A 115,343-nucleotide genomic window follows, 5' to 3' on the forward strand; every position below is an offset into this window, starting at 1 on the left:
GCATGGCCATGTACAGGCACGTCGGCGTCTTACCACATCGCGACACGCCCACTAGTATCAAGTCAGCCTTGTCGTAATAGTGCGTGCGCGCGCCGTCGTCGTTGTCGAGGGCGAAGTTCACCGCCTCGATGCGCTCCATGTAATTGGAGTTGTGCCCGATCGAATGGGACTTGCCGACGGTGTAGGAAGAATGCTCGGTCAGTTCCTGCTCGAGCGGGGCGAGGAAGGTCGAGAAAATGTCGATCATGAAACCATTGGACGTTGCGAGAATCTCACGAATGTCCTGATTGACGATGGTGTCGAAGATGATCGGGCGAAAGCCGTCGGTTTCAGCGGCTTTGTTGATTTGTTGTACCATGGCCCGCGCTTTTTCCACGCTGTCGATGTACGGTCGCGTGAATTTGCTGAAGGTAATGTTTTCGAACTGCGCCAAGAGGCTTTGACCCAGGGTTTCGGCGGTGATGCCGGTGCCATCGGAGATAAAGAAAGCAGATCGTTTCATTTGCACCTTGGGCCTTAAGCTAATAAGCAATCTTGGATATGATAGGCGCGATTTGCCGGCCGCCATTGGCCAGCATTCTCACTTATTTTCCAGGTCCAGGCCATACAACCGGCCAACGCTCCCCCGAGCAGCCGGTTTCTGAGCTTTTCCAACACAGTTAGTGGAGAGATCACCTTGGTAGAGTACGTAGTTTCCCTCGATAAGCTCGGCAAACACGATGTTGAGCATGTGGGGGGCAAGAACGCATCCCTGGGCGAGATGATCAGTAACCTGGCAGGCGCCGGTGTTTCGGTCCCCGGCGGCTTCGCCACGACGGCTCAGGCCTATCGTGATTTCCTCGAACTGAGCGGCCTCAACGACCAGATCCACAAGGCCCTCGACGCGCTCGACGTCGACGACGTCAATGCCCTGGCCAAGACCGGCGCGCAGATCCGTCAATGGATCATGGAAGCCGAATTCCCCGAAAAACTGAATGCCGAGATCCGCACCGCGTTCGCCGCGCTGTCGGCCGGCAACCCTGACGTGGCCGTAGCGGTGCGTTCTTCCGCCACCGCCGAAGACCTGCCGGACGCATCCTTCGCCGGTCAGCAGGAAACCTTCCTGAACATCCGTGGTGTGGAAAACGTCATCCGCGCCGCCAAAGAGGTGTTCGCTTCGCTTTTCAACGACCGTGCGATTTCCTACCGCGTGCACCAGGGCTTCGATCACAAACTGGTCGCCCTGTCGGCCGGCGTGCAGCGCATGGTGCGTTCGGAAACCGGCACTGCCGGCGTAATGTTCACGCTCGATACCGAATCCGGTTTCCGTGACGTGGTGTTCATCACCGGCGCTTACGGCCTGGGCGAAACCGTCGTTCAAGGCGCGGTGAACCCGGATGAGTTCTACGTGCACAAAGGCACGCTGGAGGCCGGTCGCCCGGCGATCCTGCGTCGCAACCTGGGCAGCAAAGCCATCAAGATGATCTACGGTGACGAGGCCAAGGCCGGTCGTTCGGTCAAGACTGTCGATGTCGACAAGGCCGAGCGTGCACGTTTCTGCCTGACCGACGCTGAAGTCAGCGAACTGGCCAAGCAGGCAATGATCATCGAGAAACACTACGGCTGCCCGATGGACATCGAGTGGGCCAAGGACGGTGACGACGGCAAGCTGTACATTGTGCAGGCCCGTCCGGAAACCGTGAAAAGCCGCACCCAGGCCAACGTCATGGAACGTTACCTGCTGAAAGAAACCGGCACTGTGCTGGTTGAGGGTCGTGCTATCGGCCAGCGCATTGGCGCCGGTAAAGTGCGGATCATTAAAGACGTGTCCGAGATGGACAAGGTCCAGCCGGGCGACGTGCTGGTTTCCGACATGACCGACCCGGACTGGGAACCGGTGATGAAGCGCGCCAGCGCCATCGTTACCAACCGTGGCGGCCGTACCTGCCACGCAGCGATCATCGCCCGTGAACTGGGCATTCCGGCAGTCGTCGGTTGCGGCAACGCTACCCAACTGCTGAAGGATGGCCAGGGTGTGACCGTTTCGTGCGCCGAAGGCGACACCGGTTACATCTTCGAAGGCGAGCTGGGCTTCGACATCAAGAAGAACTCCGTCGATGCCATGCCGGAGCTGCCGTTCAAAATCATGATGAACGTCGGCAACCCGGACCGCGCTTTCGACTTCGCGCAGTTGCCGAACGCCGGCGTGGGCCTGGCCCGTCTGGAATTCATCATCAACCGCATGATCGGTGTGCACCCGAAAGCGCTGTTGAACTACGACGGTCTGCCGCAGGAAATCAAGGAAAGCGTCGACAAGCGCATTGCCGGTTACGACGATCCGGTCGGTTTCTACGTCGAGAAACTGGTTGAAGGCATCAGCACCCTCGCTGCAGCGTTCGCACCGAAGAAGGTCATCGTGCGTCTGTCGGACTTCAAGTCCAACGAATACGCCAACCTGATCGGCGGCAAACTGTACGAGCCGGAAGAAGAAAACCCGATGCTGGGCTTCCGTGGCGCTTCGCGTTACATCAGCGAATCGTTCCGCGACTGCTTCGAACTCGAATGCCGCGCGCTGAAACGTGTGCGCAACGAGATGGGCCTGACCAACGTCGAAATCATGGTGCCTTTCGTTCGTACTTTGGGCGAAGCCAGCCAGGTGGTCGATCTGCTCGCCGAAAACGGCTTGAAGCGCGGCGAAAACGGTCTGCGCGTGATCATGATGTGCGAACTGCCTTCCAACGCGATTCTGGCCGAAGAATTCCTCGAGTTCTTCGACGGTTTCTCGATCGGCTCCAACGACCTGACTCAGCTGACCCTGGGCCTGGACCGCGATTCCGGTATCATCGCGCACCTGTTCGACGAGCGTAATCCGGCGGTCAAGAAGCTGTTGGCCAACGCGATTGCCGCGTGCAACAAGGCTGGCAAATACATCGGTATCTGCGGTCAGGGTCCTTCGGACCACCCGGATCTGGCCAAGTGGCTGATGGAGCAGGGCATCGAAAGCGTGTCGCTGAACCCGGACACCGTACTGGAAACCTGGTTCTTCCTGGCCGAAGGTCAAGCTCAGGCTTGATCAGTATGTGAACGGCCCGCTCCTCTGTGGGAGCGGGTTTGAGATTTGAGTAGGGCGGGCTCCTGTGGATGCCGCCCTTTTTTGTGCAAGAGCATTATGCAAAGCAGCAGCAACCTGTTTCCTGTCGCCCTGATCAGCGCCGAACGGCGTGGTGATCTGAGCGAAGACGTGTATCGCTTGAAACCCGGCAACAGCCCCGACTGGTCCGTGGAGATCGCCGTCACCCGTTTGGGTATGGCCGATGATTCCGCGCCACGTGGTGTGCCGGTGATTTTATTGCACGGCAGTTTTTCCAATCGGCGTTTCTGGTTTTCACCGAAGGGGCTGGGGCTGGGCGCGTATCTGACGCGCCTGGGTTTCGATGTGTGGATTCCGGAAATGCGCGGCCACGGCCTGTCGCAGCGCAACGAGGAATACCGACGTAACCGTGTCGCCGACTATGCCCGTTACGATCTGCCGGCGATTGCTGCGTTCGTGCGAGAGCAGAGCGGGCAAGTACCGCACTGGATCGGCCATTCGCTGGGTGGCATCACCTTGGCGGCGGCGCTCGGTGGTGAATACCTCGGTGAGCCTGCCGTGGCCTCGGCGGCGTTTTTCGGCACGCAAGTGAGTCGCACCTATTGGCCGCTGAAAATCCCGCCGGTGGAGTGGAGCGGTCGCTTCATTCTCAAGCGCTTTGCGCAGCTGTCCGGCTCGCGCCTGAAACGAGGGCCGGAAGACGAGCCGATCGGTCTGGCCCTCGAAAGCATGCGCTGGTACGGCCTGTTCGGCCGTTTTGGCGACAAGGACAAGGACTGGTGGGCCGGTCTTGCCGATGTGCAAGTGCCGGTACTGGCGGTGAGTGCGGTGGGGGATCATCAGGACCCGGCCTGGGCCTGTCGCAAACTCTTCGAGCAGATTGGCTCCGAGCACAAGCAGTTCGTCAATCTGGGGCGCGAACACGGTTTCAACGACAATTTCGGTCATGTCGAAATGTTGGTGAGCAAGGCCGCGCAGGTGGAGGTGTGGCCGCTGGTGGCGCGTTGGTTGAGCGATCAGCAGACGCCGTTACTGGGCGAAAAGGCGGATCTGGCAGCCGCCGTTTGAGCTGAAGGCGCTGAAGAGGGCATTTCGTTCGGCTCGGCTTGCGGCTAAGATATGACGCATTGTGCGGTTCTGGTCATATTTGGTGGCTGTTTCGCTATTACGTTTCAGGGTTTGTTCAGGTTCGTTCAGCGACCATGGGATGGACTAAGGTAAACAGCGACTGCCGGAACTCGTCTCTTCAGAGCGCGTCATCCTTGATCGTCTTCCTTATTGCAGGAGCTTTTCGATGAACCATTACCTTACGCCTGACCTGTGCGACGCCTATCCGGAGCTGGTCCAGGTGCTGGAACCGATGTTCAGCAATTTCGGCGGCCGTGATTCGTTCGGCGGCGAAATCGTGACCATCAAGTGCTTCGAAGACAACTCGCTGGTCAAGGAACAAGCGGAACTCAAGGGCAACGGCAAGGTGCTGGTGGTCGATGGCGGTGGTTCCCTGCGTCGTGCGCTGCTGGGCGACATGATCGCCGAGAAAGCCGCGAAAAACGGCTGGGAAGGGCTGGTGATCTACGGCTGCATCCGCGACGTCGACGTCATCGCGCAAACCGATCTGGGCGTGCAGGCGCTGGCCAGTCACCCGATGAAAACCGAAAAACGCGGTATCGGCGACCTCAACGTGGCGGTGACTTTTGCCGGTGTGACGTTTCAACCGGGCCACTACATTTATGCGGATAACAACGGCGTGATCGTCTCGCCGAGCCCGCTGAAGATGCCTGAATAAGAATTTCGACAAAGGGATGCGGATGTTCGAGGAAGAAAACGCGCAATGGGGGCTGGTGCATGCCCTGGTGCTGGACGGTAAAGGCGGTGCGCGTTCGATAGCCCGGACTGAGCTCGACGATTTGCAGTTGCAGGCGCATGAAAGCCTGTGGCTGCATTGGGATCGCAGTCATCCGCAAACCCAGACCTGGCTGCGCAAATCCAGCGGGCTCAACGAGTTCACCTGCGACCTGCTGCTTGAAGAGAACACACGACCACGCCTGTTGCCGCTGCCGGATTCCGAGCTGCTGCTGTTTCTGCGCGGAGTCAATCTCAATCCGGGGGCTGAGCCTGAAGACATGGTCTCGGTGCGGATTTTTGCTTCTGCGCAACGGGTGATTTCCCTGCGTTTGCGTCCGTTGCGTGCCACCGATGAGTTGTTGGCTGACCTGGCGGACGGTAAAGGCCCGAAAACCTCCTCTGAACTCATCCTTTATCTGGCGCAGTTCCTCACCAACAAGGTGCAGGATCTGGTCACTTGCCTCTCGGAAATCGCCGATGAGGAAGAAGAAAAGATGGATGCCGACGAACGGTATACCCCGGAGCACGGCGCCATTTTGCACATCCGTCGCAGGGCGGCCGGACTCAAGCGTTTTCTCGCTCCGCAACGAGACATTTTTGGTCAACTGACGCGGATCAAAATGCCGTGGTTTGTCGATGATGACGCCGATTACTGGAACGAACTGAACAACAGCCTGACCCGCTATCTCGAAGAGCTCGAATTGACCCGAGAGCGCGTGGGGCTTGTGCTGGAGGCCGAAGACCGGCGTTTGAGCGAACGCATGAATCGCACGATGTACCGCTTCGGGATCATCACCTGCATTTTTTTACCGATGAGTTTCATCACCGGCCTGTTGGGTATCAACGTTGGCGGAATTCCATTCTCCAGCAGCCCCTATGGTTTCCTGATCGCCTGTTTGACGGTGCTCGCCCTGGCCTTCGGTCAGTGGTGGTTATTCCGTCGTTTGCGCTGGGTATGAAGATGGCGTATGTGACCCGACCAAATTTGCCCGCGTCTTTCACAGACATCACGAGAGGTGCGTATGCACGATCCGTTTGAACAGTCTTTACGCGACATGCTCAACGCTTCGCCGTCCAGCCGCGACGACGATGCGTGCCTGGGCCGTGTGCTCAAAACCGCCAACCGCCAGGTCGGTGCCGGCGATCTGTTCAGCCTGCTGGGCCGCTGGCTGCCCGCGTTGATGATCGCCCTGAATAATGGATCGGCGCATGTCTCGCCGGTTTCCCGTCTTCGTAAACCTACCGCTCGCACTGCTGATAAGGCTGATTGAATATGGAACTTGATCTCTGGACTCAGAGCCTCGTCACTGCAATGACTGCGTTGTGGACCAAAGTCGCCAACTTCATCCCGAACCTGTTCGGCGCACTGGTCGTGCTGCTGTTGGGTTTTGTCGTGGCCAAACTGCTCGATACCTTGTTGTCCAAGTTGCTCGCCAAACTGGGCCTCGATCGCCTGATGGGCGGCACAGGGCTGACCAAGTTGATGTCGCGTGCGGGGCTGCAAGTACCGATCTCGACTCTGATCGGCAAGATCGTCTATTGGTTCGTTCTGCTTATTTTCCTGGTTTCTGCAGCAGAGTCCCTTGGACTTGAGCGAGTTTCAGCTACGCTGGATATGCTGGCGTTGTATTTGCCGAAAGTATTCGGCGCCGCGCTGGTGTTGCTGGTAGGTGTTCTGCTCGCGCAACTGGCCAATGGCCTGGTGCGCGGGGCGGCAGAAGGCGTGGGCCTGGACTACGCTTCGGGATTGGGGCGAATTGCACAAGGGCTGGTGATCATCATCAGCATCTCGGTCGCGATCAGTCAGCTTGAGGTCAAGACTGACCTGCTGAACCATGTGATCGTCATCGTATTGATTACCGTTGGTCTGGCGGTTGCGCTGGCCATGGGGTTGGGAAGCCGGGAAATTGCCGGTCAGATTCTCGCGGGAATCTATGTGCGTGAGTTGTATCAGGTTGGGCAACAAGTGCGTGTTGGCGAGGTCGAAGGCCAGATCGAAGAGATCGGCACGGTTAAAACCACATTGCTGACCGATGAGGGTGAGCTAGTCTCTCTTTCCAATCGGATCCTGCTGGAACAGCATGTGAGTAGCCGCTAACCCGGCAAACCCTGCTAATGTATGCCGCCGCAAAATGCCAGCTGAGGCTGGTTGCGGTGGACATTGACCTGACTGTCGGCACGACTTGTTTTGAATAAAGCCCAAACGCTATCCACGCGCTACGACCCCCGCGAACTCTCTGATGAGGAGTTGGTCGCGCGCTCGCATACCGAGCTTTTTCACGTAACGCGCGCTTATGAAGAACTGATGCGGCGTTACCAGCGAACATTATTTAACGTCTGTGCGAGATATCTTGGGAACGATCGCGACGCAGACGATGTCTGTCAGGAAGTCATGTTGAAGGTGCTGTACGGCCTGAAGAACTTCGAGGGCAAATCGAAGTTCAAGACATGGCTATACAGCATCACGTACAACGAATGTATTACGCAGTATCGGAAGGAACGGCGAAAGCGTCGCTTGATGGACGCATTGAGTCTTGACCCCCTTGAGGAAGCGTCCGAAGAAAAGGCGCCAAAACCCGAGGAGAAGGGCGGGCTTGATCGCTGGCTGGTGTATGTGAACCCGATTGACCGCGAAATTCTGGTGCTACGATTTGTCGCAGAACTGGAATTTCAGGAGATCGCAGACATCATGCACATGGGTTTGAGTGCGACAAAAATGCGTTACAAGCGTGCTCTAGATAAATTGCGTGAGAAATTTGCAGGCATTGCTGAAACTTAGTTCGGCGCAAATATCTCTTACGTGTAGGCAAGTTCTGATAGACTTGCCGCCGAGTTGTCCCCCGGTTTGCGGGACTGCTTCACAATCACCAGATGGGGATTTAACGGATGAAACTGAAAAACACCTTGGGCTTGGCCATTGGTTCTCTGATTGCCGCCACTTCGTTCGGCGCTCTGGCACAAGGCCAAGGCGCAGTTGAAATCGAAGGCTTCGCAAAGAAAGAACAATTCGACAGCGCTCGTAACTTCAAAAACAACGGCAACCTGTTCGGTGGCTCGATCGGTTACTTCCTGACCGACGACGTTGAACTGCGTCTGGGCTACGACGAAGTACACAACGTTCGTTCCGACGACGGTCGTAACATCAAGGGCGCCAACACCGCTCTGGACGCTCTGTACCACTTCAACAACCCGGGCGACATGCTGCGTCCGTACGTTTCGGCTGGTTTCTCCGATCAGAGCATCGGTCAGAACGGTTCCGGCGGTCGTGACCGCTCCACCTTCGCCAACGTTGGCGCTGGTGCAAAACTGTACTTCACCGAAAACTTCTACGCCCGTGCTGGCGTTGAAGCTCAGTACAACATCGACCAGGGCGACACCGAGTGGGCTCCTAGCGTCGGTATCGGTGTGAACTTCGGTGGCGGCTCCAAGCCTGCTGCTGCTCCAGTTCCAGCACCAGCTGAAGTCTGCTCCGACAGCGACAACGATGGCGTTTGCGACAACGTTGACAAGTGCCCAGACACCCCAGCCAACGTAACTGTTGACGCTGATGGCTGCCCGGCAGTTGCTGAAGTTGTTCGTGTTGAGCTGGACGTGAAGTTCGACTTCGACAAGTCGGTAGTCAAGCCTAACAGCTACGGCGACATCAAAAACCTGGCTGACTTCATGAAGCAGTACCCATCCACCACCACTACTGTTGAAGGTCACACTGACTCCGTCGGTCCTGACGCTTACAACCAGAAACTGTCTGAGCGTCGTGCAAACGCCGTTAAGCAAGTTCTGACCAACCAGTACGGTGTTGAATCGTCCCGCGTTCAGTCTGTTGGCTACGGCGAATCCCGCCCAGTTGCTGACAACAAAACTGAAGCTGGCCGCGCTGTAAACCGTCGCGTAGAAGCGCAGGTTGAAGCTCAAGCTAAGTAATTAGCTGCCGCTACGAGAAAAGCCCGGCTCAGGCCGGGCTTTTCTTTGCCTGCGATTTGGCGTTACAGGGCGCAAGCACTCTCAGTGTAGGAGCTGCCGCAGGTTGCAATCTTTTGATCTTCTGCAACCGCGGCCACAGCTCCAATTACTAAAATCGCCGGACTTTTCAATCCAAAAAACCCCGCATCCTCTTCCATGGCCAACAGATCACTGCGGCATTCCCGCTGCTGCGGCAGCGATGCATTCTCGATCATCGCCACCGGTGTATTCGCCGCCATGCCCCCCGCCAACAACTGCTGACGAATCTCGCCCAGCTTTGCCACTCCCATGTAAATCACCAGCGTCGTGCCGCCCTGCGCCAGTGCCTGCCAGTTCAACTGGCTGTCGTCCTGGGTGTGCGCCGTCACCAGCGTCACCCCACGCGCCACCCCACGCAGGGTCAGCGGAATATCGCATTGAGTCGCCCCGGCCAGCCCGGCAGTAATGCCATTGACCAGCTCCACCGCAACACCACGCTCGCGCAACCACTGCGCCTCTTCACCACCCCGACCGAAAATGCACGGATCACCGCCCTTGAGCCGTACCACGCATTTCCCCTGGCGGGCATAGCGCAGCATCAGCCGATGGATAAACGCTTGCGGTGTCGAACGGCAGCCACCGCGTTTGCCCACCGCAATGATTCGCGCGGTCGGACAGTGTTCCAAAACGGCTTCGTTGACCAGATCATCGATCAGCACCACATCGGCCTCACGCAAGGCGCGCACCGCTTTGAGGGTCAGCAGTTCGGGATCGCCGGGGCCAGCGCCCACCAACCAGACTTTTGCATGCATGGTGTTTTTCCTCATCAGATGACGGCGACTGGTTGCACGTCGGCAGCCAGCAAGCGCTTTATTTCCGGGACACAAGAGCCGCATTGCGTGCCGCAGCCCAGCGTGTTTTTCAAACCTTGCAGATCCAGGCCTTGGCGAATGCCGGCGCTGACCGCATTGAGGCTGACGTTTTTGCAGCTGCACAGGGTTTTATCCGCAGTGACCAGCGCCCCGGCGCTGGCCGGTGGCGCACTCATCGGCGCCAGCAGCCAGCGCCGCAGTTGCTGGTCGGCGCGACCTTCCAGCCACAGGCTTTGCAGCCAATGCTGAGCGAGGGTTTCACCGGCCAGTCGAATCGCAGTGATCCGACCGTTTTCGATGCGCACCCGTTTACCGATGGCCCGACGCGGGTCGTCGTAGGCCAATACCGGCCCCTCGATCAATGTCAGGCATCGGTCGATTTCAGCGAGTAACAACGCATCCGGCGCCTCGGGGCTGGCTGCGCGGATCAGCAATGCCGATCGTTGACGTCCGACAAGGCTGAAACTGACGTAAGAAAATACCTCGCAGAGCGGTCTCAGCGTCTCGAAATGGCGTTGAACATTGCCCTCGATCAGTGCGAACAGTTGCCAAGGCAAATTCACCGGTTCAAGGCGTACGCCGCTGTGTTTCAGTTCCGGTTGTTTCGACAGCGGATCAAAGGCCGGCAGGGTCAGGCTGTTCACGCCGCCTTTGAGAAAGCGGTCGCCCCAGTGCATCGGCAGAAACGCCTGGCCCGGACGCACGCTGTCATCGCTGCCGACCGCAACAATTACCGCGCCGCGACGACTTTTAAGATTGACCAGATCACCCGGCTGCAAACGCTGCCGGCGCAACTCATCCGGATGCAAGCTCAACACCGCTTCGCTGACATGGCCGAACAGTTGCGCCGCCGTGCCGGTGCGGCTCATACCGTGCCATTGATCGCGCAGACGGCCGGTGATCAGGGTCAACGGAAAGCGCGCATCACGTTGTTCCCTGGCGGCGCGGTAAGGATCGGCAATGAACTGCGCGCGACCATTGGCTGTGGGGAAAATACCGTCGCTATACAACCGCGCTGTTCCTTCACGGGCACCGGTGGGGAAGGGCCACTGTTGCGGTCCAATCTCGTCGATCAACGCATGACTGATCCCGGACAAATCCAGATCACGGCCACGTGTGAGCTCTTTGAATTCATCGAACAATTGCGCAGGTCGGGTGAACGTAAACAGAGACGACTCACCGGGGCGCAGACGTTTCTCCAGCCGTTGTGCGAAATCCACCGTGATCGCCCAGTCCGGCCGTGCGTCACCTGGTGCGACTACGGCCTTGCGGACGTGGGAAATCCGCCGCTCGGAATTGGTCACCGAGCCGTCCTTTTCGCCCCAGCTTGCAGCGGGCAACAGCAGATCAGCGAACGCAGCGGTTTCTGTGGTGCGAAAGGCTTCTTGCAGAACCACAAACGGGCAGGCCTCAAGTGCCGCTCGCACTGAGTGTTGATCCGGCATCGATTGCGCAGGGTTGGTACAGGCAATCCACAGCGCCTTGATCTTGCCGCTTCGCACCTGTTCGAACAGTTCGATGGCGCTGAGGCCGGGGCTTTCCGGCAGATGATCGACACCCCAATAAGCCGCCACTTCGGCACGATGCTGCGGGTTGGCTGCTTCACGATGCCCCGGCAACAGATTCGACAGGCTGCCGGTTTCGCGTCCGCCCATGGCATTCGGCTGACCGGTGAGGGAGAAAGGTCCGGCGCCCGGGCGTCCAATTTGCCCGGTGGCCAGATGCAGATTGATCAAAGCGCTGTTCTTCGCGCTGCCAGCCGTGGACTGATTCAAACCCATGCACCACAGCGACAGGAAACTCGGTGAAGTACCCACCCATTCAGCGCACTGCTGCAATTGCTCGACACTGATCCCGCACAGTTGCGAAACCATCTGCGGGGCGTAATCGCGCACCAGGTTCTTCAACTCGGCGAGGCCTTCGGTGTGGGCCTGGATGAAGTCGCGGTCGATCCAGTCTTCCCACAACAGCAGATGCAAAATCCCATGGAACAACGCGACATCGGTACCGGGCAGAATCGCCAGGTGCAGATCCGCGAGGTCACAGGTGTCGGTGCGCCTCGGATCAATGACGATGACTTTCATCTGCGGTCGGCGGGATTTCGCCTCTTCCAGCCGACGGAAAAGTACCGGATGGGCGTAGGCCATGTTACTGCCGGCAATCATCACGCAATCACTGAGGTCCAGATCTTCATAGCTGCACGGCGGTGCATCCGCGCCGAGGCTGCGTTTGTAGCCGACCACCGCTGAAGACATGCACAGCCGGGAATTGCTGTCGATGTTGTTGGTGCCGACCAGCGCCCGCGCCAGTTTATTGAAGGCGTAGTAATCCTCGGTCAGCAGTTGTCCGGAGATGTAAAACGCCACACTGTCCGGGCCGTGCTCAGTGATGGTCTGGGCGAACACGTTAGCGGCGTGCTCCAGCGCGGTGTCCCAATCCGTACGACTGCGGGCCAGACTTTTACCCAGGCGCAGTTCCGGGTGCAGCGCCCGCGCCGCAAGATCACCGGTCAGGTGCAGGGTCGAGCCTTTGCTGCAGAGTTTGCCAAAGTTGGCCGGATGCGTCGGATCGCCGCTGACGCCGAGGATGCGCTCGCCGTCATGCTCGATCAGCACGCCGCAGCCAACCCCGCAATAACAGCAGGTCGAAGCGGTCGTCTGGCGGCTCATCAGAGGACGTCCCGCAGGGCCAATTGCACGCGACCATTCTCGACTCGCGCCGGGTGGTGGTGAGCGCAACCGATGTCCGGCGCCTGCGCTTCGCCGGATTGCAGGTCGATCTGCCAGTTATGCAGTGGGCAGGCGACGCGTTTACCGTAGATCAAACCTTGGGATAACGGCCCACCTTTGTGCGGGCAGCGGTCGTCGAGGGCGAAAACCTCATCATCGCTTGTACGAAAAATCGCGATGTCACCTTTGGGCCCGGCGATGATCCGCGAGCCGAGGGCGTTGATCTCTTCGAGGGCACAGATATCGAGCCAGTTCATGCCGGCACCTCCAGGTTTTTCACGGGGATGACGTCGAATTCTTTCTTCAGTAGTGGCTGCGCGAGCCGCTCTTTCCACGGATCCTGTTCGAACGACAGGGAGAATTGCAGGCGTTCGTTCAGCGCCTTGCGGCGCTCGGGGTCTTCCAGCACAGCTTTCTTGATGTGCTCCATGCCGACCCGTTGCAGGTAGTGCACGGTGCGTTCGAGGTAGAAGGCTTCTTCGCGATAGAGCTGCAGGAACGCGCCGTTGTATTCGCGGACTTCTTCGGCGGTTTTCAACTTGACGAAGAATTCGGCGACTTCGGTTTTGATCCCGCCGTTGCCACCGATGTACATCTCCCAACCGGAGTCGACGCCGATAATGCCTACGTCCTTGATCCCCGCTTCCGAGCAGTTGCGTGGACATCCGGAGACAGCCAGTTTCACTTTGTGCGGCGACCACATGTTGAACAGATCGTGTTCCAGTTCGATGCCCAGTTGTGTCGAATTCTGCGTGCCGAAGCGGCAGAACTCGCTGCCGACGCAGGTTTTCACCGTGCGAATGGATTTGCCGTAGGCGTGGCCGGAGGGCATGTCGAGATCTTTCCACACGCCCGGCAGATCCTGCTTCTTGATGCCGAGCAAGTCGATGCGCTGACCACCGGTGACCTTGACCATTGGCACGTTGTACTTGTCGGCAACGTCGGCAATCCGCCGCAGCTCCGAAGGGTTGGTCACGCCGCCCCAAATGCGTGGCACCACCGAGTAGGTGCCGTCCTTCTGGATGTTGGCGTGGGCGCGCTCGTTGATCAGGCGTGATTGCGGGTCGTCCCTGGCTTCGCCGGGCCAGGTGGAAATCAGGTAATAGTTGAGGGCCGGGCGGCACGTTGCGCAGCCGTTCGGGGTGCGCCAGTTGAGGTAGCTCATGGTGCCGGCGATGGTCAGCAGATGCTGCTCGCGAATGGCCTGACGAATCTGGCCGTGATTGAGGTCGCTGCACCCGCAGATGGCTTTTTCGCTTTTCGGTTTGACGTCGGCTGCGCCACCGACGGTGTTGATCAGGATCTGTTCGACCAGCCCGGCGCAGGAGCCGCAGGAACTGGCAGCCTTGGTGTGTTTCTTCACCTCATCGACGCTGAACAGGCCGTGTTCCTGAATGGCTTTGACGATGGTGCCTTTGCACACACCGTTGCAGCCGCAGACTTCGGCGGTGTCGGCCATGACCATGGCTTTGTCCTGGCCCTGATGTCCTACGTCGCCTAGAGCATTTTCGCCAAACATCAGGTGATCGCGGATCTCGCCAATGGCGTGATTCTCACGAATCTGCCGGAAATACCAACCGCCATCTGCCGTATCGCCGTACAGACAGGCGCCGACGAGCACGTCATCCTTGATCACCAGTTTTTTGTACACGCCGCCAATCGGGTCGGAGAGGGTGATGGTTTCCGTGCCTTCGCCACCCATGAAGTCACCGGCGGAAAACAGGTCGATGCCGGTGACTTTCAATTTGGTCGACGTCACCGAGCCCTGATAACGGGCGAAACCCAATTGTGCGAGGTGGTTGGCGCAGACTTTGGCCTGTTCGAACAGCGGCGCGACCAAACCGTAGGCGATACCACGATGGCTGGCGCACTCGCCGATGGCATAGATGCGTGGGTCGTAGGTTTGCAGGGTGTCGTTGACCAGAATCCCTCGGTTGCACGGGATGCCGGCCTTTTCCGCGAGTTCGGTGTTGGGGCGGATACCTGCGGCCATCACCACCAGATCGGCGGGGATGATGTCGCCATTCTTGAACTGCACCGAGCCGACGCGGCCATTGCCGGCGTCATGCAGGGCCTGAGTCTGCTCGCTCAGACGGAAGTGCAAACCACGGGATTCGAGGGCGGTTTGCAGCAGTTGGCCACTGGTTTTGTCCAGTTGCCGTTCCAGCAGCCATTCGCCGATGTGCACGACGGTCACGTGCATGCCGCGCAGCATCAGACCGTTGGCGGCTTCGAGGCCGAGCAGGCCGCCGCCAATGACCACCGCGTGTTTGTGAGTTTTCGCGGTGTCGATCATCGTTTGGGTGTCGGCGATGTCGCGGTAGCCGATCACGCCCTGCAAGGTGTTGCCTGGGATCGGCAGAATAAACGGCGTCGAGCCAGTGGCGATCAGCAGGCGATCGTATTCGGCTTCAGTGCCGTCCTCAGCAATCACCCGGCGCTTGACCCGGTCGATCTGCACAACCTTGCGGTTGAGCAGCAACTTGATGTTGTTTTCCAGGTACCAATCCAGATCGTTGAGCACGATCTCTTCGAAGGTTTGCTCACCGGCCAGCACCGGTGACAGCAGGATGCGGTTGTAGTTGGTGTGCGGTTCGGCGCCGAAGACGGTGATGTCGTACAGCTCATTGCTCAGTTTGAGCAGTTCTTCCAGGGTGCGAACCCCGGCCATGCCATTGCCGATCATCACCAGTTTGAGTTTTTTCATCAGGTTCTCCGGGGAGCTGCGGCTAGCCTCTTGTGGGCAGTCAGGCCTTGCTCGAGAAATTTTGCGCAAACAAAAAAAGGCGTCCCGCTAGTTGCCTAGCGAGGACGCCTTTGTCCTGGTCCCGTTCTCTCGGGAAGCGCAGCCTTCGTCGTTGAAGGTTGGGCTTTATGTGTTTGTTGAAAGGGCTAATGCAGTGGTTGTGCCAAGTGGAGCAGTGCCCGGTTCATTGGGGCGGGTCGGTTATTGCGGGTGGTTTTTTGCACTGTATCGAAGCGGGTTGCTCGTTCGTGGGGCGTTCAGGCAGGGGGGATTTGTGGTGATTGGGCTTACGTCATCGCTAGCAGGCTCACTCCTACAGGAGAATGCATTTCAAATTGTAGGAGTGAGCCTGCTCGCGATGGCCGCGCCTCGGTTCAGCTGTGAAACAACAACACCAGCAGCACCAGATTCCCGAGCAATGCCAGCAACGCCATCGTCCGCCAAACCTTCATTGGCTCACGCTCCAATAAAGGTCTGGGCCGCACACTCAAACTCCGCCGCTCCCCCTGTTCCAGCACCAACAACCACTCCTCAGCCGTTTCAAACCGTTGCTGCGGATCCGCCGCCACCCCGCGCTCCAGACTCTGTGCCAGCCATTCCGGCACATCAGGCCGATAGCGACTGGCACTCACCGGGACACCAAAACGCGGCCGTTGAAAGGCTTCGATCTCGCCATAGGGAAAGTGCCCGGTCAACAAGAAATACAGGCTCACACCCACAGCGTACAAATCCTGCTGCGCACTCGGCGGATCACCGCGAAACGCTTCCGGGGCGATATAACTTGGCGTACCCGGCAGCGTCGACGCCGCGTCTTCGGACAGGCCCGGGCAATACGCCAGGCCAAAATCCAGCAAGCGCAGTTCACCGTCGTCGCCCCAATGCAGGTTTTCCGGTTTGATGTCGCGATGCAGAATCTGCCGCCGGTGCAGTAGCCCGACTGCACGTAGCAAGCGTTCGGCTATGTCTCGCCATTGAGCCAAGGATAGATGCCCGAGTTGCGCCAGCGTCGTCCCGGAATATTCGCGCATCACGTAGTACAAATGCTGACGCTGGCTGCACGCATGGACTTCAGGGAAATGCCGCCCGGCCACACGTTTGAGGAACCATTCCTCTGACAGCAACGCTTGCGCGGCGTAGGAATCGTCAGCCGAACGCGTGGGCAGGGTCTTCAGTAGCCAGGTCTGGCCTTGACCATCAAGCACCCGATAGAGCAGCGATTGCTGGCTCTGAGCGACGATGCCTTGCACTTGCCAGTCTTCGAACGATTGCCCCGGTTTCAACGGCGGCGGCAGTGGCCATTGCTGCAAATGAATCAACGCATCGCCAATATTCGACTCGCCGACACCATCGACCCGCACCAGCAAGGCACTGGCATTGTCCTGACTCCCCGCCAGATGCGCCGCGTTGACCAGCGTTTGTGCAGCGCTGGCCAGATCCGGCTGGTCACGCAGGATCGCCGCAATGGCGGTATCGCCCAAGGTCGACCAGACACCGTCACTGAGCAGCACAAAGCTCTCGCCGCCACGCAGTTCGCCGTCGAGAAAATCCAGCACCAGGTGCTGATCCAGCCCCAGCGCGCGCTTGAGCACATGCTGCATGCCTGGCTGATCCCAAACGTGATCTTCAGAGATGCGCTGCAAGCTGTCGGCGTGCCAGCGATAAACCCGGCAATCGCCTACGTGGGCAAGGGTAAAGCGCCGACCACGCATGACCAAGGCACTGACCGTGGTCAGCAACGGCTGCCCGCCGCCATTGGCCTGCAACCAGCGATTTTGCGCGAGCAGCAGCCGATCCAGCGCCTGCGCCACGCTCCAGGTTTGCGGCGTGGCGTAATAGTCGAGCGCCAGGGCCTGCAACGTCGAACGCGCAGCCAGTCCGCCATCGGCGCACTGGCTGACACCGTCGGCAATGGCGAACAGATAGCCTTTGCTCACCGCCAGCGCCGGAGCGGGTGTGACCAGGCGCAAGGCGTCCTGATTCTCCGCACGCGGGCCGGTGGCGCTGGCTTCGGCAAAACTCAGTTGCAGGGCCATCGATGCGTCAGACCCGCGCTGCCGTTACCGCTGCCGAACCCCAAGTGGTTCTCCAGCGACGCTTGACGCCGTGCAGGCCAAACCACGCCAGCACACCGAGGCTGGCGAACAACCACAAGGCCAATTGATAGCTGCCGGTGCTTTGTTTGATCGCGCCCATGCCGGCCGCCAACGCGAAACCGCCGATGCCGCCGGCCATGCCGATCAGTCCAGTCATCACGCCGATCTCCAGACGAAAACGCTGCGGCACCAGTTGGAAAACCGCGCCGTTGCCTGCCCCCAGACCGAGCATGGTGCAGACGAAAAGCGCGAGTGCTGCGTAGGAACTTGGCAGATTGAAACCCACGGCCGCGATGCAGACGGCGGCGACGGTGTACATCGCCAGCAGCGTGCGGATACCGCCGAAACGGTCAGCCAGTGCGCCACCCAGCGGTCGCATCAAACTGCCGCCGAACACGCAGGCAGCGGTGTAGTAACCGGCGGTCACCGGGCTCAAACCGTACTGATCGTTGAAGTAGCCGGGCAGGGCGCTGGCCAGGCCGATGAAGCCACCGAAGGTGACGCTGTAGAAAAACATGAACCACCAACTGTCACGGTCACCCAGCGCTTTGAAGTAGTCCGCCATGGCTTTGGCTTTCGGGCGTGCGGGGGCGTTTTTCGCCAGCCAGGCAAACAACAGCAGCGTCAGGATCAGCGGGATCAGAGCGAAGCCGAAGACGTTGCTCCAGCCGAACGCAGCCGCGAGCACCGGGGCGAGCAGCGCGGCGAACACGGTGCCGGAGTTGCCCGCACCGGCGATGCCCATGGCTTTGCCCTGGTGCTGCGGCGGATACCATTGCGACGCCAGCGGCAGAGCGACGGCGAATGACGCACCGGCCATGCCAAGAAACAGACCGAGTATCAGCGCCTGTTCATAACTGTGAATGCCGAGTTTCCACGCACCGAACAGTGCGCAGATTACGATGACCTGGCCGATCAGACCGGCAGTTTTCGGCGACAGACGATCGGCGAGCATGCCCATCACAAAGCGCAGCAGCGCACCGGCAAGGATCGGCGTGGCGACGACGAGGCCGCGTTGTTGGGTGGTCAAGTGCAGGTCGGCGGCGATCTGCACCGCCAAGGGGCCGAGCAGGTACCAGACCATGAAGCTCAGGTCGAAATAGAGGAAGGCCGCGAACAGGGTCGGGGCGTGGCCGGATTTCCAGAAGCTTGAATTCATCGCGCACCTCAGCTGAAAAGGAGTCTCGAAAGGAGTCATGCAACAGCAAGTGGGGCGCCGCCACGGCCGCACCACCGGCCCCGGTCTGTGGGGCCAAAACGCAAAAACGCCGCTACCTGATTCGCCGGGTGGGGCGAGCGGGTGAGCGACGTCTTTGTCGTGGGTGGGGCAACCGCCGTTGGTTACCTGTGCGTTTTACATAGCGAGATTTGTGCCATCTCTATCCTGATCGTTCCCACGCTCCGCATGGGAATGCCGCTATGGACGCTCCGCGTCTGCTTCAAGGAGGTGACGCGGCGCGTCAAGGGATGCATTCCCACGCAAAGCGTGGGAACGATCGGTAGGAGGGGGCTAGCCCAGCAACTCACTCATGGCAATGATCTGCTCCGCCACCTGAATCAGCTTCTGCTGTCGGCTCATCGCCTGGCGGCGCATCAGGGTGTAGGCCTCTTCCTCATTACAATCCTTCATCTTCATCAGCAGCCCTTTAGCCAGCTCAATACGCTTGCGCTCGGCCAGTTGCTGGTCACGGGCCTGAAGCTGTGCGCGCAAGGCCTGATCGCTCTCGAAACGCGCCATCGCCACATCGAGAATCGGCTGCAGGCGTTGTGCGTGGATCCCCTCGACGATGTAGGCACTGACCCCGGATTTGATCGCCTGCCTCATCACCCCCGGGTCATGTTCGTCGGTAAACATCACGATCGGCCGTGGCTGGTCGCGACTGACCAGTACCACTTGCTCCATGACATCGCGGCTCGGTGACTCGGTATCGATCAGGATCACGTCCGGGCGCACTGTTTCGACGCGTGCCGGCAAATCAATGGTCAGACCTGACTCGTCGATTACCTCGAAACCGGCCTCGGTCAGCGCGGCTTTCAGGCGCCCGACTTTTTTCGCCGTGTCGTTGATCAGCAGAATGCGCAACATGTTCGTGGGCTCCTTTCAGCGGCGAGCGAGCAGGGGAGCGTCGTCGCTCAAGGCGTGCAGCTTGAAACTGCGTGCGTATCCGGCCGGGTCGCTGCCGTCCCAGACTTTGCCGTCGAGCAACTGGCTGCTGCGCATGTCGGTGCCCCACGCGGCGACGCCGACAGCGGTTGCCGCGTCGCGGTAGATATCCAACTGCTGAACCTGACGGGCGACGGCAAGGTAGTCCGGATCCTCACGCAGCAAACCCCAGCGGCGGAACTGGGTCATGAACCACATACCGTCCGACAGATACGGCAGATTTACCTCGCCGTTACCGTGGAAGCGCAGCGCGTGCGGATCCTGCCAGCGGTTGCCGAGGCCATCGGCGTAATCACCGAGAAAACGCGGTTCGATGCAGGATACCGGCGCGTCCAGATATTCCGGCGCACTGAGCAGCTGCGCGGTGCTGCGACGATTTTCCGCGCTTGCATCGATGAAACGGCTGGCTTCGAGGATCGCCATCACCAGCGCCCGCGCCGTGTTCGGGTATTGCTCGACAAATGCGCGGGTGCAACCAAGGACTTTTTCCGGGTGATCGGGCCAGATGGTCTGGCTGGTGGCCAACGTGAAACCGAGATCCTGCTGCACCGCGCTGGCGGCCCACGGTTCGCCGACGCAGAAGCCGTCGATGCGCCCGGCTTGCAGGTGCGCGACCATTTGCGGCGGCGGCACCACCACGCTATCGACATCCTGCAAAGGATGAATGCCCTGACTCGCTAGCCAGTAATAAAGCCACATGGCATGGGTGCCGGTGGGAAAGGTCTGCGCGAAGGTGAGTTTTGCGCGGCTTTGGTGCACGTGCGCGTCGAGCGCTTCAGGGCTGGTCACGCCGAGATTTTGCAGGCCGTGGGAGAGGTTGAGGCTTTGACCATTCTGGTTAAGGCCCATCAATACCGCCATGTCGGTCGACGCCACGCCGCCAATGCCCAGGTGCACCGCGTAGATCAGGCCGTACAGGCTGTGGGCGGCATCCAGTTCGCCGCTGACCAGTTTGTCGCGCAAACCGGCCCAGGAGGTCTGGCGTTTGAGGTTCAGGGTCAGCCCGTAAGGCTGGGCAAAGCCCTGTGTGGCCGCGACGACGACCGAGGCGCAATCGCTCAGGGCCATGAAGCCCAGGTTGATCGCGGTTTTTTCCGGGGCATCGCTGCCATTGACCCAGGCCAGCGGCCCTACCGAAGGTTCATTCATACAACGTCACCTCGAAAAAAAGCGCCGCCACAGACTTTGCGCAGGCAAAACCCGAAGACGACGCCATTGTCCTTGCGCGCCTGCCTTCGTTGGCCCGCGCGCTGATAGCCAGGAGAGTGCAAGGCATATGCCAGTGCCAGCGATTTGTGCGTGCGCCTCGCGCCGCAGGTCGATGCCCGGCTATAATCGCCGCCTCTTTTCGCCGCCCGAGTCATTGCCGCCCATGTACACCCTGGCCCGTCAGCTGTTGTTCAAACTTTCCCCGGAAACCTCCCACGATCTGTCGCTGGATCTGATCGGCGCGGGTGGGCGTTTGGGCTTAAACGGCTTGCTGTGCAAGGCCCCGGCAAAAATGCCGGTGACCGTGATGGGGCTGGAATTTCCCAACCCGGTGGGGCTGGCGGCCGGTCTGGACAAGAACGGCGCCGCCATCGATGGCTTCGCGCAGCTGGGTTTCGGTTTTGTCGAAATAGGCACCGTGACCCCGCGTCCGCAGCCAGGCAACCCGAAACCACGGATCTTCCGCCTGCCGGAAGCCGAGGCGATCATCAACCGCATGGGTTTCAACAACCTCGGTGTGGATAACCTGCTGGCGCGGGTGGCTGCTGCGAAATACCAAGGCGTGCTGGGTATCAACATCGGCAAGAACTTCGATACCCCGGTCGAGCGCGCAGTTGACGATTACCTGATCTGCCTGGACAAGGTTTACGCCCACGCCAGTTACATCACGGTCAACGTCAGCTCGCCGAACACCCCGGGGCTGCGCAGTCTGCAGTTCGGTGATTCGCTCAAACAATTGCTGGCAGACCTGGCCACCCGTCGCGCCGAACTGGCGCTGCGTCACGGCAAGCATGTGCCGCTGGCGATCAAGATTGCCCCGGACATGACTGATGAAGAAACCGCGCAAGTCGCTCAGGCCCTGATCGAAACCGGGATGGACGCGGTGATCGCTACCAACACCACCTTGAGCCGTGTCGGTGTTGAAGGCATGGAACATGGCGACGAGGCGGGCGGTTTGTCTGGCGCGCCAGTGCGTGAGAAGAGCACGAATACCGTGAAGGTGCTGGCGGGTGAACTGGGTGGTCGTCTGCCGATCATCGCGGCGGGCGGCATCACCGAAGGCAAGCACGCGGCCGAGAAAATTCTTGCCGGTGCCAGCCTGGTGCAAATCTACTCTGGCTTCATCTATAAAGGCCCGGCGCTGATTCGTGAGTCGGTAGATGCTATCGCCGCGCTGCGTTGAGGTTTGCCGAGGGCTTTTGTGGCGAGGGGATTTATCCCCGATGGCTGCGAAGCAGCCCAAAACCATTCACCTCGATGTGCCAGTAAAATCAGGGGCTCAGGATTGCGACTGCTGCGCAGCCGGTCGGGGATAAATCCCCTCACCACAGGATCACCTTGCGGATAAGCAGGCATAAAAAAGGGCTCCTCGAAGGAGCCCCTGGGCCGTAGCCCGCCGTCCGGGAAGGACGTGCGTGGTTAATGCGTTACAAATTCAGATTGTCGTGTCGGAATAAATGCCCTGTGTCAGCCGACGGCGTGAAGTTCGTTGAGTCTGTGGATTCCCGCAGTGCCGGTCATACCGTCCCAGTTGTCGCCGCGTCCTTCTCGCCAGCCGTTGATCCAGGCTTGGCGTACCGACGGTAGAGTAAATGGGCAAAGCTCACGGGATTTGCCACCAACGCCATATTGATATCCGCGCAAAAATGCTCTTTCCAACGGATCACGCTTAAGTCTTCTCATAGGGTGTTTCCCTCACTTGTTGACTGTTTGTGTCGCGTTGACCTCAACCGAGGTCTGGCAGAAAAACTCTGCCGTGGGCGGCTCGCTGCCGGCGTGGCGAGCCAAGGTGTTGACGCCGTTGGGACGTCAACCTGTGTTCAGTTCTAACCAATGAGTCACACCGAGGGAATGATCGTTTTGTCATAAGGACGTAACGAAAATAGTGCTACAGCCATAAGTAACTGTGGGTTTCATGAATGTTTTTTCAGCAAACCCCGGTATGATCGGCGCCGCACTGGATGATGGGCTTAATTCTTTAGTGAGAATGACCCACGTTTAGACTCAGGTAATATTCGACGAAGGGTCGCTTTAAGACTTTTTGTTGCACCAACTTTTTTCTCTGTCCTTGCATCTAAGCTCTTTTAACCCGAGCAGCGGGGATGGAATGGCACACCTTCGTGCCACGCGGGCGTTCTTGTAGAAAAGCGCCTGATTGAAAACCGGATCGGCAATGCGTTGCCGATTCACTAGCCAAAGGCTCTGGAAAAACCATGTCCGACCGTTTCGAACTCTTCCTCACTTGCCCTAAAGGCCTTGAAGGCCTGCTCATCGAGGAAGCCGTCGGGCTTGGCCTTGAAGAAGCCCGCGAGCACACTTCCGCCGTGCGTGGCATGGCAACCATGGAAACCGCTTATCGCCTGTGCTTGTGGTCGCGTCTGGCCAACCGCGTGTTACTGGTGCTCAAGCGTTTCCCGATGAAGGACGCTGAAGACCTGTACCACGGCGTGCTCGACGTCGAGTGGCAGGATCACATGCTCAGCGATGGCACCCTGGCCGTCGAATTCAGTGGTCATGGCTCGGGCATCGACAACACCCACTTCGGCGCCTTGAAGGTCAAGGATGCCATCGTCGACAAGCTGCGCACCCCGCAAGGCGATCGCCCAAGCATCGACAAGCTCAATCCGGACCTGCGCATTCACCTGCGTCTGGATCGCGGCGAAGCGATTCTGTCCCTCGACCTCTCCGGCCACAGCCTGCACCAGCGTGGGTATCGCTTGCAGCAGGGCGCTGCGCCGCTGAAGGAAAACCTCGCGGCAGCGATTCTGATCCGCTCCGGCTGGCCGCGCATTGCTGCCGAAGGTGGTGCGCTGGCTGACCCGATGTGCGGGGTTGGTACGTTCCTCGTCGAAGCGGGCATGATCGCCGCCGACATGGCGCCGAACTTGCGTCGCGAGCAGTGGGGCTTCACCGCTTGGCTCGGTCACGTGCCGGCGCTGTGGAAAAAACTTCACGAAGAGGCTTCCCAGCGCGCCGCTGCCGGTCTGGCCAAGCCGCCGCTGTGGATCCGTGGTTACGAAGCCGACCCCCGCCTGATTCAGCCGGGCCGCAACAACGTTGAACGTGCCGGTCTGAGCGAGTGGATCAAGATCTACCAGGGCGAAGTCGCGACCTTCGAGCCGCGCCCGGACCAGAACCAGAAAGGTCTGGTGATCTGCAACCCACCGTACGGCGAGCGTCTGGGTGACGAAGCCAGCCTGTTGTACCTCTACCAGAACCTCGGCGAGCGCCTGCGTCAGGCCTGCCTGAACTGGGAAGCGGCGGTATTCACCGGCGCGCCGGATCTGGGCAAGCGCATGGGCATCCGCAGCCACAAACAGTATTCGTTCTGGAACGGCGCGTTGCCGTGCAAGCTGCTGTTGATCAAAGTGCTGCCGGATCAGTTCGTCACCGGCGAGCGTCGTACCCCGGAGCAGCGTCAGGCCGAGCGTGAGCAAGCGGCTTACGATCAGACTCCGGACGAGCCGCAAGAGCGCAAGTTCAACAAGAACGGCAACCCGATCAAACCGACGCCGGCCCCGGCGCCAGTGATCGAGCAGCCGCGCTTGAGCGAAGGCGGGCAGATGTTTGCCAACCGCCTGCAAAAGAATCTCAAGGCGATGGGCAAGTGGGTCAAGCGCGAAGGCATCGATTGCTACCGCGTCTACGATGCCGACATGCCGGAATATGCGATGGCGATCGATCTGTACCACGACTGGGTGCACGTTCAGGAATACGCCGCACCGAAGTCCATCGACCCGGAAAAAGCCTCGGCGCGCATGTTTGACGCACTGGCGGCGATTCCGCAGGCGTTGAACGTCGACAAGAGCCGCGTAGTGGTCAAGCGCCGCGAGCGCCAGAGTGGCACCAAGCAGTACGAGCGTCAGGCCGCGCAAGGCAAGTTCAATGAAGTCAGCGAGGGCGGCGTGAAGTTGCTGGTCAACCTCACCGATTACCTCGACACCGGTCTGTTCCTCGATCACCGGCCGATGCGCATGCGTATTCAGAAAGAGGCCGCCGGCAAACGCTTCCTCAATCTGTTCTGCTACACCGCGACGGCCAGTGTGCATGCGGCCAAGGGCGGCGCGCGCAGCACCACCAGCGTCGACCTGTCGAAAACCTACCTCGATTGGGCCCGTCGTAACCTGTCGCTGAACGGCTTCTCCGACAAGAACCGTCTGGAGCAGGGCGACGTGATGGCGTGGCTGGAGAGCAGTCGTGACGAATACGACCTGATCTTCATCGATCCGCCGACCTTCTCCAACTCCAAGCGCATGGAAGGCATCTTCGACGTGCAGCGTGATCAGGTGCAGTTGATCGACCTGGCCATGGCGCGTCTGGCTCCGGGTGGCGTGCTGTACTTCTCCAACAACTTCCGCAAGTTCCAGTTGGAGGAAAACCTCGCCGAGCGTTATGCGGTCGAGGAAATCAGCGCGCAGACCATCGATCCGGATTTCGCGCGCAACACCAAGATCCACCGCGCCTGGAAAATCACGGCTCGTTGACACTCGGCAAAGTTGGATCCACAGAGCCTTGATTTTTAACGGCTCTTGGATCCGATCAGCGCTAGCCAAATTAATGGCTAATAGCTATAACTCACTCATGGCCAATGGGGGTATCCCCGAAATGCTGCTGTGGTGAGTTGCCCTTATGTCGTTGCACCCCGTGCGCCCGAAGATTCTGGGTTTTATCAGCGAAGAAGTCTCGGCCTGGCTGGTCGCGATGCTGGTATTGCTCGCCGGCGGGATTCTCACGGGGCTGCTCGCCTGGGCCACCTTCAATCAGTTTGAGCAGCAATTGCGTCAGCGCTTTCAACTGCTGGCCAATGAGCGTTACAGCCGCATCGAAGAACGCTTCCAGGATCAGGAGCAACGCCTCGACGGCTTGCGCCGCTTCTTCGCCAACTCCGAATCGGTGTCCCGCGCCGAATTCGATGGCTACACCCAACCTTTATTACTGCGTACCCAGGCCTATTCGTTTGCCCTGCGGGTCAGTGCTGCCGAGCGCGGCGCTTTTGAACAGCGCGTGCGAGAGGAAGGGCTGAGCACCTTTACCATTCGCGAACTCAATGCACAGGGCGAGCTGCAACTGTCCGGCCTGCGCGATGAATACGTGCCCGTGCTGTTCAGCCAGACGCAAAGTCGCCTCGGCTCGCCTTTGGGCTATGACTTGCTGGCGCAACCGCTGCGTCGGGACACCCTCCAGCGTGCAGACAAGCTTGGTGGTCTGGCGGTGTCGCAACCGATGCATCTGGTGAGTATCGAACCGTCCTACGCGCGCGGGGTGCTATTGGTTGCACCAGTGATGCGGGCTGGCCAGCAACAGTCGTTCGGCTACGTGATGGCGGTAATCAGCATGCGCCAGCTGCTGGCCGATGGCTTGCCGGATGCGTTTCATGACTACTTGTCCGTGCGCATTCTCGACCTGTCGACCAATGATCAGCACGAAGTGTTGTTCGAATCCACCAACGAGCCGGCGCTCAGCGATCTGGCGGCGACGCGGCTGGTGCGCATGGCCGATCACGACTATCAGGTCGATATCCTGCCCAGCGAAGCCTTTATGCAGGCCAATCACTCTTCGGTGGGCAGCGTGATCATTCTTGGCGGCTTGCTGAGTCTGCTGCTCAGCGCGTTGCTCTATGTGCTGGTCAGCCAGCGCCAGCGCGCCTTGCGCCTGGTCGAATTGCGCACGCAGGAACTGCACGAGCGTGAGCAGGAGTTGCGCGGCACCCACGGTCAACTGCGCGGGGTGCTGAATGCCGCGACTCAAGTCGCGATCATCGCCACCGATTTGCGCGGGGTGATCAATACTTTCAACCCCGGCGCCGAACAGATGCTCGGCTACAGCAGCGCCGACGTCGTCGGCCACATGACCCTGGAAAACCTGCACTTGCCAAGGGAGTTGAGCGCACGTTCTACGGAATTGAGTGCGCGGTACGGCAAGAGCATCCCGACCTGCCACGCGATGCTGGTCGAGGGCGGTGAAGTCGGCGGTCACGAGGCTCGCGAGTGGACGCTGGTACGCAGCGATGGCAGCCACCTGCCAGTGAACATGCTCGCCACTCCGGTCCTCGATGAGCAGGGCCTGTGGGTAGGCCATCTGGCGATCTGTATCGACATCACCGAGCGCAAGCGCGTCCACGAGGCCCTGGCGGCGCGGGACGTGCTGCTGAAGAAACTCAGTGCTCACGTGCCTGGTGGCATCTACCAGTTCAAGATGGAATTCGACGGGCGCTTCAGCGTGATCTACGCCAGCGACGGCATCCGCGAGATCTACGAGCTGGAGCCGGACGTGCTGCTGCTCGACGCCGAGGCGATCTTTTCTCGCATCCACCCACAGGACATCACCCGCGTGCGCACCTCGATTCGCGCCTCGGCGGACAACCTCAGCCCGTGGCGCGAGGAATACCGCGTGCAATTGCCCGAGCGCGGGCTGCGCTGGGTGCGTGGTGAGGCGACGCCGGAAGAGCTGCCCGGCGGCGGTGTGCTGTGGCATGGCTATATTTCGGATATTTCCGATCTGAAGCGGGTCGAGGAAGAACTTCGTGCGCTGTCAGTGACTGATTCGCTGACCGGTATTCACAACCGCCGCTATTTTCAGGAGCGCCTGACCACGGAAATGGCCCGGGTCGAGCGTGGCGGCGGGGAGTTGTCGGTGATCATGCTCGACATCGACCACTTCAAACGCATCAACGACCAGTACGGCCATGCCGTGGGCGACCGGGTGCTGCAAGCCGTGTGCGAGCGCATCGGCCATCGGCTGCGCCGTACCGATGTGTTTTGTCGTCTGGGCGGCGAGGAGTTCATGGTGCTGTGCCCGGACATCGACGGCGAACACGCGTACATGCTCGCGGTGGAGTTGTGGCAGGGGCTGCGCAGTGCGCCGGTGGATGTGGTCGGCGTGGTGACTGCGAGTTTCGGTATCGCCAGCTGGCGACCGGGGGAGGGCGCGGATTCGCTGCTGCTGCGCGCCGACTCGGGTGTGTACGCAGCCAAGCAGGGCGGGCGCGATCGGGTTGAGCAGATGAGCTGACATTCAATACACCACAAACCTGTGGGAGCTGGCTTGCCAGCGATAGCGTCATTTCAGTCAGCATCTTCGGTGACTGACATAGCGCTATCGCTGGCAAGCCAGCTCCCACAGGGTTCCATGGTGTCGGCGGGATTGGCTTACAGTACCGAAGCTGTCTGCGCCAGTTTTGGCTGCTTATATAGATCCAGCAGCACCTGATCCAGCACCGACGACGCCCCAAACGGCGCCTTGTCATTGAGGATCGCCACCACCGCCCAGGTGTTGCCATTCACATCACGGCTGAAGCCGGCGATCGCGCGCACGGTGTTCAGGGTGCCGGTCTTGACGTGAGCTTCGCCGCGCATCGCGGTGGTCTTCAGGCGTTTGCGCATGGTGCCGTCGGTGCCGGCAATCGGCAGCGAGCTGATGTATTCGGCGGCGTACGGGCTGTGCCAGGCGGCTTGCAGCATGCTGGCCATCTCACGGGCGCTGACGCGTTCGGCGCGGGACAGGCCGGAGCCGTTCTCCATCACCAGATGCGGCGCGGTAATGCCTTTGCGTGCCAGCCACTGACGCACCACGCGTTGCGCGGCCTTGGCGTCATCACCGTCGGCGTCGTTGCGGAATTTCTGACCGAGGCTCAGGAACAGCTGCTGGGCCATGGTGTTGTTACTGTATTTGTTGATGTCGCGGATGATCTCGGCCAGATCCGGCGAGTAGGCGCGGGCCAGCAGTTTGGCGTTGCTCGGGGTCGAGGCGAGACGATCCTTGCCCTGGATGCTGCCACCCAGTTCCTTCCAGATCGCCCGAACGGCGCCAGCGGTGTAGGTCGCGTGGTCGAGCAGCGACAGGTAAGTCTGTGAGCTGCAGCCATCGCCCAACTGGCCGGCGACGGTGACGGTCATGCTGCCGTCGGCTTGCGCCACCGGGTTGTAGCGCACGCCGCCGGTGCATTGTTTGGAGTTCAACGCCTTGACGGTGTTTTCGATGCGGATGTTGGCAATCGGCGGTTCTACCGAGATCAACACCCGACCACCGTCGTTACGCGCGACAAAACGCAGAGCCTTGAGGTTGACCAGCAGCGAATCCGGTTTGACCAGGAACGGTTTGTTCTCGTCGTTGCCGTCGTCATTGAATTCCGGCAGTTGCGGCTGCACGAAGAAGCTGCGGTCCAGCACCAGATCACCGGTGATCTGGGTCACGCCGTTGGCGCGCAGGTCGCGCATCAGCAGCCAGAGTTTTTCCATGTTCAGCTTTGGATCGCCGCCACCCTTGAGGTAGAGGTTGCCGTTGAGGATGCCGCCGCTCAGGTCGCCATCGGTGTAGAACTCGGTTTTCCACTGATGGTTGGGACCGAGCATCTCCAGCGCCGCATAGGTGGTGACCAGTTTCATGGTCGAGGCCGGGTTGACCGATACGTCGGCGTTGTACACGGTCGCGGTGCCCGGGCCATCCAGCGGCACCATCACCAGCGACAGGGCAGTCGGCTGCAGCTTGCTCGCCTTGAGGGCTTTTTCGACGTTGGGGGTGAGAGAAGTATTGATGGTGGCAGCGGAGACAGGCAGGGCCAGTGGAAGAAGAAGGCCGGCCAGAAAAAGTGGACGCAACGATTTGATCATAAGAAATAAAACCCTGCAAAAGAGGGGAAAAATAACGAGGACATGGATGAAAAAGCCCTCAGTGGTCACGAAAGTGTCGGCATTATGCCCCAAGGTGTAACCGCTTGTGCCGTCCCCGGGGTGGCTAATCCGTGATTTTTTTACAGGCGGTCGGCTGCGCAGTCCAGAGAATCGGGCAATTGACCGCTTAAACTGGTAAAGTGCCGGCCGTTATTACTTAAGAGGATTGTTCCAATGGCGACTAACCGTTCCCAGCGTCTGCGCAAAAAACTGTGCGTTGATGAATTTCAAGAGCTGGGTTTCGAACTGAACCTGGACTTCAAAGAAGACTTGTCCGAAGAAGCCATTGACGCTTTCCTCGAAGCCTTCATCAAAGAAGCCATGGAAGCCAACGGTCTGGGTTATGTAGGCGGCGACGACTTCGGTCTGGTTTGCCTGCAGAAGCGTGGCTCGGTCAACGAAGAGCAGCGCGCTGCCGTTGAAGCCTGGCTGAAAAACCGTTCCGAGCTGACCAAGGCTGAAATCAGCCCGCTGCTGGACGTTTGGTATCCGGAAAAGCCGATCAACGCGGCTAAGTGATACTGAAAAAAACGGCGACCTGAGGGTCGCCGTTTTTTTATGCCTGCGCTTTACGCCAGTTCAGAATCACCAGCGTCAAAACCCCCGCGACAATCCCCCAGAACGCCGAACCAATCGAAAACAGCGTCAACCCCGACGCCGTGACCATAAAGGTAATCAGCGCCGCTTCGCGTTCCTTCACTTCGGTCATGGCAATGCTCAAGCCATTGATGATCGAACCAAACAGCGCCAATGCGGCAATCGACAGCACCAGTTCCTTCGGCAACGCGGCGAACAACGCCGCCAATGTGGCGCCGAACACTCCGGCAATCCCGTAGAAAATCCCGCACCACACCGCTGCGGTGTAACGTTTGTTGCGGTCTTCATGGGCGTGCGGCCCGGTACAAATCGCCGCGCTGATGGCCGCGAGGTTGATGCCGTGGGAGCCGAACGGCGCCAGTAACAGTGAGGCGATGCCTGTGGTGGTGATCAGCGGCGAGGCTGGCACGTTATAGCCGTCGGCGCGCAGGACGGCGATGCCGGGCATGTTCTGCGAGGTCATTGCCACCACGAACAGCGGGATGCCGATGCTGATGGTCGCTGCCAGCGAGAAATGCGGAGTAGTCCACACCGGTGTCGCCACCTCCAGGTGGAAACCGCTGAAATCCAGCAGGCCCATGAAGCCCGACAACGCCGTGCCGATCAGCAGTGCAGCGAGCACGGCATAGCGTGGCGACAGGCGTTTGATCAGCAGATAAGTGAAGAACATCCCCAGCACCAGACCGGTGCGGTGTTGCGCGGCGACGAAGATTTCACTGCCTATCTTGAACAGAATCCCCGCCAATAATGCCGCCGCCAGCGATGCCGGGATCTTTTTCACCAAACGTTCAAAACTGCCTGTCAGCCCGCAGATCGTCACCAGCACGGCGCAGGTAATGTAGGCACCGATGGCTTCGCCGTAACTGACGCCGCCAAGACTGGTGATCAGCAACGCCGCGCCGGGCGTCGACCAGGCGATGGTGATGGGTGTGCGATAGCGCAGCGACAGGCCGATCGAGCACACCGCCATGCCGATCGAAATCGCCCAGATCCACGAGGAAATCTGCCCGCTGGTCAGGCCCGCCGCTTGCCCGGCCTGGAACATCAGCACCAGTGAACTGGTGTAGCCGGTCATCATCGCAATGAAACCGGCGACGATGGCCGAAGGCGATGTGTCGGAAAAGGGACGCAGTTGAGTGTGCGTGGCGTCGTTCATGACGGCGGTGTTCCTTATACCAATGAAGATTCCCGCCATAACGCCAACCCTTGTAGGAGTGAGCCTGCTCGCGATTGCAGTGTGTCACCCACGTCATTGCCGAATGACACACCGCATTCGCGAGCAGGCTCACTCCTACAGGGAATTGTGCGCTGAAGGCGGATTCTGTGATCAAGCCTAAACTCAATCGTAACGGATCGTTGCAATACAGCCGTGGTCACAAACAGCCATACAGTCGTGTTGCCACCATCCATTGTGTACAATCGCGCTGTTTTTTACGCGATACTTGCCAGCGACCTACTGTGCCGTATTACAGTCACGGTCTATTCGCCGCAGTTCTCCCGACTCGAGTGCCCATGAACGAACAGTTGCAACCCCTCAAGAAACAACCGCGAGCAGGCAAAGCCGGCCGCAGCGGAACCCAGGACGATATTGTCTACGCGCATATCTTCGAGGCCATCCTCGAGCAGCGTCTGGCGCCCGGCACCAAGTTGAGCGAAGAAGCGCTGGGGGAAATTTTCGGGGTCAGCCGCACCATCATTCGCCGCGCCTTGTCGCGTCTGGCCCATGAGGGCGTCGTGCTGTTGCGGCCGAACCGTGGCGCCGTCGTCGCCAGCCCGAGCGTTGAAGAAGCACGCCAGGTGTTCATGGCCCGCCGTCTGGTCGAGCGCGCGATCACTGAACTGGCCGTGCTGCATGCCACTGCCGAACAGATCGCCGAACTGCGTCAGATGGTCAACGATGAGCGCGACAGTTTCTCGCGCGGTGATCGTGGCGCCGGTATTCGCCTGTCGGGTGAATTTCACCTGAAACTCGCCGAAGCGGCAAAAAACGCCCCGCTGATCAGCTTCCAGCGCAGCCTGGTCTCGCAGACCTCGCTGATCATCGCCCAGTATGAAAGCGGCAACCGTTCGCATTGTTCCTACGACGAGCACACCCAGTTGATCGACGCGATCGAAAAGCGCGACGGCGAACTGGCGGTGAATCTGATGATGCATCACATGGATCACATCGACAGCAAGCTCAACCTCGATGAGGAAGGCGCCTCCGATGATCTGCATGCGGTGTTCTCGCATCTGTTGCAGACCAAGAAGTCTGGGCGTCCTGCGGCCAAGCTCTAAAGTAGACCGAGTTGCTCCAATCGCTGGCAAGCCTGCTCCCACAGTGGTTTGTGGTGGGCAGCCGATTTGGGTTACACCACAAATCCTGTGGGAGCTGGCTTGCCAGCGATAGCAATCTGACAGGCAATAAAAATCCCCCGAACTGAAAAGTACCGGGGGATTGATCGTTACCACGCTCTGCGTGGGAATGCCTCTGGGGACGCTCCGCGTCCAGTGACGCGGAGCGTCACGGGCTGCATTCCCACGCGGAGCGTGGGAACGATCAGCGCGGGGGGCGATCAGTGCCGGAGAGTTAACGCTGATGCACCAACGCACCCGCCGCATACGTCTGCTGCACCGTGCGGTCATCCCCCAGCGTCATCAACACAAACAACGTCTCGGCGATGTTATTCGCCTGCTTCAAGCGATAACTCAGCAACGGCGTGGCGTTGTAATCCAGCACCAGGAAGTCGGCATCCGAGCCCGGTTGCAGATTGCCGATCTTGTCTTCCAGACGCAGCGCCCGTGCACCGCCCAGCGTCGCCAGATACAGCGACTTGAACGGGCTCAGGCGCGCACCCTGCAACTGCATCACTTTGTAAGCTTCGTTCAAGGTTTGCAGCAGCGAGAAACTGGTACCGCCACCAACGTCAGTGCCCAGACCGACATTCAGCTTGTGCTTCTCGGCCATCGGCAGATTGAACAAGCCGCTGCCGAGGAAGAAGTTCGAAGTCGGGCAGAACGAGATCGCCGAACCCGTCTCCGCCAACCGCGCACATTCGTCATCGCACAGGTGCACGCCGTGGGCGAAGACCGAGCGCTCGCCGAGCAACTTGTAGTGGTCGTAAACGTCGAGGTAGCCCTTGCGCTCCGGGAACAGCTCCTTGACCCACTCGATTTCCTTGAGGTTCTCGCTGATGTGGGTCTGCATGTACAGATCCGGGTATTCGGTCAGCAGTTGCCCGGCGAGGGTCAGTTGTTCCGGGGTGCTGGTCGGGGCGAAACGCGGGGTGACCGCATAGTGCAGGCGGCCCTTGCCGTGCCAGCGCTCGATCAGCGCCTTGCTCTCGACGTAGCTGGATTCTGCGGTGTCGGTCAGGTAGTCCGGTGCGTTGCGGTCCATCATCACCTTGCCGGCGATCATCCGCAGATCAAGCTTCTCGGCCGCCTCAAAGAACGAGTTCACCGATTGCGGGTGCACGCTGCCGAACACCAGCGCGGTGGTGGTGCCGTTGCGCAGCAGTTCCTTGATGAAAATATCCGCGACATCGTCGGCGTGCGCCTTGTCACCGAACTGGCTTTCGCACGGGAAGGTGTAGGTGTTGAGCCAGTCGAGCAGTTGCTCGCCATAGGCGCCAACCATGCCGGTTTGCGGCAGGTGAATGTGCGTGTCAATGAAGCCCGGGGTGATCAGCGCGTCTTTGTAGTGCTCGATTTCGATGTCCGCCGGCAGGGTCGGCAGCAAATCACTGGCGTGGCCGAGGGCGCTGATCTTGCCGCCATCGACCACCAGCAGGCCATCCTCGAAATATTCGTAGGAGGCTTCGATCCCGACTTCGGCAGGGTCGGCAATGCTGTGCAGGATGGCGGCGCGGTAGGCTTTGCGAGTCAGAGGCATGAGGTTTCTCTAATCAATTTGAGGCTTTGAGTTTGGCGGCTTCACTGCGGCGCGAAACGGGCAGCAGTTTGGCAATCGGTTCGGCGCTGGCAGTCTGCTGGCCGAAATTGGCGTTATAGGTGGCGATGATTTCGCCGGCGATGGAGATGGCGATTTCCACAGGCAATTTGCCTTTGACTTCGCTGATGCCCATCGGGCAGCGCATGCGTTGCACGACGCTGGCGTCGAAACCGCGATCACGCAGACGGTGTTCGAATTTGGCGCGTTTGGTCTTCGAGCCGATCAGGCCGAACCAAGTGAAATCGTTGCGCTTGAGGATGGCGGCGGTCAGCTCCAGATCCAGCTGATGGTTGTGGGTCATGACGATGCAGTAGCTGCCGGCGGGCAGGTCGTCGATTTCATCCACAGGCTCCTCGGCGACGATTTTACGCACGCCGTGGGGAATCTGTTCGGGGAATTCCTCTTCCCGCGAATCGATCCAGCGCACCCGGCAGGGCAGGCCGGCAAGCAACGGTACCAAGGCGCGGCCGACATGGCCGGCGCCGAACACGGCAATCTGCGCCTGCACCTGGCCCATCGGTTCGAACAGCAACACGGTGGCGCCACCGCAGCACTGGCCCAGACTGGCGCCGAGACTGAAGCGCTCCAGATGGGTGTCCTGCTTGCCGCTGGCGAGCATATCGCGGGCGATCTGCATGGCTTTGTATTCCAGATGCCCGCCACCGATGGTGTCGAAGGTCTGTTTCGCGCTGATGACCATTTTCGAGCCGGCGTTGCGTGGCGTCGAGCCAAGTTCTTCGATGATCGTCACCAGAACGCAGGGTTCGCCCTGGTTCTGCAGGTCGGCGAGGGCGTCGATCCAGTTGTACATAGTTCACCCCTACAACATCGTTGTCTGTTCGGGCCTCATCGCTGGCAAGCCAGCTCCCACAGGATTTGCGGTGTAACGCATATCGGATAAACACCGCAGAACCCTGTGGGAGTTGGCTTGCCAGCGATTGGCCGCGCCTCGGTCTTAAAGCGGAGCCAGTTCGGTCTCTGCCTCGACCGCTTTCACGGTCTTGAGCTGGCGCATCTGCTCACACCCCCACAACACCCGCTCCGGCGTCGCCGGCGCATCGATCTGCGGTTGATGCTTATAGTCACCGAGGCTCGCCACCGCATCCTTGATCGCACACCACGAAGCAATCCCGAGCATGAACGGTGGCTCACCGACAGCCTTGGAATGGAACACCGTGTCTTCCGGATTTTTGCGGTTTTCCACCAGCTTCACCCGCAGGTCGAGCGGCATGTCCGCCACGGCCGGGATCTTGTAGCTGGCCGGGCCGTTGGTCATCAGCTTGCCTTTGTTGTTCCAGACCAGCTCTTCCATGGTCAGCCAGCCCATGCCCTGGATGAAACCGCCCTCGACCTGACCGATGTCGATGGACGGGTTCAGCGAGGCGCCCACATCGTGAAGGATGTCGGTTCGGAGCATCTTGTACTCGCCGGTCAGGGTGTCGACGATCACTTCGCAGCACGCCGCGCCGAAGGCGAAGTAGTAGAATGGCCGACCACGGGCCTGGCTGCGGTCGTAGTAGATTTTCGGGGTCTTATAGAACCCGGTGCTCGACAACGAAACCTGATTGAAATACGCCTGCTGGATCAGCGCTTCAAAGGTCAGGATGTGGTCGCGGACGCGCACATGACCGTTATGGAATTGCACGTCTTCTTCGCTGACTTTGTAATGCCGGGCAGCAAATTCGATCAGGCGTTTCTTGATGATTTCAGCCGCGTTCTGCGCCGCTTTACCGTTCAAGTCGGCGCCGCTGGACGCCGCTGTCGGCGAGGTGTTCGGTACTTTGTCGGTGTTGGTCGCGGTGATCTGCACACGATCAATCTCGACCTGGAACACTTCAGCCACGACCTGCGCGACTTTGGTGTTCAGCCCCTGGCCCATTTCCGTGCCGCCATGGTTCAGGTGGATGCTGCCGTCGGTGTAGATGTGGATCAGCGCACCGGCCTGGTTCAGGAAGCTCGCTGTGAAGGAAATACCGAATTTCACCGGGGTCAGCGCCAGGCCTTTTTTCAGGATCGGGCTGTTGGCGTTGTAGCGGCGGATCGCTTCGCGACGCTCGTGATACTGGCTGCTTTCTTCCAGTTCGGCGGTCATTTCCTCGAGCATGTTGTGCTCGACGGTCTGGTAGTAATGGGTGACGTTGCGCTCGGTCTTGCCGTAGTAGTTGGCCTTGCGCACAGCCAGCGGATCAAGCTGCAGGTGACGGGCAATCGCGTCCATTACTTCCTCAATCGCGACCATGCCTTGCGGGCCACCGAAACCACGGTAAGCGGTGTTCGACGCGGTGTTGGTCTTGCAGCGGTGCCCGTGGATGGTCGCATCGCCGAGGTAGTAGGAGTTGTCCGAGTGGAACATCGCCCGGTCAACGATCGAGGCGGACAAATCCGGCGAGCAGCCGCAGTTGCCAGCCAGATCCATGTTGATCCCGTGCAGGCGCCCGGTGCTGTCGAAGCCGACGTCGTACTCGACGTAAAACGGGTGACGCTTGCCGGTCATCAGCATGTCTTCGACGCGCGGCAGGCGCATCTTGGTCGGTTGGCCAGTCAGGTGCGCAACCACGGCGCACAGGCACGCCGGGCTGGCGGCCTGGGTTTCCTTGCCGCCGAAACCACCGCCCATGCGGCGCATGTCGACGACGATTTTGTTCATCGACACGTCGAGCACTTCGGCGACCAGTTTCTGCACTTCGGTCGGGTTCTGCGTCGAGCAGTAGACGATCATGCCGCCGTCTTCAGTCGGCATCACCGAGGAGATTTGCGTCTCCAGATAGAAGTGTTCCTGACCACCGATGTGCAGCGTGCCCTGAATGCGATGTTCAGCGGTCGCCAGTGCCGAGACCGAATCGCCGCGCTGATGGGTGTGGCTGTCGAGCACGAAGTGGCGTTTGCGCAGGGCTTCGACCACGTCGAGCACTGGCTCGAGGTCTTCGTATTCGATGATCGCGGCCATGGCGGCCTTGCGCGCGGTTTCCAGATCCTTCGCGGCAACGGCGAGCACCGGTTGACCGACAAATTGCACGTCATCGATGGCCAGCAGCGGGTCGCCCGGCATCAATGGGCCGATGTCTTTCAGGCCCGGCACGTCTTCGTGGGTGATGGCGATGCGTACGCCTTCGAAGGCGTAGCACGGCGAGGTGTCGATGCTGATGATTTTCGCGTGGGCGCGGTCCGACATGCGTGCGTACAGATGCAGCTGGTTTGGAAACTCCAGGCGATCATCGATGTACTGCGCTTCACCGGACACATGCTTGGCGGCGCTGTCGTGCTTGACGCTGCGGCCGACACCGGTGGTCAGGTCCTTGGCGAACAGCTCGGCCAATTCAGCCTGGGTCTTCTCTACGGCGTGATGGTTAGACATAAGCGGTCACCCGAGTCTCGATGTGCGGTGTTTGCAGTTCGATGAAGTATTTACGCAGCAGGTTCTGCGCGCTGAGCAGGCGATATTCCTTGCTGGCGCGGAAGTCCGAGAGCGGTGTGAAGTCTTCGGCCAGTGCGGTGCAGGCGCGTTCGACCACGGCGTTGTTGAACGGCTGGCCGATCAATGCGGCTTCACAGTGAGCCGCGCGTTTCGGAATTGCTGCCATACCGCCGAAGGCTATGCGCGCATCTCTGATCACGCCGTTTTCGACGCGCAGGTTGAACGCGGCGCAGACGGCGGAGATGTCGTCGTCCAGACGCTTGGAAACTTTGTAGGCGCGGAACAACTGCTCGGCGCTGGCGCGTGGGACGATGATCTTCTCGATGAATTCACTTTCCTGACGGGCAGTGACTTTGTAGTCGATGAAGTAATCTTCGAGGTTCAGCGTGCGCCGGGTTTCGCCTTTGCACAGCACGACTTGCGCGCCGAGGGCGATCAGCAGCGGAGGCGAATCACCGATTGGCGAGGCGTTGCCGATGTTGCCGCCGAGGGTGCCCTGGTTGCGGATTTGCAGCGAGGCGAAGCGGTGCAACAGTTCGCCGAAGTCCGGGTACTCGGCGTTCAACGCTTCGTAGCAGTCGGAGAGGGCGGTGGCAGCGCCGATTTCGATGCGGTCTTCGAAGGTTTCGATGCGCTTCATTTCGGCGACGTTGCCGACGTAGATCATCACCGGCAGGGTGCGGTGGAACTGGGTGACTTCCAGCGCCAGATCGGTGCCGCCGGCAAGCAGGCGGGCTTGTGGGTAAGCGTCGTAGAGATCGGCCAGGTCAGCGACGGTCAGCGGCACCAGGCAGCGCTTGTCGCCACTGTTCAGCTCGCCGATATCGGTCGGGGCGATGGCTTTCAGGCGCGCGATGGTTTCCGCTTCGCGGGCGTCGAACTGGTCCGGTTGCTTGCCGCAGCACGATTGCTCGGCAGCCGCCAGAATCGGCCGGTAGCCGGTGCAGCGGCAGAGGTTGCCGGCCAGCGCTTCGTGGGCCTTGGCGTGATCCGGCGCATCGCTGTTCTTTTGCAGAGCGAACAGCGACATGACGAAACCCGGGGTGCAGAAACCGCATTGCGAGCCGTGGCACTCGACCATGGCTTTCTGCACGCTGTGCAGTTCGCCTTTGTGCTTGAGGTCTTCAACGCTGATCAGTTGTTTGCCGTGCAGTGACGAAACGAATGTCAGGCACGAGTTGAGGCTGCGATAGCGAATGTGTTCGCGGCCATCGTCATCCGTTTGCAGCTCGCCAACCACCACGGTGCAAGCGCCGCAGTCGCCGCTGGCGCAACCTTCTTTGGTACCGGATTTACCGACGTGTTCACGCAAGTAATTGAGCACAGTCAGATTCGGGTCCAGGGCATGCTCGCTACGGAGTTCCTGGTTAAGTAAAAACTGGATCACGGAAGGCCTCGCAGACTCATTATTGTTGTTAACCGACGTGAACCGAATTTAGCAGGTCTGACTTTTCGGTCAATGGTTTTCTGACTTAAAGGTCAGGAAAATACGTTTCGTCGATCAGCAACGTGTCTATTCAGTATTGACCCTCATCGGTCACCCCGCTTTTTTGCGGGATTCGTGCCAAAAACCGCTGAGTGGGCACTCCGCCATGCCCGTGCATTTGCGCTACACTGCGCCGCTTGTGCAGATCGATAGAGTTTGAAGGACAACCATGACGTTCAAGGCGCCGGACAGCCTCGCCGAGCAAATTGCTCACCACCTCGCCGAACGCATCATTCGTGGCGAAATGAAGCCGGGAGAGCGCATCCAGGAACAGAAGGTCACGCTGGCACTTAATGTCAGCCGCGGATCGGTCCGCGAAGCCTTGCTGATCCTCGAACGCCGCCACCTGATCGCGATCCTGCCGCGCCGTGGCGCGCACGTCACCGAACTGACGCCGCACAAGGTGCAGAGCCTGTGCACGCTGATGAGCGAGCTGTACATCCTGCTCGGCAATTCGGTGGCCAACGGCTGGCAAGTGCAGTCGGACATGGCGCCGTTCGTGCAGATCCAGCAGCGCCTGACCGCCAGCTACGAGCGCCAGGACATCCGCAGTTTTGTCGACGACAGCTTCAGCGTCATGCGCGCTGCCTATCCGTTCGCCAACAACCCGTACCTGCAAGAGACCGTCGAGAACCTGCAGCCGGCCATGAGCCGCGCCTACTTCCTTGCCCTCGAACAGCGCAAGGCCGAAATGAGCGAGTTCCTCGAACTGTTCGAGCGCTTGCTGGCCGCCGTGCTTGCCCGTGATTTGCCGCAGATCCGCATCGTGCTGACGGCTTACGCCCAGCGCAGCTGCGATCTGGTGGTGTCCGCCCTGACGGTTGCCTAAGCGTGCGGCTCAAGTGCATCAAACTGGCGGGATTCAAGTCCTTCGTCGACCCGACCACGGTGAACTTCCCCAGTAACATGGCGGCAGTCGTCGGGCCGAACGGTTGCGGCAAGTCGAACATCATCGACGCCGTGCGCTGGGTGATGGGCGAAAGTTCGGCGAAGAACCTCCGTGGCGAGTCGATGACCGACGTCATCTTCAACGGTTCGACCAGCCGTAAACCGGTGAGTCAGGCCAGCATCGAACTGGTCTTCGACAACTCCGACGGCACGTTGCTGGGCGAGTACGCGGCTTACGCGGAAATCTCCATTCGCCGCAAAGTCACTCGCGACAGCCAGACCACCTATTACCTCAACGGCACCAAATGCCGTCGTCGCGATATCACCGATATTTTCCTCGGCACCGGCCTCGGCCCGCGCAGTTACTCGATCATCGAGCAGGGGATGATCTCCAAGCTGATCGAGTCCAAGCCCGAAGACCTGCGCAACTTCATTGAAGAAGCGGCCGGCATCTCGAAATATAAAGAGCGCCGGCGCGAAACCGAAAACCGTATCCGCCGCACCCACGAAAACCTTGCTCGCCTGACCGACCTGCGCGAAGAGCTGGAGCGTCAACTCGAACGCCTGCACCGCCAGGCCGAGGCGGCGAAGAAGTATCAGGAATTCAAAGCCGAGGAGCGTCAGCTCAAGGCGCAACTGTCGGCCCTGCGCTGGCAGGATCTGAACGATCAGGTCGGCCAGCGCGAGTCGATCATCGGCACTCAGGAAATCAGTTTCGAAGCCTTGGTCGCAGAACAGCGCAATGCCGACGCGGCCATCGAACGCCTGCGCGACGGGCACCACGATCTGTCCGAACGCTTCAATCTGGTGCAGGGGCGCTTCTATTCGGTCGGCGGCGACATCGCCCGGGTCGAGCAGAGCATCCAGCACGGCCAGCAACGTTTGCGCCAGTTGCAGGACGATCTGAAAGAAGCCGAACGCGCACGCCTGGAAACCGAATCGCATCTGGGTCACGATCGCACCTTGCTGCTGACCCTCGGCGAAGAGCTGGACATGCTCACGCCCGAGCAGGAAGTCACCAGCGCTGCCGCCGAAGAAGCCGCCGCTGCGCTGGAAGATTCCGAAAGCGTCATGCACGGTTGGCAGGAGCAGTGGGACGCCTTCAACCTGACCGCCGCCGAACCGCGTCGTCAGGCCGAAGTGCAGCAGTCGCGCATCCAGCAGCTGGAAACCAGCATGGAGCGCCTCGCCGATCGGCAAAAGCGCCTCGGCGAAGAGCGCGCGCTGCTTTCGGCCGACCCGGAAGACGCGGCGATCATGGAGCTCAACGAGCAACTCGCCGAGTCCGAAGCGACCCTCGAAGATTTGCAGACCAGCGAAGAGGCTCAGGTCGAAAAGCTCGAGCAACTTCGTCAGGAATTGCAGCAGGCGTTGACCGCGCAGCAACAGGCGCAGGGTGACTTGCAGCGGCTCAATGGTCGCCTGGCTTCGCTGGAAGCCTTGCAACAAGCCGCACTCGATCCAGGCACCGGCACTGCCGAATGGTTAAAGGAACACAACCTCACCGAGCGTCCGCGCCTGGCCGAAGGCCTGAAGGTCGAGGCCGGTTGGGAGCTGGCGGTGGAAACCGTGCTCGGCGCCGATCTGCAGGCGGTGCTGGTCGACGACTTCAGCGGCTTCGATCTGTCCGGTTTCACCCAAGGCGATTTGCGCCTGCTCAGCCCCGGCACCGATGGCGTACGCGTGGCCGGCAGCTTGCTGGATAAGGTCGAGGCGCAGATCGATCTGTCGCCGTGGCTCGGTCAGGTCAAACCCGTCGACAGCCTCGAACAGGCCTTGGCCTTGCGTGGACAATTAAGCGCTGGCGAGAGCCTGATCAGCCGTGACGGTTATTGGGTCGGTCGACACTTCCTGCGCGTACGTCGTGCCAGCGAAGCGGAAAGCGGCATGCTCGCCCGTGGCCAGGAAATCGAAGCGCTGCACCTTGAGCGCGAAGAGAAAGAAGCCACGGTCGAGGCCATGGAAAACCGTCTGCAAACCTTGCGCGCGCAACAGCGCCAGCAGGAAAACGGTCGCGAACATTTGCGTCGTTTGCTGCAAGACGAAGCACGTCAGCAAGGTGAATTGAAAGCGCAACTGTCCGCCGGCAAAGCCAAGGCCGAACAGTTGACTTTGCGCCGCACACGCCTCGATGAAGAGCTGGTCGAGCTTGGCGAACAGCGCGAACTTGAGCACGAACAAGTCGGCGAAGCGCGCATGCAGTTGCAGGAAGCCCTCGACGCGATGGCACTGGATACCGAGCAGCGCGAATTGCTGTTGGCCCAGCGCGACAGCCTGCGCGAGCGCCTTGATCGCGTGCGTCAGGAAGCGCGTCAGCACAAGGATCACGCGCACCAATTGGCCGTGCGTCTCGGCTCGTTGCGCGCTCAGCATGATTCCACGCGTCAGGCGCTGGAGCGTCTGGAAATGCAGGCCGAGCGTCTGACCGAAAAACGCGAACAGTTGAGTCTGAATCTGGAGGAGGGCGAGGCACCGCTGGAAGAGCTGCGCCTGAAACTCGAAGAACTGCTCGACAAGCGCATGACCGTCGACGAAGAACTCAAGACTGCGCAGATCGCCCTGGAAGACGCCGACCGCGAATTGCGCGACGCAGAAAAGCGCCGGACCCAGGCCGAGCAGCAATCGCAGTTGATTCGCGGCCAGCTCGAACAACAACGCATGGAATGGCAAGCCCTGACCGTGCGCCGCAAGGCTTTGCAGGATCAATTGCTCGAAGACGGCTACGATCTCAATGGCGTGCTCGCCACATTGACCGCGCAGGCCAGTGAACGCGAAGCCGAAGAAGAACTCGAAAGGATCAATGCGCGGATTCAACGCCTGGGCGCGATCAACCTCGCGGCCATCGATGAATACACGCAACAGTCCGAGCGTAAGCGTTATCTGGATGCGCAGGATGCCGATCTGGTCGAAGCACTGGAGACGCTGGAAAACGTTATCCGCAAGATCGACAAGGAAACCCGTAACCGTTTCAAAGATACCTTTGATCAGATCAATGGCGGTTTACAGGCACTTTTTCCAAAAGTTTTCGGTGGTGGACGGGCGTATTTGGAACTGACGGGCGAAGATCTACTCGATACAGGGGTAACGATCATGGCGCAGCCGCCAGGGAAGAAGAACAGCACCATCCATTTGCTCTCCGGCGGGGAAAAAGCCCTGACCGCGCTGGCACTGGTATTTGCCATCTTCAAATTGAATCCGGCGCCGTTCTGCATGCTCGATGAGGTTGACGCGCCACTGGATGACGCTAACGTTGGACGCTACGCACGCTTGGTCAAAGAGATGTCGCAGACCGTGCAGTTCATCTACATCACCCACAACAAAATCGCCATGGAAATGGCCGAGCAGTTGATGGGCGTAACGATGCATGAACCGGGTTGTTCGCGACTGGTAGCCGTGGATGTCGAGGAGGCGATGGCGATGGTGGACGCCTGAGCCAGCGTGGTGTCGGAAAGGTAATTTAGTCTTGTAGGACTTTTTTACCGCGTTCGACTTGCTGGCCAATCGACATATTCGCGCAAGCCAATGAGACAGACGGTGTAAAGTTGTCTTTGGTCGTGCTAGTTTAATGTCAATTTTTCGTATACGTGGGCAAAACGCCTGTCAGAACATAGAGTTGGCGCCACGTTTTAAAGCGGTTTGCACAGTGTAAACCCCTTATTTTTCAGCATTTTTTATAGAGGCACGGGATTACATGGAAATCGGTCTGCGCGAGTGGCTGATCGTCATCGGCATCATTGTGATAGCCGGTATTCTTTTCGATGGCTGGCGCCGTATGCGCGGCGGCAAGGGAAAACTGAAATTCCGTCTTGACCGAAGTCTGTCCAACCTGCCGGACGAGGACACCAGCGCCGAGCTGTTGGGCCCGGCTCGCGTGCTGGACAACCATAAAGAACCGCAGCTGGACGAACACGATCTGCCCTCGGTGAGCATGCCGGCCCGCGAAGCACGCGAGCCTCGCGAATCCGGTTCGAAGCGTGGCAAACGTGGCAGCAACGGTCCGGCTCAGGGTGACCTGAACCTCAATCTCGATCTGGATGACGGCCCGAGCTTCAGCAGCCGTGACGATGACTTCGTTGAAGACAGCAAGCCTGCGCCTGCTGTTGTCGACAAGGATCAGCCGCAAGCCGAAGAAGTGCTGGTGATCAGCGTGATCTGCCGCGACGCTGCCGGCTTCAAAGGCCCGGCGCTGTTGCAGAACATTCTGGAAAGTGGTCTGCGTTTTGGCGAGATGGATATTTTCCACCGCCACGAAAGCATGGCCGGCAACGGTGAAGTGTTGTTCTCCATGGCCAATGCGGTCAAACCGGGCATATTCGATCTGGACGATATCGACCATTTCAGCACCCCGGCGGTGAGCTTCTTCCTCGGCCTGCCAGGCCCGCGTCATCCTAAGCAGGCTTTCGATGTCATGGTGGCCGCAGCCCGCAAGCTGTCGCAGGAACTGAACGGCGAGCTGAAAGATGACCAGCGCAGCGTGCTGACCGCACAAACGATTGAGCACTACCGTCAGCGCATCGTCGAGTTCGAACGCCGCGCCCTGACCCAGAAGCGTTGATTGAAAAGATTGCCTCGCGATAAAAAAGAGGCAATCGGCAAATAGATTGAGCAGCCTCGGCTGCTCTTTTGCTTTATGAGAGAACACCCCATGACCGCCGCCAAAAACCGCATTCTAGAGCTGCGCGCTGAACTAGATCAGCACAATTACCGGTACCACGTCCTCGACGAACCGAGCATTCCGGACGCCGAGTACGACCGGTTGTTCCACGAGCTCAAAGCGCTGGAAGCGGCCAATCCCGAACTGATCACCAGCGACTCACCGACCCAGCGCGTCGGCAGCGTGGCGCTCACCGCGTTCACCCAGGTGCGTCACGAAGTGCCGATGCTCAGCCTCGGCAACGCCTTCGAAGAAACCGACATGCGCGAGTTCGATCGCCGCGTCACCGAAGGGCTGGATCTGCCGGCCGGTGACCTGTTCGGTGGCGGCGCGGCGGTGGAGTACAGCTGCGAACCCAAGCTCGATGGCCTGGCGGTCAGCCTGCTCTATCAGGACGGCGTGCTGGTACGTGGCGCCACACGCGGCGACGGCACCACCGGTGAAGACATCAGCGTCAACGTGCGCACCGTGCGTAACATTCCCCTGAAGCTGCACGGCGAAGGCTGGCCGGCGACCCTGGAAGTGCGCGGTGAAGTGTTCATGTCCAAGGCCGGTTTCGAGCGCCTCAACGCCTCGCAACTGGAAGTCGGCGGCAAGACCTTCGCCAACCCGCGCAACGCTGCGGCCGGCAGCTTGCGTCAGCTGGATTCGAAGATCACCGCCAACCGTCCGCTGGAATTCTGCTGCTACGGCATTGGTCAGGTTTCCCACGATATTGCCGACACCCACATCGGCAACCTCAAGCAGTTGCAGAAATGGGGCATGCCGATCAGTCACGAGCTGAAGCTGGCCAAGGGCATTGGCGAGTGCCTGGATTACTACCGCGACATCGGCGAGCGGCGTAATTCGCTGGCCTATGAAATCGACGGCGTGGTGTTCAAGGTCAACAGCATCGCCGATCAGCGTGAGCTGGGCTTCCGCGCCCGCGAACCGCGCTGGGCCATCGCGCATAAATTCCCGGCGATGGAAGAGCTCACCGAGTTGCTCGACGTGGAATTCCAGGTCGGCCGCACCGGCGCCGTCACGCCAGTCGCACGACTGAAACCGGTCAAGGTTGCCGGCGTCACCGTGGCCAACGCCACGCTGCACAACATGGACGAAGTGGCGCGTCTGGGCTTGATGATCGGTGACACCGTGATCATCCGTCGCGCCGGCGACGTGATTCCGCAAGTGGTGCAGGTGGTTATGGATCGCCGCCCGGAAAACGCCCGTGCGGTGCAGATTCCCGATAGCTGCCCGGTCTGTGGTTCGCACGTCGAGCGCACGCAACTGATCAAGCGCAGCAAAGGCAAGGAAACCGTCAGCGAAGGCGCGGTGTATCGCTGCGTCGGCCGTCTGGCCTGTGGCGCGCAACTGAAGCAGGCGATCATCCACTTCGTCTCGCGCCGGGCGATGGACATTGAAGGCCTGGGCGACAAGAGCGTCGAGCAACTGGTCGACGAAGGTCTGGTCAGCTCGCCGGCCGATCTGTACGCGCTGAAATTCGACGACATCGTCGATCTGGAAGGTTTTGCCGAGGTGTCGAGCAACAAACTGCTCGCGGCCATCGAGGACAGCAAGAAACCGGGGCTGGCGCGTTTCATCTATGCGCTGGGCATTCCTGATGTCGGCGAAGAAACGGCCAAGGTCCTGGCGCGCTCGCTGGGGTCGCTGGAGCGCGTTCAGCAGGCGTTGCCGCAAGTGTTGACCTACCTGCCGGATGTTGGCCTGGAAGTGGCGCACGAGATTCACAGCTTCTTTGAAGATGCGCATAACCAACAGGTGATCACTGAATTGCTCGGCCATGGTTTGCAGATTCAGGACCAAGGCGAGTTGGGCGCCGAGTTTGCTGCCAGCACCACGCTTGGCGGTTTCCTCGACAAACTGCACATCCCTTCGGTCGGCCCGGGCGGTGCGCAGAAACTGGCGGACAAGTTTGGTTCGCTGGAAGCGGTGATGAATGCCGACTGGCTGGACATGCGTCAGGCACTGCCGGAGAAACAGGCGAATTCGGTACGTGAGTTTTTTGCCTTGCCTGAGCATCGGCAACTGGCGGAAGAATCCGAGAAACAACTGCGCGATTTCGGTATGCACTGGCAGAGCGAGAAGAAAGTCGTCGAAGGCTTGCCGCTGTCCGGCGAGACCTGGGTGCTGACCGGCAAGGTCGAGTTGATGAGCCGTGATGTTGCCAAAGAGCATCTGGAAAGCCTGGGTGCCAAGGTCGCCGGTTCGGTCTCGGCGAAAACTCACTGCGTGGTCGCCGGCCCCGGCGCTGGTTCCAAGCTGACCAAGGCCAATGAACTGGGCGTGAAGGTAATGGACGAAGAAACCTTTATCGCTTTCCTCAAAACCCATGGCCTGAACGTTTGATCGTTCCCACGCTCCCGCGTGGGAATGCCGCCCCGGTCGCTCCGCGTCCGCTGTGACGCAGAGCGTCACTGGATGCATTCCCACGCAGAGCGTTGGAACGATCAGCAAAACGCGGGAACGATGTTGTCACGAGGATGATCTAGTCTTGGCAAGCCCCAGGGAGAGATCGCCATGTACCGCTTTTTCGAGCAGCTCAGTTCTCGCATCGTCGCGCCGTTCATGGGCGAGTCTTCACGCAACAGCAAAGTCTGGCCGTGCCGCTGCGGCCAGTCGCTGTTCTTTCGCAATAGCCAGTGCCTGGCGTGCAATGCCTTGCTCGGCTATCAACCCGAAGAAAGTCGCCTGACCTCGCTGCAACCCGGGCCGCAGGATGGCACCTGGACCCTCGACGCCGATCCCGACGCCGGGCTGTTCCGTCGTTGCGCCAACTTAGACACGCCTGCCGCGTGCAACTGGCTGCTGCCGGCCAACGATCACGACAGCCTGTGCATCGCCTGCAGCCTCAACCGGACCATCCCCGATCTGTCCGACCCGGAAAACCCCGTGCGCTGGCGCAAGGTCGAAATTGCCAAGCGGCGACTGATCGCGCAACTGATCACCCTCGGCTTGCAGGTCACCCCGAAAACCGTGGACGAGCAAACCGGGCTGGCCTTTGACTTTATCGGCGTCGACCTCGAAGGCAACGCGCCGATGACCGGCCATGCCAACGGCCTGATCACCCTCGATATCAAAGAAGCTGACGACGCCCACCGCGAGCGGGTGAGGGCGCAGATGCACGAACCGTATCGCACGCTGCTCGGGCATTTCCGCCATGAGGTCGGCCACTACTACTGGGATCGCCTGATCGCCAACGGCCCGTGGCTCGATTCATTCCGCAACCTGTTCGGCGATGAACGCACCAGTTATGCCGAGTCGCTGGATCGACACTACCAGCAGGGCGCCCCACTGGACTGGCCGCAGCAGTACGTCAGTGCCTACGCAACCATGCACCCGTGGGAAGACTGGGCAGAAACCTGGGCGCATTACCTGCACATGATGGACGCCGTGGACACGGCGCTGGGCTTTGGCATGAGCGCGCGGGAAATGGATTTCGACTACCAGCCGTTTCCCACAAGCACGCTCTACGATCCCGAGCATCCCGGCGGCGAGGCGTTTCTCTCGTTCGTCAACGCGTGGATCGAACTGGCCGGCATGCTCAATGAACTGTCACGCAGCATGGGCCAGCCGGATTTTTACCCGTTCGTGCTGCCGGCGCCGGCGATTGCCAAACTGCACTTCATTCATCTGGTGATCCAGCAGGCGGGCGGCCGGGCAGACGAGGTTCTTGCCCTGTAAACGCTGACGCAGGTTGCGATCTTTTCGGGCATGGCGCATGTCCTTGAAGCTGTTCATATTTTTATCTGCAACCAACGGTTGTAACTTCACCTCAGATAGGTACAATGGCGCGGCTCGCCGACAGGCAAGCGTCGTTATGGTGACCCCATCGGTCCCCCCGCAACGATTACCCGTGAACCTGGTCAGAGCCGGAAGGCAGCAGCCACAGCGGGAACATTGTGTGCCGGGGTGTGGCTGGTGGGGTTACCACCTTAACGAACAATCGAACGCTTCAAACAGAACTGCATGGGTTTCGCCCACTGCGGTTTTTTTTTGCCTGCGATTTGCTAGGGTGGGAACAACGTAATATTAGGGCGCCGATAGCCTGTAATAGCTGAAGGTTCTATTGCTCTCGACGCGCCCAAAAATGGTTAAGGACGGTACCAGTCTGCTAATTTTCTGATGTAAAGAGGTGCATCCTCGATTTTTTTTCTAAAAACAATATTTTCTTCGCTAATAGATAAAATATAGGGTGTTATCTCGGCAACATCTTCTGGTGGAAATCCGTACCGCATTAACAGCATATGGTACGCATTATTTGTGCCGAACCGTAATAGTTCGATCATTTTCTCGGCTCGAGAGTCTTGTGTGAGATTTTTGTAAATTTTAAATGCAGCAGAAAAAGTATCTGATAATGAGAAAGATATTACTTGATCTACATAGTCGTAGGTGTCGAAAATGACTGCGTCGTAGCTGACATCCTTTGCTTTAATAGATTTGAATAGAGGGTATTTTCTCGTTAACGTACTGTCAGGCAACTTATTGGCAGGTTGAGTAAATGCGGCATCACCCATTTTCCCTTCTTCACGTTTTGAAATATAATTGTATCTGATGCCAACGATTTCTCTGAATGAGCGTCCCTGTATAGAATGTAGAAATATAGAAATTGCAGAGTCGAAGACGGCTTCCTCGCCTTCAAATAATCCACGATTAAGAGATGACTCGAATAGGGTTTTAAAATTTTTGCATACCTCTAATCTGGTGTCCTTATTCGGCTTTCCTGAAATGTTATCTCTTATCGTACCACCGCGTTTATAAATTATTTCAAGAATGCGCCTGCACGCGGCTATTGACTCTTCGCTAGATAAACGTTCTACCTTTGATTGAGGTATATGTAATTCGTCATCAAAGGTGCCTGAGCGAATAGAATCTAAGAGTTCGTCTGAGTCAGAAGGTTCATCGCCGGAGCTTGACTCAATCAATGACTCTTCACTCAGATGATAGTGATCATTGATTCTTTCGGTGAATAACTTTGCACTTTCGGTGAATATGTATCCGTAATCAAATTTCTTGTCATCTGATAATCGGCCTGCCCTGCCTATAAGATTTTTAAAGGCTAACGATCTGTCGCTACCATCGTCACCCATGAAGCGCATGCTTTCTAACCAGACAATGTCAAATGGCATGTTGACGCCCTGAGCCAGCGTACTAGTCGCAAAGCATATTTTTGCAAAGCCGTTCCGTATAAAGTCTTCAACTAAAAAGCGTACTTCCAATGGGACGGAGCCGTGATGGATTACAACGCCTTTGTGAAGCAGTGCAACCAGTTTCGAGCGGTGAATGCTCTGATCTGCGCCGAGCAAATGCTCAATTGTAGTTATTATTTCTTTTGCCTTTGAGTCTGTTATGAATGGAAATAAGTCAATGTTGGAGTGGAAGTTTTTAAGAAATACTCCCTTGTAGATTGATGATTTCGAAACATATACAAGAATGGAATGTTCTCCATTTAAGGCAAAGCTTTCAAATTTTTGAGGGAATTCAATACATTTTTTTAATGTGTAACCTTTTTCTTCAAAGGGGCTGAAGTAGTAAGAGTTTCCGTTGCTATGGCGTTGAATGCTTATTTTTCCAACTGTTCCATGCGTGTAGGACCTAGAAAAGCTATGTTCGTCATTTATGCCATGCTTTTTAAACTGTGCACCAGGATTTTCCACGAATGGGTGTGCAAATATAAGTTTTGCGGTTGGGAAGGATTTTTGTATTCGTCTTACTAGTACATCAAATACTATACCTCTGGCTTTCTCTTCAGATACCTGTGCTTCATCAAAGAAGAAAACTTTTATGTTTAACTTTAGTGTGGTTAGAAATAAATCGCGTGCACGTTCTGGTGTGAGTATGAAAATTCTTTTTAAGTTTCTGCTAGTGAAAACGCTGTCCACAAAAGCCGAAATCATTACATTTTTGTCTCCTCCGAACTTGCGTCTCATAGCGCTCATATATTCAGCTATGAGGGCTCTGGATGGAACCACTACCACAGCATCACCAGATTGTTCTGCGATGAAGTCACGAATGGAGTATGATTTTCCGGCGCTAGTGGGGGCAGAAATAGAAACGAATTGGTTTTCGTCAACAGCGCGCCTAACACTTGCCTGAACAGGAGTAAGGTATTCGCCGTAGTCTTTTTTGTGTTGATTGCCAAATCCGGAAATCAGAAAAGAATATACGTTGTCAGGTTCCTTGATTTTATAGAATAAACCTAGCGCGGAAATCACCTTTTCTTCAAATTCTGCGAATACTTCAGTATGGAATTCTTTGTAATAGCTTAATGTTTCAAGGATGTCGGAGCTTATCGGGCCGTCTGTATGTAATTTTTCTAGTACAATTGTTAGGTCGTAAAATGGGCTTTCACTGTGTTTGATTTTTGTAATTTTGCTTGTGTTCATTTGCTTACACCTACCAAGTAGATAGTTTCAATCTTGGCTGTGGATAGGATTTTTTCTGCGCTCGAAAGAGCGTTTTCAAAAATTGTCAGCGGGGTAGAAGAGTTTAAAGAGAACGCTGCAACAATCCCAAATTGATCGTTGTCTAAGTTCTTTATTGCATTTTTATTTACTAAGTTGATCAGGTGTACTCGATCCCTAAAGTGTTTTTCTTCTGTTACGAATTTGTGTGCCTGAGAAAGTGCTTCTCCATGTGGGTTTTTTTTTGTGGAGTATTTTGCTTCCCCGAAATTTATAAATTCTCCTGGACAGGTGGTGTGGAAATCAAACCCCTCATTTTGTTTTTTTTGAGGTTTCCAAAGTTCAGCTATTGGTGTTTGTGCATGATTGAAAATTAGCTGTAGTGCTCTGGCGGAGCCGATGGAAATTAATAATTCTCCAAAGTCGCCAGCGATTTTGCTGGATGCTGACACTCTATTAAATATGTCGACTAATAGGCTTGCGGTCTCTGCAGCAGTTTTTTCATAGGAGCGACGTGTCCCGGAATCTAAATTCATTATCCATGACGTATTTAAGACGGAGTTTGTTAGCTCGAGCGCAATCTTCTTTATGTCGGATACTTTAACGTGGCAAAGTTTTATCTTTGGGGTGGTATGTGCGATTTCTGTGTGCGTACAGCCCCAGTTGGGGTCGTCTATATTGATGCTGTATTTTGGAATGTTCGCCATTATATTTCCCCAGCAGTTATCATGTTTGGATGCGGAAAGGTTAATGGTCTGGACTTTTTTTGAGGCTTCCATTGAGTACTAAGAGGAAGCATATTCAGGCAAGTTTTGATCCGCATTTTTTTCTTTAGAGGGAAGAAAACAGAACACCGGGGCGTGTTCGGTATTACATTCTTGCAGTCACGCTCTGTAATCAGGAGGCGTTGAGAGGGAAGCGGGGTGATATAGCGAGCCATGCTGTAGTCCTCAGTGATTCCATTCATGGCACTCGGCCATGATTGAGGCTATCTTGCTATGGTTGACCTAGTAAAGAGGCGGGATACGAAATCAGTCTGATCCCATCGACTTTTGCGCCCCAGAAAGGCATTTCCTTTGAGTTGGATAGCGCGGCGATGGAGTGGGTAGGTACTTTTTGCCACTCGCTAGCCATAGCGAGTTCAGGTAACCGTTGGTTACGTCTCGATTCGTTAGCGAGATTGGTTTTGAGGTGGCGCGTATTTGGATCGTGGTTTTTGAGCTGAATTTACGTGCGATCCAGAGAGGTTCATTTCAATCGCAGGAAATCACTTGAGTTTATGGCTATGAGCCACTACATTTTGTGCTCGGTAAATCACAAGGAAGGGATAATGAAATCAAGAACCTTATACACCATTCACGATTTGATCGTTAGAGGTTATCACGTAGTGCCTTTGCCGAATGGCAAGTATTTACATCAATTTACACCAAATACTACCGACACGATCTATCAGTTTGAAACGAACAATAGTGCGGCGGAGCTAGTAGATGGTGATCGTTATAATATAGGGTTTAGTACGGATTCAGCTGGTAGGAATATCGTTGAGTTGTCAGCAATGGGGCGCGCGGATACAGTCAATAAAGTCCTCAGCTATCTCGCTGCAAAACAATTCTCTAATGACAAGCTTGAAGAGAATCGCGGCAAGAATGATGAGCGTGTATCTCATAAAGCTAAAGATGGCTATTATTGGGGGAAGAAGTACGCGTGGCGTAGATTTGGGCTCGTAATATCTAAGGATGCTTTTTACCAGTATCTTGAAGAAATTGCGCACCCTTTCGTGCAATGTAGAACCTCTAATCCAGATCTGGGGGTTGGCTCCAATGAGTTGTCTATTGCTTTTAAAGACGAGGGATTAGAAGTCGCAATGGATCAGCTGATCGAAAGTGCTGTTCCAGTTGGTAGGTATTTTAAGTCGCCACTATATAGTCGCAAATTTCAGATAAGGCCAATTAATGCTATTTCGGATAAAAAATAGCTTTTGCGATTAGACTGTCAGTGGGGAGTGTCTCTCTAAGGGCGCTGGTGGTGTGTAAGTGAGCGCCTTTGAGGGCTATCATCAAAAAGTGCCTGCCGTTGGCAGGCATTTTAAATTTAGTGAGGGTTTTTGTAGTTTGCCTCAGAGTTTGTTGAATATAGTTTACTGTTTTTTTTGTTTTGCTCATTCGAACTTTCTGGCGAATGGCGACGTATGTGATGTGAGCGGTTTACTTTGATAGGCTGCGTGGTTTGATATGTGTCTTTTGTTTAGAGGTATGTAGCTCTTATATAATTTAGCGCTCGTCAACTTTAGTACCGGTATACAACCGGATAATCTCATCAATCTCCCCCGACATTTTCATCCTCAGCAACGTGCGCAAAATCCGCTGCACCGGCACCTTCGGATCATTCCTCACATAACAACCGACTTTCTGCTCCTGCAGCACCGCCACACCTTGCAGTTGCTGTCCGGGCGGCAGGCGCTGATTGAACCAGTCCAGCGTCCATTGGTTACTCACCGCGTAGTGATAGCGCCCGGCCAGCAGCTTATCCAGCACCTGCTCCTGATTGCGCGCATCTTCACGTTGCAGTTGATTGGCATCGAAGAGGGGTTGCAGGGTGGGGTAGGTGTAGCCGAGCACTGTGCCGATCGACTGGAGGGGCAGGCTGGAGGGATCGGCGCTGGCGGGTTGATCCTGGCGAGCGATCAGCAAATCACGCTGAAACAACAGCGGAATGCTCCAGATGTAATCGCCGGACTGGTTCGGCAGCCATGACTGTGCGGCGTAGCAGCGCACGTCGACTTCGCCGCGCTCCATGGCACCTTGCACGCGGGCGCGGGGCAGGACGTGAAATTCTGCCGGCACGCCCACTTGAGTGGCGAGGCTAAGCATGATGTCGTGCAGGATGCCTTGGGTCGGGCGACCGCGTTCCAGTTGCACCATCGGCATCGCCCAGCTGTCGGCCACGACGAAGCGTAGCGGTGGTTCCGCTGCTGTCACGCTCAGGCTGATCCCCAGCATTGCCCCCGCGGCCCACCGCATAAACGCTCCGGTAATTCTCCATCCCGGGCCGATAAAAGCCTCTGCTCATGCAGCTTAGCCATATTAGACGAGCACACCGGATGCAATTTTGCCCTTGCTCCGCTAGCATTAGCCGCTTCAGCTTCCTTCGTTGCGACGGTTTTCGATGAGTTATCAGGTTCTTGCACGTAAATGGCGTCCGCGCTCGTTCCGCGAAATGGTCGGCCAGACCCATGTGCTCAAGGCTCTGATCAATGCCTTGGACAGCCAGCGGCTGCACCACGCGTACCTGTTCACCGGTACGCGCGGGGTGGGTAAAACCACGATTGCGCGGATCATTGCCAAATGCCTGAACTGTGAAACAGGTATCACTTCCAGCCCGTGTGGCGAATGTTCGGTGTGCCGTGAAATCGATGAGGGGCGTTTCGTCGACCTGATCGAGATCGACGCCGCCAGCCGCACCAAGGTCGAAGACACCCGCGAACTGCTCGACAACGTGCAGTACGCGCCAAGCCGTGGGCGCTTCAAGGTCTACCTGATCGACGAAGTGCACATGCTTTCCAGCCATTCCTTCAATGCGCTGCTGAAAACCCTTGAAGAGCCGCCGCCGTACGTCAAGTTCATCCTGGCGACCACCGACCCGCAGAAACTTCCGGCAACGATTTTGTCGCGTTGCCTGCAGTTCTCGCTGAAGAACATGACGCCGGAACGTGTGGTCGAGCATCTGACCCACGTACTGACGGCCGAAAACGTGCCGTTCGAAGACGATGCACTGTGGCTGCTCGGTCGCGCCGCTGACGGTTCGATGCGTGACGCCATGAGCCTGACAGATCAGGCGATCGCGTTCGGTGAAGGCAAGGTACTGGCCACCGACGTGCGGGCGATGCTCGGTACGCTGGATCACGGTCAGGTTTACGACGTGCTGCATGCGTTAATCGAAGGCGATGCCAAGGCGTTGCTCGAAGCCGTGCGCCACCTGGCCGAGCAAGGCCCGGACTGGAATGGCGTGCTCTCGGAAATTCTCAATGTGCTGCACCGCGTGGCCATCGCTCAGGCGCTGCCGGAAGGTGTCGACAATGGTCACGGCGACCGTGACCGGGTGTTGGCATTGGCGCAGGCGTTGCCGGCCGAAGACGTGCAGTTCTATTACCAGATGGGCCTGATCGGTCGCCGCGATTTGCCGCTGGCACCGGATCCACGCGGTGGTTTCGAAATGGTCCTGCTGCGAATGCTGGCCTTCCGGCCGGCGGATACGGCGGACGCCCCGAGGCAGCCGCTAAAGCCAGTGGGGATCAGCCAGGCCACAGTTGATTCCGCAAACTCCGTGGCTGCCGCGCCCAAACCTGCGCCGGTAGTCGCAGCGGCTGTTGCACCGACACCAACACCAGCACCAACTCTGGTGGATGCGCCGGTACCGGTTGCCGAGCCTGTGGTCGCAGCTGAGCCGCAACCAGCACCGGAACCCGAGCCGGAGCCAGTTGCCGTCGAAGCAGTGGTCGATCTGCCGTGGAACGATCCGGTAGAGCCTGAGCCCGAGCCCGCGCCCGCGCAGCAACCCGCCGTCGAGCCCGTGCTGGAAACCGCCGCCGAGCAGCCCGAGTTGCCGCCGATGCCGCTGCCGACCCCGGACAGCGTGGTCCCGGACGCACCGGAGTGGGCCGCTGCGCCGATTCCGGAGCCGTCGGTCGCCGACGTCGATGCCGCCACCCCGGGCATGGACATGGACGACGAGCCGCCGCTGGACGAGGATTACATCGAGCCGGACATGGATTCGGCTTACAGCTACCTCGACGAACTGGCCAGCGAACACGCCGCCGAGCCTGCACCGGAGCCTGAGCCAGAACCGGCTGCGGCACCGGCCACCGGTCTGGCCTTGCAATGGCTGGAGCTGTTCCCGAAACTGCCGATTTCCGGCATGACCGGCAGCATCGCCGCCAACTGCACGCTGATTGCGGTCGATGGCGACCATTGGCTGATGCACCTCGATCCGGCGCACAGCGCGCTGTTCAACGCTACGCAACAGCGTCGTCTCAACGATGCGTTGAACCAGTTCCACGGCCGCACGCTGAGCCTGACCATCGAGCTGATCAAGCCCGAGCAGGAAACCCCGGCTCAGGCTGCGTCCCGGCGTCGTGCCAACCGTCAGCGCGAGGCGGAAGAGTCGATCCACGGCGATCCGTTCATCCAGCAGATGGTCCAGCAGTTCGGCGCGGTGGTGCGACACGATACTATTGAACCTGTCGATGCCTTGGTCGCCCAAGGCTAATAACTGAGGGCGTCCGGCCCAACTCGCCGGGCGCTGTTTTGATCCAAGTACTTTTGAGGTGATTCCCATGATGAAAGGTGGCATGGCCGGCCTGATGAAGCAGGCGCAGCAGATGCAGGAAAAAATGGCCAAGATGCAGGAAGAACTGGCCAACGCCGAAGTCACCGGTAAGGCCGGCGGCGATATGGTCACCGTGGTAATGACCGGTCGTCACGACGTCAAGAGCGTGAGCATCGACCCAAGCCTGGTCGAAGGTCTGAGCGAAGACGACAAAGAGATGCTGGAAGCCGTGGTTGCTGCTGCCGTCAACGACGCCGTGCGCAAGATCGAAGCCAACAGCCAGGAAAAAATGGGCAGCATGACCGCCGGCATGAACCTGCCAGCGGGTATGAAACTGCCTTTCTGATTCGCCATTGCGCGGCAGATGAGCTACACAAAATGCCAGGCATCGCGCCTGGCATTTTTGTTTCTGGTTGATCGTTCCCACGCTCTGCGTGGGAACGCAGCCCGGGACGCTCCGCGTCCCCAGTCCAGAGCCGAACGCAGAGCGTCCGTTGAGGCATTCCCACGCGGAGCGTGGGAACGATCAAGTGGAACGCGCCACCGCCACAAAGGTCTGCTCCCTATACCTTCGAATTCCTCATTCACAGGAGACGCTGACATGTCCGACCCTCTGACGCTCAACCAACGCTTTGTCCTGGCCTCGCGCCCGGTGGGCGCACCGACCCCGGAAAACTTCCGTCTGGAGCGCGAAGCGTTGCCGGATCTTGAAGACGGGCAGGTGCTGCTGAAAACCCTCTACCTGTCGCTGGACCCCTACATGCGCGGACGCATGAGTGACGCTCCGTCCTACGCCGCGCCGGTACAAATCGGCGAAGTGATGACCGGTGGCGCTGTCAGCCGGGTCGAGCAATCGCGTCATCCGAAATTCCACGAAGGCGATCTGGTGGTCGGCGCCACCGGTTGGCAGAGCCACAGCATCAGCGACGGCCGCAATATCATTCCGATCCCGTCAGGGCTGCCGAGCCCGTCGATGGCCCTGGGTGTGCTGGGCATGCCGGGCATGACCGCGTACATGGGCCTGATGGACATCGGCCAGCCAAAAGAGGGCGAGACCCTGGTGGTGGCGGCAGCTTCGGGCGCGGTCGGCTCGGTGGTCGGGCAAGTAGCGAAGATCAAAGGCCTGCGCGCTGTGGGTGTGGCGGGCGGTGCCGAGAAGTGCAAATACGTGGTCGAGGAGCTGGGTTTCGATGCGTGCATTGATCACAAAGCGGCGGATTTCGCCGAACAACTGGCCAAGGCTTGCCCGAATGGCATCGACATTTACTACGAGAATATCGGTGGTCATGTGTTCGACGCGGTCGTGCCGCTGCTCAATCCGAAGGCGCGCATTCCGTTGTGCGGGCTGATCGCCGGTTACAACGCCTCTGAGGCGCCCACGGGCCCGGATCGCTTGCCGATGCTGCAACGCACGCTGTTGACCAAGCGCGTGCGAATTCAGGGCTTCATCGTCTTTGATGACTACGGTGATCGTCAGCCGGAATTCATCAGCCACATGGTGCCGTGGGTGCGCGAGGGCAAGGTGAAATTCCGCGAGGACGTGATCGAGGGCCTGGAACAGGCACCCGAGGCGTTTATCGGTCTGCTGGAAGGGCGCAACTTCGGCAAACTGGTGGTGAAGGTCGCCCAGGACTGAGTATTTGACGCTGGCCAGAGGCGCGGGTATAAACCGCGTCTCGTTGTTTTGTCGGAATTTTTACCCATGAGCTTCAGCCCTTTGATTCGCCAACTGATCGACTCCCTGCGAATTCTGCCGGGTGTGGGTCAGAAAACCGCCCAGCGCATGGCGTTGCAGTTGCTCGAGCGCGACCGTAGCGGCGGTCTGCGTCTGGCTCAATCCTTGAATCAGGCCATGGAAGGGGTCGGTCACTGCCGCCAGTGCCGCACGCTGACCGAAGACGATCTGTGCCCGCAGTGCGCCGATACTCGCCGCGACGACACCCTGCTGTGCGTGGTCGAAGGGCCGATGGATGTGTATGCGGTCGAGCAGACCGGTTTCCGTGGGCGCTACTTTGTACTCAAGGGGCACTTGTCGCCGCTGGATGGGCTCGGACCTGAGGCGATCGGCATTCCGCAGTTGATGGCGCGGATTGAAGAGGCGGGGACGTTTACCGAGGTTATCCTGGCCACCAACCCGACGGTGGAAGGTGAGGCGACGGCGCATTACATCGCCCAACTGCTCAACAACAAAGGCCTGATCGCTTCGCGGATTGCCCACGGGGTGCCGTTGGGGGGTGAGCTGGAGCTGGTGGATGGCGGCACGCTGGCGCATTCGTTTGCCGGCCGCAAACCGATCGCCCTCTGAGTTCTTTATTGCTTGTTCTGACCCCATCGCTGGCAAGCCAGCTCCCACAGTGATTTGTGTTGGTCGCAAAATTTTTCGACAACTCCGAACCCTGTGGGAGCTGGCTTGCCAGCGATGAACGCACCTCGGTCTCTCCAAATCACACAATACTGTTGAAAACCAAGCAAGCGCTCGGTTAGCGTCGGCGAACCCTCCCACAGTGATTTGTGTTGGTCGCAAAATTTGTCGACAACTCCGAACCCTGTGGGAGCTGGCTTGCCAGCGATGAACGCACCTCGGTCTCTCCAAATCACACAATACTGTTGAAAACCAAGCAAGCGCTCGGTTAAGTTCGGCGAACCCTTCCGTGGAGCTCGCCCATGCCTGCCTTTCAGGAATACTTCGACCCCAGCCACCAAATGGTCCGCGACAGCGTCAGACGTTTCGTCGAGCGCGAGATCCTGCCGGATATCGATAAGTGGGAAGAAGCCGAGAGCTTCCCCCGTGAGCTGTACCTGAAGGCCGGCGCCGCCGGCATCCTTGGTATCGGTTACCCGGAAGCGCTCGGCGGCAGTCATGAAGGCGACCTGTTCGCCAAGGTCGCCGCCAGTGAAGAGCTGATGCGCTGCGGCTCTGGCGGACTGGTAGCGGGGCTTGGTTCGCTGGATATCGGTCTGCCACCGATCGTCAAATGGGCCCGCCCCGACGTCCGTGACCGCGTCGTGCCCCAAGTGCTCAGCGGCGAAAAGATCAGCGCCCTGGCGGTCACCGAGCCCGGTGGCGGCTCCGACGTCGCTAATCTGCAGACCCGCGCCGTGCGTGACGGCGATTTCTACCGCGTCAGCGGTAGCAAAACCTTTATCACCAGTGGTGTGCGCGCCGATTACTACACCGTCGCGGTGCGCACCGGAGCGCCGGGTTTCGCCGGCATCAGTCTTCTATTGATCGAGAAGGGAACGCCGGGCTTCACCGTCGGCCGTCAGTTGAAAAAAATGGGCTGGTGGGCGTCAGACACCGCCGAGTTGTTCTTCGACGATTGCCGCGTGCCTGTGGGCAATCTGATCGGCGCCGAGAACATGGGCTTCGCCTGCATCATGGGCAACTTTCAGAGTGAACGGCTGGCGCTGGCGCTGATGGCCAACATGACCGCGCAGTTGGCGCTGGAAGAGAGTCTGAAGTGGGCGCGGGAACGCGAGGCCTTTGGCAAACCGATCGGCAAGTTTCAGGTGATCAAGCATCGTTTGGCCGAGATGGCCACGGCTCTGGAGGTGTCGCGGGAATTCACTTATCGGCAAGCGGCGAAAATGGCGGCGGGGCAGAGTGTGATCAAGGAGATCTCCATGGCCAAGAATTTTGCCACGGACACCTCGGACCGAATCACTACCGAAGCCGTGCAGATTTTGGGTGGGCTGGGGTATATGCGCGAGAGTCTGGTGGAGCGGCTGTATCGGGATAACCGCATTCTGTCGATTGGCGGCGGGACGCGAGAGGTGATGAACGAGATCATCAGCAAGCAGATGGGGCTTTGATCTTCGGTGTTGCGGCTGGCTTCATCGCTGGCAAGCCAGCTCCCACAGTGATTCAGATCGTTCACAAAGGTTGTGTACACCAAAAAACCTGTGGGAGCTGGCTTGCCAGCGATGGCGTCAGTGGGAGCGCCGCTTACTTGTCAGTCAGGGCAAACTGCGTCAGGCAGAAGGTAGGGATGCCCATATCTTCCAGACGCTGCGAGCCACCCAGCTCCGGCAAATCGATAATCGCCGCCGCCTCATGCACGCGCGCGCCCATGCGGCGAATCAGGTTGGCCGCTGCAATCAGCGTCCCGCCAGTGGCGATCAAATCATCGAACATCACCACTGAATCGCCTTCGCACAGGCTGTCGGCGTGCACTTCCAGGAAGGCTTCGCCGTATTCGGTTGCGTAACCTTCGGCCAACACGTCCGCCGGCAGTTTGCCTTGCTTGCGGAACAGCACCAGCGGCTTGTTCAACTGATAGGCCAGCACCGAACCGATCAGGAAACCACGGGCATCCATCGCACCGATGTGGGTGAAGTCGGCTTCGACGTAACGGTGGGCGAAACTGTCCATCACCAGGCGCAGAGCCGTCGGCGACTGAAACAGTGGGGTGATGTCGCGAAAGATCACGCCCGGTTTCGGGAAGTCGATCACGGGGCGGATCAGGGATTTGATGTCGAAGGAGTCGAAGACCATCGTCGAGTTGTCCTGGCAGGGCTGCAAACGGCGCAGTATACCCGCGGCTGAAACGATGCGCTCGGCCGCGGGTCGAGATCAGCCGTCGAGCGAGCCACCCGCCAGGGCGCAGAGCTGGATCGGGTCGAGGATGTGGATCTCTTTGCCTTCTGCGGCGATCAGTTCGTTCTGCTGGAAACGGGTGAATACACGGGACACGGTTTCCACCGCCAGGCCAAGGTAGTTGCCGATTTCATTGCGCGACATGCTCAGGCGGAACTGATTGGCCGAGAAACCGCGAGCGCGGAAGCGCGCCGACAGGTTGACGAGGAATGTTGCGATGCGTTCGTCGGCGGTTTTCTTCGACAACAACAGCATCATCTGCTGGTCGTCGCGGATTTCCCGGCTCATCACGCGCATCAACTGGCGGCGCAACTGCGGCAGTTGCAGGGCCAGTTCGTCGAGGCGTTCGAAAGGAATTTCGCAGACCGAGGTGGTTTCCAGCGCCTGGGCGGAAACCGGATGTTTCTCGGTGTCCATGCCGGACAGGCCGACCAGTTCGCTCGGCAGGTGGAAGCCCGTGAGTTGCTCCTCGCCAGTGTCGCTCAGGCTGAAGGTCTTCAGGGCGCCGGAGCGTACTGCATAAACGGAATCGAACGTGTCGCCCTGACGGAACAGGAACTCGCCTTTTTTCAACGGGCGGCCGCGTTTAACGATTTCGTCCAGCGCATCCATGTCTTCCAGATTCAAAGAAAGTGGCAGGCAGAGAGGGGCCAGGCTGCAATCCTTGCAATGGGCCTGGTTGTGAGCGCGCAGTTTAACTGGCTCGGACATTTCTTTAATCCTTGTGGGAAAACACACATAAGCCGTAAGGGTAACCCACGGGAGGACATTCAGGCCAGCGTGTGGCGAGTTTGTCCCACGGGCGTAAAGCCGCAGGGCAACTGGCCGATAAACTGTCATCACACCCTATTCAAGGAACCGCTTCGATGGCTGCCATTGGTACGCTGGGCCCCGGTAGCAGCGGCGTTGAGGCAACGTCGGAAGCGTTTAAAAACGCGTCCGACAAGGACCGAAATGCCGACTCGACGACAGACGCAACCCCGACCTTGGTCGAAGGCGTCAAAGTGTCGCTCTCCGGAGCCTCCATCGAGAAATCGGCGGGGGCGGGTGGCGACAATAGGGACATCGAAGAAAGCGGTTTGCCCGAGGACATCCAGCAATTGCTGAAGATGATCCGCAAGCTGCAAAAAGAGATTGCCGAGAAAAAGGCGCAGATCGAAAAGATCATGGCCGACAAGCGCCTTTCCAACGAAGAAAAAATCATCAAGGTTGCCAGCCTGCGTGGCGCCATTGCCGCGTTGAACACCGGTTTGATTACCGCCAATCTGGCTTTGTCGAAAGTGGTCGGCCAGTCGGGCCTGACGTCCGAGCAAAACATGAAAGTCGGTTCGTTGCTGATGAAAAACTAAATCACCCGCGAGAACCGCTGGCGGTTCTGCTGTTCGAGGTAAGCGTCGAACACCATGCACACCGAACGCACCAGCAAACGTCCCGCCGGCAATACTTCGATCCGCTCGCTGTCCAGCGTGATCAGGCCATCCTTGGCCATGCCTTGCAGTTGCGGCCACAGCGCGCCGAAGTAACCCTGGAAATCGATGTTGAACGCTTGCTCGATCGCGGCGAAGTCCAGGTTGAAATTGCAGATCAGTTGCTGGATCACCGCGCGACGCAGCCGGTCATCGGCATTGCACACCAGGCCACGACTGGTTGCCAGTTGCGCGGACGCGAGGGTGGTCTGGTATTCGTTGAGATCGCTGCTGTTCTGGCAATACAGGTCACCGATCTGGCTGATCGCCGACACCCCCAGACCAATCAGATCGCAATGGCCGTGTGTGGTGTAGCCCTGGAAGTTGCGTTGCAGGGTTTGTTCTTCCTGGGCAATCGCCAGCTCATCGTCGGGCAGGGCAAAGTGGTCCATACCGATGTAGCGGTAACCGGCGGTGGTCAGTTGCTCGATGGTGCGCTGGAGCATGTCCAGTTTCTGCGTCGGACTTGGCAATTCGTTGCCATTGATCCGTCGCTGCGGCATGAAGCGTTCCGGCAGGTGCGCGTAGTTGAACACCGAGAGCCGATCCGGTTGCAGGCTGATGACTTCCTCGACGGTGCGGGCAAAGTTGTCCGGGGTCTGCTTGGGCAAGCCGTAGATCAGGTCGATGTTGATCGAGCGAAACTGCAGGGTGCGCGCTGCGTCGATCACGGCGCGGGTTTCTTCCAGGCTTTGCAGGCGATTGACCGCCCTTTGCACCGCCGGATCAAGGTCTTGCAGGCCGATACTGACCCGGTTGAAACCCAGTTCGCGCAGCAGGCCCATGGTTGACCAGTCGGCTTCGCGAGGGTCGATCTCGATGCCGTAATCGCCGGAATCGTCATCCAGCAGATTGAAATGTTTGCGCAGGTGCGCCATCAACTGGCGCAGTTCGTCGTGGCTGAGGAAGGTCGGCGTGCCGCCGCCAAAGTGCAGTTGTTCGACTTTTTGCGCCGGGTCGAGGTGACAGGCGATCAGCTGGATTTCCTGCTCCAGGCGTTGCAGGTACGGCAATGCGCGGCCGCGATCCTTGGTGATGACTTTATTGCAGGCGCAGTAGTAGCAAATGTTCGCGCAGAACGGCACGTGGACGTACAGCGACAACGGCCGCAAGGCCTTGCGGCTGTCGCGCAGGGCATGGAACAGGTCGAAGGTGCCGACCTGACTGTTGAATTGCACGGCCGTCGGATAAGAGGTGTAGCGCGGCCCCGCCAGGTCGTAGCGGCGGATCAGATCAGTGTCCCAACGAATGGCGTCGAGCATGCGGGCATTCCCCCGGATAGGCTGGCAGTGTGGCGAGTCTATCGGGGTGCGGCGATGGGGCTGTTGATTTGCATCAACGGTGGTTGAAGGCTTTGCCTGGTTTTTGTGGTGAGGGGATATCACTGGCTCAATTTCTTGGGTTCATATCAGTGCCCCATCAACCAATGCTGATGCGGGCCGGGCAGGGTCCAGATGCCGAACAGAATCACCAACAACCCACCAGCCATACGCACGCTACGCTTGCGCAACAGCGCCGTGACCCGCTCAGCGGCCAGACCGGTAGCCAGCAGCACCGGCCAGGTACCCAGCCCGAACGCCAGCATCAACAACGCGCTGTCCAGCGCATTGCCCTGGCTCGCCGACCACAGCAACGTGCTGTAAACCAGTCCGCACGGCAGCCAGCCCCACAGTGCGCCAAGCAGTAACGCGCGTGGCAAACTCGACACCGGCAGCAAGCGGTTGGCCACCGGTTGGATGTAGCGCCACAAACCGCGGCCGAGGCTTTCGATGCGGGTCAGGCCGCTCCACCAACCGGCGAGATACAAACCCATGGCAATCAACAGCAGCCCGGCCAGCACGCGCATGAACAGTGCGGCGGGGCTGTTCGCCACCGCCCAGCCAGCAAGGCCGATCAGCAATCCTGCGGTGGCATAACTGAGGATCCGCCCCAAGTTGTACGCCAGCAGCAAACGAAAGCGCCGACTGCGTTGTTCCTTGGGAATCGCCAATGTCAGCGCGCCCATCAAGCCGCCGCACATCCCTAGGCAATGGCCGCCACCGAGCAGGCCGAGGATCAGCGCCGAGACCAGCAGCCGCGCCAGTTCAAGCATGAGGTGGCGCCTTGTCGTCCGGTTTGTTCGGGTTGGCTTCGTCGACGGCCGCGGTGTGGTTCGGGTCCTGATCGTCGAACAGGATGCTGTGGGCCGGGCCGTCGAGATCGTCGTACTGGCCGCTGTCCACCGCCCAGAAGAAGATGTACACGGCGATGGCCACAATCAGCAGCGCGGCCGGAATCATCACGTAGAGAGCTGGCATCTGTACTCCATGCCCGCGCGGCTCAGGCCGGCAGCGGGCGGGTTTCTGACGAGGTGCGAACGGCTGGCGTGCTCGGCAGGCGAGTCAGGCGCAGGGCGTTGAGCACCACGGTCAACGAACTGATCGACATGCCGACGGCGGCCCACACCGGGGTGATCCAGCCGAGGGCGGCGAACGGCAACATGAGGCCATTGTACAGCGCGGCCCACAGCAGGTTCTCGATGATTACCCGGCGAGTGCGCCGCGCCAAGGTGAACGCCTGCACCAAGGCGTCGAGACGGTTGGACAGCAGCACGGCATCGGCACTGGTTTTCGCCAGATCCGTGGCCGAGCCCATGGCCACACTGATATCGGCGGCCGCCAGCACCGGCACATCGTTGACGCCATCGCCGAGCATCAACACTTTGCGACCTTCCTTGTGCAACTGTTGCAGCACTTGCAGTTTGTCGTCCGGGCGCAGGCCGCCATGGGCCTCGTCGATACCCAGTTCGGCGGCGACACTGGCGACCATCGGCGAGCTGTCACCGGACAGCAGCAAAGTACGCCAACCACGGGCCTTGCATGCCGCGAGCAGGGCGGGGGCATCGTCGCGCAAGCGGTCATCAAGAACGAACCACGCCAGCGGCCCGGAGCTGTCACCGAGCAGCAGCCATTGGCCCGGTTCATCCGGCATCACTGGCAAAGGTGAGCCACTGAGGGCGCAGACAAATTCCGCCTGACCAATGCGCAAACGCTGCTCGCCGACCAGACCTTCAAGGCCCAGGCCCGGGATGCTGTGGACTTCTTCCGCTGCCAGCGGTGCGCGGCCGAAAGCACGGGCGATCGGGTGTTCGGAACGGTTTTCCAGTGCAGCGGCGAGGCTCAGGCATTGATCGCTGTCCTGCGCCCCCAGCGGACGGATCGAGCGCAGTACCAAGCGACCTTCGGTGAGGGTGCCGGTTTTGTCGAAGATCACCGTATCAATCTGATTCAACCCTTCCAGCACATGACCGCGAGTCAGCAACAGACCGAGTTTGTGCAGGGTGCCGGTGGCGGCCGTAAGCGCGGTCGGCGTTGCCAGTGACAAGGCGCAAGGGCAAGTGGCGACGAGCATGGCGAGGACAATCCAGAAGGCGCGTGACGAATCCAGCTCCCACCACAACAGGCCGATGGCGGCTGCGGCGATCAGTGACAACAGCAGAAACCATTGCGCGGCGCGATCGGCGATTTCCGCCAGGCGCGGTTTTTCTGCCTGGGCGCGATCGAGCAAACGGACGATGGCCGACAGGCGCGTGTCTTGTCCGAGCGCCTGCACTTCAACGGTCAGCGCGCCTTCGACATTGAGCGTGCCCGCCGTCACCGCTTCACCCGGCATGCGTGGCTGCGGCAGGTATTCGCCGGTCAGCAACGATTCGTCGATGCTCGATTGGCCGTCGAGGATCTTGCCGTCCGCCGGCAGGATCGAGCCCGGTTGCACCAGAATGTGGTCGCCCAGGCGCAGTTCGCTGAGCAGGATGCGTTCGCTCTGGCCGGCTGCATCCAGACGCAGGCATGAGGCCGGCAACAGATTCACCAATTGCGCGGTGGCAGCGGCGGTGCGCTCGCGGGCGCGGCGCTCCAGATAGCGTCCGGCGAGCAGAAACAGCGCGAACATGCCGACCGCATCGAAATACAACTCACCGACGCCGGTGATCGACGTCCAGATCCCGGCGATGTAAGCGCTGCCGATGGCCAGCGATACCGAGACGTCCATGGTCAGGTGCCGCGTGCGCAAATCGCGCATCGCCCCTTTAAAAAAAGGTGCGCAGCTGTAGAACACGATCGGCGTGGTCAGAAACAATGCGACCCAACGCAGGATCGTGTGCAGCTCGGGGCTGAGGTCGATGTTGAATTCCGGCCAGGTCGCCATCGTCGCCATCATTGCCTGGAACCACAGCAGCCCGGCCACCCCGAGCTGGCGCAGGGCCAGGCGGTTTTCGCTGGCCAGTTGTTCGCTGGCGCGGTCGGCTTGATAGGGGTGCGCGGCGTAACCGATGTGACGCAATTCCGCGAGCATCTGGCTCAACGGCAATTGCCCATCGGCCCAGCGCACGTGCAGACGATGATTGGACAGGTTCAATCGCGCCTCGGCCACCGCTGGCAGCGTGCGCAGATGTTTCTCGATCAGCCAGCCGCAGGCGGCGCAACTGATGCCTTCCATCAGCAGGGTGGTTTCGGCGAGTTCGCCGTCATGACGGACGAAAGGTTTTTGCACATCGGCGCGGTCGTACAGCGCCAGTTCGTCAACCAATTGCACCGGCAACGCTTCGGGGTTGGCCGAGGCTTCACTGCGATGCTGGTAATAGCTTTCCAGGCCTCCGGCGACGATGGCCTCGGCCACAGCCTGACAACCGGGGCAGCAGAATTCACGGGGCTCCCCGAGAACGACAGCGGTGAAGCGGCTGCCGGTCGGGACGGGCAGGGCGCAGTGGTAGCAGGGGGTTGGACTGGTCATGGATCGTGTTCCGATGATCGTTCCCACGCTCGGCGTGGGGATGCCTCCCCGGACGCTCCGCGTCCGCTTCGGCTGGGACGCGGAGCGTCCTTGGCTGCGTTCCCACGCCGAGCGTGGGAACGATCAGAGTCAGGCTTATTTTTTGAGGTCTTCGGCGCCTTGCAGCGGCTCATCACCGAGCAGCAACTCCTTGTCATGGCTGACCAGCTCTTCTTCGAACATGCGCCAGACGTGGTCATCCTGAGACCCCAACAGCTCGACAAAGCGGCGGCCTTCGATCTTGTCGTTGAGTTGGCCGATGTAGCGCCCGGTTTCTGTTTTGCTGCGGACCATAACGACCTTGCGATCCTTCTCCGGCTGGGTCGGCGAGATCAGATTCAGCTCCAGCCTGCCCGGTTGGCTGTCACCGCTCAAACGCAGGTCGACTTCACCGGTCACGTCATCCAGATGCACCGCAGCGCGCATTTTCAGGTTCTGCGCGAGCAACTCGCGATCCAGCGAGCGATTGATGCCTTTGCCGGCCTCGTAATAGTTGTCGTTGACCAGGTTGTCCGGGTTGTTCACCGCGATGGTCACCATGGACAGGGTCAAGGTCACCGAACAGGCCAGAATCCCGATGATGATCCACGGCCAGAGGTGCTTGTACCAGGGACTTGCGGCGTTTGCGGCGGGCATGTTCAGTTCTCTCAACGGATTTGTGGGCCGATGAATCGGCTCTTGGCTTCAACGTGGACGCTGTCGTCATCGGCATCCTTGAGGATGAATTTCACCTCGTTGGTGCTCGATGGCAGTTGTTCCGGTGCGCTCGACAGTTCGACTGGCATGCTGACGATGTCGCCAGCCGCCACTTTGATCTCGCGTTTGCCTTGCAGGCGCAGATCCGGCAAACCGGCGGCTTCCAGCACATAGGTGTGATCGCGCTGGTCCTTGTTCATGATCTTCAGGCTGTAGACGTTTTCGATCCGGCCTTCGGCGTTCTCGCGGTACAGCACGCGGTCCTTGCTGACGTCGAAACCGACCAGCGAACGCATGAAGAACGCGGTCACCAGCAGGCTGATCATCGCCAGCAACACCACCGCGTAGCCGATCAGACGTGGCCGCAGTTTATGGGTTTTCTGTCCGGACAGGTTGTGCTCGGTGGTGTAGCTGATCAGCCCGCGCGGGTAGTCCATCTTGTCCATGATGCTGTCACAGGCATCGATGCACGCAGCGCAACCGATGCACTCGATCTGCAGGCCGTCGCGGATGTCGATGCCGGTCGGACAGACCTGAACGCACATGGTGCAGTCGATGCAGTCGCCCAGGCCCATGGCCTTGTAGTCGACGCCTTTCTTGCGCGGGCCACGGCTTTCGCCACGACGCGGGTCGTAGGAAACGATCAGCGTGTCCTTGTCGAACATCACACTCTGGAAGCGCGCATACGGGCACATGTAGATGCACACCTGCTCACGCAACCAGCCGGCGTTGCCGTACGTGGCGAGGGTGAAAAAACCGACCCAGAAATACGACCAGCCATCGGCCTGGCCGGTGAAGAATTCGAACACCAGTTCGCGGATCGGTGAGAAATAGCCAACGAAGGTCATGCCGGTAACGAAACCGATCAGCAACCACAGCGCGTGTTTGGCAAATTTTCGCGCAAACTTGTTGGCGCTCATCGGCGCCTTGTCGAGCTTGATGCGCTGGTTGCGGTCGCCTTCGGTGACCTTCTCGCACCACATGAAAATCCATGTCCACACGCTTTGCGGGCAGGTGTAGCCGCACCACACACGGCCGGCATACACGGTGATGAAGAACAGGCCGAACGCGGCAATGATCAACAGGCCCGAGAGCAGAATGAAATCCTGCGGCCAGAAAGTCGCGCCGAAGATGAAGAACTTGCGCTCGGGCAGGTTCCACCACACGGCCTGATGACCTCCCCAGTTCAGCCAGACCGTACCGAAATACAGCAGGAACAGCGCGGCACCGCCCATCATCCGCAGATTGCGGAACAGACCGGTGAAGGCACGGGTGTAGATTTTTTCTCGAGAGGCGTAGAGATCGACGCTGTTATTCGCGTTTTTGCTGGGTGGCGTGACGTCGTGTACCGGAATCTGGTTGCTCATCATTGCATCCCACGGCAGTGGAAAAATGCCTCGGTCGATACGTGCCGGCCGGGGTCAGAAAGGCGTTGCAGTGGCGCAATGATACGCCTGTCACGCCGACGAACGGGTGCGACCTTTGGTCGCGTTGGGAGAAGGGTTCAAATGGTGTAGCAGATGTAACAAGTCCTGACCCAGATCAATTGACTATAGACGATGCATGAGACTCGCTCTGGCGAGCGAGTCCCTGCTTTGCTCAGATCAGCCTTCCGCCGCCGAGACTGTCGAGCCCGCTGCCGGGGTTTTTTTTGACCACGTCGACGGTTGTGGCGTCATTACTCTCCTGGTGCTGCGTATTGGAGGGTTCGTTATCAGAGTTGACATAGGTGAAATCCTCTTGGGATTGCACACAATCATGATCAGCTTCTCGCATGTTTATCTTCCTTGGAATCTATTGATATATGAGGCGCTCTGACAATAAGTCTCAGGCGCCGATAAAAGTTACTGTTCGCTGAAAGTCGAGTCTAGCGGATATTCGTCTCATTTTATGAGTGCCTTGTGTAATGAGGGACTTTACCTTAGTTGTATTTCGCAAGTTGGCTGGTGTCGGGGCGAAATAAATTAAATTAATTAATTCGTACGGTATGTTTGAGGATTACAAGGTTTTCTAATAGCGTGAAAGTTGACGGCATGAGGTCGTCAGTTTATTCGACTAAATGGAAGTGTTATGTGATGGTTATTAATAAAGTGGCAAGCTTGATTGTAGGGGTGTTTTTATTGTTTTCGGTTTTTATGGCCCATGCATTGCCGGATGCACCGAAGCACATGGTGTTCGCATCGGACACGCAATATCCCTGGACAGACAAGACGGACAGCAGAACACATGAATCCGCTGAGGAGTTCACGAAACGTTCGAAGTGGCTGGTGGAAAGTCAACTGGCAAGTATCGCTGACTTTCGAATCCGCAACGGATCGCAGTCAACGATCCCTTTGATGATTAATGGTGACATCACTGCGTTCGGTCATGGCTGGCAGCGTGACTATATGGCGTCGGCGCTAAAGAGACACTTCGGAACGGATTACCTGTATGGCCTGGGTAATCATGACTATGAAAATAACGTCGATGACTGTTTCAGCAATAGTTGTGCGGCCGGCAGTATTGTTGCTTTCAAGGAACATCATGAAGGCAAGGTGGGCAGCTTTGATCTGAAGATTACTGGCAGCGCAGTAAACAGGCTTTATTCGGGGAGCCTCGCTTACTCCAAGACCATTGATGACGTGCACCTGGTGCAGCTCAATAACGAGCCTACTTACACGAGAAAAATTTCCAGTGTCTGGAACCCCACCACTTTCGACATCACCAGTGCACTGGACTGGCTTGAGAACGATCTCCGGCTGGCGAGAGCTGGGGGGTACTCCATCATCATAAACATGCACAAACCGCTGGAAATGAAGGACGCCAGCCAGCAGAAGCGCTTTATCGAAATGGTCAAGAAATATGAAGTCACTGCGGTATTTGCTGGCCATCTGCACAAGGACGGTGGTAGTTCCTATTGGTTGGGGAATGTGCCGATGTACCTGAGTGGTGCCACTTCTCAACAGACTTACCTGATCACCAGCTTTACCGAGGATCGCAAGCAGTTGCAGATCTATCTGGTGAAGGACAATCAATGGCAGAAACGGGAGTTGATAGACACCATTCCCGTGAAATCCATCAGGGCCAATCGGCCATAAAAAAAACGGCCCCGTTGGATGACTGGCGGGGTCTTCTCAAGCCGGTAGTTTGTAACGTCGGTATCACTGGGGCTTCACCGTTAAAGGACTAATTCGTCAATCCCATGGATTGATGAGTGCCACGCCACTGTTTTGAAAATCGCCGATATTTCGGGTCACCACCGTAAGACCGTGAACCAAGGCAGTCGCAGCGATCAGCGCATCGCTTTCACTGGCGCGATCCGGAACGTGCAGGCTGGCACAGCGAACGGCGACAGCCACGTCGATAGGTAGGATTCTTGTGTCGAAGGCGGGGACAACGTGTCGCTTCAACCAGCGGCGCAGTACCTTTCCCTGGTCGGGGTCGCGGCGCTCTATCCGCAGCACCCCTGTCTCCAGCTCCATCAAAGTAATCACTGAAATAAACATGCTTGGAGCAGAAGTACTCTTGGCCCAGGCGACGACATTCGCGTCAGCCTGAGGTTTGCGCAGTTCGGAAATCACATTTGTGTCGAGTAAATACATTCAGGACAGATCCACAGGGCGGTGAGTGATCACGGCACGCTCGGTTTCGAAGTCGATGTCTGCCGATTCAGGCATGACTAACAGGTCGACAATGCTCGCGTTCGTACCCGTCAATTTCTGGTACTCCTCAATGCTTAGCAGTACGTGAGCGGGCTTGCCACGGTCAGTGATGATAACCGGCCCCTGACGCGAGGCTTTTTTGGCACTGCTTGTGTCTTGATTGAATTCGCGGCTTGAAATGGTGGTGATGGCCATCATGAAGATCCCCCCTGAACATGGTTTGTAGAAACGTTACTACCTTGTTCGGCGTGCAGCAACCTCCGTGCCCTACAGAAAATAACCACTGGTCTTTCGATGGGGGGAAGTAGAGGCAAAAAGGCCCCGCCAATTATCATTGGCGGGGCCGTTTTGTTGCTTCAAGCGTCGGCCTTACTCGGCGTTCGCTTCCGGTGCTTTTTCACCGTGGGACAAGCTGTAAACGTAAGCCGCCAGCAGGTGCACCTTGTCGTTGCCTTGCAGTTGTTCCTGCGCTGGCATCTGGCCCTGACGGCCGTAACGGATGGTCTGCTGCAGTTGCGCAAAGCTCGAACCGTAGATGAACGCGCCCGGGTGAGTCAGGTCAGGCGCGCCCATGGCCGGGGTGCCTTTACCGGCCGGACCGTGGCAAGCCACGCAGTTGGCGGCGAACAGTTTGCCGCCGTTGGCCGGGTCGGCCTTGGTGCCTTCCGGCAATTTGCGGCCATCGAGGTTGGTCACGACAAACGCTGCCACGTCGGCCACGCCTTGCTCACCAATGACTTCAGCCCAGGCCGGCATCACCGCGTGGCGACCGCCCATGATGGTGGTCTTGATGGTTTCCGGCTCACCGCCCCAGCGCCAGTCGGCATCGGTCAGGTTCGGGAAACCGTAAGCACCCTTGGCGTCGGAACCATGGCAGACCGAGCAGTTGGAGGCGAACAGGCGGCCACCCATCTTCAGGGCTTGCGGGTCTTTGGCCACCTCTTCGATCGGCATGGCGGCGAACTTGGCGAAGATCGGACCGAACTTGGCGTCCGAACGGGCCATTTCCTTTTCCCACTCGTGCACGCCGGTCCAGCCGGTCTGGCCGTTGGCGAACGCGGTCTGCTTGTCGTTATCGAGGTAGTTGTAACCTGGCAGCAGGCCTTTCCAGTTGCCCAGGCCCGGGTACAGCACCAGATAACCCAAGGCGAAAACGATGGTGCCGACAAACAGCATGAACCACCATTTCGGCAGTGGGTTGTCGTACTCCTCGATCCCGTCGAAGGAGTGCCCGACCGTCTCGTCCGTCTGTTCGCTGCGCTGGCCCTTGCGGGTCGACAGCAGCAGCCAGGTCAGGGAAAAGATCGTACCGAGACTGAGGACTGTGACGTACAGACTCCAGAATGTAGTCATTCTTTGTTACTCCTAGAAGCTTGCTCGACGTGCTTGATGGCTTCGGGATCATCCGCAAAAGGCAACAAGGTCGCGTCTTCAAACTCCGACTTGCGCTTGGGGCTGAACACCCACAACGCCAGACCGATGAAGGCCACCATCACAACAACGGTGCCCAGGCCACGAATCATCCCGATATCCATCTAGATCACCGTTTGCTTTTGATGATGGTGCCCAGGCCTTGCAGGTAGGCCACCAGCGCGTCCATTTCGGTTTTGCCCTTCACGGCAGCCTGTGCACCAGCGATGTCTTCGTCGGTGTAAGGAACGCCGAGCGTGCGCAACACTTCCATTTTCTTGGCCGTGTCTTTGCCGTCGAGCTTGTTTTCCACGAGGAACGGGTAAGCCGGCATTTTCGACTCAGGCACCACGTTGCGCGGGTTGTACAAGTGCGCACGCTGCCAGTCATCGGAGTAACGACCGCCCACACGGGCCAGGTCCGGGCCGGTACGCTTGGAACCCCACAGGAACGGGTGATCCCAGACGCTTTCACCGGCAACCGAATAGTGGCCATAGCGTTCGGTTTCCGCACGGAACGGACGGATCATCTGCGAGTGGCAGCCGACACAGCCGTTGGCGATATAAACGTCGCGGCCTTCCAGTTCCAGCGCCGAGCGTGGCTTCATGCCTTCGACCGGCTTGTTGGTGACGTCCTGGAAAAACAGCGGAACGATTTGGGTCAGGCCGCCAACGCTGACGGCGATGACCATGAAGAAGGCCAGCAGGCCAATGTTCTTCTCGACAGCTTCATGCTTCATCAGTGAGCTCCAACGACAGCGATCTGGGCAGCGGCTTCGGCTTCAGCCGGGTTCGAGGCGCGCACGGTGCGCCAGACGTTGTAAGCCATCAACAGCATGCCGCTGGCGAAGAACGCACCGCCCAGGGCACGGACGATGTAGCCCGGGTGGCTGGCCTGCAGCGCTTCGACGAACGAGTAGGTGAGGGTGCCGTCATCGTTGATTGCACGCCACATCAGGCCCTGCGTGATGCCGTTGACCCACATCGAGGCGATGTACAGAACGGTACCGATGGTCGCGAGCCAGAAGTGCGCGTTGATCAGGCCAACGCTGTGCATCTGCGCACGGCCGAACAGTTTCGGGATCATGTGGTAGATCGCGCCGATCGAGATCATTGCTACCCAGCCGAGAGCGCCGGCGTGGACGTGGCCGATGGTCCAGTCGGTGTAGTGCGAGAGCGAGTTGACGGTCTTGATCGCCATCATCGGACCTTCGAAGGTCGACATGCCGTAGAACGCCAGCGACACCACGAGGAAACGCAGGATCGGGTCGGTGCGCAGCTTATGCCAGGCGCCCGACAGGGTCATCATGCCGTTGATCATGCCGCCCCAGCTTGGCGCCAGCAGGATGATCGACATTGCCATGCCCAGCGATTGTGCCCAATCCGGCAGGGCGGTGTAGTGCAGGTGGTGCGGACCGGCCCAGATGTACAGGGTGATCAATGCCCAGAAGTGCACGATCGACAGGCGATAGGAGTAGATCGGACGTTCGGCCTGTTTCGGCACGAAGTAGTACATCATCCCGAGGAAACCGGTGGTGAGGAAGAAGCCCACCGCGTTGTGGCCGTACCACCACTGGATCATCGCGTCGGTTGCGCCCGAGTAGGCGGAGTAGGACTTGAAGAAGCTCACCGGCAAGGACGCGTGGTTGACGATGTGAAGCATCGCGGTCACGACGATGAACGCGCCGTAGAACCAGTTACCCACGTAGATATGCTTGGTCTTGCGCTTGGTGATGGTGCCGAAGAACACCAGACCGTAGGTGACCCAGACAATGGCCAGCAGAATGGCGAGCGGCCATTCCAGTTCCGCGTATTCCTTGGTGGTGGTGTAACCCAGCGGCAAGGTAATGATCGCGCCGACGATCACCGCTTGCCAGCCCCAGAAGGTGAAGGCCGCGAGGCTGTCGGAAATCAGTCGCGTCTGGCAGGTTCGCTGCACGACATAGTAGGAAGTGGCAAACAGTGCACAACCACCGAAGGCGAAAATCACCAGGTTTGTGTGCAACGGGCGCAGGCGTCCAAAGCTCGTCCACGGCAGACCGAAGTTCAATTCCGGCCAGACCAGTTGCGAGGCGATGAAGACACCGAGCCCCATGCCAAGGATCCCCCAGACCACCGTCATGATGGCGAACTGGCGGACTACCTTATAGTTATAAGCAGTCGGACTGATTGCTGTGCTCATTCTAAGGTTCCACGGTTTGGGTGTTTTATTAGGATTAAAATCGGCCGCAAGTATGCAGAGAGCAGGGGGTCATTGCAACGCGCCATGACCTGGGTCAATGCTTTCCAACGCTGATTCTGCGGCCTTTCCATGCGCCGCGTAAGGACAAAATTGGCCTCGGACAAAATGTCGCAGCGGACGAAAAAAACGAGGGGTTCAGGTCGCTTGTAACGGGGTGTGTTCAAACGGCCTGTTCGGGTGACGGACGGCAAATGGCACGACAGCCGGTATCTACCGGCGTTTGCGGCCACGTCAGTCAGCCGGTTCGGAGAACACAGCGGTTAGCGTTGACCTGGAACCGGCACGAGCCAGTCCGCATCGACCAAGCGTAGACCCGAATCCGGGGAACCGAAAGGAGAGGGTGAAAAGGGGTGCGACAATGCGTCGCAAAGAGGCTGGATGCTGCCGCACCGAGAAAGGTGCGGCAGATGTTGCGCAATGCTTATTGTTTATTGTCTTCAGTAATAAGTTTTTCTGTATTCAATCCGTGAGACAGGCTGTACACATAAGCGGCCAGCAATTGCACTTTATCGTTACCCAGCAGTTCGTTCTGCGCCGGCATGTGGCCCTGACGACCATGGCGGATGGTCTGCTCAAGCTGCGTCAGGCTGGTGCCATAGATAAATCCGGCCGGGTGCGTCAGATTCGGTGCGCCCATGGCTTCAGTGCCGTGGCCGGTGGCCCCATGACAGGCTGTGCAAGTGGTGCTGAACGCTTGTTGTCCGGCTTGCAGATCAGCCTTGTTGTCCGCTGGCAGCGGCAGGCCGGCCAGTTCGTGACGCACGTAGGCGGCGACGTTCTTCACCCCGGCCTCACCGAGCACTTCGCCCCAGGCCGGCATCGCCGCCATCCGGCCACCCATGATGGTGGTCTTGATGGTCTCGGCGTCGCCGCCCCAACGCCAGTCGCTGTCAGCCAGGTTAGGGAAACCGAACGCGCCTTTGGCGTCCGAGCCGTGGCACACCGAGCAGTTTGAGGCGAACAGACGACCGCCCATTTTCAGCGCCTGCGGATCCTTCGCCACTTCCTCTACCGGCATGGCGGCGAACTTGGCGAAGATCGGCCCGAACTTGGCGTCGGCCTTGTTCATTTCCTTTTCCCACTCGTGGACGCCGGTCCAGCCGTCCTCGTAACCGGGCAGGATGCCTTTCCAGTTACCGAGGCCCGGATACAGGATCAGATAGCCCACGGAAAATACCAGCGTGCCGGCGAACAGCATGAACCACCACTGCGGCAGCGGGTTGTCGTACTCCTCGATGCCGTCAAAGCTGTGGCCCATGGTCTGGTCGACACTGCCCTTGGTCTCGCCCCGGCGGGTGCCGACCAGCAGCCAGGTCAGGCCGATCAGGCTGCCGATGGTCAGTACGCAGATCCACGTACTCCAGAAGGTGGTCATGGCCGGGTACTCCTTGGTTCAGATGCTGGGGTTGTATCGGGTAGCGGTTCGTCGGCGAATGGCAGCAATCGCGCTTCGGCAAATTCCGGGGTGCGCTTGCGGTTGAACACCCACAGCGTCAGCCCGACGAAGGCGACGAACACCACGACCGTGCCGAGGCCGCGAATCAGGCCTGCACTCATTTCAATGACCATGGCTCACCTCTTGCTCTTGATCGCAGTGCCGAGCACTTGCAGGTAGGAGACGAGGGCGTCCATTTCGGTCTTGCCCTTGAGGCTGGCCACCGCGCCGTTGATGTCGTCGTCGGTGTACGGCACGCCGAGGGTGCGCATGGTCTTGAGCTTGGTTTCGGTGTGGCTGCTGTCGACTGCTTGCGTGACCAGCCATGGATAGGCCGGCATTTTCGACTCAGGCACGACGTTGCGCGGGTTGTACAAGTGCGCGCGGTGCCAGTCATCCGAGTAGCGCGCGCCGACCCGGGCCAAATCCGGACCGGTGCGTTTCGAACCCCACAGGAATGGATGATCCCAGACGCTTTCACCGGCCACCGAGTAGTGCCCGTAGCGCTCGGTTTCGGCGCGGAACGGCCGGATCATCTGCGAATGGCAACCGACGCAGCCTTCGCGGATATAGATGTCGCGGCCTTCCAGTTGCAGCGCGGTGTAGGGCTTCATGCCTTCCACCGGTTTGTTGGTGACGTCCTGGAAGAACAGCGGGACGATCTGGGTCAGGCCGCCGATGCTCACGGCGAAGACCATGAGCAACATCAACAGGCCGACGTTCTTTTCAATCGTTTCGTGTTTCATGGCGGACTCCTCAGGCCATCTGCGCGGCAGCAACGACGTCAGCAGGCTGCGAGGCCCGCACGGTGCGCCAGGTGTTGTAAGCCATCAGGAACATGCCGCTGAGGAAGATCGCCCCACCAATCAGCCGCACGACGAAGCCTGGGTGGCTGGCCACCAGGGTTTCGACGAAGGAGTAGGTCAGCGTGCCGTCCTCGTTCACTGCGCGCCACATCAGGCCCTGGGCGATGCCGTTGACCCACATCGAGGCGATGTAGAGCACGGTGCCGATGGTTGCGAGCCAGAAGTGCGCGTTGATCAGGCCGACGCTGTGCATCTGCTCTTTGCCGAAAATTTTCGGGATCATGTGGTACAGCGCGCCGATGGAAATCATCGCTACCCAGCCCAGAGCGCCGGCGTGTACGTGGCCGATGGTCCAGTCGGTGTAGTGGGAGAGGGCGTTGACGGTCTTGATCGCCATCATCGGACCTTCGAAGGTCGACATGCCGTAGAACGCCAGCGATACCACGAGGAAGCGCAGGATCGGGTCGCTGCGCAACTTATGCCAGGCGCCCGAGAGGGTCATCATGCCGTTGATCATCCCGCCCCAGCTCGGTGCCAGCAGCACCAGCGACATCACCATGCCCAGCGACTGTGCCCAGTCCGGCAACGCGGTGTAGTGCAGGTGGTGCGGGCCGGCCCAGATGTACAGGGTGATCAGGGCCCAGAAGTGCACGATCGACAGGCGATACGAATACACCGGACGTTCGGCCTGTTTCGGCACGAAGTAGTACATCATCCCGAGGAAACCGGCGGTGAGGAAAAAGCCTACGGCGTTGTGGCCGTACCACCATTGCACCATCGCGTCGGTTGCACCGGCGTACACCGAGTAGGACTTGGTGAAACTCACCGGCAACTCAAGGTTGTTGACGATGTGCAGGATCGCCACGGTGATGATGAATGCGCCGAAGAACCAGTTGCCCACATAGATGTGCTTGGTCTTGCGCTGCATGATCGTGCCGAAAAACACGATCGCGTAGGCGACCCAGACGATGGTGATCAGGATATCGATCGGCCATTCCAGCTCGGCGTATTCCTTGGAGCTGGTGTAACCCAGTGGCAGGCTGATCGCCGCCAACAGGATCACCAGTTGCCAGCCCCAGAAGCAGAACGCGGCGATTTTTGGCGCGAACAATTGGGTTTGGCAGGTGCGTTGTACCGAGTAGAAGGAACTGGCGAACAGCGCACAGCCACCAAACGCGAAGATCACCGCGTTGGTGTGCAGTGGGCGCAGGCGGCCGAAACTGGTCCAGGGCAAATTGAAGTTGAGTTCGGGCCAGACCAATTGGGCCGCGAGAAAAACCCCGAGGCCCATGCCGACGATGCCCCACACCACCGTCATAATGGCGAATTGGCGGACCACCTTGTAGTTGTAGGCGGTACTGATAGAAGTGTTCATGGTTCCCCATCCACGGTTCAGCCGAAGTGAGCGCGCGCAAAACACGCGGCGAATCCTTCGTCTGGAGTTATAGGCAGACTAAAAGCGAGGCAAGCATGGACAAACAGCACAAGGCCAGTATTGACGGGGATCAATGGGCGCAGTGCGTGCAGGATCATGGGTGGCTTTGGGATGCCGCCAATGGTGAGGTTTCGGCGACGTTGATCCTCGCCCACGGTGCGGGGGCGCCGATGGATAGTGACTGGATGAACGACATGGCTGAACGCCTTGCCGGGCTTGGGATTAACGTGTTGCGGTTTGAGTTTCCGTATATGGCGCAGCGGCGTATCGACGGTGGCAAGCGTCCGCCGAACCCGGCGCCGAAACTGCTGGAATGCTGGCGCGAAGTGTTTGCCGAAGTGCGACGTCATGTCGCTGGGCCGCTGGGGATCGGCGGCAAGTCCATGGGCGGGCGAATGGCTAGTCTCTTGGCTGACGAATTGGGTGCCGATGCGTTGGTGTGTTTGGGCTATCCGTTTTATGCAGTGGGTAAACCGGAGAAACCTCGGGTTGAGCATTTGGCTGGTTTGCAGACTCGGACGTTGATTGTGCAGGGGGAGCGGGATGCGCTTGGCAATCGTGAGGCGGTCGAGGGGTATTCGTTAGCGCCGGGGATTGAGGTGTTGTGGCTGGCGGCTGGGGATCATGATTTGAAGCCATTGAAGGTTTCCGGGTTTACCCATGAACAGCATTTGGCCAGCGCCGCGCAGAAGGTAGCCGAGTTTCTCAAGGGTTAACCGAGATCCCGAACTGCATAAAGATCGGCTCCCTTTCCCCTCGCCCCCTTGGGGGCGGTCCGACGTTTCGGGAGGGCTGGGGTGAGGGGGATGGATCTTGGATGAGCCGCAGTTCTTCGTTTTGGGTACATATCCATTGCTGCGGTAACGGCCACTTAGGGTTTCGCCCTTACGGCGACTCACTTTTTTTACAAACGCCTAAAAAAAGTAAGCAAAAAAACGCTTGCTCCAACGTTCGGCCCGCTCGCTAAAGCTCGGGGTTCCTTCGCTCCGGGATGGATCCGGGCGCATCGCCTCCGGTTTGCTTCGCTGCACCTCCTCTCGATGTGTTTGGCTGCGCCAAACGGTCGCTGCGCTCCCACGCCCGGATCAATCCCTCCGCTCAGCCTGCCGACGTCGCCCGTGGATCAAGATCAAAAGCCGAAGCCGAGCTAACGCTCATCCTTTGAGTGGGGCGGCATGCGCCGCGTGCTTTACATAGATCAAAACTGTGGGAGCTGGCTTGCCAGCGATGGCGGCCTGCCAGCCGACCAGTTCCTAACTGAATGCACTCAATCCATTGTGGGAGCTGGCTTGCCAGCGATAGCGGCCTGACAGCCGACCAATCTCTTACTGATGCACCCGATCTAAATGTGGGAGCGAGCCTGCTCGCGAAAACGGTCTGACATCCAACCAATCTCTAACTGAACACACTCAATCCATTGTGGGAGCTGGCTTGCCAGCGATGGCGGCCTGACAGCCGACCAATCTCTTACTGATGCACCCGATCTAAATGTGGGAGCGAGCCTGCTCGCGAAACGGCCTCAAAAACAACATCAATACAACAGGGGAATTTCCAGTTTTCTCTGTCAGTAAACGCAATCCTGCAAGCACGTTTAAATCACACAACCCGTTACGCCATCGGGCCTACGACACCTTGCGCCGTTACCTACGCGTACGCCAGAATCCGCCGGCTTACACGGCTATGGGGCGGGTTGTATCGTTTCCCAGTCACTGAAAAACAGTGATCGGGTTTGGTAGCCCGTCTGTAATAGCTATATGGCAACACCGTATGCAGTCCCTCTTCTTGGGGCTCGGTTTTATGGTGGTCATGCGTGGGGCTCACTCGTGAGCGCCGGGTTCCTATTGCAGCCGGTCTACCAACCCGCGTATGGCCACCACCCTCTCGTTTGGTAGCGAGAGTGATGGCTCCTTAACTGCGATAGGAGTTTCATCCATGTTCAAAATCACGCCAAACCCACCGCCCAAAGATCCAATCCCCCACGACCCAGCGCTCAGCCCGCAAAAGATCAAAGAAGCAACCGACCGCGCCCTCGACTACTACCTCAAACCCGAAGACCTGGCGGCTCCGCCAGCCTCGCCCAAGTTTCGCCCCGTCTATCTCGTCGACCCCACGCTGGATGATGAAACCCTGCTGGTCGAGGCGAGCGAGTCGCTTTCATACGCCCACGCCATGGCCGGTAACATCGCCAACTCAATCGGCGGCCCGGAGCGCAAACCGCTGCTGGCGCTGCAACAGGTAATCATGCTGAACGAACTGTTGATTAATCGACTGCTGGATAAGCTGAAGTTGCCTCAGTAATTTCGCTGGCAGTTATGGCCTCTTCGCGAGCAGGGTCGCTCCCACAGTGAATTGTCGTCGGACATATTATCTGTGATCACAGCGTATCCAATGTAGGAGCGACCCTGCTCGCGATAGCAATATGGCTATGAGGTCAGTTATGTCGTTTGCCTGTTACTGAAAAAACCTGTTATGGCAAAGCGGCTCGAAGCCGTAGTTGGAAGAGGATCACAAATCATCTCTTAGCAAGTTGAAAGTTCCTTTAGGCTGTGTACGGTACCCATGGCTTTTAAACTTTGCTTCAAATGTACCTGTAGCAAACCCCTTGGTGGGATGGATGTCGATATTAAGTATGGCTTCATCAGCATCAACGTAGGCAACACCGTAAAATCCCTCAGGTGCAGGCGATGAGTGACCATGCTTGAAACTTAGCCCATCTTTTAACGTATAGGTTTTATTGAACGGAGCGTCATTGGTGTAGGGGATCGAGAAAAGGTAGGCAAAGAAGTTTTCGTCTTCCATAGTTCCTGTCGATCCAGAGATTGACCAGTTCTTTTCGTCTGTCGGAATAAAGTGGTGTAGATCAAAAAAAGTTCTTATGGACTTCGTTTCGGGATTGGTGCCGAATTGCCAAGTGAGGACATTTCCCTGCTTTTGAGTAAAATCTGCTTTCGGTATGTAAATAAGTTGTGCGGTCATCTTTAGCTCCTTGGTCATGTCGTGGGAACAATTGCGAATGGACTGTTCGACGATTTATAGATAAACCCATGGAGGTTGGCCGTCTACTGTCAGACCTGACAGTAGACAGTTGCAATGTTTTGTGTGTTTTTGCCAAGATTTTGAATGTTCAACACAAGATTTTTCAGAGAGGTGCACCTAGCGTATTAGATGCCTCGGGTTGGCGGTTGTGGCGGGATGGGTGAGTGAGCTCTTGATGCGCAGCCTCAACTCAAACCGAACCCCGAATTGGGTATTTTCAATGACACAAAAAAACCCGGAAGCTCGCGCCATCCGGGTTTTTTGTCTGCAACACATCAATCAGCGGTTAAACCGCTCCACCAACGAGTATTGCGTGTTGGCAGTCTTCGTCAGCTCTTCACTCAGCAACGCCGAGTTTTGCGCCTGTTCCGAGGTCTGATCCGCCAGTTCCGAAATATTGCTGATGTTGCGGCTGATCTCCTCAGCCACCGCACTTTGCTCTTCGGTCGCCGCAGCGATCTGGGTGGTCATGTCGGTGATATTAGCCACCGCTTCACTGATCCCGACCAGTGCCTGATCCGCTTCCAGCACCCGCGCCACACCTTCTTCCGCCTGACGATGGCCAGCTTCCATGGTCTGCACAGCGCTGGACGCAGTTTGCTGCAACTTGGCGATCAAGGCATGAATCTGCCCGGTCGATTCGCTGGTGCGTTGCGCTAGTTGACGCACTTCGTCGGCCACCACGGCAAAGCCACGGCCCATCTCGCCGGCACGCGCGGCTTCGATCGCAGCGTTCAGTGCCAGCAGGTTGGTCTGGTCGGCGATGCCTTTGATCACATCAACTACGCCGCCGATTTCGTCGCTGTCCTTGGCCAGTTGAGTGACGGTCAAACCGGTTTCACCCACGACCACGGACAAACGCTGAATGGCTTCGCGGGTTTCCCCTGCGATGTCGCGGCCGCGACCGGTCAAGCGGTTGGCTTCCTGGGTCGCGTCAGCGGTGCGCTGTACGTGGCTGGCCACTTCCTGCGTCGTTGCGGCCATCTGGTTGACGGCGGTGGCGACCTGTTCGGTTTCCACGCGTTGACGTTCCAGGCCGGTCGAGCTGCTGTGTGCCAAGGCGTCGGACTGCTTGGCCTGATCGGTCAGGTGTTCCGCAGTGTCCTGCAGACGGGTCAGGCAGGTTTTCAGGCGCGCTTCCTGGCTGAGGATCGACATTTCCAGACGCGCTTGGGCGCCACGGCTGTCGGTGTACATCTGCGCGATCAGCGGGTCGGACGTGGTCTGCTCGGCCAGGCGCAGCAGGCGTTTGAGCCCACGTTGCTGCCATTGCAGGCCCATCAGGCCCAACGGCACCGACAGACCCGCCGCCAGAGCAAAGCCCCAGTGCGAGTTCAGCGTCGCGCCGATCACGAAGCTCAGTTGGCTGACCAGAATGAACGGCAGCCAGTCTTGCAGCACCGGTAGCCATTTATCGCTGGAAGGGATTGCCGACTTGCCTTGGTTGATGCGTTGGTAGAGCGCTTCGGCGCGGCGGATCTGTTCGGCGGTGGGTTTGATCCGCACCGACTCGTAACCGACCACCTGATTGCCGTCGAACACTGGCGTTACATAGGCGTTAACCCAGTAATGATCACCGGTCTTGCAGCGATTCTTGACAATGCCCATCCATGGCAAGCCTTGTTTCAGTGTGCCCCACATGTGCGAAAACACCGCAGCCGGGACGTCGGGGTGACGAACCAGGTTGTGCGGCGCACGGATCAGCTCCTCACGCGAAAACCCGCTGATCTCGACGAAGGCGTCGTTGCAGTAGGTGATCACGCCCTTGGCGTCGGTTGTGGAAATCAACCGCTGCTGAGCCGGGAAAGTCCGTTCGCGTTGTGTAATGGGCTGGTTGTTACGCATGGTTTTTCAATCCGCAAGGCTTTGAAAGGTTGTCGGCGGTGGCAGGAAATTGTTGAATTTTTCTTTCAGTAATCAGTACGGCGTCGCAAAACGGGCCTTGCTTCAACCCGCCAGCATCGGATAGGTGAACAGTGCGAAATGCAGCAGGTTCAGCCCGAAGTGCGTGGCGATTGCTGCGCCGAGTCCGCCAAAACGGTAGGCCAGACCATAGCCGACACCTGCCAGACCCGCCAGCAACACCCACGTCCAGCCCGCACCGATGTGCGCCAGCCCGAACAGCGACGAGGCCAGCAGCAGGGCAAGATTTTCGCCATAGGGCAGATCTTTGAAACGCCGGCTCAGGCCGCCCTGTATATAGCCGCGAAACAGCGCTTCCTCGACCAGGGTCACCAGCAGCAGATTGTTCAGCACCCACAGCCACGCCTGATCCGGCCACTTCGGTGCCCAGGCGATCACGCCCAGCAACAACGCGCCGCCGAGGGCGAGGATCACACTCAAGGTCAGGGCGAGGGCGGTGGCGTAGACCGTCAGGCGCAGCGAGCGCCGGGCGACAATCCATGGGCAGACCAGCAACAGCCAGAAACCAATCAGCGGTTTGTCTTGATTGAGGTACATCGAGAACGGCACGGCGTTGTCAGTGAAACGTTGCGGATCAATGGCGCGACCGTTGTAGAACCCTGGCAGCCAGTGCAGGGCCAGCGCCAAAGCCAGCACGATGAACAGGCCGTGGCCGAGATAACGCGCAAACGGCACGTGTTGCTGGCGTACGGCGAAACCGGCCATCAATAGCAGCCCGATAGAGATCAGTGCGAGCCAGCCGAGTTGACCGTAGCTCAGCGCCAAACCGTAGCCGAGGCCGAGAAGTGCCAGATAGAGCCATGGCAGAGACTTCATGGAGGGTCCTTGTGCAGATTTTGTGGAAGGGCTTTCTACACGGACGAGCGGCGGGGGACAAGTCAAGGTGCGGCGAGAAACGGGGACAGTCCACAACCTCTGGCCGACCCGATACCTGTGGGAGCTGGCTTGCCAGCGATGACGATTGCACAGCCGAAATCGTCATCGGCTGATTCACCGCTATCGCTGGCAAGCCAGCTCCCACAAGGTTTTGTTTTTGGCTGAGGGATCAGCGCAGGTTGAGTTTTGCCGCCGCGCGCTCAGTGATTTCCGTGCGCAGCTTCAGTGATGGCGCGGCACGCAGGCGGGCTTCATCGACAATCGCGTTCGGTGCCGTTTCCGGGCTGCCCGAATGGAACGGCGGCGCCGGCGCATATTCCAGCTGCAACTGCACCAGTTGCGCCGTGTCGGCATCGAACAGTTCAGCCGCCAACACCAGCGCAAAATCGATTCCTGCGGTAATCCCGCCACCGGTAAACAGATTGCCGTCACGCACCACCCGATCCTTCACCGCAATCGCGCCCAGTGTCGGCAGCAGATCGTGATATGCCCAATGCGTAGTCGCCCGTTTGCCTTGCAGCAGACCCGCCGCGCCGAGCACCAGCGACCCGGTGCACACCGACGTCACGTAACGCGCTTGCGCAGCCTGACGTTTGATGAAATCCAGCGTCTGAGCATCCTCCATCAAAGGACCGACGCCGCCACCGCCGGGCACACAGATCACATCCAGATCCGGGCAATCCTCGAACGTTGTGGTCGGTTTCAGCAGCAGCCCGGTGCTGGCCGTGACCGGCATCAGATCCTTCCAGATCAGATGCACCTGCACGCCCGGCAGCGAGGCGAGCACGTCGTACGGCCCGGTCAGGTCAAGTTGCTGAACCTGTGGAAACAACAGAAAACCGATCTGCAGCGTCATCGTTCTTGCTCCATGAAAAGGGGTGGACGGCTTCACTGTAGGCGCGTAGGTTCTGGCGTATACGCCAATAACCCCACGAATTACGCCAAATGCCCAAAGCCATCCACGTACTCGCGTTTGCCAACATGCAGATCCTCGACGTCACCGGGCCGTTGCAGGTATTTTCTTCGGCCAATGACCTCTGCCGTCAGCGCGGATTGCCCATTCCGTATGCGCCGAGCGTGATTGCCAGCGGCGGCGGGGCGGTGATGTCCTCGGCCGGTCTGGCGGTGTTGGCCGAGCCGTTGCCCGAAGCGCCCAGCGACACGTTGATCATCGCCGGTGGCTGGGGCATTTATCCGGCGGCGGAAGATGTGCCGCTGGTGGATTGGGTGCGCGAGCATGCCGGCAAATGCCGGCGCGTGGCTTCGGTATGTACCGGCGCATTTTTGCTCGCCGCCAGCGGCTGGCTCGACGGCCGCCGTGTGGTCACCCACTGGACCCGCTGTGAACAACTGGCGCAGCAGCACCCAAAACTGCAAGTCGAAGCCAATCCGATCTTCATCAACGACGGCCCGGTGTGGACCTCGGCGGGAGTCACCGCCGGCATCGATCTGGCGCTGGCGATGGTTGAGGAAGATCTCGGTCGCGACATCGCGCTGGACGTCGCCCGCCATCTGGTGGTGTTCCTCAAACGCCCGGGCGGGCAGTCACAATTCAGCGTGACGCTATCGCTGCAGAATCAGGGCAATCGTTTCGACGACTTGCACGCGTGGATCGCCGAAAACCTGACCTGTGACCTCGGCATCCCGACCCTGGCCGAGCAGGCCGGGATGAGCGAACGCAGTTTCGTCCGCCACTACCGCGCCGACACCGGCCAGACCCCGGCGCGGGCCATCGAGTTGATCCGCGTGGAAACGGCGCGGCGCTTGCTCAGTGACACGGGGTTGCCGGTCAAACGCATCGCCGCCAATTGCGGGTTTGGCAGCGAAGAGACGCTGCGCCGTAGTTTCCTGCGGGCGATTGGTGTGACGCCGCAGGCTTATCGCGAGCGCTTTTCGGTCAGTGCTGCAACAGATTGACGGGACAACGCTGAACCTGTGGCGAGGGAGCTTGCTCCCGCTGGACTGCGCAGCAGGCCCATGCTTTTGAGCCCAGTCAGGGTCGCTGCGCAACCCAGTGGGAGCAAGCTCCCTCGCCACAAAAGCGTTATTCCTCGGATGTATCAGACCTCGGCTTCCGCCACCTGATTGAAATACTTGCTCCGATCCGGGGTAAACGTCACCCGCATCTTCGTCCGCGAGCACGTCAGCGAGCGTTCTTCGCTCAAATCGATATCCAGATCTTCCCCACGCAACCCTTGCCACTGGGCGAGGTATTTCAGCGATCCGTATTTTTCGTTTTTCTTCAGGCTACGACTGACCCCGCCCTTCCAGCCGAGCACCGGTAATTCTCCAGCGAGGCATTTCAAGGCGAGGTCGGGGAAGCGTGCGGCGCGTTGGCGGCCGATTTCCCAGCATTTGATCAGGCCTTTGTCGGCGGCTTCCCAGAGTTGGGTGCGGGTCAGGCCGCTGCGAAGGGGCGTGTCGATACTGCGCTGGACGTGCTGGGACATTCTGGTTCCTTGAATTCGGGTTTTATTGGACAGCTCCGCTGTGCCCGTTGCGGTGGATGGTAGGGGGGGATGTAACAGCTGGCAACAAGGTATTTCGGGGTGTAAGTGCAAGTTGCGGGGGAGGGATTGGGGGGGGTTAGAAGATGTAGGGGCTGAGCTGCGCAATTGTGGTGAGGGGATTTAGCGAAACGTCGCACCGCCCCGACCGGTTGCGCAGCAGTCGCAAAGTCAGTGAATGCGGTATTTCTGGAGGAGTGGGGACGCAGGGTTGGGGGCTGCTTCGCAGCCCATCGGGGATAAATCCCCTCACCACAGGGGGGCCACCCTGCTGATTGCTGCGTAGGGAATAGCCCGCTAAAGCACAGTTTTGTGGAATATCTCCTACAGAAAGTGGCGAGCTTTACGGCTGCCACTCACTCTTTTCCCCACTCAACCGTCGATCCAGAAAACTCGCCGCACTGATCAACGCCAGATGCGTCAGCGCTTGCGGGGTATTGCCCAGATGCCGGCCATGGCTGTCGAATTCTTCGGCGTACAGCCCCAGCGGATTGGCGTAGCGCAGCAACTGTTCAAACTCCAGATGGGCCTTTTCCACCTGACCGGCGCGGGCCAGGCATTCGACGTACCAGAACGAACACGCGGCAAACGCGCCTTCGGTGCCGGTCAAGCCGTCGATGTTGGCGTCATCGTTGCGATAGCGGTAAACCATGCCGTCGCGTACCAAATGCTTTTCAATGGCTTCGAGGGTCGAGAGCCAGCGCGGATCCTTGGCGCTGACGAAACGCACCAGCGGCATCAGCAGCATCGAGCCGTCGAGGGAGCTGCCGCCCTTGTACTGGACAAAATGCCCGCGCTCTTCGTCCCAGAAGTTGTCCCAGATGTCGGCGTAGATCGCCTGGCGGGTTTGATCCCACTGGGCGAACGGTGCCGGCAACGAGCGTTTTGAAGCCAAACGAATCGCCCGATCCAGTGCCACCCAGCACATCAGCCGTGAGTGCAGAAAGTGATGCTGCTCACCGCGCATTTCCCAAATGCCTACATCCGTGGTCTGCCACGTCTCACAGACTTGATCGACCACTTCGCGCACGTGTTTCCAGCCTTCGTGGGAAATCGCGTCACCGTACTTGTTGACCAGATACACCGCGTCCATCAGCTCGCCGAAGATATCCAGCTGAATCTGGTCGTAAGCGCCATTGCCGATGCGCACCGGTCGGGCGCCGCCATGCCCGGACAGGTTGTCCAGTTCGGTTTCCGGCAATTCCTGTCGGCCGTCGATGGCGTACAAGATGTTGAGTTTCATCGGCTGACCATGGCAATCGCTGACCCGATGGCGCAGCCAGCGCATGTAGTCGTTGGCTTCGCCGACAAAGCCCAGACGCATGAACGCGTAAACCGTGAACGACGCATCGCGGATCCAGGTGTAGCGATAATCCCAGTTGCGTTCGCCGCCGGGCGTTTCCGGCAGGCCGAAGGTCGCGGCGGCGAGGATCGCGCCGTGTTTGCGCGAGGTCAGCAGCTTGAGCGCGAGGGCAGAGCGGTTGACCATTTCCCGCCAGCGTCCACGGTAAATCGACTGGCCGATCCAGTCGCGCCAGAACTTCAGCGTGCGCTCCATACAGAAGTCGCCGGCGCCTTCGGCGAAGCGCGGATCGTCGCTGGCGCCGAGCATGAAGGCCGCCGTCTGATCCTGCTTGAGGGTGAAGCGGGCAATCGCCGCTGCGGCGTCCACCTGCAAGGGCTGATCAGAAGCCAGGCGCAGCGTCGGTTGCCCGCTGGCGCTGAACACCACGTCGTTGTTATCCAGCGCCGCGCGAGTGTCGGCACGGGCATAGTCGTGGCGTACCGCGCAGCGCATGTGGAAATTCGCCTCGCCGCTGACCACCCGCACACGGCGCATCAGCAGTGGCAAGTCATCTTCGCTGTCACCCACCGGCAGCATGTCGGTGATTTCCACCACGGCATCGTCACTGAGCCAGCGGGTTTGCAGGACGTTGGTGTCCGGCAGGTAAATCTGCTCGCGCCGGGCATCGGGCAAGTCCGGCGCCAACTGGAAAATCCCCGCGTCGGGGGTATCCAGCAACGAACAGAAAATCGACGGACTGTCGAACTCCGGCCAGCAGAAAAAATCCACGCTGCCCTTGTCGTTGACCAGTGCCGCACTGCGCATGTCGCCGATGATGCCGTGGGCGTCGATCGGGCTTTGTCGTTCTGGATGATGCTCAGCCATTGCCGCGAAACTCCGGATAGAGGCTCATGCCGCCGTCGATAAACAGGGTAGTGCCGACGATGTAGTCAGAAGCATCGGAGGCGAGGAAAACCACCGCATTGGCGACGTCTTCCACATCGCCGATGCGCCCGTAGGGAATCAGGTCGAGCAGCTCTTCCCCGGCAGCGCCTTCGGTGGCTTCTTTATTGATCGCCGTGCGAATCGCCCCCGGTGCAATGCTGTTGATGCGAATGCGCTGATGGCTGACTTCCTGGGCAAGCGTCTGCATCAACTGATCGACACCGCCCTTGGACGCCGCGTAATTGACGTGCCCGGCCCACGGAATGCGCTGGTGCACCGAGCTCATATGGATGATTTTGCCGGCGGCGCGGGATACGCCTTCGCGAATGCCTTGGCGATTGAAAATGCGCAACGCGGCACGGGCGCAGAGGAACTGGCCGGTGAGGTTGACGCCGATCACCGCGTTCCAGTCATCCAGCGACATATCCACAGCCGCCGCATCTTTTTGCAGGCCGGAATTGGCGATCAGAATGTCCAGTGAGCCGAAGGCGTCGAGGGTTTCAGCGAACAGCCGTTCGACCTCGTCTTCCTTGGAAACATCGGCACCGATGGCCAGTGCCTGGCCGCCATCGGCGATGATTTGTCGGGCGAGTGCTTCGGCGGGTTCGGCCTGGCGGTTGTAGTTGATGACCACGGCGGCACCGGCAGCGGCCAGGGCTTTGGCGCAAGCGTGGCCAATGCCGGAACTGGCGCCGGTGACGAGAGCTACCTGACCGGAGAGAGAAATGTGCATAGAGGAGGCGCCTGGGTTGAGGGCTTAATCAGCTGACCGATTGCCTGGCGTGAGAGTTCATTTCTGTGGGTTTTGTGGTGAAAGTATGGACCTCATCGCTGGCAAGCCAGGCTCCCACAGGGAACATAGGTGAACATGAATTTATGTACGACCAGTATCTCTGTGGGATCGGGCTTGCCCGCGATGGGGCCTTCACATTCCACCAACAATTCCCCGCTTCCTCTCTCATCAGCCTCTATGGCAACTTGGCCGCCCCTGACGAGGCTGTGACCCGATGGCAAACCCATACCGCGAATTGTTCAACGCCCCCGGCGCCCGAAATTTTGTGCTGGCCGGGATGATCGCGCGCATGCCGATTTCCATGACCGGCATCGGCGTGATCACCATGCTTTCGCAGCTGTACGGTGGGTACGCACTGGCCGGTGCGGTGGCGGCGACATTTGCCTTGGCCACGGCGTTTTGCGCACCGCAGGTTTCGCGACTGGTGGACCGCTTCGGTCAGGGCAAAGTGCTGCCCATTTCGGCATTGATCGGTGGTGGCGCGCTGTTGATGTTGCTGCTGTGTACACGGTTGCAGGCGCCGACCTGGACGCTGTTTGTGTTCGCCGCGCTCGCTGGGTGCATGCCGAGTATGTCGGCGATGGTGCGAGCGCGCTGGACGGAAATCTATCGCGGCCAGCCGCAATTGCAGACAGCGTATGCGCTGGAGTCGGTGCTCGATGAAGTTTGTTTCATCGTCGGCCCACCGCTGTCGGTGGGGCTGTGCGTGGCGGTGTTTCCCGAAGCCGGGCCGCTGGCGGCGTTGCTGGCACTGGCGATCGGCGTGACGGCGTTTGTCGTCCAGCGCAGCACCGAGCCGCCGGTGCATCCGCACGCGTCTGAACATCACGGTTCGATCATCGGCTCGACAGATATTCAGCTGTTGTTGGCCTTGATGATAGCCATGGGCGTGATCGTCGGTGTGGTCGATGTCGTCAGCGTCGCGTTTGCCCAACAACAGGGGCAACCGGCAGCGGCGAGCATTGTGCTGTCGGTGTATGCCATCGGTTCGTGTCTGGCCGGGATCGCGTTTGGGGCGATGCGTTCGAAACTGCCGCTGCCGCGACTGTTTCTGTATGGCGGAGTGGCAACGGCAGTGACGACGTTGCCACTATTGCTGGCGAGCAACATTCTCGGCCTGGCGCTGGCGGTTTTCATTGCCGGGCTGTTCTTTGCGCCGACCCTGATTGTCGCGATGGCACTGGTCGAACGCATCGTACCGCCGGCCAAACTCACCGAAGGCCTGACCTGGCTGGTGACCGGCCTGAGCATCGGCGTTGCCATCGGCGCCGCCGGTTCCGGTGCGCTGGTCGATGCCTTTGGCGCGCGCAGTGGCTTCTGGCTGGCGATTGCCGCCGGGGCGGTGGTCCTCGCGTCGGCGGTGCAGAGTTTCCGTCATCTGAAGTGATCAACCAACCGACTAATTCCCGCGTCGCCTCATCCGTTCTCTTTTACAGATAACCCTATTGAGGTAAACGCGGTGACAAAGCTGACACTGCTGTGCCTGCCCTATTCGGGCGCCAGCGCCATGGTCTACAGCCGCTGGCGGCGCCAACTGCCGTCGTGGCTGCACCTGCAACCGGTGGAATTGCCCGGGCGCGGTGCCCGTTTCGACGAACCCTTGCAGATCGACATGCGTGCGCTGGCCGGCCAATTGGCCCGTGAGCACAAGCCCGGCTTGCAGACGCCTTATGCCCTGTTCGGGCATAGCCTGGGTGCGCTGCTGGCGTGCGAAATGGCGCATGCTTTTCGCGAACTCGGTGCGCCGGAGCCGGTAGCGTTGTTCGCTTCCGGCACGGCCGCCCCGACCATGCGCAGTGACTACGATCGTGGCTTTGCCGAGGCGCGCAGCGATGACGAGTTGATCGAGCAGTTGCGCACCTTTCAAGGCACCAGTGAGGAAGTGCTGGCCAACCAGGAACTGATGAGCCTGACGCTGCCGGTGCTGCGTGCCGACTTCATGATGTGCGGACGTTTCACGCCGGCGCAGCGGCCCTTGCTCAATTGCCCGGTGCACGTGCTGGGCGGCAAGGAAGACCGCGCGACCACCGAACAACTGATCGGCTGGAGCAAAGAAACCCTGGGCAGTTTTTCCGTGGACATGATGACCGGCGGGCATTTCTTCATCCATGAACACGAAGCCCGGGTCATCCGCACGATCAAGACCCATCTGGAAGTCCACCACCGCCGCCATGCGCAGGCAGCGGCACCGGCGTTTTAGTGCGCGGTTCACCTATCGAGTGATTACAGGAGGCCAGTCATGGCTGTTGCTGTGGGATTTTCCGTTCGGCCACTGCTGCCGCAACGGGGGCGCTTGCCGTTGTTGGTGGAAGCGACCGATGCGGACATCGACCTTTTGGCGGTGTTCGATGAATTGAAAGAGCTGGTGGACGAACATTTGCTGCGCGATGGCGGGGTGCTGTTCCGTGGATTCCGTCTGAACGGTGCTGAACAGTTCCGTCAGTTCGCGGCCAGTTTTGGCCATCCGTTGTTGAACTATGAATTCGGCTCGACGCCGCGTACCAACGTGACGCAAGGCGTGTACACGTCCACCGAATACCCGGCGCACCAGAGCATTCCGCTGCACAACGAGCAGGCCTATTCCCGCGACTGGCCGATGAAGATCTGGTTCTACAGCATGATCGCGGCCAAGTCCGGTGGCGAAACGCCGATTGCCGACAGCCGTGAAGTCTATCGACGTATTCCGGCAACGATTCGCGAGCGCTTCGTCAGCAAAGGCCTGATGTATGTGCGCAACTTCGGCAATGGTCTGGATGTGGCCTGGGAAGATGTGTTCAACACCGAGGATCGCGAGGTCGTCGAGGCCTACTGCAAGGCCCACGGCATTGTTTGCGAATGGAAGGACGACGGTGAGCTGCGCACCCGTCAGACCTGTCAGGCGGTGGCGGTGCATCCGGTGACCGGCGACAACGTCTGGTTCAACCAGGCGCACTTGTTCCACATTTCCAACCTGCAAGCGGAAGTGCGCGAAAGCCTGCTGGACATCGTCGACGAAGAGGACTTGCCGCGTAATGTTTACTACGGCGACGGCTCGGCCATTGAAGATGAGGTGCTGGCGCAGATTCGCGCAGTGCTCGACGAGTGCGCGATCAGCTTCCCCTGGCAGGAAGGCGATGTGCTGATGCTCGACAACATGCTGTCGGCCCACGCGCGATCGCCGTTTGAGGGCCCGCGCAAAGTGATTGTCGCCATGGCCGAGGGGCATTCTCTGGACGCTCGCTGAGCGATCCCGGCGTTTGTCTGAACGCTTGCCGAAGCCGCTCTTGCCGCGGCTTCGGCATTTCTGCATCTGGCGGGAGTGCCGCCCGGCCGGTATTGCGCCGGCGCGCTAAATCATTGCGTTTGTCATTCGTTCTTGTTGATACGACCGGGCCTCCTGGTCACGCCGCCGATCAGCAAGGACCCCATGCATGAATGCCGCAGACGCACAGAAACTAGCCCGTCGCTTTATCGAACTGCCGCAGGACAAACGCCGTTTGTTTCTCGCCGGCATGGCCCGCGAAGGCATCGATTTTGCGCAGCTTCCCATGACCGCCTGTGACGGCATCGCCGAGCGTGACGGCCTGTCTTATGCCCAGCAGCGGATGTGGTTTCTCTGGCAGCTGGACCCGCACAGTGCTGCTTACAACTTGCCGATGGCCGTGCGCCTGACGGGCGATCTGCAAGCGCAGGCGCTGGAGCAGGCATTCAGCCTTTTGGCGGCGCGGCATGAGTGCCTGCGCACCACCTTCGGTCAGGAAGGCGAGCGCGCTTTTCAGCGCGTCGCCGAGCCTCAGCCTCTGAAGCTGGCCATCACCGATCTGAGTGCCGTCCCCGAGGCCCAGCGTTGGCCTCTGGCGCAGCAGCACATGATGGCCGAGGCCACGCAGGCGTTCGACCTGGAAAACGGCCCGCTGCTGAGCCTGCGCCTGTTGCGTCTGGCCGAGCAGGAGCACGTGCTGCTGTTGACCTTGCACCACATCATTGCCGATGGCTGGTCGATGAACATTCTCATCGACGAGTTCATGCGCACCTACGACGCCCTGGTCGCGGGGCGCGAGCCATCGTTGCCGGCACTCACCGTGCATTACCGCGATTACGCGCTGTGGCAGCGCAGTTGGCTGGAGGCGGGCGAGCGCGAGCGGCAACTGGATTACTGGCGCGCGCAACTGGGTGACGAACACCCGGTGCTTGAATTGCCGACTGACCGCGCCTATCCGGCGCAATCAAGTCATCAGGGGGCGCGGCTGGAAACGGTCATCGACGCAGCGCTGCGCCAGGAACTGAAAAGCCTCGCCCAGCGTCAGGGCGTAACCCTGTTCGTGGTGCTGTTGGCCGCGTTCAAAACCTTGTTGCATCGCTACAGCGGCCAGACCGACATTCGTGTCGGTGGGCTGATCGCCAACCGCACCCGCAGCGAAACCGAAGGCCTGATCGGCTTCTTCGTCAACACGCAGATCCTGCGCAGCGAAGTCACCGCGCAAACGCGTTTTGGCGATCTCTTGCAGAACCTGCGTCAAGCCGCGCTCGGTGCACAGGTTCATCAGGAGTTGCCGTTCGACGCGTTGATCGAAGCCCTGCAACCAGCGCGCAGCCAAAGCCACAATCCACTGTTCCAGGTGATGTTCAACCACCAGCCGCTGGTGACCGACTTGCAGCATGTGCAACTGGAATCGGGGTTGCAGGTCGGCTATTTGACTGAAGAGCAACTGGCCGGCAGCGGTCGCCAACATGCCGCTACCAGTGACCTGATGCTCGACACCCGCGAGGAGGGCGAGCAACTGTTCGCTGCCTTCACCTACGCCACCGATATTTTTGACGCCGCGACCATCGCCGCGATGGCCGGACATTGGCGCAACATTCTGGCCTCCGTGTGCCGTGACCCTCAGCAATTGATCAGCGAAGTTGCGCTGCTGGCGGACGTCGAGCACGCGCAGTTGATTCAGAGCACCGAGGCCGAACCGCTATTCGCCAGCGTGCAAACACGCTTCGAAGCACAAGTAGCGCGAACGCCGCAGGCAGCGGCGGTGATCCTCGCGACCGAGCCGTCGCCGTCACTCAGCTACGCCGAGTTGAACACCCGCAGCAATCGTCTGGCCCACCAGTTACGCGCTCGCGGTGTCGGCCCTGACGTGCTGGTCGGTGTGGCGCTGGGGCGCTCGCTGGAACTGGCGGTGGCGCTGCTGGCAGTGCTCAAGGCTGGCGGCGCTTACGTGCCGCTGGATCCGCAAACACCGGCCGAACGTTTGCGCCATGTGCTCGATGACAGTGGCCTGAAACTGCTGCTGACCGATCGCGAGAGCCTCGCCAGCCTGCCGGCTCTCGACGGTGTCGACTGCCTGTGTCTGGAGCAGTTGGCCGATGACGGGCAGGTCGACAATCTTTCGGTGACGGTCGAGGCGCAAAACCTCGCCTACGTGATCTACACCTCAGGCTCGACCGGGCGCCCGAAAGGCGTGGCGATCAGTCACGGCGCGTTGAGCGAGTTCATCGACCGCGCCATCGATTACAGCGAACTGCGTGAAGGCGACCGGGTCCTGCAATTCGCCACCAGCAGTTTCGACGGCTTCGTCGAGCAGTTTTTCCCGCCACTGTGCCACGGCGCTGCTGTCGTGCTGCGTGATGCGCGGTTGTGGGACAGCGCGGCGTTGCATCAGGTCATCCTCGAACACGGCATCACCCTGGCCGACTTGCCCGCCGCTTACTGGTATTGGCTGGTGCAGGAATACGCCGCCAACCCACCGAGCGGTTTCGCTGCGTTGCGGCAGATTCATGTCGGCGGCGAAGCCATGGCGGTGGACGGTTTGCGCCTATGGCAACAGGCCGGGTTGGGCCATGTGCGATTGCTCAATACCTACGGGCCGACCGAGGCCACGGTGGTTTCGACCATTCATGACTGCACGGCACTGACGGCGGACGCCGTGTCGTGGCGCGGCATCCCGATCGGACAAGGTCTCGACGCGCGTCGTTTGTACGTGCTGGACGATGATTTGAACCTGCTGCCGCAAGGTGCGGTGGGCGAGTTGTATATCGGCGGACCGGGCCTGGCGCGTGGCTATCACCGTCAGCCGATGCTCAGCGCCGAGCGCTTTATCGCTGATCCGTTCGCTGACGGCCAGCGCCTGTACCGTACCGGCGACCGCGCCCGACTACGCGCCGATGGTGCGCTGGAGTACGTCGGTCGGGTCGATCATCAAGTGAAGATTCGCGGCTTCCGTATCGAGCTGGGCGAAATCGAATCGCGCCTGCAACAGTGCCCGGGCATCCGCGAGGCGGTGGTGCTGGCGGTGCCGCTCAGTGGTGGTTTGCAACTGGTGGCCTACGTGGTCAGCGATCAGGCCGTGCTCGACAGCGCGGCGACGCAAGCGGCGTTCCGTCAGCAAATTAGGGCAGCGCTGCAAGCCACTCTGCCGGACTACATGGTGCCGGGCCATCTGCTGTTGCTGGCGAACCTGCCGCTGACGCCGAGCGGCAAGCTCGATCGCAAGGCGTTGCCCGCGCCGGATCCTGTGCAGTTGCAGGGCGACTACCGCGCCCCGCAATCGGACGCCGAGCGGTGTCTGGCGCAGATCTGGGCGGATGTCCTGCAAGTGTCGCGGGTGGGTCTGGACGATCACTTTTTCGAATTGGGTGGCCACTCGCTGTTGGCCGCGCAAGTCATCGCCCGGGTGAAAAACCTGCAGGGCGTGGTGTTGCCGCTGCGCAGCCTGTTCGAGAAACCGGTTCTGGCCGATCTGGCGGCAATGCTTGCGCAACTGGCTGACGGCGCAACGAACGACGACTGGTCCGACATGGATCAGTTCATGAATGCTTTGGAAGGAGAGGAAGTATGAGCGGCACCATGGCGGAGCGCATCGCGAAAAGGTTCGTCGGCTTGCCGCTGGAACAGCGTCGGCTGTTTTTGGCCAAGCTGCGTGAAGACGGCAAGGACTTCAGCCTGTTGCCGCTGCCGGTCAGTCGTCACGATGTCGCGCAGATTCCGTTGTCGTTTGCCCAGCAGCGCCTGCTGTTTCTCTGGCAGCTCGAACCGCAGAGTGCCGCTTACAACATGGCCGCCGGCTTGCGCTTGAATGGGCGTCTGGACGAATCGGCGTTGCAGCGTTCGTTCGATTATCTGGTGGCGCGTCACGAAGTTCTGCGCACGGTGTTCCAGACCGACGGTGATCAGCCGCATCAAGTGATCCTTGAGCAACAGCCGTTGACACTGGAACGCATCGACCTGACGAGCCTGCCGCCGTCAGAGCGCGAGCCTGCCTTGGCGCAACAGGTGCAGAACGTCACGGCGCGGCCGTTCGATTTGCGCCACGGGCCGCTGTTGCGTGCCAGCCTGTTTGCGCTGGCCGAAGAAGAATTCGTGTTGGTGGTGAGCATGCACCACATCGTCTCCGACGGTTGGTCGATGGACGTGATGGTCAAGGAATTCGTCCAGTGCTACCAGGCCTTCAGCCTTGAACGCGAGCCGCAATTGCCGGCACTGACGCTGCAATACGCCGACTATGCGATCTGGCAGCGGCGCTGGCTGGAAGCCGGCGAGGGCGAGCGGCAACTCGATTACTGGCGCCAGCAACTGGGTGAAGAGCATCCGCTGCTGGAAGTGGCACCGGACTTTGCCCGACCGCTGACGCAAAGCTTCGAAGGCCAGACCCTGAGTTTTGATTTCGGTGCGCCGCTGTCCCTGCAACTCAATGCGTTTGCCCGTAGCCAGGGCATCAGTCTGTTCATGCTGGTGCTGGCCGGGTTCTCGCTGTTCCTGTCGCGGCAGGCCGGGCAGCGCGACATTCGTGTCGGGGTGCCGAATGCCAACCGTGGCCGTGCTGAGGTCGAAGGGCTGATCGGCTTTTTCGTCAACACTCAGGTGCTGCGATGCGAGGTGGACGAGCGCGGCAGTTTCGAGGATTTGCTGGCGCGTGTACGTGAAGCCGCGTTCGGTGCCCAGGCGCATCAGGAACTGCCGTTCGAGCAACTGGTGGACGAGTTGGTGGCTGAACGCACCCTGGGCCACAACCCGTTGTTCCAGGCCAAGTTCAACCAGAACGTCGGCATGCAGAAGCAGCGTTCGATGGCCCTGCCAGGGCTGAGCGTGGCGGAATATCCGCTGGACAAGGACGGTACTCATTTTGATCTGGCGCTGGACATCACCGATGACGGCACGCTGATTCATGGCCAGATGACCTATGCCAGCGACCTCTATCGCCCGCAGACGGTCGAGGGGTTTGTGCCGGCCTTGCTCGGCTTGTTCAGCGAGTTGTTGAAAGCGCCGCAAGCGCCACTGCACCGCGTTGCGGTGACCTTGCCGGCGCCACTTCCGGCACCCGCCGCGCCGGCGCTGTCGGTGTTGCAGCATTGGGATCGTGAAGTTGCCCGCCAGCCTGAGGCGCCGGCCGCCCGCGACCTGAATCAGGTCTTGAGTTATCGGGTGCTGGATCAAGCGGCCAATCGTCTGGCCCATCATCTGCTGGCGCAGGGCGTGAACGTCGGCGAGCCGGTGGCGGTGCTGATGGAGCGCTCGCTGGACTGGCTGACCTGTGTGCTGGCGGTGTTCAAGGCCGGCGCGGTGTACATGCCGCTGGACGTCAAGGCGCCGGATGCACGTTTGCAGCAGATGCTCGGTGCGGCGCAGGCGCGGCTGTTGTTGTGCACCGAAGGCGATGCGCGCGTGTCCGGGTTGGCGGTTGACGGCTGTCGGGGCATCGCGTTCGCAGCGCGGCAGTGGCAGTCAATGCCGGACACCTGTCCGGCCGTGGCGTTGTGCGCTCAATCAGCGGCGTACGTGATTCACACCTCCGGCTCCACCGGGCAACCGAAAGGCGTACTGGTCAGCCACGGCGCGCTGGGCAGTTATGTTCGCGGTGTGCTGGAGCGACTGGCACCGGCGGCGGACAGCAGCATGGCGCTGGTCTCGACCATTGCTGCGGATCTGGGTTTCACCGTGCTGTTCGGCGCGCTGTGTTCCGGGCGCCTGTTGCATGTCTTGCCGGAAGAGCTGGGTTTCGATCCGGACCGGTTTGCCGAGTACATGGCAACGCACCAGGTGGGCATGCTGAAAATCGTTCCCGGTCATCTGGCCGCGTTGTTGCAGGCCGCAAGGGCAGCCGACGTGCTGCCGCAACACGCGCTGATCGTCGGCGGTGAGGCGTGCTCGCCGGCGCTGGTGGAGCGCGTGCGTCAGCTCAAACCGGGCTGCCGCATCATCAACCACTATGGGCCGAGCGAAACCACGGTGGGCGTGTTGGCCCATGAAGTCGCTGATCTGACGCTCACCCGCAGCGTGCCGGTCGGTAGCGCACTGACCGGCGCTCACGTCTACGTGTTCGACGATGTCCTGAACAACGTCGCCGATCAGGTGGCTGGCGAGTTGTATATCGGTGGCGACAGCGTGGCGCTGGGCTACCTGAATCAGCCGGGGCTGACGGCGGAGCGCTTCTTGCCGGATCCGTTCGGTGCGCCGGGTACGCGGGTGTATCGCAGCGGTGACCGGGTGCGCCGCAATCGTCAGCAAGCGGTGGAATTCATCGGCCGCGCCGACGATCAGGTCAAGGTGCGCGGCTATCGCGTGGAGCCGGCGGAAGTGGCGCGTGTGCTGCTCGGTCTCGACGGCGTCAGTGAAGCGGCGGTGCTGGCGCTGTCACTGGATGATGACCCGACGCGTCTGCAACTGGTCGCGTGGTGTGTGCCGGTCGCAGGTGCTTCGTTAGCGGCACAGGCGCTGCGCGAGCAATTGCAGGCGTGCCTGCCGGATTACATGGTGCCGGCGCAGATCGTCCTGCTCGAGCAACTGCCGCTGACGGCCAACGGCAAACTCGACAAGCGTGCCTTGCCGGTGCCGGGCGTGGTCACTCAGCACTTCGTCGCGCCGCAAGGTGAAGTCGAAGAGAAACTCGCGGCGATCTGGGCCGATGTGCTCAAGCTTGAGCGCATCGGCAGCACCGACAACTTCTTCGAGCTGGGCGGTGATTCGATCCTCAGCCTGCAAATCATTGCCCGGGCCAAACGCCAGGGCATCAAGCTGAGCCCCAAGCAACTGTTCGAAAAACAGACCATCGGCCAACTGGCCGCCGTGGCCAAACTGATCGAAGCCAAACCCGTTGCGGCTGCGGCGCCGGCAGCTCGCGGACCGTTGCCATTGTTGCCGATTCAGGCACGGTTCTTCGAAACCCCGATCGCCCAGCGTCAGCACTGGAACCAGTCGGTGATGTTGCAACCGACCACGCTGCTTGACGCCGCTCACCTACGCACAGCGCTGGCGGCGCTGATCGAACAGCACGACGCGTTGACGCTGAATTTCCAGGCGTCCGGCGACGTGTGGCAGGCAATGCCGCAGACCCAGCGTGATCCAGAGCTGTTGTGGGTCCGTGAGCTGGACAGCCTGGACGCGTTGCCGGCGCTCGCCGATCAAGCCCAGCGCAGCCTGAATCTGCAACAAGGCCATTTGCTGCGGGCGGTGCTAGTGAACCTGCCGAACGCCGAGCAACGCTTGTTGCTGGTCATCCACCACCTGGTGATCGACGGCGTGTCGTGGCGCATTCTGCTGGAAGATCTGCAGCACGCTTACACCGCGTTGGCGGCGGGTACGCCGCTGGTTCTGCCGGGCAAAAGCAGCTCGCTGCACAGCTGGGCCGAGCATCTGCACCGTTACGGGCAGAGCGCAGCGCTGGCCGCTGAGAGCGCCTACTGGCGCCAGACCCTGGAGGCCGGCGACGCACAAATGCCGCGCGATTTCCCGCAGGACACGCAAACCCGCGAACAGGCCGCCCACGCCAGTTCGCGCCTGAGCCAGGCGCTGACCCACAAGCTGTTGAAAGTGGCGCCAGCGGCGTATCGCACGCAGATCAACGACCTGCTGCTGACGGCGCTGGCGCGGGTGTTGTGCGACTGGAGCGAACAGCCTTCGGTATTGATTCAGCTCGAAGGTCACGGTCGTGAAGACCTGTTCGACGACATCGACCTGAGCCGCACCGTAGGCTGGTTCAGTAACCTGTTCCCGGTGCGCCTGACCCCCGAGGCAACGCCGGGTGCGTCGCTGTGCGCGATCAAGGAACAATTGCGTGCGGTGCCGGGCAAAGGCATCGGCTTTGGTGTGCTGCGCTACTTGAGCCGTTGCGCCGAGTTGCAGGCATTGCCGCAGCCGCGCGTGACGTTCAATTATCTCGGCCAGTTCGACGGCGCGTTCAATGCCGACGCCGGCGCGCTGTTCGTGCCCAGCGGTGAAAGCACCGGGGCCAACCAGGACGCAGCCGCGCCGTTGGGTAACTGGCTGAGCGTTGACGGTCAGGTCTACGGCGGTGAGCTGGAATTGACCTGGACCTTCGGCACCGGCATGTATCGCGCAGAAACCGTCGAGGCGCTGGCCGAGGCCTATCGTCGTGAGCTTGCGCGTTTGATCGAACACTGCTGCGACAGTGGCGAGGCGGCTGTCACGCCGTCGGACTTCAGTCTGGCAACGCTGACCCAGGCACAACTCTCGGCATTGCCTATTCCGGCCCGCGACATCGTCGACCTCTATCCGCTGTCGCCGATGCAGCAGGGCATTCTGTTCCACAGCGTCAACGATCCGCACAGCCCGGCCTACACCAACCAATTGCGCGTCGATGTGCAACATCTCGATGCCGAGCGCTTCCATCAGGCCTGGCAGCAAACCGTTGATGCTCACGAAATCCTGCGCACGGCATTTGTGTGGCCACAGGATGCCGCCGCTGCGGTGCAAGTGGTGCGCCAGAGTGCGCAGATGCCATGGCGCGTGCAGGACTGGCGCGGTCGCCATGACCTCGGCACGGCACTGGATCAACTGGCCGGCGAAGATCTTGCCAGCGGTTTCGACCTGACCGGTGCGCCGCTGTTGCGGGTGACCTTGGTGCGCACGGATGAGGCGACGCACCACCTGATCTACACCTGCCATCACATCCTCATGGACGGCTGGAGTACGTCGCAGTTGTTCGGCGAAGTGCTGCAGCGTTATGCCGGCATGAACCCGGCGGTCGGGCAGGGGCGTTATCGCGATTACATCGAATGGCTGGGGCAGCGCGATCAGCAGGCCAGTCGCGATTTCTGGACGACAGCCCTTGCGGACCTTGATGAGCCGACGCGTCTGGCCAGTGCCTTGTCCGGCGCGCAGCAAGCGGCCAGCGGTTACGCCGATCACGAGCACGTATTCAGTGAGACGTTGACGGCGGATCTGAACCGTTTTGCCCGCGAGCAGAAAGTCACCCTCAACACCTTGGTGCAAGCGGCGTGGCTGGTACTGTTGCAGCGTTACACCTGGCAGGACAATGTGGCATTCGGCGCGACGGTCGCCGGGCGCCCGACGGATTTGCCGGGCGTCGAGCAACAGATCGGTCTGTTCATCAACACTTTGCCGGTGGTGGCGGCGCCGTCCGCTGACATTGTCGTCAGCCAGTGGCTGCAACAGGTGCAGGACGTCAATCTGGCGCTGCGCGAGCATGAGCACACGCCGCTCTACGACATTCAGCGTTGGGCCGGTGCGGGTAACGGGGCGTTGTTCGACAGCATTCTGGTGTTCGAAAACTACCCGATGGCCGAAGCCCTGCAACAAGGCCCGGCCACCGGTCTGACGTTCTCGGCGATTCGTCGTCAGGAACAGACCAACTACCCGCTGACGCTGGTGGCGGTCACCGGTCGCGAGCTGAGTCTGGGGATCAGTTATGACCAGGCCAGTTTCGCTGCGACCGCGATCAGCGCGTTGAGCGCACAACTCGAAAGCCTGCTCACGCAGTTCCTCGCCGATGCCACGCAACCGCTGGGTGCGCTGCAATTGCTCGCAGAACCGCAGCGTCAACAGGCCATCGATTGGGGCAAGGCCGACGTCACGGCAACGGACCCCCGCACGGTACTGGAACACCTCGCCGCGCAGGTACAGCGTCAGCCACAAGCACACGCGGTGCTGTTCGCCGAGCAACAGATCGATTACCAGAGCCTCGATTCCCGGGCCAACCGCCTCGCGCACAAGCTGCAAACGCTGGGCGTCGGTCCGGAGGTGCGGGTCGGGGTGTGCATGCGACGCACGCCGGACATGCTGGTCAGCCTGCTGGCCATTCTCAAGGCCGGTGGCGCCTATGTGCCGCTGGATCCGGACTATCCACAGGAGCGCTTGCTGCACATGCTCGACGACAGCCGCGCCGCCGTGCTGATCACCGAGCCCGCCGCACTGGCGCTGTTGCCACAAACCTTGAGCGCTGAGGTGCTGTTGGTGGAAGAGGGCGCCTTGAGCGCGTTCTCGATCACCGCACCGCAGGCGAGTGTCACTGCGCAGAATCTGGCCTATGTCATCTACACCTCGGGCTCGACCGGTAAACCGAAAGGCGTGGCGATTACCCACGGCAACCTGTCGGCGCTGATTCAGTGGTCGGCCGGGATCTATCGCGAAGAACAGTTGCGCGGCGTGCTGGCGTCGACGTCGATCTGCTTCGACCTGTCGGTCTGGGAAATCTTCGTCACCCTCGCTTGCGGTGGCTGCCTGGTACTGGCGGACAACGCGCTGGCCCTGGCCGATTTGCCGGCTCGCGAACAGGTCACGCTGATCAACACGGTGCCGTCGGCGATTGCCGCGCTGCAACGTGCCGGGCAGATTCCGCATTCGGTCGCGACCATCAATCTGGCCGGTGAGCCGCTCAAGCAAAGTCTGGTCGACACCTTGTACGCGAGCACCTCGGTGCAGCAGGTCTACGATCTGTACGGGCCGTCGGAAGACACCACCTATTCGACCTTCACCCTGCGCACGCCGCAAGGGCAGGCGAACATCGGCCGACCGCTGCAAAACACTGTGGCCTATTTGCTCGACAGCCAGTTGCAAGTGTTGCCGGGCGGCGTGCCCGCCGAGCTGTACCTGGGCGGTGCCGGTGTGACCCGTGGTTATCTGCTGCGCGCCGCGCTGACCGCCGAACGCTTTGTGCCGAACCCGTACGCCAGTAACGGCGAGCGGCTGTACCGCACCGGCGATCTGGTGCGTCAGGGCCATGACGGCAATATCGAGTACATCGGTCGGGCCGATCATCAGGTGAAGATTCGCGGCTTCCGTATCGAACTCAGCGAGATCGAAGCGCGGCTGCTGGAGCAGGACGAGATCCGCGAAGCCGTGGTCCTCGCTCAGGACGGTGCCGCCGGTAAACACCTGCATGCCTATGTGGTGGCGGCGCAGGCAGTGACCGATCAGACGTTGTTGGCGGAACGCCTGCGCAACGCGCTGACCAGTCGCTTGCCGGCGCACATGGTGCCGGGCCACTTGCATTTGATCGACGCCATCCCGTTGACCCCCAACGGTAAGCTCGATCGCAAGGCGTTGATGGCTTTGGGCGACAGCCCGACGCAGCAGCACTATCAGGCGCCGCAAAGCGATTTGCAGTGGGAAGTGGCGACGATCTGGCAGGAAGTGCTGGAGGTCGAGCAGGTGGGCCTTGCCGACAACTTCTTCCAGCTCGGCGGGCACTCGTTGCTGGCCACGCTGGTGGTGACCCGGATCAAGGAGCGTCTGGGCGACAAGGTGCCGCTCAAGGAATTGTTCGAAACCGATACCCTCAAGGCGTTCTGCGCGCGAATCGAAGCCTTGCGCGTCGAAATGTCGCCCGTTCAGGATGAATTGGCTAAATCCCTGGAGGCCCTCAAACGTCTATCCCTCGATGATCTGGAAAAACTGATTTCTTGAGAGGGAAAAACGCGTGCAAGAGTTAATCGAGTCGGTAGGACAACTTTCGGCTAAGCAAAGAAAGGCTCTGGCGGTTCTGCTCAAGCAGAAAGGCGTCAACCTCTTTGACATTGCTCCGGTTTTCAAGCGCACGGCTGAAGAGCCGTTGCTGCTGTCCTACGCTCAGCAGCGCCAGTGGTTTCTCTGGCAGTGGGCGCCGCACAGCGCGGCCTACAACATTCCGACGGCCCTGCGTTTGCAGGGGCCGCTGGATGTCAGCGCGCTGGAGCGCAGCGTTCAGGCGCTGATCGAGCGACACGAAACCTTGCGCACGGTGTTCACTCAGGAAACCGCGCAACCCTTGCAAGTGGTCCTGCCCGCAGGCCCCTTTGCACTGGAGATCCATCAACTGAGCGCTGAGCTGGCGAACGACCCGGATGCCTCGATCCAGGCGTTCGTGCAGACCCAGAGCCAGAAAACGTTCGACCTGCAGCACGGCCCGCTATTGCGCGCAGCGCTGCTGCAAGTCACCCCGAATGACCACGTGCTGGTGCTGACCCTGCACCACATCGTCTCCGACGGCTGGTCGCTGCAAGTGATGATCGAGGAACTGGTGCAGTTGTACGCCGGTTTCAACCTCGGTCACGACGCCGGTCTGCCGGCCTTGCCGATTCAATACGCCGACTACGCCCTGTGGCAACGGCAGTGGATGGAGGCCGGTGAGCAGGAGCGGCAATTAGCTTACTGGCAGGAGAAACTCGGCGGCGAGCAACCGGTGCTGGAACTGCCGATGGATCGCCCGCGTTCCATCGAGCAAAGCTTCGCCGGCGCCAGTCACAACCTGATTCTCGACCCGGCGCTGAGCAATGCGCTCAAGGCCTTCGCCCGCCAGGAAAACGTCACCCTGTTCGTGGTCTTGCTGGCTTCGTTCCAGGCACTGTTGCATCGTTACAGCGGTCAGGCCGATATCCGCGTCGGCGTGCCGAATGCCAACCGTGGCCGGGTGGAGATCGAGCGGCTGATCGGCTTCTTCGTCAACACTCAGGTGCTCAAGGCCGACATTGACGGGCAGATGCCTTTTGTCGATCTGCTGCGTCAGGTCAAACAGACCGCGCAGGAAGCGCAAGCCCATCAGGACTTGCCGTTCGAGCAACTGGTCGAAGCGCTGGAGCCGGGCCGCAGTCTCAGCCACAGCCCGCTGTTCCAAGTGATGTTCAACCATCAGGCCGAGCGCCGTGCGAGCGTCGAAACCCGTTTGAATGGCCTGAGCATCGAACCGCTGGAATGGCAAAGCCAGACCGCGCAGTTCGACCTGACCCTCAACACCACCGAACAGGCGCATGGCATTGAAGCGGTGCTCAAGTACGCCACGGATCTGTTCGACGCGGCGACCATCGAGCGTCTGGCGCAGCACTGGAACGCGCTGCTGCGGGCCATCGTTGCCGAGCCGACGCAACGCATCGGCCAGTTGCCGATGCTCGATGCCGGTCAACAGCAACAATTGCTCGCGCAGTGGAATCCTGAGCGCATCGAGCAACCGCTGTCGCAGTGCATCCATCAAGCCATCGAAGTGCAGGCCGAGCGTCATCCCGACGCGGTCGCCGTGACTTATTCCGGGCAGCGCCTGACATACGCCGAACTCAATCGCCGCGCCAACCAGTGGGCGCATACGCTGATCGGCCGTGGCGTGGGGCCGGACGTGCGCGTTGGCGTCGCGGTCGAACGCTCGCTGGACATGATCGTCGCCATCCTCGCCGTGCTCAAGGCCGGTGGTGCTTACGTGCCGCTGGACCCGAGCTATCCGGATGATCGCTTGAGCTACATGATCGAGGACAGCGGCATCAACCTGCTGTTGACCCAAGGCCATCTGCTCGCGCAACTGCCGGTGCCGCCGGGACTGGCGTGCCTCGATCTGGATCAGGCGCCGGAACATGGCAACGAAGCCAACCCGGTCTGCCTGACCACACCGGACAGTCTGGCGTACGTCATCTACACCTCGGGTTCCACCGGTAAACCGAAAGGCGCGTTGCTGCCGCACGGCAACGTTATGCGCCTGTTCAGCGCCACCGAGCACTGGTTCGATTTCGGCCCGCAGGACAGCTGGACGCTGTTCCATTCCTACGCCTTCGACTTCTCGGTCTGGGAGATTTTCGGGGCGCTGTTGTACGGCGGCAAACTGGTGGTGGTGCCCCATGACATCAGCCGTTCCCCGGAAGATTTCTACACCCTGTTGTGCGATGAAAACGTCACCGTGCTGAACCAGACGCCGTCGGCGTTCAAGCCCTTGATGCAGATCGCCAGCGAGTCGCCACTCAATAACGCATTACGCTACGTGGTGTTTGGCGGCGAGGCGCTGGAAGTGCAGAGCCTGCGCCCGTGGTTCGAACGTTTCGGCGACCGCGCACCGACACTGATCAACATGTACGGGATCACCGAAACCACGGTGCACGTGACCTATCGTCCATTGTCGATGGACGATCTGCAGCAAAGCCACAGCAGCCCGATTGGCGAGCCGATTGTCGACCTGTCGTGGTACTTGCTCGACAGCTCGCTGAACCTGGTGCCGCAAGGCTGCATCGGTGAGTTGTACATCGCCGGTGCCGGTCTGGCCCGGGGTTACCTGAATCAGGCCGGCATGACCGCCACGCGATTCGTTCCCGACCCATTCAACCCGCAGGCGGGTGAGCGGCTGTATCGCACCGGCGACCTGGCGCGGCTGCGTGGCGACGGCGTGATCGAGTACATCGGCCGGATCGATCATCAGGTGAAGATCCGCGGCTTCCGTATCGAACTCGGGGAAATCGAAGCGCAACTGCTCAAGCACCCTGACGTGCGCGAAGCTGTGGTGCTGGCGGTCGACGGTCTCAGCGGTCAGCAACTGGCGACCTGGATCGTCGCCAACGAGGTGCTGGACGCCGAAGGGCAGGGCGCACTGCGTGATTCGATCAAGGCGCATTTGCGCGAAACCCTGCCGGATTACATGGTCCCGGTCAGTTGGGCGTTTCTTGAGCGCCTGCCGCTGACGGCCAACGGCAAACTTGATCGCAAGCAACTGCCGCACCCGGAAGTTGCGCAAGTGCAGGAAGCCTATGCCGCACCGCGCAACCAACTGGAGCAGCGTCTGGCCGAGATCTGGCAGGACGTGTTGAAGGTCGAGCGTGTCGGGCTCAATGACAACTTCTTCGAGCTGGGCGGCGATTCGATCATTTCGATTCAGGTGGTCAGCCGCGCCCGTCAGGCGGGCATTCGCTTTACCCCCAAAGACATCTTTCAGCATCAGACCGTGCAACGTCTGGCGACCGTCGCGCAACAGAGCGACGCGGTGCAGATGCAGCAGGGTGATGTGCTCGGCGACGCGCTGCTGACACCGATCCAGCATTACTTTTTCAACAGCGACATCCCGGCGCGGCATCACTGGAACCAGTCGATCCTGCTGACCCCGGCCACCGCGCTGCAACCGGCACCGCTGGAGCAGGCGCTGTTGCACCTGCAACGTCATCATGACGCCTTGCGCCTGCGTTACCGCCAAACCGACGATGGCTGGCAGCAGAGCCACGCACCTGCGAATCAGGCGCAAGCCCTGCTGCGCACGGTCGCGCTGGACGACAGCGCTGCATTGCCAGCGCTTTGCCTGGACTTGCAACGCAGCCTCGATCTGCTCGATGGCCCACTGATTCGCGCGGTGTTGGTCGACTTGCCGGACGCCAGTCAGCGTCTGCTGCTGGTGATCCATCACCTGGTGGTCGATGGCGTGTCATGGCGGATCCTGCTGGAAGACCTGCAAACCGCCTATCAACAACTGAGCAGCGGTCAGGTCGTGCGTCTGCCGGCCAAGACCAGTGCGTTCAAGGATTGGGGCGAGCGTCTGCAAAGTCATGCCCGCAGCGCCGAACTGGAAAGCGAACTGAATTACTGGCGCGGGCAACTGCGCGATGTTTCCGTCGAACTGCCGCTGGACAATCCGCAGGGCCAATTGAGCAACCGTTTCGAGCGCAGCGTCGACACGCGTCTTGATGCCGAACGCACCCGTCAGTTGTTGCAACAGGCGCCGGCGGTTTATCGCACCCAGGTCAATGACCTGCTGCTGACCGCGTTGGCCCGAGTGTTGTGTCAGTGGACCAACACCGACAGTGCCTTGGTGCAACTGGAAGGTCACGGTCGTGAAGACCTCTTCGATGACCTCGACCTCAGCCGCACGGTGGGCTGGTTCACCAGCATGTTCCCGGTGCGCCTGACCCCGGACGCGAGTCTCGAAACCTCGATCAAAGGCATCAAGGAGCAACTGCGCGCGATCCCCAACAAAGGCATCGGCTATGGCTTGCTGCGTCATCTGGGCAGCGCCGAGTCGCAAGCGGCATTGAACGAACTGGCGCAACCGAAGGTGACGTTCAACTACCTCGGCCAGTTCGACAACAACTTCGATGACGACGCCCTGTGGGTTCCGGCCACCGAAGACAAGGGCGCCGGCCAGGACGAAAACGCGCCGATGGCCAACTGGCTGACCATTGATGGCCGGGTCTATCAGGGCCAGTTGAGCCTGACCTGGACCTACAGTGGCGATGTGTTTGAGGAAAGCACCATCAACGCCCTGGCCCGCGCTTATGAAGTGGCGCTGGGTGAGTTGATCGACCATTGCCTGAACCATCCGAGTGGCGGTTTGACGCCGTCGGATGTGCCGTTGGCCGGGTTGTCGCAGGCGCATCTGGACAGCCTGCCGATGGCTGCCCAGCGGATCGAGGACATTTATCCGCTGGCGCCGATGCAGCAAGGCATTCTGTTCCACAGCCTGTACGACGCCGATGCCAGCGCCTATGTCTATCAGATGCTGCTCGACATCGACGGCCTCGACGTGGCGCGTTTCCAGCAGGCCTGGCAACGCGTGGTGGATCGCCATGAAGTGTTGCGCGCCGGTTTCATCTGGGGCCGCGACGGTCTCGATGCGCCACTGCAGGTGATCAATCGTCAGTTGACCCTGGAAATGCCGGAAGTGGATGTGCGCGGTGTGACGGACCTGCCGGCCGTGCTCGAAGCGCGGGCGCAGGCCGACCGTGAACGCGGCTTCGATCTGCAGAATCCGCCGCTGCTGCGTCTGTGCCTGCTGCGCACGGCCGATGACCGCCACCGTCTGATTTTCACCTGCCACCACATCCTTATGGATGGCTGGAGCAACTCGCGGATGTTCGGCGAGGTATTGCAGGATTATGCCGGCCAGCCGGTGCCGAGCGCGCAGGGCCGTTACCGTGATTTCCTGGTCTGGCTGCAAGGTCAGGACAAGGCCGCCGCAGAGAATTTCTGGCGCGTGCAACTGGCCGAACTGGACGAGCCGACCCGGCTGGCTTCGGCCTGCCACGGGCGTACGGTGCCGGGCCCGGGCAAGCAAATGCATCGCCTGCATTTCGACGCAGCCTTCACTCAGCGCCTGAACGGTTTCTCTCGTCAGCAGCAAGTGACCCTCAACAGTCTGGTGCAAGCCGCTTGGCTGTTGGTGTTGCAGCGCTACACCGGCCAGGCCACCGTAGCGTTTGGCGCCACGGTGTCCGGGCGTCCGGTGGATCTGCCGGGCATCGAGCAGCAATTGGGACTGTTCATCAACACCTTGCCGGTGATCGCCAGCCCGCACGCCACGCTCAGCGTTGGCGACTGGGTACGCAGCGTGCAGGACAAGAACCTGTTGCTGCGTGACTACGAGCAGACCCCGTTGCAGGACATCCAGCGTCTGGCTCAGTTGAGCGGCGAAGCGCTGTTCGACACGTTGCTGGTGTTTGAAAACTATCCGGTGTCCGAAGCGCTGGAAGCCAATCCGGGCGGACTGCGTTTCGCCGGCCTGGAGCACCGCGAGCAAACCAACTACGGTCTGACCCTGATCGCCGGGGCCAGCGACGTGTTGAACCTGGACTTCAACTACCTCACCGAGCACTTTGCCGAACACAGCGTGCTGGGCCTGGCAGGCCATCTTGAAGAAGTGCTGCAGCAGTTCCTCGACGCACCACAACGTCTGCTTGGTGAGATCGGCCTGTTGCCTCTCGCCGAACGCCAGACCTTGGCGCAATGGAACGACAATCAGGGCGCGTATCCCGCTGAACGACTGATCCCGCAGAGTTTTGAACTGCGCGTCGCAGCCCATCCGCAAGCACCGGCACTCAGTCACGCCGGCACCGCCATGAGCTATGCCGAACTCAATCAACGTGCCAACCAACTGGCGCATCATCTGCTGGCCTTGGGTGTCGGTGCGGAAGTCCGCGTGGGCGTGGCGATGCCGCGTTCGGCGGAGCTGGTAATCGCCTTGATGGCGGTGCTCAAGGCCGGCGGCACTTATGTGCCGCTGGACCCGGATTACCCGGCTGATCGCGTGGCCTACATGCTCGACGACAGTCAGGCGAAAGTCTTGCTGACGCAGCAGTCGCTGCTGGCACAACTGCCGCAGACGGATGCGCAGGTGGTACTGGTCGAGGCGGGCGGTGAGGCATTTGCCGAGCAGTCTTCCGACAATCCGGGTGTGCGCGGCGACTCCGCCTATCTGGCCTACGTGATCTACACCTCCGGTTCCACCGGCAAGCCGAAAGGCGTGGCCATCGCCCACCGCAACGTGCAGGCGCTGATTCACTGGTCCGCCGAGGTCTACAGCGAAGACGATCTGCAAGGTGTGCTGGCGTCGACGTCGGTGTGCTTCGACCTGTCGGTGTGGGAGATTTTCGTCACCCTCGCACGCGGCGGTTCGCTCGTCATGGCACGCAATGCCCTGGAGCTGCCGGACTTGCCGGAGCGCGATCAGGTGCGTCTGATCAACACCGTGCCGTCGGCCATTGCCGCGCTGCAACGCACCGGGCAAATTCCGCCGGGCGTGCGCATCATCAACCTCGCCGGTGAGCCACTGAAGCAAAGTCTGGTCGACACGCTCTACCGCGAAACCGCGGTGGCGCATGTCTATGATTTGTACGGCCCGTCGGAAGACACCACGTATTCGACCTGCACCCGCCGTGAACTCGGTGGCCAAGCGAACATTGGCCGGCCGCTGGTCAACACCACGGCGTACTTGCTCGACGGCCAATTGCAACAAGCGCCGATTGGCGTGGCGGCGGAGCTGTATCTGGCCGGCGACGGCATCACCCGTGGATATCTGTTCCGCCCGGGCCTGACCGCTGAACGTTTCCTGCCCAATCCATTCTCGACCACTGGCGAGCGCATGTACCGCACCGGCGACCTGACCCGCTTCAGCGATGACGGCCGGATCGAATACGTCGGCCGCATCGATCATCAGGTCAAGGTGCGCGGGTTCCGTATCGAACTGGGTGAAATCGAAGCGCGTTTGCTTGCTCAGGACAGCGTGCGTGACGGTGTGGTGTTGGCGGTGGATGGCAACAGTGGTCAGCAACTGGTGGCGTATGTGGTGCCAAGTGATAGCGGCCTCAGTCTCAAAGAACAGGACGACTTGAGTGGAGCGCTACAGACCGCCCTCAAGGCGCATCTGCCGGACTACATGGTGCCGGCGCAGTGGTTGTTCCTTGAACAACTGCCGTTGACGCCGAATGGCAAACTCAATCGCAAGGCGCTGCCAGCACCGGATGCCAGTCAGTCGCAGCGCGATTATGTGGCGCCTCGCACCGCGCTGGAACAGCAGATTGCCGGGATCTGGCAGGACATTCTGAAACTCGAACGGGTCGGCTTGACCGACAACTTCTTCACCCTTGGTGGCGATTCGATCATCTCCATTCAGGTGGTGAGCCGGGCGCGTCAGCAGGGAATCAGCTTCACACCCAAGGATCTGTTCCAGCAGCAGACCGTCCAGGGGCTGGCCACTGTCGCGCAGATCGGCAAAGCCCTGACGCCAACCGATCAAGGCCCGGTGACAGGTGAGACACCATTGCTGCCAATTCAGCAATGGTTCTTCGAACAGCCCTTGCCGCAACGCCATCACTGGAATCAGTCGGTGCTGCTCAAACCGTTAAACCCTCTGGTGGCCGAGACGCTTGAACAGGCCTTGCACGCGCTGATCGATCATCACGACGGCCTGCGCCTGGGCTTTACACAAACGCCATGCAGCTGGTCGGCGAGCTATCGAAACGTGGAGCAACAGCGCCTGTCACCGTTGTGGCAGGAAACGGTCAGTGATGCCGCCCACCTGGAACGCGTCGCCGAACAAGCCCAGCGCAGCCTGGATCTGCAACAAGGCCCGTTGTTGCGCGCGGTGTTGTTCGATTTGCCTGAGGGCGAACAGCGCTTGTTGTTGATCGTTCATCACCTGGTGGTCGACGGTGTTTCTTGGCGGATTCTGCTGGAGGACTTGCAGGGCAGCTACCGTCAGTTACTGGCCGGCGAATCGTTGGCATTGGCGGCCAAGACCACGTCCTTCAAGCATTGGGCGGAGCAATTGGAACGTCACGCCCGCAGTGAATCGCTGCTTGGGCAACTGCCTTACTGGCAGGCGCAGCGCTCGGACGACGCGCCGCTACCGCAAGATAACCCTCAGGGCAGCTTGCAAAGTCGCCATGCCATGACGCTTTACAGTCGCCTGAACGCAACCTTGACCCGACGACTGCTGCAACAGACCCCGGCGGCTTACCGTACACAGGTCAACGACCTGCTGCTGACGGCGCTGGCACGGGTGATCGCCCGCTGGAGCGAACAGTCGTCGGTGCTGATTCAGCTCGAAGGCCATGGTCGTGAAGATTTGTTCGACGGACTCGATCTGACCCGCACAGTCGGCTGGTTCACCAGCCTGTTTCCGGTCAAATTGACTCCGACCCAGGAGCTGGCCGGCTCGATCAAGCAAATCAAGGAGCAACTGCGCGCCATTCCGGATCGTGGCATTGGATACGGTGTGCTGCGTTATCTGGGTGACGAGGCTTGCCAGGCGTCGCTGCGGACCCTGCCGACACCGCGTATCACCTTCAATTATCTGGGCCAGTTTGACGGTAGCTTCGATAGCCAGAGCGGTGCCTTGTTTGTGCCGGCCGATGAGTTCAAGGGCGCAGAACACAGTAACGATGCGCTGCTGGGGAATTGGCTGACGCTCAATGGCCAAGTGTACGGCGGCGAGTTGAGTGTCGGCTGGTCATTCAGCACGCACATGTTCAACGCCTCGACCATCGAACACCTGGCCGAAGAGTACGGGCGGGAGCTGGAGCTGCTGATCGAGCATTGCTGCCAACCGGACAGCCACGGCGTCACGCCTTCGGACTTCCCGCTGGCGCAGCTGGATCAGGCCCGACTGGACGCCTTGCCGGTAGCCCCGTCCCGGATCGAAGACATTTATCCGCTGTCGCCGATGCAAGAGGGCATGCTGTTCCATACCTTGTCGGACAATGGTTCCAGCCTGTACGTCAATCAGATCAGTTTGCCGGTGGGCGGTCTGGATGTTGAGCGTTTCCGCAAGGCTTGGGAGGCGGTCATCGAGCGTCAGGCCATCCTGCGCACCAGCTTCCATTGGCACGATGGCTTGGCCAAACCGCTGCAAGTTGTCCAGCGTCAGGCGACGCTCGATTTGCAGGTGCTCGACTGGCGCGATCGCGACGCCAGCGAGGCAGACATCGCCGCGCGGGCCGCCGAGGACCGCGCGCGAGGCTTCGAGCTGACCCAGGCGCCACTGCAGCGAGTGTTGTTGATTCGCAGCACTGAAGATCAGTATCAGATGGTCTGGACCAGTCACCACATCCTGATGGACGGCTGGAGCAGCTCGCGGCTGTTTGGTGAGGTGATCCAGCACTACGCCAAGGGTGAAATCAGCGCTGAGAACGGTCGCTACCGCGACTTTATCGCCTGGTTGCAAGCCCAGGACCAAGATGCCCGGGAGCTGTTCTGGAAAGCCCGGCTGGCCCCGGTCACCGAGGCGACGGCGTTGAGCCAGGCCATCCATCCTCGGCATGTGTCGGATGAACCCGGCCACAACGCCATTTACTCGCGTTGGGACATGCAACAGACCGGTCGTCTGCTGCAGTTCTGTCGCGATCTGCGGATTACGCCGAACACGTTGATCCAGGGCGCATGGTTGCTGCTGTTGCAGCGCTACACCGGAAAAAACACCGTGACCTTTGGCGCTACGGTCTCCGGGCGTCCCGAGAGTTTGCCCAATGTCGGCAACATGCTGGGTCTGTTCATCAACACGTTGCCGATCATTCAGACGCTGGAACCGGATCAGCCTCTGGCAGACTGGCTGAACCGGATCCAGGCCTACAACCTGGATATACGCGACCATTCCCAGGCTCCGCTGGCAGACGTGCAACGCTGGTCCGGCCTGGGCGGGCAGGCGCTGTTCGACAGCATCATCGTGTTCGAGAACTACCCGATCGATGATCGCCTGCAAGAGGACAACGATACCGGCCTGAGCTTCGGCAAATCCATCGGACATGACGTGACGAACGTGCCGATGGACCTGGCGGTGATGCTCGGCGACGAACTGTCGATTGAATACCTGTACCTGCGCAGCCACTTCAGTGCCGAGGCGGTGGAAGGCATTCGCCTGACCCTGGAAAACACCCTTGAGGCGATGATGCGCGCGCCTTACGAACGCCTGGGTAACCTGCAGCGTCTGTCGCTTGAACAATGGCAGGCGATGCAAGCCTGGAGCGCCGAACCGGCGGCGGAGCACCAATCGCAGCTGTTGCCGGAGCTGATCAGCCGACACGCACTGAGTCAGCCCGAGGCCATTGCGGTGCAATGCGCCGGGCTGAGCCTGAGCTACGGCGAGCTGGAACGACGGGCCAACCGTCTGGCCCATTGCTTGATCGAGCATGGCGCGGGGCCGGAAGTAGTGATCGGCGTGGCACTGCCGCGCTCACTGGAAATGGTCGTC

80 protein-coding genes and 1 other RNA gene (2 of these 81 only partly in view) are annotated in these 115,343 nt (G+C 59.6%); 36 read left to right on the top strand and 45 right to left on the bottom strand.

Going from position 1 to position 115,343, the window contains the following annotated elements; all coding sequences use genetic code 11:
* Positions 1-502 carry the 5' portion of a posphoenolpyruvate synthetase regulatory kinase/phosphorylase PpsR gene (ppsR, locus tag ACVVH8_RS09425; RefSeq protein WP_064116928.1) on the bottom strand. 317 nt of this gene lie to the left of the window's left edge, so 502 of the gene's 819 nt are visible here — the first part of the coding sequence; the start codon lies at positions 500-502; its stop codon lies off the left edge, out of view.
* 174 nt (positions 503-676) lie between these two features.
* Between ppsR and ppsA the strand changes: the two genes are divergently transcribed.
* The 8 genes from ppsA (at position 677) to ACVVH8_RS09465 (ending at position 8,836) form a co-directional block, all read left to right on the top strand.
* Complete coding sequence (ppsA, locus tag ACVVH8_RS09430) at positions 677-3,052, top strand: phosphoenolpyruvate synthase (RefSeq protein ID WP_103303876.1); 2,376 nt, start codon at positions 677-679, stop codon at positions 3,050-3,052.
* A 96-nt stretch (positions 3,053-3,148) separates the two neighbouring features.
* Positions 3,149-4,138: an alpha/beta fold hydrolase gene (locus ACVVH8_RS09435; protein WP_103303877.1), complete on the top strand. Its 990-nt coding sequence runs from the start codon at positions 3,149-3,151 to the stop codon at positions 4,136-4,138.
* 226 nt (positions 4,139-4,364) lie between these two features.
* Entirely contained in the window at positions 4,365-4,856 is a 492-nt protein-coding gene (gene rraA, locus ACVVH8_RS09440) for a ribonuclease E activity regulator RraA (protein ID WP_103303878.1), read from the top strand.
* Between the two features lie 22 nt (positions 4,857-4,878).
* Positions 4,879-5,874 carry a zinc transporter ZntB gene (locus ACVVH8_RS09445; RefSeq protein ID WP_103303879.1) on the top strand — a complete coding sequence of 332 codons (996 nt, stop codon included), beginning with the start codon at positions 4,879-4,881 and terminating at the stop codon, positions 5,872-5,874.
* A 63-nt stretch (positions 5,875-5,937) separates the two neighbouring features.
* Entirely contained in the window at positions 5,938-6,186 is a 249-nt protein-coding gene (locus ACVVH8_RS09450; protein WP_008076827.1) for a hypothetical protein, read from the top strand.
* Between the two features lie 2 nt (positions 6,187-6,188).
* On the top strand, positions 6,189-7,013 hold the full coding sequence (locus ACVVH8_RS09455) for a mechanosensitive ion channel family protein (protein ID WP_007916401.1): 825 nt from the start codon (positions 6,189-6,191) through the stop codon (positions 7,011-7,013).
* 90 nt (positions 7,014-7,103) lie between these two features.
* Positions 7,104-7,694 (top strand): RNA polymerase sigma factor SigX, encoded by a 591-nt coding sequence (sigX, locus tag ACVVH8_RS09460; protein ID WP_011333251.1) that lies wholly within the window; start codon positions 7,104-7,106, stop codon positions 7,692-7,694.
* A gap of 107 nt (positions 7,695-7,801) precedes the next feature.
* The gene (locus ACVVH8_RS09465; RefSeq protein WP_103303880.1) at positions 7,802-8,836 is read left to right on the top strand and encodes an OmpA family protein; all 1,035 of its coding nucleotides are present in this window, start codon (positions 7,802-7,804) and stop codon (positions 8,834-8,836) included.
* 62 nt (positions 8,837-8,898) lie between these two features.
* Here the strand turns inward: ACVVH8_RS09465 and cobA are convergent, their stop codons facing one another.
* The 8 genes from cobA to ACVVH8_RS09505 form a co-directional block, all read right to left on the bottom strand.
* Complete coding sequence (gene cobA / locus ACVVH8_RS09470) at positions 8,899-9,666, bottom strand: uroporphyrinogen-III C-methyltransferase (protein WP_475229653.1); 768 nt, start codon at positions 9,664-9,666, stop codon at positions 8,899-8,901.
* A gap of 14 nt (positions 9,667-9,680) precedes the next feature.
* Positions 9,681-12,395: a nitrate reductase gene (locus tag ACVVH8_RS09475; RefSeq protein ID WP_475229656.1), complete on the bottom strand. Its 2,715-nt coding sequence runs from the start codon at positions 12,393-12,395 to the stop codon at positions 9,681-9,683.
* Complete coding sequence (gene nirD / locus ACVVH8_RS09480; protein ID WP_475229658.1) at positions 12,395-12,712, bottom strand: nitrite reductase small subunit NirD; 318 nt, start codon at positions 12,710-12,712, stop codon at positions 12,395-12,397. The genes ACVVH8_RS09475 and nirD overlap by 1 nt, the downstream gene beginning before the upstream one ends.
* A complete protein-coding gene (gene nirB / locus ACVVH8_RS09485) occupies positions 12,709-15,162 on the bottom strand; it encodes a nitrite reductase large subunit NirB (RefSeq protein ID WP_475229660.1) in 2,454 nt (817 codons plus the stop codon). The genes nirD and nirB overlap by 4 nt, the downstream gene beginning before the upstream one ends.
* A gap of 413 nt (positions 15,163-15,575) precedes the next feature.
* Positions 15,576-17,234, bottom strand: a complete 1,659-nt coding sequence (locus ACVVH8_RS09490; protein ID WP_475229662.1) for a bifunctional protein-serine/threonine kinase/phosphatase — start codon at positions 17,232-17,234, stop codon at positions 15,576-15,578.
* A 7-nt stretch (positions 17,235-17,241) separates the two neighbouring features.
* Positions 17,242-18,453 carry a nitrate/nitrite transporter gene (locus tag ACVVH8_RS09495; protein ID WP_213028069.1) on the bottom strand — a complete coding sequence of 404 codons (1,212 nt, stop codon included), beginning with the start codon at positions 18,451-18,453 and terminating at the stop codon, positions 17,242-17,244.
* 351 nt (positions 18,454-18,804) lie between these two features.
* On the bottom strand, positions 18,805-19,380 hold the full coding sequence (locus tag ACVVH8_RS09500; RefSeq protein WP_007916390.1) for an ANTAR domain-containing response regulator: 576 nt from the start codon (positions 19,378-19,380) through the stop codon (positions 18,805-18,807).
* Positions 19,381-19,395: 15 nt separating this feature from the next.
* Positions 19,396-20,607 (bottom strand): CmpA/NrtA family ABC transporter substrate-binding protein, encoded by a 1,212-nt coding sequence (locus ACVVH8_RS09505; protein ID WP_475229665.1) that lies wholly within the window; start codon positions 20,605-20,607, stop codon positions 19,396-19,398.
* A gap of 223 nt (positions 20,608-20,830) precedes the next feature.
* On the opposite strand from ACVVH8_RS09505, the gene ACVVH8_RS09510 reads away from it, so the two are divergent.
* A complete protein-coding gene (locus ACVVH8_RS09510) occupies positions 20,831-21,850 on the top strand; it encodes a quinone-dependent dihydroorotate dehydrogenase (RefSeq protein WP_103303881.1) in 1,020 nt (339 codons plus the stop codon).
* A gap of 284 nt (positions 21,851-22,134) precedes the next feature.
* Here the strand turns inward: ACVVH8_RS09510 and rmf are convergent, their stop codons facing one another.
* Positions 22,135-22,350 (bottom strand): ribosome modulation factor, encoded by a 216-nt coding sequence (rmf, locus tag ACVVH8_RS09515; RefSeq protein WP_003223300.1) that lies wholly within the window; start codon positions 22,348-22,350, stop codon positions 22,135-22,137.
* A 530-nt stretch (positions 22,351-22,880) separates the two neighbouring features.
* Between rmf and rlmKL the strand changes: the two genes are divergently transcribed.
* Together rlmKL and ACVVH8_RS09525 are read left to right on the top strand one after the other, a co-directional pair.
* Entirely contained in the window at positions 22,881-25,151 is a 2,271-nt protein-coding gene (gene rlmKL / locus ACVVH8_RS09520) for a bifunctional 23S rRNA (guanine(2069)-N(7))-methyltransferase RlmK/23S rRNA (guanine(2445)-N(2))-methyltransferase RlmL (RefSeq protein ID WP_166222320.1), read from the top strand.
* A gap of 145 nt (positions 25,152-25,296) precedes the next feature.
* On the top strand, positions 25,297-27,678 hold the full coding sequence (locus tag ACVVH8_RS09525) for a sensor domain-containing diguanylate cyclase (protein ID WP_475229667.1): 2,382 nt from the start codon (positions 25,297-25,299) through the stop codon (positions 27,676-27,678).
* 137 nt (positions 27,679-27,815) lie between these two features.
* Here the strand turns inward: ACVVH8_RS09525 and dacB are convergent, their stop codons facing one another.
* Complete coding sequence (gene dacB, locus ACVVH8_RS09530; protein ID WP_103303884.1) at positions 27,816-29,276, bottom strand: D-alanyl-D-alanine carboxypeptidase/D-alanyl-D-alanine endopeptidase; 1,461 nt, start codon at positions 29,274-29,276, stop codon at positions 27,816-27,818.
* A 234-nt stretch (positions 29,277-29,510) separates the two neighbouring features.
* Between dacB and ACVVH8_RS09535 the strand changes: the two genes are divergently transcribed.
* Positions 29,511-29,855 (top strand): YggL family protein, encoded by a 345-nt coding sequence (locus tag ACVVH8_RS09535; protein WP_095189455.1) that lies wholly within the window; start codon positions 29,511-29,513, stop codon positions 29,853-29,855.
* Between the two features lie 37 nt (positions 29,856-29,892).
* On the opposite strand, the gene ACVVH8_RS09540 is transcribed toward ACVVH8_RS09535, so the two are convergent.
* Entirely contained in the window at positions 29,893-31,089 is a 1,197-nt protein-coding gene (locus ACVVH8_RS09540) for a benzoate/H(+) symporter BenE family transporter (RefSeq protein WP_475229669.1), read from the bottom strand.
* Positions 31,090-31,445: 356 nt separating this feature from the next.
* Between ACVVH8_RS09540 and ACVVH8_RS09545 the strand changes: the two genes are divergently transcribed.
* Positions 31,446-32,210, top strand: coding sequence for a GntR family transcriptional regulator (locus ACVVH8_RS09545; protein ID WP_475229672.1), 765 nt, complete (start codon positions 31,446-31,448; stop codon positions 32,208-32,210).
* Positions 32,211-32,502: 292 nt separating this feature from the next.
* Here the strand turns inward: ACVVH8_RS09545 and guaD are convergent, their stop codons facing one another.
* From guaD to xdhA, 4 genes are all read right to left on the bottom strand, one after another.
* Positions 32,503-33,807, bottom strand: a complete 1,305-nt coding sequence (gene guaD / locus ACVVH8_RS09550) for a guanine deaminase (protein ID WP_103303887.1) — start codon at positions 33,805-33,807, stop codon at positions 32,503-32,505.
* A 13-nt stretch (positions 33,808-33,820) separates the two neighbouring features.
* Positions 33,821-34,678 carry a xanthine dehydrogenase accessory protein XdhC gene (gene xdhC / locus ACVVH8_RS09555; RefSeq protein WP_475229674.1) on the bottom strand — a complete coding sequence of 286 codons (858 nt, stop codon included), beginning with the start codon at positions 34,676-34,678 and terminating at the stop codon, positions 33,821-33,823.
* Between the two features lie 144 nt (positions 34,679-34,822).
* Entirely contained in the window at positions 34,823-37,222 is a 2,400-nt protein-coding gene (gene xdhB, locus ACVVH8_RS09560) for a xanthine dehydrogenase molybdopterin binding subunit (protein ID WP_213028076.1), read from the bottom strand.
* Complete coding sequence (xdhA, locus tag ACVVH8_RS09565; protein WP_475229676.1) at positions 37,215-38,669, bottom strand: xanthine dehydrogenase small subunit; 1,455 nt, start codon at positions 38,667-38,669, stop codon at positions 37,215-37,217. The genes xdhB and xdhA overlap by 8 nt, the downstream gene beginning before the upstream one ends.
* 268 nt (positions 38,670-38,937) lie before the next feature.
* On the opposite strand from xdhA, the gene ACVVH8_RS09570 reads away from it, so the two are divergent.
* The 6 genes from ACVVH8_RS09570 to ffs all read left to right on the top strand — a co-directional run bounded on the left by ACVVH8_RS09570 (position 38,938) and on the right by ffs (position 48,237).
* Complete coding sequence (locus tag ACVVH8_RS09570; RefSeq protein ID WP_103303891.1) at positions 38,938-39,597, top strand: GntR family transcriptional regulator; 660 nt, start codon at positions 38,938-38,940, stop codon at positions 39,595-39,597.
* A gap of 2 nt (positions 39,598-39,599) precedes the next feature.
* Positions 39,600-43,088, top strand: coding sequence for a chromosome segregation protein SMC (gene smc, locus ACVVH8_RS09575; RefSeq protein ID WP_475229679.1), 3,489 nt, complete (start codon positions 39,600-39,602; stop codon positions 43,086-43,088).
* A 259-nt stretch (positions 43,089-43,347) separates the two neighbouring features.
* Entirely contained in the window at positions 43,348-44,211 is an 864-nt protein-coding gene (gene zipA, locus ACVVH8_RS09580) for a cell division protein ZipA (RefSeq protein ID WP_103303893.1), read from the top strand.
* A gap of 90 nt (positions 44,212-44,301) precedes the next feature.
* A complete protein-coding gene (gene ligA, locus ACVVH8_RS09585) occupies positions 44,302-46,659 on the top strand; it encodes an NAD-dependent DNA ligase LigA (RefSeq protein ID WP_103303894.1) in 2,358 nt (785 codons plus the stop codon).
* A 171-nt stretch (positions 46,660-46,830) separates the two neighbouring features.
* On the top strand, positions 46,831-47,994 hold the full coding sequence (locus ACVVH8_RS09590; protein WP_475229681.1) for a zinc-binding metallopeptidase family protein: 1,164 nt from the start codon (positions 46,831-46,833) through the stop codon (positions 47,992-47,994).
* Positions 47,995-48,140: 146 nt separating this feature from the next.
* An RNA gene (gene ffs, locus ACVVH8_RS09595) (signal recognition particle sRNA small type) lies at positions 48,141-48,237 on the top strand.
* A 167-nt stretch (positions 48,238-48,404) separates the two neighbouring features.
* Here the strand turns inward: ffs and ACVVH8_RS09600 are convergent.
* Positions 48,405-50,696 carry a DEAD/DEAH box helicase gene (locus ACVVH8_RS09600; protein WP_475229684.1) on the bottom strand — a complete coding sequence of 764 codons (2,292 nt, stop codon included), beginning with the start codon at positions 50,694-50,696 and terminating at the stop codon, positions 48,405-48,407.
* Positions 50,693-51,421 carry a hypothetical protein gene (locus ACVVH8_RS09605; protein WP_475229686.1) on the bottom strand — a complete coding sequence of 243 codons (729 nt, stop codon included), beginning with the start codon at positions 51,419-51,421 and terminating at the stop codon, positions 50,693-50,695. The genes ACVVH8_RS09600 and ACVVH8_RS09605 overlap by 4 nt, the downstream gene beginning before the upstream one ends.
* Before the next feature lie 623 nt (positions 51,422-52,044).
* Here ACVVH8_RS09605 and ACVVH8_RS09610 point away from each other — a divergent pair.
* Positions 52,045-52,689: a hypothetical protein gene (locus ACVVH8_RS09610; RefSeq protein ID WP_475229688.1), complete on the top strand. Its 645-nt coding sequence runs from the start codon at positions 52,045-52,047 to the stop codon at positions 52,687-52,689.
* 295 nt (positions 52,690-52,984) lie between these two features.
* Here the strand turns inward: ACVVH8_RS09610 and ACVVH8_RS09615 are convergent, their stop codons facing one another.
* Positions 52,985-53,734: a substrate-binding periplasmic protein gene (locus ACVVH8_RS09615; RefSeq protein ID WP_475229691.1), complete on the bottom strand. Its 750-nt coding sequence runs from the start codon at positions 53,732-53,734 to the stop codon at positions 52,985-52,987.
* A 145-nt stretch (positions 53,735-53,879) separates the two neighbouring features.
* Here ACVVH8_RS09615 and dnaX point away from each other — a divergent pair, with 145 nt between their 5' ends.
* The 5 genes from dnaX to ACVVH8_RS09640 all read left to right on the top strand — a co-directional run bounded on the left by dnaX (position 53,880) and on the right by ACVVH8_RS09640 (position 59,852).
* Positions 53,880-55,979: a DNA polymerase III subunit gamma/tau gene (dnaX, locus tag ACVVH8_RS09620; protein ID WP_475229694.1), complete on the top strand. Its 2,100-nt coding sequence runs from the start codon at positions 53,880-53,882 to the stop codon at positions 55,977-55,979.
* A 67-nt stretch (positions 55,980-56,046) separates the two neighbouring features.
* The gene (locus ACVVH8_RS09625; RefSeq protein WP_003223337.1) at positions 56,047-56,385 is read left to right on the top strand and encodes a YbaB/EbfC family nucleoid-associated protein; all 339 of its coding nucleotides are present in this window, start codon (positions 56,047-56,049) and stop codon (positions 56,383-56,385) included.
* 255 nt (positions 56,386-56,640) lie between these two features.
* Positions 56,641-57,675, top strand: a complete 1,035-nt coding sequence (locus tag ACVVH8_RS09630) for an NADP-dependent oxidoreductase (RefSeq protein WP_475229696.1) — start codon at positions 56,641-56,643, stop codon at positions 57,673-57,675.
* Between the two features lie 66 nt (positions 57,676-57,741).
* Positions 57,742-58,344: a recombination mediator RecR gene (recR, locus tag ACVVH8_RS09635; RefSeq protein WP_103303900.1), complete on the top strand. Its 603-nt coding sequence runs from the start codon at positions 57,742-57,744 to the stop codon at positions 58,342-58,344.
* 359 nt (positions 58,345-58,703) lie between these two features.
* Positions 58,704-59,852 (top strand): acyl-CoA dehydrogenase family protein, encoded by a 1,149-nt coding sequence (locus ACVVH8_RS09640; RefSeq protein WP_475229699.1) that lies wholly within the window; start codon positions 58,704-58,706, stop codon positions 59,850-59,852.
* Positions 59,853-59,985: 133 nt separating this feature from the next.
* Here ACVVH8_RS09640 and ACVVH8_RS09645 read toward each other — a convergent pair whose 3' ends face one another.
* Both ACVVH8_RS09645 and fnr read right to left on the bottom strand, forming a co-directional pair.
* Positions 59,986-60,534, bottom strand: coding sequence for an adenine phosphoribosyltransferase (locus tag ACVVH8_RS09645; protein ID WP_027921719.1), 549 nt, complete (start codon positions 60,532-60,534; stop codon positions 59,986-59,988).
* A gap of 78 nt (positions 60,535-60,612) precedes the next feature.
* On the bottom strand, positions 60,613-61,347 hold the full coding sequence (gene fnr / locus ACVVH8_RS09650; protein WP_103303904.1) for a fumarate/nitrate reduction transcriptional regulator Fnr: 735 nt from the start codon (positions 61,345-61,347) through the stop codon (positions 60,613-60,615).
* Positions 61,348-61,502: 155 nt separating this feature from the next.
* On the opposite strand from fnr, the gene ACVVH8_RS09655 reads away from it, so the two are divergent.
* Positions 61,503-61,985: a hypothetical protein gene (locus tag ACVVH8_RS09655; RefSeq protein WP_213028084.1), complete on the top strand. Its 483-nt coding sequence runs from the start codon at positions 61,503-61,505 to the stop codon at positions 61,983-61,985.
* Here the strand turns inward: ACVVH8_RS09655 and hemN are convergent.
* From hemN to ACVVH8_RS09690, 7 genes are all read right to left on the bottom strand, one after another.
* A complete protein-coding gene (gene hemN, locus ACVVH8_RS09660; protein ID WP_103303906.1) occupies positions 61,982-63,364 on the bottom strand; it encodes an oxygen-independent coproporphyrinogen III oxidase in 1,383 nt (460 codons plus the stop codon). The genes ACVVH8_RS09655 and hemN overlap by 4 nt on opposite strands.
* 146 nt (positions 63,365-63,510) lie before the next feature.
* On the bottom strand, positions 63,511-64,194 hold the full coding sequence (locus tag ACVVH8_RS09665) for a sulfite exporter TauE/SafE family protein (protein ID WP_475229702.1): 684 nt from the start codon (positions 64,192-64,194) through the stop codon (positions 63,511-63,513).
* Complete coding sequence (gene ccoS, locus ACVVH8_RS09670) at positions 64,187-64,399, bottom strand: cbb3-type cytochrome oxidase assembly protein CcoS (RefSeq protein ID WP_016984738.1); 213 nt, start codon at positions 64,397-64,399, stop codon at positions 64,187-64,189. The genes ACVVH8_RS09665 and ccoS overlap by 8 nt, the downstream gene beginning before the upstream one ends.
* Positions 64,400-64,421: 22 nt before the next feature.
* Positions 64,422-66,872, bottom strand: a complete 2,451-nt coding sequence (locus ACVVH8_RS09675; protein WP_475229704.1) for a heavy metal translocating P-type ATPase — start codon at positions 66,870-66,872, stop codon at positions 64,422-64,424.
* Between the two features lie 135 nt (positions 66,873-67,007).
* On the bottom strand, positions 67,008-67,547 hold the full coding sequence (locus tag ACVVH8_RS09680) for a FixH family protein (RefSeq protein ID WP_475229707.1): 540 nt from the start codon (positions 67,545-67,547) through the stop codon (positions 67,008-67,010).
* An 11-nt stretch (positions 67,548-67,558) separates the two neighbouring features.
* On the bottom strand, positions 67,559-68,974 hold the full coding sequence (ccoG, locus tag ACVVH8_RS09685; RefSeq protein WP_103303910.1) for a cytochrome c oxidase accessory protein CcoG: 1,416 nt from the start codon (positions 68,972-68,974) through the stop codon (positions 67,559-67,561).
* Positions 68,975-69,206: 232 nt separating this feature from the next.
* Positions 69,207-69,383: a hypothetical protein gene (locus tag ACVVH8_RS09690; RefSeq protein ID WP_475229710.1), complete on the bottom strand. Its 177-nt coding sequence runs from the start codon at positions 69,381-69,383 to the stop codon at positions 69,207-69,209.
* Between the two features lie 299 nt (positions 69,384-69,682).
* Here ACVVH8_RS09690 and ACVVH8_RS09695 point away from each other — a divergent pair, with 299 nt between their 5' ends.
* Positions 69,683-70,684 carry a metallophosphoesterase family protein gene (locus ACVVH8_RS09695; protein WP_103303912.1) on the top strand — a complete coding sequence of 334 codons (1,002 nt, stop codon included), beginning with the start codon at positions 69,683-69,685 and terminating at the stop codon, positions 70,682-70,684.
* Between the two features lie 96 nt (positions 70,685-70,780).
* Here ACVVH8_RS09695 and ACVVH8_RS09700 read toward each other — a convergent pair whose 3' ends face one another.
* The 10 genes from ACVVH8_RS09700 to ccoN (ACVVH8_RS09745) form a co-directional block, all read right to left on the bottom strand.
* Positions 70,781-71,188, bottom strand: a complete 408-nt coding sequence (locus ACVVH8_RS09700; RefSeq protein WP_103303913.1) for a type II toxin-antitoxin system VapC family toxin — start codon at positions 71,186-71,188, stop codon at positions 70,781-70,783.
* Complete coding sequence (locus tag ACVVH8_RS09705; RefSeq protein ID WP_177431395.1) at positions 71,189-71,443, bottom strand: type II toxin-antitoxin system Phd/YefM family antitoxin; 255 nt, start codon at positions 71,441-71,443, stop codon at positions 71,189-71,191.
* A 174-nt stretch (positions 71,444-71,617) separates the two neighbouring features.
* A complete protein-coding gene (gene ccoP, locus ACVVH8_RS09710; protein WP_123463553.1) occupies positions 71,618-72,601 on the bottom strand; it encodes a cytochrome-c oxidase, cbb3-type subunit III in 984 nt (327 codons plus the stop codon).
* Positions 72,598-72,783 (bottom strand): CcoQ/FixQ family Cbb3-type cytochrome c oxidase assembly chaperone, encoded by a 186-nt coding sequence (locus ACVVH8_RS09715; RefSeq protein WP_003175465.1) that lies wholly within the window; start codon positions 72,781-72,783, stop codon positions 72,598-72,600. Before ACVVH8_RS09715 ends, ccoP (ACVVH8_RS09710) begins: the two co-directional genes overlap by 4 nt.
* Positions 72,784-72,788: 5 nt before the next feature.
* Complete coding sequence (gene ccoO / locus ACVVH8_RS09720) at positions 72,789-73,397, bottom strand: cytochrome-c oxidase, cbb3-type subunit II (RefSeq protein WP_103303916.1); 609 nt, start codon at positions 73,395-73,397, stop codon at positions 72,789-72,791.
* Positions 73,397-74,839 (bottom strand): cytochrome-c oxidase, cbb3-type subunit I, encoded by a 1,443-nt coding sequence (ccoN, locus tag ACVVH8_RS09725; protein WP_103303917.1) that lies wholly within the window; start codon positions 74,837-74,839, stop codon positions 73,397-73,399. The genes ccoO (ACVVH8_RS09720) and ccoN (ACVVH8_RS09725) overlap by 1 nt, the downstream gene beginning before the upstream one ends.
* A 481-nt stretch (positions 74,840-75,320) precedes the next feature.
* The gene (ccoP, locus tag ACVVH8_RS09730) at positions 75,321-76,274 is read right to left on the bottom strand and encodes a cytochrome-c oxidase, cbb3-type subunit III (protein ID WP_103303918.1); all 954 of its coding nucleotides are present in this window, start codon (positions 76,272-76,274) and stop codon (positions 75,321-75,323) included.
* Positions 76,271-76,468: a cbb3-type cytochrome oxidase subunit 3 gene (locus ACVVH8_RS09735; RefSeq protein WP_103303919.1), complete on the bottom strand. Its 198-nt coding sequence runs from the start codon at positions 76,466-76,468 to the stop codon at positions 76,271-76,273. The genes ccoP (ACVVH8_RS09730) and ACVVH8_RS09735 overlap by 4 nt, the downstream gene beginning before the upstream one ends.
* Positions 76,469-76,471: 3 nt before the next feature.
* Complete coding sequence (gene ccoO, locus ACVVH8_RS09740; RefSeq protein WP_103303920.1) at positions 76,472-77,080, bottom strand: cytochrome-c oxidase, cbb3-type subunit II; 609 nt, start codon at positions 77,078-77,080, stop codon at positions 76,472-76,474.
* A gap of 10 nt (positions 77,081-77,090) precedes the next feature.
* Positions 77,091-78,515, bottom strand: coding sequence for a cytochrome-c oxidase, cbb3-type subunit I (gene ccoN, locus ACVVH8_RS09745; RefSeq protein ID WP_025110370.1), 1,425 nt, complete (start codon positions 78,513-78,515; stop codon positions 77,091-77,093).
* 95 nt (positions 78,516-78,610) lie between these two features.
* Here ccoN (ACVVH8_RS09745) and ACVVH8_RS09750 point away from each other — a divergent pair, with 95 nt between their 5' ends.
* Positions 78,611-79,291 carry an alpha/beta family hydrolase gene (locus ACVVH8_RS09750; RefSeq protein WP_475229713.1) on the top strand — a complete coding sequence of 227 codons (681 nt, stop codon included), beginning with the start codon at positions 78,611-78,613 and terminating at the stop codon, positions 79,289-79,291.
* A gap of 1,216 nt (positions 79,292-80,507) precedes the next feature.
* Positions 80,508-80,873 carry a DUF6124 family protein gene (locus ACVVH8_RS09755; RefSeq protein ID WP_213028094.1) on the top strand — a complete coding sequence of 122 codons (366 nt, stop codon included), beginning with the start codon at positions 80,508-80,510 and terminating at the stop codon, positions 80,871-80,873.
* 207 nt (positions 80,874-81,080) lie between these two features.
* On the opposite strand, the gene ACVVH8_RS09760 is transcribed toward ACVVH8_RS09755, so the two are convergent.
* From ACVVH8_RS09760 to inhA, 4 genes are all read right to left on the bottom strand, one after another.
* A complete protein-coding gene (locus ACVVH8_RS09760) occupies positions 81,081-81,551 on the bottom strand; it encodes a hypothetical protein (RefSeq protein ID WP_475229716.1) in 471 nt (156 codons plus the stop codon).
* 339 nt (positions 81,552-81,890) lie between these two features.
* Positions 81,891-83,456, bottom strand: a complete 1,566-nt coding sequence (locus ACVVH8_RS09765) for a methyl-accepting chemotaxis protein (RefSeq protein WP_103303923.1) — start codon at positions 83,454-83,456, stop codon at positions 81,891-81,893.
* Between the two features lie 102 nt (positions 83,457-83,558).
* A complete protein-coding gene (locus ACVVH8_RS09770) occupies positions 83,559-84,350 on the bottom strand; it encodes a lysostaphin resistance A-like protein (protein WP_475229718.1) in 792 nt (263 codons plus the stop codon).
* Between the two features lie 229 nt (positions 84,351-84,579).
* Positions 84,580-85,266 carry an isonitrile hydratase gene (inhA, locus tag ACVVH8_RS09775; protein ID WP_213028097.1) on the bottom strand — a complete coding sequence of 229 codons (687 nt, stop codon included), beginning with the start codon at positions 85,264-85,266 and terminating at the stop codon, positions 84,580-84,582.
* A gap of 89 nt (positions 85,267-85,355) precedes the next feature.
* On the opposite strand from inhA, the gene ACVVH8_RS09780 reads away from it, so the two are divergent.
* Positions 85,356-86,327, top strand: a complete 972-nt coding sequence (locus ACVVH8_RS09780) for a GlxA family transcriptional regulator (protein WP_475229720.1) — start codon at positions 85,356-85,358, stop codon at positions 86,325-86,327.
* 143 nt (positions 86,328-86,470) lie between these two features.
* On the opposite strand, the gene ACVVH8_RS09785 is transcribed toward ACVVH8_RS09780, so the two are convergent.
* The 3 genes from ACVVH8_RS09785 to ACVVH8_RS09795 all read right to left on the bottom strand — a co-directional run bounded on the left by ACVVH8_RS09785 (position 86,471) and on the right by ACVVH8_RS09795 (position 89,880).
* Positions 86,471-86,860, bottom strand: coding sequence for a hypothetical protein (locus tag ACVVH8_RS09785; protein WP_103303927.1), 390 nt, complete (start codon positions 86,858-86,860; stop codon positions 86,471-86,473).
* Positions 86,861-87,260: 400 nt separating this feature from the next.
* Complete coding sequence (locus ACVVH8_RS09790) at positions 87,261-89,087, bottom strand: glycoside hydrolase family 15 protein (RefSeq protein ID WP_475229723.1); 1,827 nt, start codon at positions 89,085-89,087, stop codon at positions 87,261-87,263.
* Complete coding sequence (locus ACVVH8_RS09795; RefSeq protein ID WP_475229726.1) at positions 89,080-89,880, bottom strand: glucose 1-dehydrogenase; 801 nt, start codon at positions 89,878-89,880, stop codon at positions 89,080-89,082. Before ACVVH8_RS09795 ends, ACVVH8_RS09790 begins: the two co-directional genes overlap by 8 nt.
* Positions 89,881-90,154: 274 nt before the next feature.
* Between ACVVH8_RS09795 and ACVVH8_RS09800 the strand changes: the two genes are divergently transcribed.
* The 6 genes from ACVVH8_RS09800 to ACVVH8_RS09825 form a co-directional block, all read left to right on the top strand.
* Positions 90,155-91,327, top strand: a complete 1,173-nt coding sequence (locus ACVVH8_RS09800; protein WP_475229728.1) for an MFS transporter — start codon at positions 90,155-90,157, stop codon at positions 91,325-91,327.
* A 72-nt stretch (positions 91,328-91,399) separates the two neighbouring features.
* Complete coding sequence (locus ACVVH8_RS09805) at positions 91,400-92,140, top strand: thioesterase II family protein (RefSeq protein WP_103306717.1); 741 nt, start codon at positions 91,400-91,402, stop codon at positions 92,138-92,140.
* Between the two features lie 39 nt (positions 92,141-92,179).
* On the top strand, positions 92,180-93,163 hold the full coding sequence (locus ACVVH8_RS09810; protein ID WP_475229731.1) for a TauD/TfdA family dioxygenase: 984 nt from the start codon (positions 92,180-92,182) through the stop codon (positions 93,161-93,163).
* Between the two features lie 187 nt (positions 93,164-93,350).
* The gene (locus ACVVH8_RS09815) at positions 93,351-96,752 is read left to right on the top strand and encodes an amino acid adenylation domain-containing protein (RefSeq protein ID WP_475229734.1); all 3,402 of its coding nucleotides are present in this window, start codon (positions 93,351-93,353) and stop codon (positions 96,750-96,752) included.
* Positions 96,749-104,575, top strand: a complete 7,827-nt coding sequence (locus tag ACVVH8_RS09820) for an amino acid adenylation domain-containing protein (protein ID WP_475229737.1) — start codon at positions 96,749-96,751, stop codon at positions 104,573-104,575. The genes ACVVH8_RS09815 and ACVVH8_RS09820 overlap by 4 nt, the downstream gene beginning before the upstream one ends.
* Positions 104,576-104,588: 13 nt before the next feature.
* On the top strand, positions 104,589-115,343 hold the 5' portion of the coding sequence (locus tag ACVVH8_RS09825) for a non-ribosomal peptide synthase/polyketide synthase (RefSeq protein WP_475229739.1). 2,904 nt of this gene lie beyond the right edge of the window; only the first 10,755 of its 13,659 coding nucleotides appear in the window; the start codon lies at positions 104,589-104,591; its stop codon lies beyond the right edge, outside the window.

The sequence above is a fragment of the Pseudomonas trutticola BRTCR10 genome, from assembly GCF_056155105.1.

Coding starts and splice junctions, on each gene's coding strand:
- ACVVH8_RS09435 (WP_103303877.1), top strand. CDS start 3,149: ATGCAAAGCAGCAGCAACCTGTTTCCTGTCGCCCTGATCAGCGCCGAA.
- rraA (WP_103303878.1), top strand. CDS start 4,365: ATGAACCATTACCTTACGCCTGACCTGTGCGACGCCTATCCGGAGCTG.
- ACVVH8_RS09445 (WP_103303879.1), top strand. CDS start 4,879: ATGTTCGAGGAAGAAAACGCGCAATGGGGGCTGGTGCATGCCCTGGTG.
- ACVVH8_RS09450 (WP_008076827.1), top strand. CDS start 5,938: ATGCACGATCCGTTTGAACAGTCTTTACGCGACATGCTCAACGCTTCG.
- ACVVH8_RS09455 (WP_007916401.1), top strand. CDS start 6,189: ATGGAACTTGATCTCTGGACTCAGAGCCTCGTCACTGCAATGACTGCG.
- ACVVH8_RS09465 (WP_103303880.1), top strand. CDS start 7,802: ATGAAACTGAAAAACACCTTGGGCTTGGCCATTGGTTCTCTGATTGCC.
- cobA (WP_475229653.1), bottom strand. CDS start 9,666: ATGCATGCAAAAGTCTGGTTGGTGGGCGCTGGCCCCGGCGATCCCGAA.
- ACVVH8_RS09475 (WP_475229656.1), bottom strand. CDS start 12,395: ATGAGCCGCCAGACGACCGCTTCGACCTGCTGTTATTGCGGGGTTGGC.
- nirD (WP_475229658.1), bottom strand. CDS start 12,712: ATGAACTGGCTCGATATCTGTGCCCTCGAAGAGATCAACGCCCTCGGC.
- nirB (WP_475229660.1), bottom strand. CDS start 15,162: ATGAAAAAACTCAAACTGGTGATGATCGGCAATGGCATGGCCGGGGTT.
- ACVVH8_RS09490 (WP_475229662.1), bottom strand. CDS start 17,234: ATGGCCCTGCAACTGAGTTTTGCCGAAGCCAGCGCCACCGGCCCGCGT.
- ACVVH8_RS09495 (WP_213028069.1), bottom strand. CDS start 18,453: ATGAATTCAAGCTTCTGGAAATCCGGCCACGCCCCGACCCTGTTCGCG.
- ACVVH8_RS09500 (WP_007916390.1), bottom strand. CDS start 19,380: ATGTTGCGCATTCTGCTGATCAACGACACGGCGAAAAAAGTCGGGCGC.
- ACVVH8_RS09505 (WP_475229665.1), bottom strand. CDS start 20,607: ATGAATGAACCTTCGGTAGGGCCGCTGGCCTGGGTCAATGGCAGCGAT.
- ACVVH8_RS09510 (WP_103303881.1), top strand. CDS start 20,831: ATGTACACCCTGGCCCGTCAGCTGTTGTTCAAACTTTCCCCGGAAACC.
- rmf (WP_003223300.1), bottom strand. CDS start 22,350: ATGAGAAGACTTAAGCGTGATCCGTTGGAAAGAGCATTTTTGCGCGGA.
- rlmKL (WP_166222320.1), top strand. CDS start 22,881: ATGTCCGACCGTTTCGAACTCTTCCTCACTTGCCCTAAAGGCCTTGAA.
- ACVVH8_RS09525 (WP_475229667.1), top strand. CDS start 25,297: ATGTCGTTGCACCCCGTGCGCCCGAAGATTCTGGGTTTTATCAGCGAA.
- dacB (WP_103303884.1), bottom strand. CDS start 29,276: ATGATCAAATCGTTGCGTCCACTTTTTCTGGCCGGCCTTCTTCTTCCA.
- ACVVH8_RS09535 (WP_095189455.1), top strand. CDS start 29,511: ATGGCGACTAACCGTTCCCAGCGTCTGCGCAAAAAACTGTGCGTTGAT.
- ACVVH8_RS09540 (WP_475229669.1), bottom strand. CDS start 31,089: ATGAACGACGCCACGCACACTCAACTGCGTCCCTTTTCCGACACATCG.
- ACVVH8_RS09545 (WP_475229672.1), top strand. CDS start 31,446: ATGAACGAACAGTTGCAACCCCTCAAGAAACAACCGCGAGCAGGCAAA.
- guaD (WP_103303887.1), bottom strand. CDS start 33,807: ATGCCTCTGACTCGCAAAGCCTACCGCGCCGCCATCCTGCACAGCATT.
- xdhC (WP_475229674.1), bottom strand. CDS start 34,678: ATGTACAACTGGATCGACGCCCTCGCCGACCTGCAGAACCAGGGCGAA.
- xdhB (WP_213028076.1), bottom strand. CDS start 37,222: ATGTCTAACCATCACGCCGTAGAGAAGACCCAGGCTGAATTGGCCGAG.
- ACVVH8_RS09570 (WP_103303891.1), top strand. CDS start 38,938: ATGACGTTCAAGGCGCCGGACAGCCTCGCCGAGCAAATTGCTCACCAC.
- zipA (WP_103303893.1), top strand. CDS start 43,348: ATGGAAATCGGTCTGCGCGAGTGGCTGATCGTCATCGGCATCATTGTG.
- ligA (WP_103303894.1), top strand. CDS start 44,302: ATGACCGCCGCCAAAAACCGCATTCTAGAGCTGCGCGCTGAACTAGAT.
- ACVVH8_RS09590 (WP_475229681.1), top strand. CDS start 46,831: ATGTACCGCTTTTTCGAGCAGCTCAGTTCTCGCATCGTCGCGCCGTTC.
- ACVVH8_RS09600 (WP_475229684.1), bottom strand. CDS start 50,696: ATGAACACAAGCAAAATTACAAAAATCAAACACAGTGAAAGCCCATTT.
- ACVVH8_RS09605 (WP_475229686.1), bottom strand. CDS start 51,421: ATGGCGAACATTCCAAAATACAGCATCAATATAGACGACCCCAACTGG.
- ACVVH8_RS09610 (WP_475229688.1), top strand. CDS start 52,045: ATGAAATCAAGAACCTTATACACCATTCACGATTTGATCGTTAGAGGT.
- ACVVH8_RS09615 (WP_475229691.1), bottom strand. CDS start 53,734: ATGCGGTGGGCCGCGGGGGCAATGCTGGGGATCAGCCTGAGCGTGACA.
- dnaX (WP_475229694.1), top strand. CDS start 53,880: ATGAGTTATCAGGTTCTTGCACGTAAATGGCGTCCGCGCTCGTTCCGC.
- ACVVH8_RS09625 (WP_003223337.1), top strand. CDS start 56,047: ATGATGAAAGGTGGCATGGCCGGCCTGATGAAGCAGGCGCAGCAGATG.
- ACVVH8_RS09630 (WP_475229696.1), top strand. CDS start 56,641: ATGTCCGACCCTCTGACGCTCAACCAACGCTTTGTCCTGGCCTCGCGC.
- recR (WP_103303900.1), top strand. CDS start 57,742: ATGAGCTTCAGCCCTTTGATTCGCCAACTGATCGACTCCCTGCGAATT.
- ACVVH8_RS09640 (WP_475229699.1), top strand. CDS start 58,704: ATGCCTGCCTTTCAGGAATACTTCGACCCCAGCCACCAAATGGTCCGC.
- ACVVH8_RS09645 (WP_027921719.1), bottom strand. CDS start 60,534: ATGGTCTTCGACTCCTTCGACATCAAATCCCTGATCCGCCCCGTGATC.
- fnr (WP_103303904.1), bottom strand. CDS start 61,347: ATGTCCGAGCCAGTTAAACTGCGCGCTCACAACCAGGCCCATTGCAAG.
- ACVVH8_RS09655 (WP_213028084.1), top strand. CDS start 61,503: ATGGCTGCCATTGGTACGCTGGGCCCCGGTAGCAGCGGCGTTGAGGCA.
- hemN (WP_103303906.1), bottom strand. CDS start 63,364: ATGCTCGACGCCATTCGTTGGGACACTGATCTGATCCGCCGCTACGAC.
- ACVVH8_RS09665 (WP_475229702.1), bottom strand. CDS start 64,194: ATGCTTGAACTGGCGCGGCTGCTGGTCTCGGCGCTGATCCTCGGCCTG.
- ccoS (WP_016984738.1), bottom strand. CDS start 64,399: ATGCCAGCTCTCTACGTGATGATTCCGGCCGCGCTGCTGATTGTGGCC.
- ACVVH8_RS09675 (WP_475229704.1), bottom strand. CDS start 66,872: ATGACCAGTCCAACCCCCTGCTACCACTGCGCCCTGCCCGTCCCGACC.
- ACVVH8_RS09680 (WP_475229707.1), bottom strand. CDS start 67,547: ATGCCCGCCGCAAACGCCGCAAGTCCCTGGTACAAGCACCTCTGGCCG.
- ccoG (WP_103303910.1), bottom strand. CDS start 68,974: ATGAGCAACCAGATTCCGGTACACGACGTCACGCCACCCAGCAAAAAC.
- ACVVH8_RS09690 (WP_475229710.1), bottom strand. CDS start 69,383: ATGCGAGAAGCTGATCATGATTGTGTGCAATCCCAAGAGGATTTCACC.
- ACVVH8_RS09695 (WP_103303912.1), top strand. CDS start 69,683: ATGGTTATTAATAAAGTGGCAAGCTTGATTGTAGGGGTGTTTTTATTG.
- ACVVH8_RS09700 (WP_103303913.1), bottom strand. CDS start 71,188: ATGTATTTACTCGACACAAATGTGATTTCCGAACTGCGCAAACCTCAG.
- ACVVH8_RS09705 (WP_177431395.1), bottom strand. CDS start 71,443: ATGGCCATCACCACCATTTCAAGCCGCGAATTCAATCAAGACACAAGC.
- ccoP (WP_123463553.1), bottom strand. CDS start 72,601: ATGACTACATTCTGGAGTCTGTACGTCACAGTCCTCAGTCTCGGTACG.
- ACVVH8_RS09715 (WP_003175465.1), bottom strand. CDS start 72,783: ATGGATATCGGGATGATTCGTGGCCTGGGCACCGTTGTTGTGATGGTG.
- ccoO (WP_103303916.1), bottom strand. CDS start 73,397: ATGAAGCATGAAGCTGTCGAGAAGAACATTGGCCTGCTGGCCTTCTTC.
- ccoN (WP_103303917.1), bottom strand. CDS start 74,839: ATGAGCACAGCAATCAGTCCGACTGCTTATAACTATAAGGTAGTCCGC.
- ccoP (WP_103303918.1), bottom strand. CDS start 76,274: ATGACCACCTTCTGGAGTACGTGGATCTGCGTACTGACCATCGGCAGC.
- ACVVH8_RS09735 (WP_103303919.1), bottom strand. CDS start 76,468: ATGGTCATTGAAATGAGTGCAGGCCTGATTCGCGGCCTCGGCACGGTC.
- ccoO (WP_103303920.1), bottom strand. CDS start 77,080: ATGAAACACGAAACGATTGAAAAGAACGTCGGCCTGTTGATGTTGCTC.
- ccoN (WP_025110370.1), bottom strand. CDS start 78,515: ATGAACACTTCTATCAGTACCGCCTACAACTACAAGGTGGTCCGCCAA.
- ACVVH8_RS09750 (WP_475229713.1), top strand. CDS start 78,611: ATGGACAAACAGCACAAGGCCAGTATTGACGGGGATCAATGGGCGCAG.
- ACVVH8_RS09755 (WP_213028094.1), top strand. CDS start 80,508: ATGTTCAAAATCACGCCAAACCCACCGCCCAAAGATCCAATCCCCCAC.
- ACVVH8_RS09760 (WP_475229716.1), bottom strand. CDS start 81,551: ATGACCGCACAACTTATTTACATACCGAAAGCAGATTTTACTCAAAAG.
- ACVVH8_RS09765 (WP_103303923.1), bottom strand. CDS start 83,456: ATGCGTAACAACCAGCCCATTACACAACGCGAACGGACTTTCCCGGCT.
- ACVVH8_RS09770 (WP_475229718.1), bottom strand. CDS start 84,350: ATGAAGTCTCTGCCATGGCTCTATCTGGCACTTCTCGGCCTCGGCTAC.
- inhA (WP_213028097.1), bottom strand. CDS start 85,266: ATGACGCTGCAGATCGGTTTTCTGTTGTTTCCACAGGTTCAGCAACTT.
- ACVVH8_RS09780 (WP_475229720.1), top strand. CDS start 85,356: ATGCCCAAAGCCATCCACGTACTCGCGTTTGCCAACATGCAGATCCTC.
- ACVVH8_RS09785 (WP_103303927.1), bottom strand. CDS start 86,860: ATGTCCCAGCACGTCCAGCGCAGTATCGACACGCCCCTTCGCAGCGGC.
- ACVVH8_RS09790 (WP_475229723.1), bottom strand. CDS start 89,087: ATGGCTGAGCATCATCCAGAACGACAAAGCCCGATCGACGCCCACGGC.
- ACVVH8_RS09795 (WP_475229726.1), bottom strand. CDS start 89,880: ATGCACATTTCTCTCTCCGGTCAGGTAGCTCTCGTCACCGGCGCCAGT.
- ACVVH8_RS09800 (WP_475229728.1), top strand. CDS start 90,155: ATGGCAAACCCATACCGCGAATTGTTCAACGCCCCCGGCGCCCGAAAT.
- ACVVH8_RS09810 (WP_475229731.1), top strand. CDS start 92,180: ATGGCTGTTGCTGTGGGATTTTCCGTTCGGCCACTGCTGCCGCAACGG.
- ACVVH8_RS09815 (WP_475229734.1), top strand. CDS start 93,351: ATGAATGCCGCAGACGCACAGAAACTAGCCCGTCGCTTTATCGAACTG.
- ACVVH8_RS09820 (WP_475229737.1), top strand. CDS start 96,749: ATGAGCGGCACCATGGCGGAGCGCATCGCGAAAAGGTTCGTCGGCTTG.